The sequence below is a fragment of the Ciceribacter sp. RN22 genome (assembly GCF_024054295.1).
Lineage (GTDB): Bacteria > Pseudomonadota > Alphaproteobacteria > Rhizobiales > Rhizobiaceae > Allorhizobium > Allorhizobium lividum.
On record NZ_JAMXLD010000001.1, the window covers coordinates 2093812 to 2177086 of the forward strand.

Below are 83275 nucleotides of genomic sequence, written 5' to 3' on the forward strand. Positions count from 1 at the left end.
CAGTCCCGGTTTGCCGCCGCAACGGGACGCAGGACGGCCGTCATACATCAGGAAATGTCGCTATTTCGCACCTCGCGGAGTGCGGATGTCGCTTTTATTTCCACTTGCGTCGCTTTAAGGATATCGAGGTGACCATTTCCCAGCGAGGAATATGGTATCGCCGCCTGATCCGGATTGCCGCCATGAGCAAAAACCCACTCAAGAAACGTTCCCTGGTCTTCTTCCTCGTGCCGCAGTTCACGCTGCTGCCGTTCGCCGGCGCCGTCGAGACGCTGCGCATCGCCAACCGCATGCTGGGCTACGACGCCTACGAGTGGCGCATCGCCTCCGCCGACGGCCAGCGGGTGCTCTCCTCGAGCGGCATCGGCATAGAGGTCAACACCTCGCTTGCCGACGAGCGCCGCTTCCTCTCCGGCGAGAACCGGCCGAGCATGGTGCTCGTCTGTTCCGGCATCGACGTCGAGACCTTCGCCAACAAGTCGGTCAACGCCTGGCTGCGCGAAGCCTACAACCGCGGCGCCGCCGTCGGCAGCCTCTGTACCGGCGCCCATGTGCTGGCCCAGGCCGGCCTCCTCAACGGCAAGCGCTGCGCCATCCACTGGGAGAACCTGCCCGGTTTCTCCGAAAGCTTCCCGCAGGCGGAGGTCTATGCCGATCTCTACGAGGTCGACGGCAATCTCTACACCTGCGCCGGCGGCACCGCCTCGCTCGACATGATGCTGAACCTCATCGGCCAGGATTTCGGCGAGGGCCTCGTCAACCGGGTCTGCGAGCAGCACCTCACCGACCGCGTGCGCAGCCCCAACGACCGCCAGCGCCTGCCGCTCAGAGCCCGCCTCGGCGTGCAGAACGGCAAGGTGCTGTCGATCATCGAACTCATGGAAAGCAATCTCTCCGAGCCGCTCTCGCTGCTCGATATCGCCGACCATGCAGGCCTGTCCCGCCGCCAGATCGAGCGCCTGTTCCGCCAGGAGATGGGCCGCTCGCCCGCCCGCTACTATCTCGAGATCCGCCTCGACCGCGCCCGCCACCTCCTGGTGCAGTCGTCGATGCCGGTGGTCGAAGTGGCAGTCGCCTGCGGCTTCGTCTCCGCCTCGCATTTCTCCAAGTGCTACCGCGAGGTCTACAACCGCTCGCCGCAGCAGGAGCGGGCCGAGCGCAAGCTGATGTCGGCGCGTGCCGCGGCAGCGACGACGGCGACGGCGGTGGCGGCGTAAGCCGCCGCCTTCAGCCGTAGAGGCTCCAGAAGAAGCGCAGCGAAACCACGACCAGGAAGGCGGCGAAGCCGAATTCCAACTGACGCTTGCTCATCGCATGCGCCAGTCGCGCGCCCATCGGTGCCACCACCATCGCCACCGGAATGATCAGCGCAAACGCGATCCAGTTGACGAAACCTGTGGAGAGCACCGGCAGCCCCGTCTCGCCCCAGCCGGCCACGATGTAGCCGATCAGCGCCGGGGCCGAGATCAGCACGCCGACGCCGGAAGATGTCGCCACCGCCTGGTGGATCGGCCGCCGGTAGAGCGTCATGAAGGTGTTGTTGAGCACACCGCCGCCGATCCCCATCAGCCCGGAGATCACACCGAAGACCGTGCCGACGGCGAAGCGTGCCGGCTCGCCCGGCAGGTCGTCGCCGAGATGCAGGCGATTGCTGAGGAAGATCATGCGGCCGGCGAGCATGAGGGCGATCACCGCGAAGATCAGCCGCAGCATTTCGCTGGAGGCATGCGAGGCGACGACCGTCGCCAGCACCGCGCCCAGCGGCACCGCGACGATCCAGCCCTTCAGCAGTTCCGTGTCGACCACGCCGCGCTTGCGGTGCGCCGTAAAGGAGCGGATAGAGGTCGGCACGATGATCGCCGTCGACGTCCCGACCGCCAGATGCATGGTCACCGCCGGATCGATGCCCACATAGCCGAAAACCTGGTAGAAGACCGGCACCAGAACGGCGCCGCCGCCGATGCCGAGCAGTCCTGCCAGAAGGCCGGCCAGCGCCCCGGCGAAGACCAGCAGCACGGCGAAGAAGACGAGATCGGGCACGGTGGACATGGGCATTCCTTCGGCGCCCGGCACGGTCGGTCGAAAGATGGAGGCAGCGCCGGCATTGATCGCGCAACCTCTCCGGCCGTGACGGGTCAGGTATCGGTTTTCGGCCGCGGGCGGAATCGGACCCGATCCGCCGAACGCATGGCCTCTCTTGTTCGCGGGTTTAGTCTATCGCGCCGCCGGTGCAAGGTCGCCTCGGGCGCTTGCAGTACGCCCGTCGCACCACGACGGCTAAAGGTCGCCGTCCGTCGTCTGCGGCGCTCCCGGCTGCAGCAGAACCGGGTTGTCGGTGCCGATGCCGTCGATCACCGGCTGGTCGGTATTGCCCTCGGCGATCGTCATCGGCCCGGTCGGCACAGGTTCGGCCGTCTCTTCCGCCGCGACTTCTCCGCCCGCCACGCCGAGCCCGGCATCGATATTGATCCCTTCTTCGGGAATGGCGTAGGCACCGGCGGAGGCCTGTTCGGGGGCGGCAAGCCCGTCCCTACCCGCGGCGTCCGTCACTCCGTCGCCGGCATCGTCGAGCGGTGCACTCGCGACCGGCACGGCCGCCGCCTGCCCGCTGTTTGTCCCTGCGAGGTTGGGTGTGTCGAGATAGTCGATCGCCTGCGCACCGCCGTTGCGGGCCGGTGCTGCGGAATAGGCGCTCTCGGCGACGTCCTCGCGGTCGACACGGCCGACCCGCCCGATCAGCCGGCGGCCGGAAGTCTCCGCCCCGACCGCGCCTTCGAGCATGACCGAGTCGGAAGTGTCGCCGATCTCGGCCGGCGGGATCAGTTCGTCCGACATGCAACCGGCCAGCGCCGTTCCGGACGCCAATACCAGCATCGAACGCTGCAGAAAGGAAACGAACGCCATACCAGCACCACTCTGCCGCCGCCGGTCATCCGGCCCATCGCCGGAGAGCTTACGGCCAAGCCGTAAACGTTTCGTTGTCCCCGCTGCGCCGGCCGCAACCGTCGCAGACTTGCGCCGGGGACAGGCCTCCCCTTCGAGCGTCGCAATTGCGGAGACCGGCGATTTTGCCTAATCAGGTCGGGCGGCAGGGCCCCGCGCCTTAACGGCGCAACCTGTGGCAGACGACGGATGAAAGCGAAGGAGCAGACGTCATGACCGATACCGCCAGACCCTGTGGCGAACTCACCCTGCGGACGCTTGCGATGCCGGGCGACGCCAACGCCGCCGGCGACATCTTCGGCGGCTGGGTCATGGCGCAGATGGACCTCGCCTCCGGCATCCGCGCCGCCGAGCGCGCCCGCGGCCGCGTCGTCACCGCCGCGGTGAAGGAAATGGCATTCGACATGCCAGTGAAGATCGGCGACACGCTCTGCGTCTATACCGACATTGCCAGGGTCGGCCGCACCTCGATCACGCTCTCCGTCGAGGTCTGGGCGCAGCGCTATCTCACCCACACGATGGAAAAGGTCACCGCCGCCACCTTCGTCATGGTGGCCCTCGACGCCGCCGGCAAGCCGACCCCGGTTCCGGCAGCCTGATCGGCTACCGCTCTCCCTCGAAGGGCGCGCCGACGCGCCTCTCCCTCTGTGGGAGAGGTTACAAAATCACGGTCTTGGCGAAGCCAAGTCGTCGATTTTGCTGGTGAAGGAGTCGGTATCGAGCCGTCCAACTCTCCCGCCGTCACTCCGGCCCTGAGCCGGAGTCCAGCCGGCGAGCGTCCGCGAGCCGAAAGGGCTCTCTTCGCCACCGACGACGCCCTCCCGCGACCGGCAACGCGGCGTGATTCCTCGGGGTCAAGCCCGAGGATGACGACCTTTCCTGTGTCGCAAGGGGGTGCCTTACCGTGAGGTCTGCGCAAGCCCCGGCATCGGACTTGAGCGCTGCATCAGCCTCCCCGATCGCGTCACGGTGCTACAAGGCTTCTTTGGGCACCACGGTCACCCCACACTCCCGTCATCCTCGGGCTTGACCCGAGCATCCACGGGCGCGCGCCGTATCCCTCACCTACGCCCGGAAGATCAGCGAGGCGCCGAGCGCGATCAGCGCGAAGCCGGCGGCGTGCCCCCAGGTCAGCGATTCCTTCAGCCAGAAGACCGAGAAGCCGGAGAAGACCAGCAGCGTGATTACCTCCTGGATGGTCTTGAGCTGGGCTGCGGAATAGACCTGCGCGCCGATGCGGTTCGCCGGCACCGCCAGGCAGTATTCGAAGAAGGCGATCCCCCAGCTGACGAGGATCGCGGCGAAGATCGCGCTGTGGCGGAATTTCAGGTGCCCGTACCAGGCGAACGTCATGAACACGTTGGAAAGGGACAACAGCACGATCGGCCAGATCGCCGCCGGATTGAGAAGAGTGGGCATGAAACACCGGAATGACTGAGTGGGAGCAAGACCGGTCGATCGCTGCCGCGAATCGCCGGAACGTCGATCAAACTGGCCGAACGGCGGCGAAATACCAAGTCCTTTCCGGTGCGGTGCAGCAAACGCATCCGATCGATCTCCCCCCTCGAGGGGGAGATGTCGCGAAGCGACAGAGGGGGGTGCGCGACGGAAACCGTACCGCCTGCCTCCTGCAGCTCAATGTCGCACCCTGCGTCAATCCGTCACCGCCGTTAAGCGAATTTTATTACACGCACCCCATGCTGGCGGAGAAAAGATTGTCCCGGACAAGACACGAAAAACGGACGGGCGGGGGGAAGAGTGGATACGCATAACGGTTCCCGTAAGGAACAGCATCAGGCCGAACTGGTCCGCTTCCAGGCAGACCTGATCATGTCCAGCCACACCTCGACGCTGCTCTTCAACGGCTTCATCACCCTTTCCACGGCGGGCATTACGGTCCTCAACCATGGTACCTCGCTCGGCGTGATCATATGGGCCGCGATCGTGCTGCTGACGCTCGCCTTCCGCTATGCCTCAGCCGCCGGATGCATACGCAGCGGCATGATCGAACGCCGGCCCGGCGACGTCCTGACCCTGCTCTCCTTCGGCGCCTTCGTCTCCGGCCTCGCCTGGGCCGCTCTGCCGTTCTCGGTCGAAGGCTTCGACGGTTCCGGTCGCGACGCCGCCCTCTTCCTCATCATGGTCGGTACGGCCTCCGGCGCGATCATCAAGGGTCTCGGCTATAGCCAGCTGGCCATGGCCTTCGCGACGCCGCTGCTGCTCTCGATGCTGGTCTCGCTGGTGCTCTCCGGCAACTCCGCCTCGCTGGTGCTTGCAGCGAACGCCGCCGCCCTGACGACAGTCCTCTACCGTCATAGCCTTTCGGCCGAGCAGGTGTTCTCGAGCAACGAGCTCGCCAAGCTCCAGGCGACCGATCTCGCCCTCTCGCTTTCCGAAGCCCATGGCGACATCCTGCGCAAGAACGGCCGCCTCGAGGTCCTCGCCAATTGCGATCCCGTCACCGGCCTTGCGAACCGGACGCACTTCAACGGCCGCCTCGGTGGGGATGTCGCCCGCGCTGTCGCCGTCGACGAGCCGGTCGCCCTGTTGCTCCTCGATCTCGACCGCTTCAAGTCGATCAATGATTCCTTCGGCCACAGCGCCGGCGACGCCGTGCTGCTGGAAGTCGGCAAGCGTCTGCGGCGGGTGGTCGGCGACGATGGCCTCGTCGCCCGGCTCGGCGGCGATGAATTCGGCATCATCCTCACCGGCAGCAATGCGCGCCGGCGCGCGCTTTCCTATGCCCAGCAATTGCAGGATGCCAGCCAGGAGCCGGTGCCGGTCGGCGGCACCAGCTCGGTGATCGGCCTCAGCATCGGCCTCGCCTGCTTCCCGGCCCAGGCGTCGAGCGCGGAGGAACTCATGGCCTTCGCCGACATGGCGCTCTACGAGGCCAAGGACCACGGCCGCCGCCGCATCCGCGAATTCGACCCGGCGCTGAAGGCGCGCATCGAGCGCCAGCACGCGGTCGAACAGGACCTTGCCGACGCGATCCGCAACGGTGCCGTCGAGGCCTGGTTTCAGCCACAGGTCCGGCTCGACAACGGCGCCGTCACCGGCTTCGAGGCGCTGCTGCGCTGGACCCATCCGCGCCTCGGCCCGATCTCGCCGCCCGAGGTCGTCCAGGCCGCCCATTCGCAGCACCTTGCCGAAGCGCTGAGCGAACATGTCGCGACCGCGGCCTGCGACCTGCTCACCCGCCTGCCGGCGCTCGGCCTGCCGGAGGCGACCGTCGCCCTCAACATCTCGCCGCGGGAGTTCTCGCTCTACTGCATCGCCGACATGCTCGGCCGGGTCGCCGGACCGCGCGGTATCAATCCCGCCCTGCTCGAGATCGAGATCACCGAGGAGGCGACGCTCGACACCGAAGGCGCCGGCGAGCAGCTCAAGCGGCTGGAGAATGCCGGCTACAAGCTCGCCGTCGACGATTTCGGCATGGGCCATTCCTCCCTCGCCTACCTGATCGACCTCAAGGTCGACCGGTTGAAGATCGACCGCAGCTTCGTCAAGGGCGTCGCCGGGTCGCGCACCAACCAGAGCCTCATCGCCGCCCTCGTCGGCCTCGGCCACGCGCTGGCGCTCGACATCGTCGTCGAGGGCGTCGAGACGGCCGAGGATGCCGAGGTGCTGGCGCTGCTCGGCTGTCGCGTCGCCCAGGGCTACCATTTCGCCCGGCCGATGCCGCTCGCCGCCCTCTTCGGCTGGCTCGGCGCGGATCGTCCCGCCGCGCTGGAGGACGGCCGCGCGGTCGCCTGACCGAAGGAAGCGGCGCTGCCTGCGGATGGCGGGCCGCGTCCTGACAGTTCCTGTCAGCAGGCTGCGTTATGTTTCCTTTTTGTACTCGTTTTTTCGTCGCCGCCCCTTTCCATCCGCCGGCCATTTCTCCATATTCGGCGCATGGCCAAGACACCGAAAGATTCCGCCGCCCGCCCGGGCGAAGCCCGGCAAGGGCAAGTGCCCGTCGCGGACAATTCCGCGCCCCGCAGGTCGGCCAGCCCGCAGGGCGATGCGGCCGTGAATGCAGGGAATGGATTTGAAGAGGCGCCGCAGGCTGCGTTCGAGGGCGCGCCGCTCGCCGGTTCCGTCGCCGACTGGGTGAAGCAGCTCGAGGCGGAGGCGGAAGCCTCCACCGTCGAGAGCCAGCGCGACATCGCCTCGAAGGCCGGCAAGCACCGCAAGAAGGTCGAGAACGAGGCGCGCAAGCACGCCGAGGCCGTGGAGGTGGCTGCCAGAGCGAAGCGCAGCGGCCAAGCGGCCGCCGCCTCTCGTCCGGCGCCATCCCGCGACGCCGAAGGCGCGCAAAAGAAAACAGGTGCGGAGGCCAGCCCGAAGGGCGGTGCGGCCGTGAGCACGAAAGCGACCTCCTCCAAAACCTCCCGCGGCGTCTCCATCGGCGGCTCCTCCGACCCGAAGACCCGTGCCGCCGCCGGCCTCAACCCGGTCGCCGGCCTCGACGTGTCGCTGGAGGAGGCGGGCGCGCTCGCCAAGGGCGGCGTCACCGCCACCGTCGACGCCCTGTCGAAGCTGATCGAGAGCGGCAACCCGCTGTTCAAGAACGGCGAGATCTGGGTGCCGCACCGCCCCGCCCGGCCGGAAAAATCCGAAGGCGGCATCGCCATCCGCATGCAGTCCGACTACCAGCCCGCCGGCGACCAGCCGACCGCCATCAAGGACCTCGTCGAGGGCCTGAATTCCGGCGACCGCACCCAGGTGCTGCTCGGCGTCACCGGCTCGGGCAAGACGTTTACCATGGCCAAGGTGATCGAGGCGACCCAGCGCCCTGCCGTCATCCTCGCCCCCAACAAGACGCTCGCCGCGCAGCTCTATTCGGAATTCAAGAACTTCTTCCCCGACAACGCGGTCGAATACTTCGTCTCCTATTACGACTACTACCAGCCGGAGGCCTACGTCCCGCGCTCAGACACCTATATCGAGAAGGAATCCTCGATCAACGAGCAGATCGACCGGATGCGCCACGCCGCCACCCGCGCCATCCTCGAGCGCGACGACTGCATCATCGTCGCCTCGGTCTCCTGCATCTACGGTATCGGCTCGGTCGAGACCTATACGGCGATGACCTTCCAGATGTCGGTCGGCGACCGCCTCGACCAGCGCCAGCTCTTGGCCGACCTCGTCGCCCAGCAGTACAAGCGTCAGGACATCAACTTCACCCGCGGCTCTTTTCGCGTCCGCGGTGATACCATCGAGATCTTCCCCGCCCACCTGGAGGATGCCGCCTGGCGCATCAGCATGTGGGGCGACGAGATCGAGGCGATCACCGAGTTCGACCCGCTGACCGGCCAGAAGACCGGCGACATGCAGACGGTGAAGATCTACGCCAACTCCCACTACGTGACGCCGCGGCCGACGCTGAACGCCGCCATCAAGGCGATCAAGGACGAGCTGAAGCACCGCCTCGGCGAGCTCGAGGCCGCCGGTCGCCTGCTGGAGGCCCAGCGGCTGGAACAGCGCACCCGCTACGACGTCGAGATGCTGGAGGCCACCGGCTCCTGCGCCGGCATCGAGAACTATTCGCGCTACTTGACCGGCCGCAAGCCCGGCGAGCCGCCGCCGACCCTCTTCGAATACATCCCCGACGACGCGCTGATCTTCATCGACGAGTCCCACGTCACCATCCCGCAGATCGGCGGCATGTATCGCGGCGACTTCCGCCGCAAGGCGACGCTCGCCGAATACGGTTTCCGCCTGCCGTCCTGCATGGACAACCGTCCCTTGCGCTTCGAGGAATGGGACGCCATGCGCCCGCAGACGGTCGCCGTCTCCGCCACCCCCGGCGGCTGGGAGATGGATCAGGCGGGCGGCGTCTTCGCCGAACAGGTGATCCGTCCGACCGGCCTCATCGACCCGCCGGTCGAGGTCCGCGCGGCCAAGACCCAGGTCGACGACGTGCTCGGCGAAATCCGCGACACGGCGCTCAAGGGTTACCGCACGCTGGTCACCGTGCTCACCAAGCGCATGGCGGAAGACCTCACCGAATACCTGCACGAGCAGGGCGTGCGCGTCCGCTACATGCATTCCGACATCGACACGCTGGAGCGCATCGAGATCATCCGCGATCTTCGCCTCGGCGCCTTCGACGTGCTGGTGGGCATCAACCTTTTGCGCGAGGGCCTCGACATCCCCGAATGCGGCTTCGTCGCCATCCTCGACGCCGACAAGGAAGGCTTCCTGCGCTCGGAAACCTCGCTCATCCAGACCATCGGCCGCGCCGCCCGCAATGTCGACGGCAAGGTCATCCTCTATGCCGACAACATCACCGGCTCGATGCAGCGGGCGATGGACGAGACGGCGCGCCGCCGCGAGAAGCAGATGGCCTACAACATCGAGCACGGCATCACGCCGGAATCGGTCAAGGCCCGCATCTCCGACATCCTCGATTCCGTCTACGAGCGCGACCATGTCCGCGCCGACATTTCCGGCGTCGCCGGCAAGGGCTTTGCGGCAGGCGGCAATCTCGTCGGCGCCAACCTCCAGGCCCACCTCAACGCGCTCGAAAAGCAGATGCGCGACGCCGCCGCCGACCTCGATTTCGAAACCGCCGCGCGGCTCCGCGACGAGATCAAGCGCCTCAAGGCCGTCGAACTCGCCGCCATGGACGACCCGATGGCCCGGCAGGAGGCGGCGAGTGCCGAAGGCGCGAGAGGGAAGCAGTCAAGTCCGGCGGCGAGTGCGGAACAGACCCCCTCTGGCCCTTCGGGCCATCTCCCCCACAAGGGGGGAGACCGGGAGGCCGCCGCAAGCGCGGCGAACTCCCTCCCCCCTGTGGGGAGGGTTGGGGAGGGGTCTTCCGGTGAACCCCGCATCTCCCTCTCCTCGCGCTCGAAGACCGGCCGTGCCCGCAGCGCCGGCCGCGAGTCGATCTCCCCCCCTGAGGGGGAGATGTCCCGGCAGGGACAGAGGGGGGTATCCCCCAATGAAGCGTCCGCCGATCACCCCCCTCTGTCGGCTACGCCGACATCTCCCCCTCAAGGGGGGAGATCGGCGGAGCAAGCGTCCTACTTCGCCAAGCCGTCGCTCGACGACATGGGCCCCGGCACCGACCTGCCGACACCGGCCGGACGCTCGCTCTTCCGCAAGAACACCCTCGACGAAATGACCGTCGGCCGCACCGAAAAACCGGTGACCGGCAAGGTGCCCGAGAAGCCGGGGGCCGAACCGGGCCGCAGCCCGATCTCCCCCCTTGTGGGGGGTGAGGAGCGGTCGGCGAAGCCGAGCAATCGATCCAGCGAATCGATTGCAGCAACGAACGCCGGCAGGACAGAGGGGGGTGCCCCACGCTCAGGGCCGGACGACCCCCGCCCCATCATCCGCGCCCGCCCCGGTGCCGGCTCCTACGAGGACCCGGCGGACCAGAAAAAGAAGGGCCGCACCAAGGGCAAGACGGGACGACCGGGACGGTGACCACGAGTCCCTTCTCCCCATCCCGATGGGGAGAAGGTGCCGGCAGGCGGATGAGGGGCAGCCCGTACGCCTACGGGGTCGCTCCGCGCGGCGGCGCCATCGATCCGGTGGATCGATTTGAGCGAACGAAGGCCTGAGCGCGACGCCGCGCGAAGACTGTGCAAGGCCCTACTTCAGCTAAGTGTTAGAAATTCCAAGTGAGGGGGTCGGTTTCGCCTGCTTGACGTCCCCCTCACCTGCGATTTCTGGCACTTACGCCTTCGGCCTAAGCTGCCGAAATCGCTTCCTCTCCCTCAAGGAGAGAGGAACGGCTGGCCTGCTGCCGGTTTTTCGGACACCGAGTTAAGCTAATCCGACCTTGTTTTCAAATTCCATCGGGCTGAGATAGCCCAGTGTCGAATGCCGACGCGGGGGAGATCGGAAGGCGACAAATCGCGCTTCCCACCAAATCCTTCTGACCCGTGCTCCGAACAACCGCCCCCCTTCAGCGCTGACGGAACGACCGAGCGTCGCCGCATGGTGATCTCCCCCCTTGTGGGGGAGATGGCCGGCGGGCCAGAAGGGGGTAACTGATGCGTCCATCGCTCTCAATCGGTCCTCAGGCCGCCTTCTCGACCGCCTCAACCACCGCCGCGAAATCCCATTCGTGCAGGCCGATGACGACGAGGCGGGTCTCGCGCTTCTCGCCGGCCGCCCAGGGGCGATCGAAATAGGTGTCGATGCGCGAACCGACCGCCTGGACGACGAGCCGCATCGGCTTGCCGGGCACGTCGACGAAGCCCTTGAGGCGCAGGATGTCGTGGGCCTCGATGACGGCTCTCAGCCGCTCGACGAAGGCCGCCGGATCGGCGATCGCCGGAAGCCGCAGCGCAAAACTCTCGAACTCGTCGTGGTCGTGGTGGTGCAGGTGGTCGTGACCCTCGCCGGAGGCATGGGCAGCCTCATGCTCCAGTTCGTGGTGCGACTTGCGGTTTCCGATATCGGCCTCCGAACCGGCGCCGAGGCCGAGGAGCACGATCGCCGGAACCTCGCCGTTCCTCGCCTCAACCAGCGTCGGCTTGCGGTTGATGCGTCCAGCAACCTCGGAGCGGACCGCGGCGATCCCCTCGCCGTCCAGCAGATCGGTCTTGTTGAGAACGATGAGATCGGCGCAGGTGAGCTGGTCCTCGAAGAGCTCCTCGAGCGGGCTGTCATGGTCGAGCGAGGCATCCTGCTCGCGCATTGCGTCGACCCTGTCGTGGTCGTCGGCGAAACGCCCGGCCGCCACCGCGGCACTGTCGACCACGGTCACCACGCCGTCGACCGTCACGCGGGTGCGGATGTCCGGCCAGTTGAAGGCGGCGACCAGCGGCTGCGGCAGGGCGAGACCGGAGGTCTCGATGACGATGTGATCCGGCCGCTCGTCGCGTTCCAGCAGGCGCTGCATGGTCGGCACGAAATCATCGGCCACCGTGCAGCAGATGCAGCCATTGGTGAGCTCGATGATGTCGTCCTCGGTGCAGTTGTCGGCGCCGCAGCCCTTCAGCACCTCGCCGTCGACGCCGAGGTCGCCGAATTCGTTGATGATGAGCGCGATCTTCTTGCCGCCGGCGTTCATCAGCATGTTGCGGATGATCGTCGTCTTTCCGGCGCCGAGAAAGCCGGTGATGACGGTTGCCGGGATCTTCTGCTGCAGCATGGTTCAACCCTTCATTTTCAGCGGCAGTCCCGCCGCGACGAAATAGACTTCGGTCGCGACCGCCGCGACCATCTGGTGGAGCCGTCCGGCATGGTCGCGGAATTCGCGCGCCATGCGGTTTTCCGGCACGATGCCGAGCCCGACCTCGTTCGAGACGAGGATCAGCCGCGCCCGAAGCATTGGCAGGACCGAGACGAGGCGCGCGCTTTCGGCGGCGACATCGCGTTCGTCCAGCATCAGGTTCGTGACCCAGAGCGTCAGACAGTCGACGAGCACGACACGGTCCGATGCATCGATGCGTCGGAGAACGCCGGCAAGGTCCACCGGCTCCTCATGGGTCGTCCAGAGCCCGCCGCGGCTCTCACGATGCAGGGCAATGCGTTCGCGCATTTCATCGTCGAAGGCGCGTCCCGTTGCGACATAGTGGCGTTCGAGCCCGCTTGCCTCGGCAAGCGATTCCGCATGCCGCGACTTGCCCGAACGGGCACCGCCGAGCACGAACACGCTATGGCCGGCGGCCGCGCTCAAGGACGGACCTCCGCGCCAGAGCGCCGGAAAGGTGGACATGAGAAGAGGCCGGGCGCGCAGCCCGGCAGAAAGGATGTGGAAATGCGGGATCGCACAATCCCGCCGTCACAAGATGTCGCCACGACAACCTCCGTGCTGGCAACGGGGATTTTTCCCCAGGATGGGCTTTCAAAGCCCGGCACGGGTGGCAGGTCTCCTGGCTCGCGGTTGAGGCGCCAAGCGCCAGCGGGGCAACCTCGCCTTCCCGGAGCTTCGAAGCGGCACGAAGAGGCGGACGATTCGTAGAAATAGAGGCGTCCCGGCCCCGGCTGATCGTGTCGCCACTCCAGTGGCTTTTCCAGCTTCGCCGAAGAACCCGCCGTCCGCGCCTTGCGGACCCGTCGCGGGCATTCCGGCTCACCGGATGATTGACCCTCACCGCTCTACAGTCGCGGGGTCGGCTGCGATTGGCAGGCCCGGCTTGGGTCCCCACCGTCGCATTCCCTTTTGCGTTCCGCCCCGTATCGACGGCGCGGAAACCATCCGAATGAGAAAACGCTTAGGCGCAAGCGGCGGTGAAGTCAATTCGAACAGAACGCCTGCAAACCGCCCCAAAGCCAGTCACTGACGCGCAGAAGGCATGCTCAAGGCGAAGAGCAAGCGGATGCGCGCGGCGACCGCCTCGGCGAGCGCCTCCGCCTCGAAATCGGGGGTTTCCGTTTCGCTCGTCACCGGGAACGTCGCGGTGGCGACCGGAGAACCGTCGATGACCGAGATCGCGGTCACCGTGACGGTTGCCTCGCTGCGGTGGTTGAGCGGCGAAATGTCGGGTCGATAGGAGCCGATCCGCACCGAGAGCACCACCGGTGGCGCCTCCGGCCGCGGCGCGGTCGCAGCGATCGCCGCGGCGATCCGGCTGTCGGTGCCGACGACCACGGTCTGCGGCACGCGGACATCGGCAAGCACCGTCAGGTCGCGAACGTCATAGACCTTGCGCGGCGTCAAGAGCTCGACGCCCGCGACGCTGCACGAGGACAGCAGAGCGCAAAGAAGAAGGGCGATGACGGCGTGGCAGAACCGCAGACACATGGCAGGCTGATCCGATCCCGATTCGGTCGGAAGAGACTGTCACCGGTATGGTTAGCGCGGCGTTAAGCGGCAGCCCGCACGGCCCGGAACAGGCGCGCCGCGGCATCCATCTCCTCGAAGCGCTTGGCCCTGCGGGCCTGCGCTTCCTCGTCGACGCCCCAGTGCTCTTCGGTCCAGTCCTCATCGAGATGGGCGAGCGCCCATACCTCCGGAGTGGAAAGGAAGCCCTCGGCGAAGGCGAGCGCCAGGATCGCCGAGCCGGTCAGCGTCGTCACCACGTGCAGTGCAGCGAGTTCGAACGGGGTCCGGTAGGCGTCGAGTGCCTTGGCGAAGGCCTCGATTGCCGCCTGTGGCTGTGCCTGGTGGACGATGCCGGCCGCAAGAATGAACCGCGCGCCATGGGAGGAAGCCACCCAGTCGATCACCGGTCCCCACTGCCGCGCCTGTCGTTCGACGAGTTCCTGAGGCGATTCCGCGTGGTAGCAGAGCAGGTCGTTGCCGGCGTAGCGCACGATATCCTCGAACACGGCGTCGATCTGTTCGGCGACGGCATCGATCGCGGTATTGGCAAGCCGGGTCATCGGCATCGTCGCCGGGTCGATCGTTTCGCCCTGGGCGCGCCACTCCGAAGCGACGAGCTCGGCGGCATCGGCCGTCGGCAGGCGCAGCGGATGTTTCGCCGGCGTCTTCACGCCGCGACCGTCGAGCAGGATGGCAACGGCCTCATCCTCGTTCCGCGTGCCGACTTCGGTGTAGAAGCGCTTCGCCTGCGGCCGCTGCATCTGGATCTGCGCGCGGCGTACCGGGTCCGGATCGCTCGGCTCGGGGCCGAAATCGCTGAGAAGGTCACGCATCGACGGCTCCTTTCATGACATGGGCCAAAAGGTCGGCCGGGTGGTCAACGACGGCGTCCGCGCCTGCAAGCAGCAGCGCAGCAGTCGTCGAATAGCCCCAGGAGACGCCGATCGCCCGGGCGCCGGCGGCCTTGCCCATCTGCATGTCGTAGATCGCGTCACCGATGACGACCGCATCCCGCGCATCCATGCCGGTTTCGCGGCAGCACTCCAGAACCATGGCCGGATTGGGTTTCGACGGACATTCGTCCGCCGTCCGTGAAACGACGAAATGGGGCTTCAACCCGTGGGTTTCAAGCACGCCGTCGAGGCCACGGCGGGACTTGCCGGTCACCGCCCCGATCAGCAGGTCGTCACGGCGAACCATCGCCGCGATCACCTCGGCGATCCCGTCGTAAAGCGGCTCCTCGAAGCCCTGCTCGGCGCGCACCTCAGTGAACACCGCCTTGTAGTAGAGCGCCATCGCCCCCGCCTCGTGATCGACGTCCGGCTTGCCCTGCATGGTGGCGATCGCGAGATCGAGGCTCAGGCCGATGATCGCCTTGGTGTGTTCGACATCCGGCGCGGCATGGCCGAAATGAAGGAAGGTGCGCGTCATCACCGCATGGATGAGGCAGACGCTGTCGACGAGCGTGCCGTCGCAATCGAAGAGAACGAGCTTCATTCCTCGTCCCTCGCCCCGTCGGCTTCATCGAAGCCGAGCAGGTTCCAGCTCTGCACCATGTGCGGCGGCAGCGGCGCCGTGACCTTGAGCCGCCCGCCGGAGGGATGCGGAATATCGATGTAGCGGGCATGGAGATGCAACCGCTTCTGGATGCCGCCCGGGAAATCCCAGTTCGGATCGTCGATGAAATATTTCGGATCGCCGATGATCGGATGCCCCATGTAGAGGGCATGGACGCGAAGCTGATGGGTGCGCCCGGTATAGGGCTCCATCTCCAGCCAGGCGAGGTTTTGCGCTGCCGTGTCGATCACCCGGTAGTAGGAGACGGCGTGGTCTGCCCCCTCCTCGCCGTGCTTGGCGACCCGCATGCGGTCGCCGTCCGGGGTCTGCTCCTTGACGAGCCAGGTCGAGATCTTGTCCTCGTGCTTGCGCGGCACACCCTTCACCAGCGACCAATAGATCTTGTGGGTGTCGCGTTCGCGGAAAGCGGCCGTCAGCTTTTGTGCCGCGCCGCGCGAGCGGGCGACGACGAGAACGCCGGAGGTGTCACGGTCGATACGATGGACGAGACGCGGCTTCTCGCCCTTCTTGTTCGTCCAGGCCTCGAGCATCTTGTCGATGTGGCGGGTAACACCCGAGCCACCCTGAACGGCAAGGCCAGCCGGCTTGTTGAGTACGAAGACCTTGTCGTCCTCGTAAAGCAGCATCCGCGAGAGGAGTTCGCCGTCACCGGAATGCTTCAGGTCCTTGCCGGCGATCGGCCCCGTCTTGGCCTTGGCGTCGACGTCGAGCGGCGGCACGCGGATCATCTGATCCGGCTGGACGCGCGTATCGCTCTTCGCCCTGCCACCGTCGACGCGCACCTGGCCGGAGCGCAGAAGCTTCTGCAACGCTCCGAAGCCGAGGCCCGGAAAGTGCACCTTGAACCAACGGTCAAGCCGCATTCCGGCCTCGTCCGCATCCACCCTGATATGCTCGACGCCCGCCATTTCTGCTCTTTCGACAAATTTCCGCGCGGCCCGAACGCCGCACATCAGGGCCTTTAGAGCATTTCGCCCGCCGAAGGGAAGTGTAAAAGCTCTCTCAGAGCAGCGAACGCATGAGGCCAATGCCCGCAACGGTCGCAACGAGCGAGAGGCCGACGCTCGCGCCGACATAGACGAGGCTCGAAAGCGCTTCGCCACGCTCGAAGAGCGAGACGGCGTCGAGCGCAAAGGCGGAGAAGGTCGTGAACCCACCGAGGAAGCCGGTGATCAGCAGAAGTCGCATCTCCGGCGAGGCGCCGAAACGGGCGACAATCAGCTCCGCCAGGATCCCGATGCCGAACGAGCCAACGAGATTGACCGAGAGCGTACCCCAGGGAAAGGCCGGGCCGGCCAGCCGAAGCAGACCGGCGCCGACGAGGTAGCGGCAGACCGAGCCGACCGCGCCGCCGGCGGCTACGAGGAGGATCTGGTTCACCTCTGGTCCTCTTCTTCTTGTTCAGGTGTTCCGAAAGGCCCGGCGGGCAGGTCGCATCACCGGCAGCATCAGGCTTTCGCGCCGGCGAGGAAGTCGGAAACGAAGCGCTCGAGCTCGGCCCAGTCCGTGAATTCGAAGTTCTGGCTGGCGTCGGTCGGGGCGCCTTCGCGCGCAGCAAGGCGCTTCGCCATCCAGCGCTTGAAGAAGTCGTATTCGGTGTAGCGCAGCGCACCTGCGGCATTGAGTACCCGGCCGGGCGTCCAGCCGGTCTCGGCCATCAGCGTGTCGGGGAAATGGCGCGCTTCCTCGCGCTCTTCCTCGAACTCGCTGCGGATGAACAGCGACACCGACACGAATGCGCTCGGCACCGATTTCAGAAAGTCCCTCTCGCGGCGGACGAAATCCACGAAGGGTGCGGGATAGCGCCCGGCGTGGATCGGCGCGCAGAGGATCACCGCCTCCGGTCGCTCCAGCGCATATTCGGCCATGGAGGTGACGTTGAAGAAAACGGCGCGATGACCCGCCTTCTCGACGTGCTCGGCGATCTTCTCGGCAATCTTGCGCGTCTGCCCTTCGATGCTGACAAAGCCAATGAGAATGTTCATTTTCCCCTCCATCCCTTTGTCGGCAACTGCCCGAGTCACCGCGTCCCTACCGATCGTCGATCGACGGCGCGGCCATTCGAACGACTGAATTTGCAAGCAAAATGACAGATCGGCGAGCGATTGCAAGCCTGCCCCGCTGCCATTTCGGGTGGTTCCGTCGGCGCCTTTCGACGCAGCCTCCGAGTACCGTCCTGCAGTCCATCGAATTTGACTAAAATGCCTCGACCAAACTTAGCGCTACGTAGAGAGGCATGCCGTATCCTGCAGGGATAGAGATACCGGTGATAGCCATGCCCCAGGTAGTTACAGTTTCGGCCACCACGGCCGCCTATGCAATGGAAGCAACCAAACCGCCCCAGCGTGTTCCTCGCGGCACGCTGGTCGAAGAGCAGTTGCAGGTTTTTGCGGAACGCGCCGCCAAGGGCGACGACTTCAGACTGCGCGCGATCCTTACCGTCGTGCAGCCGCCGGCGCTGTCGCTCCATTTCCTGACGGCCGGACAGACGAGGCATGAGCAGGCCACGCTCAGGGAAGCGATCGACGCCTATCTCAGCTCGACGACCTGAGGGCACCTTCAGCACCGACTTGAAATGCGCCGCGGACACGTCGTCCGCGGCGCTCCTTTATGGTTGAGCTCCGGCGCCTGCTTACATCTTCATCGGCGCGGCCGGGCCGACGGGCAGGACGAGATCGACCGAACCGGCATTCTTGAAGGTCAGCTTCACCTTGACGGTACCGCCTTCGACGAAGGGTTCCTTGACGCCCATGAACATCAGGTGCAGGCCACCCGGCTTCAGTTCGACCGTCTCGCCGGCCGGAACCGGAATGCCGTCCTTGAGAGGCCGCATCTTCATGACGTCGTTCTCCATGACCATCTCGTGAAGCTCGACGTGATCGGCCACGGCCGATTCGGCGGCGACCAGCACGTCGTCGGCAGAACCGCTGTTCTTGATGACGACGAAACCGCCGCCGACCGGCTGGCCGGGAAGCATGGCCTTGGTGAAGCCGCCGGTCAGTTCGAGGTCGCCGAGCTTGACGGATTCCATTCCGCCCGGATCGACGACGCCCATGCCGGACCCGGCCATCGCGGCATGCATCTGGTGACCGCCGGTATCGGCGACCTTGACCACCGGAGCGCTCATATTGTGACCGGCATGCATGTCGGCCGGCGTCGCCGCCGCGGCACCGTCATGCATGCTGCAGGCAAGGCTCGGATGGGCGAAGACGGCACCGGCTGCGACGCTGACGACAGCAAGGGTGAGGCGGGAAATGGTGACTTTCATTATTGTTCTCCTGACCGGTCCTCTGAAACAGAATGGGAGGCGACCGGAACACGCCGCGTGGCGGCTTTGTTTCTGACGAAAATTCTCGAAAGATCAGGCGAAGGCCGGCGGTGCGCGAGAGCGCGGGCGCTCGACCGATTCGGGTTCAGGACCGGCGTCGGCGACGACCGGTTCGTTGTCGAGGCTCGCGAAGGTGGAGAGCAGCCATCCCTCGTCCGGCGGCGCCGGCAGGAGGCTCGCCGCAGCAAGGATGCAGGCTTCGCAGAAGCCGCTCGCTGCCGGGTGCTTGACCGCAACGTCGCCGATGCAGAGGTCGGCGTAGCTGCCGTCGGGAAGGACGTAGGAAGCGGTTTCGAGCACCGCCGCCATGACCTGCGGCGGCTTGTGCGCGAAGGCGAGCGACAGCACGGCGAGCGCGCACAGCATGCGCACGAAACCGCCACCGATCCACTTCACCTTCGTCATTCCATAACCTCCGGGCAGCTTCATCCTTAGCGTCTTTCGCGCCGGAATCAACGACCCTCTGCAGCCGTCGCCACATTCGGGCGTCACGTCGCAGCTGTCTTTGATCAAGAACAAATCGCCGCGGACAACTCGACTGTTGACGGCGGACGAAAACGACAGCGACAATTATTTGCTTCACAACGACGCAAGCCTCTTGCCAACCGCCCGCCTTGCCAGATAATGCCAAGCCATCTTGTTGGGAGAAGCCGGTTCGATCCGGTGCCGAAGGAGCAACCGCCCCGGAAACTCTCAGGCGAAAGGACCACAAGGTGCCATTGGACTCTGGAGAGAAGCGTTCCGTCTGACGGGACGCGCGCCGAAGGGATAACAATCTCAGGCAAACGGACAGAGGGGGCTCACGTAACCGGCGGGCATTTGCGCGCCATGACCTGAGCCAGCGCATCGAGCGCGAAAACCGGAGGCGCCCTTTGGATACCGCCGAACTGAAACGCACCCCTCTTTATGACCTTCACCTGTCGCTCGGCGCCAAGATGGTACCGTTCGCCGGCTACGACATGCCGGTGCAGTATCCGGCCGGCGTGCTCAAGGAGCACCTCCACACGCGCGAAAAGGCCGGCCTCTTCGACGTCTCGCACATGGGTCAGGTGATCCTGCGTGCAAAGAGCGGCAGCGTCGAGGACGCAGCCCTCGCCCTCGAAAAGCTCGTCCCGGTCGACATTCTCGGTCTGAAGGCAGGTCGCCAGCGCTACGGCTTCTTCACCGATACCAACGGCGGCATTCTCGACGACCTGATGATCACCAATCGCGGTGATCACCTGCTGGTGGTCGTCAACGCGGCCTGCAAGGATGCCGATGTTGCGCACATGAAGGCAAACCTCGGCGACACCTGCAAGGTCGAGCTCCTCGATCGCGCCCTGCTGGCCCTTCAGGGACCGAAGGCCGAGGCCGTGCTCGCCTCGCTCTCTCCCGACATCGCTTCGATGAAATTCATGGACGTCCGTGACGCGACGATCGCCGGGATTGCCTGCATCGTCTCCCGCTCCGGCTATTCCGGCGAGGACGGCTTCGAGATCTCGGTGCCAGCCGACAGGGCGACGAACCTCGCCAATGCGCTGCTCGCGCATCCCGACTGCGAGCCGATCGGCCTCGGCGCCCGCGATTCGCTGCGCCTCGAAGCCGGGCTCTGCCTCTACGGCAACGACATCGACACCACGACCTCACCGGTCGAGGGCGCAATCGAGTGGGCGATCCAGAAGGCTCGCCGCAAGGGCGGCGCCCGCGAAGGCGGCTTTCCCGGTGCAGACCGTATCCTTTCCGAACTCGAGAACGGCCCCGCCCGTCGCCGCGTCGGCCTGAAGCCCGACGGCAAGGCGCCGGTCCGCTCGCATGCGAAGATCTACAGCGACGAGAACGGCACGACCGAGATCGGCGAAGTCACCTCCGGCACCTTCGGCCCTTCGGCCGGCGGTCCGGTCGCCATGGGCTACCTGCCCTCCTCCCATGCGGCGGTCGGCACGACCGTCTATGCGGAGGTCCGCGGCAAGTACCTGCCGATGACCGTCGCCGCGCTCCCCTTCGTCGCGCAGACCTACAAGCGCTGAACCCATGACCACGACCGCCCCTCATACGGCTGCTGCCGGCGTGAGGACGGGTCGCTCCCAACACATCAAGAGAGGAACATCACATGCTGAAATTCACCGAAGAACATGAGTGGCTGAAGATCGAGGGCGACGTCGCGATCGTCGGCATCACCACCCACGCCGCCGAACAGCTCGGCGATCTGGTCTTCGTCGAACTTCCGGACGTCGGCGCAAGCTTCAAGAAGGGCGGCGACGCCGCGACCGTGGAATCGGTCAAGGCCGCCTCGGAGGTCTACTGCCCGCTCGACGGCGAGGTGACCGAGGTCAACCAGGCGATCGTCGACGATCCTTCGCTCGTCAATTCCGATCCGCAGGGTGCCGGCTGGTTCTTCAAGCTGAAGCTCGCCAATCCCGCCGATGTCGAGAAGCTGCTCGATGAAGCGGCCTACAAAGAGCTGATCGCATGACCACGCCGACCGAATTCCAGTTCACCGATTACCAGCCCTACGACTTCGCCAATCGCCGCCATATCGGCCCTTCGCCGGCGGAGATGGAGGAGATGCTGGCGCTGATCGGTTATCCGAGCCTCGACGCGCTGATCGACGACACCGTGCCGGGCTCCATCCGCCAGCAGGTGCCCCTCACATGGGGGGCGCCGATGACCGAGCGCGAAGCACTCGACAAGCTGCGCGATACGGCCAACAAGAACGAGGTTCTCGTCTCGCTGATCGGCCAGGGCTACTACGGAACGATCACCCCGCCGGTCATCCAGCGCAACATCCTGGAAAACCCGGCCTGGTACACCGCCTACACGCCCTACCAGCCGGAAATCTCGCAAGGCCGCCTGGAAGCGCTCCTCAACTACCAGACGATGATCTGCGACCTGACCGGTCTCGACGTCGCAAACGCCTCGCTGCTCGACGAGGCGACCGCGGGCGCCGAGGCCATGGCCATGGCCGAACGCGTCGCCAAGTCGAAGGCGAAGGCCTTCTTCGTCGACGAGAACTGCCACCCGCAGACCATCGCGGTGATCGAGACCCGCGCAGCCCCCCTCGGCTGGGAGGTCGTGGTCGGCAATCCGTTCACCGATCTCGATCCGGCGAAGGTCTTCGGGGCACTCTTCCAGTATCCCGGCACCTACGGCCATGTGCATGACTTCACCGGCCTGATTACGAAGCTCCATGATGCCGGCGCGATCGCCGCCGTCGCCGCCGATCCGCTGGCGCTGGCGCTCCTGAAGGCCCCGGGCGAAATGGGTGCCGACATCGCCATCGGCTCCACCCAGCGCTTCGGCGTTCCGGTCGGCTATGGCGGCCCGCACGCGGCCTACATGGCGGTGAAGGATGCCTACAAGCGCTCGATGCCCGGCCGCTTGGTCGGCGTCTCGGTCGATGCCCGCGGCAACCGCGCCTACCGCCTGTCGCTGCAGACCCGCGAACAGCATATCCGCCGCGAGAAGGCGACGTCGAACATCTGCACCGCCCAGGTGCTGCTTGCCGTCATGGCCTCGATGTACGGCGTCTTCCACGGTCCGAAGGGCATCAAGGCGATCGCGCAGGCCGTCCATCAGAAGGCGGTCCTGATGGCGAAGGGGCTGGAAAAGCTCGGCTACAAGGTCGAGCCGGAGACCTTCTTCGACACGATCACCGTCGATGTCGGCCACATGCAGGGGCTCGTGCTGCGCGCCGCCCGCGCGGAGGGCGTCAACCTGCGCAAGGTCGGTGAGACGAAGATCGGGATCAGCCTCGACGAGCGCACGCGCCCGGCGACGCTGGAAGCGGTCTGGCGCGCCTTCGGCGGCAATTTCATGCTCGCCGATTTCGAGCCCGGCTACCGGCTGCCGAATGACCTGCTCCGCAAGAGCGAGTACATGACGCATCCGATCTTCCACATGAACCGCGCGGAAAGCGAGATGACCCGCTACATCCGCCGGCTCTCCGACCGCGACCTCGCGCTCGACCGGGCAATGATTCCGCTCGGCTCCTGCACGATGAAGCTGAACGCCACGGCGGAAATGCTGCCGATCACCTGGCCGGAATTTTCCGACATCCATCCCTTCGTGCCGGCCGACCAGGCCCTCGGCTACAAGGAGATGATCGACGATCTTTCCGAAAAGCTCTGCGCCGTCACCGGCTACGACGCCTTCTCCATGCAGCCGAACTCCGGCGCGCAGGGCGAATATGCCGGTCTTCTGACGATCCGCAACTATCACCTAGCCCGCGGTGACGCCCACCGTACCGTCTGCCTCATCCCGACCTCTGCGCACGGCACCAATCCCGCCTCCGCGCACATGGCCGGCATGGAGGTAGTGCCGGTGAAGGCGAAGGAGAACGGCGACGTCGATCTCGACGACTTCCGCGCCAAGGCCGAGCAGTATGCCGACACGCTGTCGTGCTGCATGGTCACCTACCCCTCGACCCACGGCGTGTTCGAGGAGACGGTGCGGGAAATCTGCCGGATCACCCACGAGCACGGCGGTCAGGTCTATCTCGACGGCGCCAACATGAACGCCATGGTCGGCCTTGCCCGCCCCGGCGACATCGGCTCCGACGTCAGCCACCTGAACCTGCACAAGACCTTCTGCATTCCGCATGGCGGCGGCGGCCCGGGCATGGGACCGATCGGCGTCAAGGCGCATCTGGCTCCCTACCTGCCCGGCCATGTGGCAACCGACGGCCGGTCGGGTGCGGTTTCGGCGGCGCCCTACGGTTCGCCCTCGATCCTGCCGATCTCCTGGAGCTACTGCCTGATGATGGGCGGCGAAGGGCTGACGCAGGCGACCAAGGTCGCGATCCTCAACGCCAACTACATCGCCGCACGGCTGAAGGGCGCCTATGAGGTGCTCTACAAGTCCGAGCGCGGCCGTGTTGCGCACGAGTGCATCATCGACACGCGCTCGCTCGCAGACACCTCCGGCACCACTGTCGACGACATCGCCAAGCGTCTGATCGACTGCGGCTTCCACGCCCCGACCATGAGCTGGCCGGTCGCCGGTACGCTGATGATCGAGCCGACCGAAAGCGAGACGAAGGCGGAAATCGACCGCTTCTGCGACGCGATGCTGGCAATCCGCGAGGAAGCCCGTGCCGTCGAGGAAGGCCGCATGGACCGCAACGACAACCCGCTGAAGAACGCCCCCCACACCGTGGAGGACCTCGTCGGCGAGTGGAATCGGCCCTACAGCCGCGAACAGGCCTGCTTCCCGCCCGGCGCCTTCCGGGTCGACAAGTACTGGTCGCCGGTCAACCGCGTCGACAACGTCTACGGCGACCGCAACCTCGTCTGCACCTGCCCGCCGATGAGCGAATACGCGGAAGCTGCCGAGTAACCGGCTTATTTCAGCCGAAATGCGAAAGCCCGCCCCACCCGGCGGGCTTTCTGCATTCGGGCTAGGGTCGCAAAGTGACCATCGATGCCGTGCATGCTTGTCATACAATTAGTTACAAAGCTAAATAATTAGATTTGTAATTACATATTTTCAACAAGGCGCCGCGAACATGCCAATGTGCCGTTCTGGTACAAACTCGGCGCGCCCGGTCGAAAGCCTAAAGGCTGCTCGTTCACGCTTTGCAAAGCCAGGTGCATTAGGGTGACGCCACTCGCATCAGACCTCGGGGCAGGACTATGGGCATTTCCGCGATCTTGAATATCGCCGTTTCGGGCATGCAGGCGAACACGCGCAGCCTCACCACCTCGGCGCAGAACGTCGCCAATGCCATGACGCCCGGATACCGGCGTCAGGTCACTTCCTTCGCCGCCGATGCCTCCGGCGGCGTCACGACCACCGTCCACACGTCCGGCGCCACGCATCTCCCCGACACCTCGGATGTTGACCTCGGGCAGGAGATGCTCGACGCCATCCAGGCCGAAATCGGCTTCAAGGCCAACGCCGCCGTCTGGGAAACCGGCGCCGACATGTGGGACGTGCTCGCTTCGATAAAGCGGGACTGAGGGCAAGCGCCGGAGCCAATGGGCTTAGTCAACATACCTCTTCGCGGTAGCGCGGAGCCGCTCCGCATGATCGTAGATCTGATCCAGCGTATTAATAATGACACGTTCTTCGTTTTCCCCGTCGAACAGGCCGATGTACTTGACTGAACGGTTAAACCAGAGCCGCGCAAGTGGCTTGCGATTATTGTTATCGATGAGAATTCCGCAGTACGTCTTTTGATCGCGCATTACGACACGGGTTGCACTTATCGTGTCACGGACGATCGCCCGTACAATCATGAAACCTTCACGTTCTTCATCGGTGGTGACGATCTCCGGCTCATCCTGCGAAGGAGCGTCGATCTTCTCAATAACCTCCTCGGTGTCAGCCAATGCGCTCGACAGACGACTTTTGACGTTGTCCATGAGAACTTCCCGAAACGCCGTTCTGACAACGCCTGTCAACATCTCTCGGGCCTGCGCTGTCAGACGCCCCTCGTAGAGCCCTGTACAAACCATCCTCACGAATTCTTCGGTCGGCTCTTCGATCAATTTGGAAATGACTTGTTTCGCGCCGGACGTGTATTTCAGTCGCTCGGCGGTCGCCAGTATCGCGGAAACGTCGAAGGCAGCCTTCTCGAATTTGCGAAGCTCCGAAATGGTGCCGGTATTGAAATCCGTCACATCGAAGACAAGAAAGGGTCTGGTGTCCAGCTTGTTCGGCGCCTCTAAGTCCGTGTAGAAATTGAATGTCCGGCCATTGGTAAGGATTGCGAATTTGGCGTTCGTAACGCTGAAATATCTGTATAGTTGATCAAGGTGCTTGCTCTCCAAAGAAATGGAAATCGGCTTGCACTCGATCAGTATGCGAATTTCTCCGTCGATCTTAATTGCATAATCGACCTTTTCTCCTTTCTTTCCCACGACGTCGGCAGTGAACTCGGGGACAACTTCCGTTGGATCGAAGATGTCATAGCCGAGGGCTCGAAGGAATGGCAAGACGATCGCCGTCTTTACCGCCTCTTCTGTCGCCATTGTACTTGAGTGTGATTTTACGCGCTCCGCTATAAAGCGGAGATTTTCGTCGATTGTGTTCATAAAATCCCCCTACTCGCTGTTCGAGTAGGTTGAAGCAACAACAATCAGACGTCAAGATGACGCCCGAATTGGCCAAAGTGCAGTGTCCCAAACAAGAACGGGGAAGGACTTCTCCCTCCCCGCAGCCGTTCAGCCTTCATCGCCGCCGTCTTCGATGACTTCGCTACCACCATCGTCGGCGCCGGCACCATCCATTCCATCGTCACCGGCGTCATCCATTCCGGCATCGCCGGCGTCGTCCGTGCCGTCGTCGACGGCCTCGTCCGCGACATCGCCACCATCATCGATAACCTCGTCGGCGCCGTCGTCCGAGACATCGTCATAGGCCGCCGCGTCGACTTCGTCATTGTTGCCGTCGGCCAGTTCGTCGCCGGCCGCGTCCTCGGCGGTGCCGCTGTCGAGGTCGGCTTCGACCGTCTCCTCGACCTCCTCGTAGGTCACTTCCTCGCTCTCCTCGTAGGTGACCTCGGTGTATTCCTCGGTGATCGATATCTCTTCCGTCGTGACAACGGTATAGCTCTCGTAGACGCTGTATTCGACCTCGTAGCCGAAGCTGTAGCTGAGATCGACGAAGTGATTGCCCCTGGAGCCGACCGAGGTAGCGACCACACCCGGCCCGAGCGCCAGAACCATCAGGCCTATGATCTCGGCGCTGTAGCCGTCGATGGCGACGATCGCCTCGGTACCGGCGTTGTCGGAGACGTGGAGGAAGTAGACCTGCGCCCTGCGCCGAAGGTCGATGACCTTGATCCCCTTCTTTTCGAGCGCGGTCACGATGAAATGGGCCGAGCGCAGCTTGTGGACATGGGCGGTCGCAGCGAGCGTCTGATGGGGGGCGACGGAGGTGAATGCCATGGTGAGTTGCGCAGCGATGGCTGCGGAGCAGAAAATCTTTCGCATGGAAATAACGGATCCCGGGGGAAATGACGATCCTGCAGGCACCCCCTTTTCTGCCCACCGGTCAGCAATGACACGGGGGCGGCAAGGCTGTCATCGTCGAATAGGCGATTTCGGGCGAATTTGCCCAAAAATGGGCGTCAGCCGATCAACCCCATCACGCCCATGCCGATCGCAATCGCGCCGAAGCCGAGCAGGACGACGCCGGAGATGCGCGAGACCCAGACGGAGAAGGACGGCGGCAGGCGATGGTGCAGCATCGCGACGAGGCCGGAGAGAAAGAACCACCAGAGCATCGAGCCGGCGAACACTCCGAGAACCAGCAGCGCCGCGCTCCAGCGATCGCCTGCGCCAGCGAGCCCGAGCCCTGCGAAAATGGCCGCGAAGGAGAGGATGGTCGCCGGGTTCGTGATGGTGAGGAAGAAGGTCGATACGGTGGTCGCAAGCAAGTCCCGCGCGCCGACCGTTGCGGCGGTGACCGGCGGACGTGGCCGAAAGCTCGTCCAGCCGAGCCACAACATGAACGCCCCGCCGACGAGTTGGAGCGGCAACGAGACGGCATCGAGGATGAAGGCAAAGGCGGCGAAACCCGCTGCCGCCATCAGCGCGTAAGTCCCGTCGGCCAGCGCCGTTCCCAGTCCGCCGGCGACACCGGCCCAGAAGCCCCGCTCGAGTGTCCGGTTGATACAGAGCGCGCCGATCGGGCCAAGGGGGGCCGCAATCGCCAGACCGAGGACGATGCCCTTAGCGACGAGCGCGACTGCCATCTCAGATCTCCGGAGGCGTGAACGGGGTTTCGGTTATGGTGGAGAGTGCAATCACGGTCTCGCTGCGGGCGAGAAAACCGCGCGCCTTGAGATCGGCGAGAAAGTCCTCGATGTCTGTCAACGCACCGACCCTGATCTTGATGAGATAGGACCAGGCGCCGGTGATGTGGTGACACTCCGCGATCGACCTGTGATCGGTCATATAGGCACGGAACGCCTCCTCGTTCGCCCGCGCATCCAGTGACACGAAGACGAAGGCGAGAATGTCCATCCCCAACGCGGCGTGGTCGGCATCCACCGTGAAGCGCTTGATGGCTCCCGACGCCAGAAGCCGCCGCATGCGCTCGTTGACAGCTGAGGGAGAGAGGCTTACATGCTCACCGATATCGCTGAGCGAGCGCCGTGAATCCTCGGCGAGAAGGCTGATGATTTTGTGGTCTATTGTATCCATGGCCGCAAACTATACAAATTGCGGAACGTAGAGCAATAGTTTTTGCAGAAAATTCACACGGAAGCGCAGAGCCTCCGGGCGCTACGCCTGCGAATTCGAAAGCCGCGCGCCCTTCGGGCGGCCGCTGACGGCTGAAGAAACAGCTATCGGAAACAGAGTGGAAGAGCAGGTGACTGCTCAGCCGGCGGTCACTGCTGCGTCCTTCTGGCGTGCGAGCTCGGCGAGGTCCGCCGCCTTCAGTTCGACCGACTCGCCGCAGCCGCAGGCCGAGGTCTGGTTGGGATTGCTGAAGGTGAAGCCGGAGCGCAGCTTCGTCGTCTCGAAATCCATCTCGGTGCCGAGCAGATAGAGGACTGCCGCCGGATCGACCCAGACCTTCGCACCGTCGCGCTCGATGAGATCGTCCCTGGCGCTCGGCGCCGTCACGAGCTCGATCGTGTATTCCATGCCGGCGCAACCGCCCTTCTTGATCCCGACGCGAACGCCCTGTGCATCCGGTCCGGAACTGTCGACGATCGCACGGACACGCTGAGCCGCAGCGTCCGTCATGGTCATGACTTGAAAGCCCATTTCCTGTCTCCTGCCGCAGCCGGGTTCAAGGTCCGGCGCTTCGGTCATACAAATGTAGTTCTGGTCTTGACGACGATCAATACCAACCGACCGCCACCTGGGCCTCTTCCGACATCCGGTCGGGCGTCCATGGCGGATCGAAGGTCATCTCGACCTCGACGCCGGAGACGCCCTCGACGGCACTGACGGCGTTCTGCACCCAGCTCGGCATCTCGCCGGCGACGGGGCAGCCAGGCGCCGTCAGCGTCATGACGATCTTGACCATGCGGTCGTCGTCGATGTCGATCTTGTAGATCAGCCCGAGCTCGAAGATGTCGGCCGGGATTTCCGGATCGTAGACGGTCTTGAGCGCCGCGACGATGTCGTCCGAAAGACGCGCGAGCTCCTCCTGCGGGATGTTCGACTGCACGATATCCTCGCGGAAGTCCGGCTTCTGTTCGCTCTCGTTCACACTCATGAGCGGCTCCTCAGGCAAAAAATGTACGCGCGTAATCGAGCGCATCGGCCAGCGCATCGACTTCGGCGCGGGTATTGTAGAGGCCGAACGACGCCCGGCAGGTCGATGTCACGCCGAAGCGCGCAAGCAATGGCTGCGCGCAATGCGTGCCCGCCCGGACCGCGACCCCGCGGCGATCGATCAGCATCGAGACGTCGTGGGCATGGATACCCGCAAGCTCGAACGAGAAGATCGCGCCCTTGCCCGGCGCGTTGCCGATGATGCGAAGCGAATTGATCGCCCGCAGCCGTTCCTCGGCATAGGCGGCAAGTTCCGCCTCGTGGGCGGCGATCGCCTCGCGGCCGAGGCTGTCGATGTAATCGAGGGCATGGCCGAGGCCGATCGCCTGGACGATCGGTGGCGTGCCCGCCTCGAAGCGATGCGGCGGGTCGTTGTAGGTCACACGGTCTTCGGTCACCTCGACGATCATCTCGCCGCCGCCCATGAAGGGCTGCATTTCCTTGAGCCGCTCCGTCTTGCCGTAAAGTGCGCCGATCCCGGATGGGCCATAGAGCTTGTGGCCGGTGACGGCGTACCAGTCGCAGTCGATGTCGCGGACATCGACCGGCATGTGGACGGCGCCCTGACTGCCGTCGACCAGCACCGGAATGCCGCGCTCATGGGCGATGCGGCAGACCTCCTTGACCGGCACGACGGTGCCGGTCGCATTCGACATATGGGTGATCGCGACGAGCTTGGTCCGCTCGGTCAGGCACTTCTCAAAGTCCTCGATGTGGAAGGCACCGTCATCGTCGACCGGCACCCAAACGAGTTTGGCGCCTTTGCGCTCACGCAGGAAATGCCAGGGCACGATATTCGAATGGTGTTCGAGGATCGACAGCACGATCTCGTCGCCCTCGCCGATATGCGTCATGCCGTAGCCGTAGGCGACGGTGTTGATCGCCTCGGTCGAGGACTTGGTGAAGACAATCTCGTCAACCGAGCCGGCATTCAGAAACCGGCGCACCTTCTCGCGCGCGCCCTCATAGGCCTCGGTCGCGGCATTCGAGAGGAAATGCAGGCCGCGATGCACGTTCGCGTATTCGTGCGCATAGGTGTGCGAGATTGCGTCGATCACCTGCCTCGGCTTCTGGGCCGAGGCGGCGTTGTCGAGATAGACGAGCGGCTTGCCGTAGACCTCGCGCGAGAGGATCGGGAAATCCTGCCGGACGCGCTCGACGTCATAGCCCGCGATTGTCGAGGAGAGATCAGCCATGGTGTTCCAGCCAGTCCGAGATCACCCCTTCCAGGGCATCAACCAGCGCCTCGCTTTCCAGTTCCTCGACGATCTCGGCGACGAAAGCCCGCACGAGCAGGGCCCGCGCCTGCTTCTCCGGAATGCCACGCGACATCAGGTAGTAGAGATGGTTGTGGTCGATGTCGGCGACCGTCGCGCCATGGGCGCACTGCACGTCGTCGGCAAAGATCTCCAGCTCGGGCTTGACCGAGAACTCGCCATCGTCCGAGAGCAGCAGCGTGTTGCAGGCCATGCGGGCGTCGGTCTTCTGGGCATCCGGGGCCACCTTGATCATCCCCTGGAAGACACCGCGACCGCGATCGAAAACGACGTTGCGCACGACTTCGGTCGAGGTGGTGTTCGCGACGTCGTGGCCGAGCGTCATCGTGACGTCGACATGGCTCTCGCCGCCGATCAGGTTGATGCCACGCAGGGTGAAGTCGGAGCCCTCGCCGGCGGTGCGGACATGGACTTCCTGCCGCACCAGCTTGCCGCCGACATTGATGACGAAGAGGCGGAACTTCGCGTCTTCCCCGAGTTCGGCCTTGATCTGGCCGAGATGGGTGTCGTCCTTGCCTTGCGCCTGCAGGATGATCCAGGTCACCTCGGCGCCCTCGCCGAGAACGAGATCGCTGACGGCAGAGACGAGCGCCGGTCCCGTGCCGGAGCCGATGTGCCGCTCGATCACCGTCACCCGGCTCTTCGCGCCGAAGGTGACGGGATAGCGGACATGGAGCTGACCGGCGCCGTGGACGGACTGCAGTTCGATCGGCGCCTCGACGACCGTGTCGGCATCGACCGAGACGGCAAAGCCGTCGCGCACGAAACTGCTGTTGATGCGTCCGATGGTGTCGTCGCGATCATAGGCGACGAGCCGCGCGGCGGCGGAGCCGTCGGCCAGCGTGCTGCGGAAGGTCTGGACGCCGACACCGTCCGGCGCGCGGACCTCCCGGGCCACCCCCTGCAGGACGGCAAACAGGCTCGATCCAGCCACGACGCGCGAAGCCGTGGTGGCATCCGTCGCCGGCACGAACTCCGGAACGACACGCAGGAGGTTCCTCAGGTCCGTATAGTGCCAGGCCTCGACCCGGCGGGTCGGCAGGCCGCCGCGCTTCAGTTCATCGAAAAGCCGGTCGCGGGCCGCGAGAACACCGCCGTCGCCCGGCAACTCGCCGATCTGGTCCGAATAGCTTTCAATCAGCTGCGTTTCTGCCGCCGTCAGTCGGTTGGCTGCTTGCAGGGTCATCGTCAGGACTCCTTCCCGGCCGGTCAGGCCGCTTGCCCGATGATGTCGGCATAGCCGCCGGCTTCGAGCTCTAGCGCCAGGTTCTTGTCGCCGGTCTTGACGATCTGCCCTTTGTAGAGGACGTGGACGGTGTCCGGCACGATGTAGTCGAGGAGCCGCTGGTAGTGGGTGATGACGATGGTCGCACGGTCCGGCGACTTCAGCGCGTTCACGCCGTCGGCGACGATCTTCAGCGCGTCGATGTCGAGGCCGCTGTCCGTCTCGTCGAGGATGCAAAGCTTCGGCTCCAGGAGCGCCATCTGCAGGATCTCGGCGCGCTTCTTCTCGCCCCCGGAAAAGCCGACATTGAGCGGCCGCTTCAGCATGTCGGGAGAGATCTTTAGCTCGGCGGAGGCTTCCTTGACGCGACGCATGAATTCCGGCGTCGTCAGTTCCGGCTCGCCGCGCGCCTTGCGCTGCTCGTTCATCGCCACCTTGAGGAACTGCATGGTGGCGACGCCCGGAATTTCGACCGGATACTGGAACGCGAGGAAGATGCCCTTCGCCGCACGCTCGGCCGGGTCGAGTTCCAGGATGCTCTCGCCATTGTAGAGAATGTCGCCCTCGGTGACCTCGTAGTCCTCGCGCCCCGACAGAATGTAGGAGAGCGTCGACTTGCCGGAGCCGTTCGGCCCCATGATCGCCGCGACCTCGCCGGCCTTGACGGTGAGGTTCAGGCCACGGATGATTTCGGTGCCGTCTTCGGCGATCCGGGCGTGCAGGTTTCTGATTTCAAGCATGTCTGTGTTCCTGTTCTTAGGGCGGTTCAAGAGCCGCCTGTCGATCATCGGTACGCCGTCCGGCGTCTTGCAATTCCCTCATCCTCGGGCTTGTCCCGAGGACCTACTGGTCAATCAATTACGCGCATCGCGTTCAGCTTCGCCGGTAGCAGGTCCTCGGGACAAGCCCGAGGATGACGACAGCCTTTGGCCGTGCGTGTGCTCCCGCCGCCATCATCACCCCACGCTTCCCTCGAGCGAGATGTTGATCAACTTCTGGGCTTCGACGGCGAATTCCATCGGCAACTGCTGGATGACGTCGCGGACGAAGCCGTTGACGATCAGGGCGATCGCCTCTTCTTCGGGAATGCCGCGCTGCATGGCGTAGAACTTCTGGTCCTCGGAGATCTTCGAGGTGGTCGCCTCGTGCTCGACCTTCGCCGTCGTGTTCTTGGCCTCGATATACGGTACTGTATGCGCGCCGCACTTGTCGCCGATCAGGAGCGAATCGCAGTTGGTGAAGTTGCGGGCGTTCTCGGCCTTGCGGTGGATCGACACCTGGCCGCGATACGTATTGTTCGAGCGGCCGGCGGAGATACCCTTCGAGATGATGCGGCTCGACGTGTTCTTGCCGAGGTGCAGCATCTTGGTGCCGCTGTCGACCTGCTGGTAGCCGTTCGAAACCGCGATCGAGTAGAACTCGCCGCGCGAACCGTCGCCACGCAGGATGCAGGACGGATATTTCCAGGTGATCGCCGAGCCGGTTTCGACCTGCGTCCAGGAGATCTTGGAATTCTTGCCGCGGCAATCGCCCCGCTTGGTGACGAAGTTGTAGATACCGCCCTTGCCGTCCTTGTCGCCCGGATACCAGTTCTGAACCGTCGAGTACTTGATTTCGGCATCATCGAGGGCGACGAGTTCGACGACCGCCGCATGCAGCTGGTTCTCGTCGCGCTGGGGTGCGGTGCAGCCTTCGAGATAGGAGACGTAGGCTCCCTCCTCGGCGATGATCAGCGTGCGCTCGAACTGGCCGGTGTTCTTCTCGTTGATGCGGAAATAGGTCGAAAGCTCCATCGGGCAGCGAACGCCCTTCGGCACGAAGACGAATGATCCGTCGGTAAACACGGCGGTATTGAGCGTCGCATAATAGTTGTCGCTGACCGGAACCACCGAGCCCAGGTATTTCTGTACCAGTTCGGGATATTCGCGGATCGCTTCCGAGATCGACATGAAGATCACGCCGGCCTTCTTCAGCTCGTCCTTGAAGGTGGTGACGACGGAGACGCTGTCGAACACGGCGTCGACGGCGATCTTCGACGTTTCCACGCCCGCCAGGATTTCCTGCTCCTTCAGCGGAATGCCGAGCTTCTCATAGACCTTCAGCAGCTCCGGATCGACCTCGTCGAGGGATTTCGGGCCTTCCGCGGTCTTCGGAGCGGCATAGTAATAGATGTCGTTGAAGTCGATCTTCGGATAGTGGACGCGCGCCCAGGTCGGCTCCTCCATGGTGAGCCAGCGGCGGTAGGCGTCGAGACGCCATTCCAGCATCCATTCCGGTTCGTTCTTCTTTGCGGAAATGAAACGGATGATGTCCTCCGACAGGCCTTTCGGAGCCTTGTCGACTTCGATCATCGTCTCAAAACCGTACTTGTACTGATCCACATCGATCTGGCGAACCTGATCGATCGTTTCCTGTACGGCAGCCATGCTCGTTCTCCAATCTTGCCGGGTCCAAGGTCCGACAGCTTGATGACGCAGAAGCGGAAACCGCCCCTTATGTAATTGCCAGAGGCGTGTATTTCACCCCTCGTCGCAAGCGGAAAATTGACTTTCCGCAAGTTTATCCCGTTTCAGGCCGCCTCGCCGGCCATCTTGCGCCGCGATGCGACCCGCGAAAAGATCTCGATCGCCCGCTCGACCTCGTCCGCCGTCGTGGAGGGACCCAGCGAGATGCGCAGCCCACCGGTCTTGGCATCATGTCCCATCGCCGTCAGCACGTGGCTCTGCCCGACCTTGCCCGACGAGCAGGCCGCGCCCGCAGACAAAGCGAGACCTTCGAGGTCGAAGGCGATCTGCCCCGTCTCCGCCTTCATCCCCGGCAGCGTGAAGAAGCAGGTATTGGCGACCCGCACCTCGTCCGCGCCATGGATGATGACATCGGAGGCCGCCGCACGCATGCCGCCTTCGAGGCGGCTCCGCAAGGCGCCGATTGCCGCATTCCGTTCGGCAAGGCCCTCAGACATCCATTGCGCAGCAGCGCCGAAACCGACGATCGCCGCGACATTCTCCGTTCCGGCGCGATGCCCCTTCTCCTGCCCGCCGCCCTTCAGGAGCGGCACCGGCATCAGCGTCTCGCCGCGCGAAACGAGTGCGCCGGCACCCTTGGGGCCACCGATCTTGTGGGACGACAGGATGAGGAAATCGGCGCCGAGCATGCCCATGTCGATCGCGATGCGGCCGGCAGCCTGTACCGCGTCGACCACGAGCAACCCACCGTGGCCATGCACGACACGAGCGACATCGGCGACCGGCTCGATGACGCCCGTCTCGTTGTTGACGAGCATGACGGCGACCAGTGGCAAGCCCTCTTCCTTCGGATGAGCCTCCAGAAGACGTTCGAGAGCGCCGACATCGACGACGCCGGAAGCAGTCACCGGAATCTCGCGGACACGATCGGTGGCGAAACGTCCACCCTCGCGCAGCGCCGGATGCTCGATCGCCGAGACGTAGAGCATGGACGCGTGGAGCGGCGCCCGTCCCATGCGGAATTCGGGCGTCAGTACATGGTTCGCAGCTTCGGTCGCACAACTGGTGAAGGTCACGTGCGAGGGCTCCGCGCCCACAAGTGCGGCGACCTGCCGGCGAGCCTTCTCCACCATGGCACGGGCCGTGCGCCCCTCGGCATGCACCGATGACGGGTTGCCCGGTTCGGCCAATGCATCGAGCATGGCCGCACGCGCGTCGCCGAGCAAAGGCGCCGTCGCGTTCCAGTCCATGTAGATGCGTTGTTTCGCCATGACTATTTTCGCTTTTGACCCATTCCAGTCCGCTCGGCGCATTTTTCTTGAAATTTCCGCCGCGCTTGCCTTATGACACGTCCAACAATGGGTGACCCATCATCCAGTTTCGAACGGTTCTAAACTTTGTTCTAGAAAAGCTGACTGCATTCGTCAAGTCATCGCGCTGCCCTGTGGACAGTCTGGAACCGAAAAAACACGAACGACCGGAGTATCCATGCCCGAAGTGATTTTCAACGGCCCTGCCGGCCGCCTCGAAGGCCGCTACCAGCCGTCCAAAGAGAAGAGTGCGCCGATCGCGATCATCCTGCATCCGCATCCGCAGTTCGGCGGCACGATGAACAACCAGATCGTCTACCAGCTCTTCTACATGTTCCAGAAGCGCGGCTTCACGACGCTGCGCTTCAACTTCCGCGGCATCGGCCGCAGCCAGGGCGAATTCGACCACGGCGCGGGCGAGCTTTCCGACGCCGCCTCCGCTCTCGACTGGGTGCAGAGCCTGCACCCAGATTCCAAGAGCTGCTGGGTCGCCGGCTACAATTTCGGTGCCTGGATCGGCATGCAGCTACTGATGCGCCGTCCGGAGATCGAAGGCTTCCTCTCGATCGCGCCGCAGCCGAACACCTACGACTTCTCCTTCCTCGCGCCCTGCCCGTCCTCCGGCCTCATCATCCATGGCGATGCCGACAAGGTGGCTCCGGAAAAGGACGTCCAGGGTCTGGTCGACAAGCTCAAGACGCAGAAGGGCATCCTGATCACCCACAAGACCATTCCGGGCGCCAACCATTTCTTCTCCGGCCAGGTGGAAACATTGCTGGCCGAATGCGAAGACTACCTCGATCGCCGCCTCGAGGGCGAACTGGTGCCGGAGCCGGCTGCCAAGCGCATCCGCTGACGAGGTACGGGCCCGTCCGGGGCCGACCTGTTCCATTCCCCGGGAATCACAATCAAGGCGCGGCTCCTGCGGACCGCGCCTTTCTTCATGCGGCGTCAGGAGGCGAGCGCCTGCGGACCGCCGGCCAGTTGCACCTGGTCGCGGCCGGCCGCCTTGGCGGCATAAAGGGCGGTGTCCGCCCGCTGCATCGCCCGCTCCAGCGTGTCACCGCCGAAAATCGAGGCGACGCCGAAGCTCGCCGTGATCGTCTCGTTCTCGCAGAACTGCCCGAGGCCGACCGACGACATGGCGCCACGGATGTTGTGGGCGCATTCACGCGCAAGCTCGCTGTCGACCGCCGGAATGTAGATCGCGAATTCCTCGCCGCCGATGCGCGCCACCTCGGCATCGCTCGGCGCAGCCTCGCGCAGCACGCGGGCGAAGGTCTGGATGACGATGTCTCCGACGTGATGGCCAAAGTTGTCGTTGATCCGCTTGAAGTGATCGATGTCCGCAAGGATCAGTGCGCCCGCCGCCATCTCGTTCTCCCGCTCCAGCCGCGGCGCCACGCGCCTTGCGAAGCCGCGCCGGTTGAAGATGCCGGAAAGCGGATCGATGTCGGCCTTCGCTACCGCGTCCTCGATCGCCTCCTTGACGAAAACGCCCACCATTGCGAGCCCCGCGGCAACGATCAGCACGGCGCCGAACCCCTGCGACACCAGCGCGAACTTGCTGAGCAGATAGTCGTCTGCGGTCTCGCCCGCACCGACCTTGACCGCAACATATGCCTTGAACGGAAAGAAGGCGGCACTCAGCGCCAGCATGGAGAATAGCGTCAGATCTGCAGCCGATCGGCGCCCGGAACCGTAGACAGCGAAGGCCGAAAGCGCCATGGCCAGGAAGAACGGCGTCTGGTAGGCGACCGAATGCACGACCGATCCGCGCGGCAGGTCGTAGATCAGGAAATCGGTAAAAACACCCGATACGAAGAGCAACCAGAAGACACTGCTGGGAACGCGAAGCCCGTAGTGCCGGGCGATGCTCCGGGCGAGCAGGCAAAAGCCCCCGAACATCGACACGAAGGCGCCGATCGCGAAGAAGCGGACATGACCGGTCAGGGGGATCAGGGCCTCGCAGACGGCCGACAGCGAAGCGATGGCAAAGGCAGCGGCAAAGCCGAGGCCGGAACGACGCGACGGCCCCTTCAACGCGACGACACCAAACACGAGCACGAAAATCTGGGCGATCACGAAGTTCACGGCCAGAAGCGAAAATGCCGCGTCCATTCTGCTAACAACCACTCCCCCGGGCCATTCACGGCAACTACACGCATAACAAGAATGCGCTACTGTGCGCAATCTAAGATACTATATGCGTAAGCCATAAAACAAAGGATTAATGTTGAGAGCAAGGCCCGATCGCGTCGAAGACTGCAACAATACCGCCCGTGACCGGCTTTTCCACACCAGTTGTCCCCGGAAAGGTCAAAGGCAAGCCCTTCAAGGAACGAACAGCCAGATAGGCCCAGGCCTCCGCCTCCATGGCGTCACCGTCGAAACCCGCCTGCTCGGCCGTCAGCAAGACCGCGCCGATCCGTTCTGCTTCGTTCCTGAGATCGCCCATGATGGTGTCGTTGTGGCGACCACCACCGCAGATCACGAACGTCTTCGGCATCTCCCCGAGATGACCGGCCGACCGAAAAATCGCCGCCGCGGTGACGTAGGCGAGCGTGCGCGCGCCATCGGAAAGCTCGGCATCGCCGCCCTCCGGCGGCAGGAAGTCGTTTCGGTCGAGCGACCGGCGTTTCTCGTCCGTAAAGAACGGACTGGCGAGATAGCGGTCTGCAAGCGCAGGCAGCACCCGGCCTTCGCTCGCGATCCGCCCGCCTTGGTCGAAGGGAATGCCGGCATGGGCCTGCACCCACTGATCGATCAGCGTATTGCCGGGTCCGCTGTCGAAGGCGACGATCGCACCGTCCGCGCCGACACAGGTGAGATTGGAGATACCGCCGATATTGACGAAACAGACCGGCCAGCGCGGATTGTCGAGATTGCGGGCGAGTGCCGCGTGATAGACGGGAACGAGCGGCGCGCCCTGCCCGCCATGCGCCATGTCGTTCGCCCGCATGTCGTAGACGACAGGAATGCCGATCTCCCGCGACAGCAGCGCACCATCGCCGATCTGTACCGTCAGCGCCTCGTCGGGGCGATGCAGGACCGTCTGTCCGTGGAAGCCGACGACATCAATACCATCAGGCAAAATATTGTTTTCACTCAGGAAGGATCGGACGGCATCGGCATGCCGTAACGTCAGGTCACGCTCGAGACCGGCAAGGCTTCCCGGCCGTTCGTCGCGTTTCATGATTGCCTTGGCGTCCTCGAGACCGTGCTTCAGACGATCTCGAAAGGCTGGGTCGTAGGGGACGGAAAGGTTCTGCCGTCGTACGACCACGCCCTCGCCGTCGGTTTCCAGCATCGCGACATCGATCCCGTCTATCGACGTGCCGCTCATCAGTCCGATTGCGGTGAAGATTTCTGCCATGGCCTGCCCTGCCGACTCGCGTGGTCACACCCCAACATTCATGACCGAAACAGGTGCACATTTCAAAAAACAATGCTAAAGCGCCGCCACTCCCGCATTCCGTTTTCCAGAAAGCCCAGTCGTCATGAAGAAGTTCAAGTCCGATTTCCTCCACACGATGCAAGAGCGCGGCTTCATTCATCAGATTTCCGATGAATCCGGCCTCGACGATCTGCTGACGAAGGAAACCGTGACCGCCTATATCGGCTTCGACCCGACGGCGCCCTCGCTGCATGCCGGCTCGCTGATCCAGATCATGATGCTGCACTGGTTCCAGGCGACCGGCCACCGTGCGATCTCGCTGATGGGCGGCGGCACCGGCATGGTCGGCGACCCCTCGTTCAAGGACGAGGCGCGGCAGCTCATGACCATCGAAACGATCGAGAGCAACATCGCCTCGATCAAGAAGGTCTTCTCGAATTACCTGAACTACGGCGACGGCCCGAAGGACGCGCTGATGATCAACAACGCCGACTGGCTGCGTTCGATCAACTATCTCGAGTTCCTCCGCGACGTCGGACGCTACTTCTCGGTCAACCGCATGCTGTCCTTCGACAGCGTCAAGACGCGGCTCGAGCGCGAACACTCGCTCTCCTTCCTCGAATTCAATTACATGATCCTGCAGGCCTACGACTTCGTCGAACTTGCCAAGCGCTACGGCTGCCGGCTGCAGATGGGCGGCTCCGACCAGTGGGGCAACATCATCAACGGCATCGATCTCGGCCACCGCATGGGCACGCCGCAGCTCTATGCATTGACCTCGCCGCTACTCACCACCTCTTCCGGTGCGAAGATGGGCAAGTCGGCGACGGGCGCCGTCTGGCTCAACGCGGACATGCTGTCGGCCTATGATTTCTGGCAGTACTGGCGCAACACCGAGGATGCGGACGTGCCGCGCTTCCTGAAGCTCTACACCACCTTGCCGATGAGCGAGGTCGGGCGCCTGTCGACCCTTGCCGGCTCGGAAATCAACGAGGTGAAGAAGATCCTCGCGACCGAGATCACCGCGATCCTGCACGGCCGCGCCGCAGCCGAAGAGGCCGCCGAGACCGCCCGCAAGACCTTCGAGGAAGGCGCGATCGCCGACAACCTGCCGTCGATCGAAGTGCCGACCGGCGAACTCGAGGCCGGCGTCGGCCTGCTCAACCTGATGGTCCGGGCGGGTCTTGCCGCCTCCAACGGCGAAGCGCGCCGCCACGTCCAGGGCGGCGCAGTCCGCATCAACGACAAGGCGGTCGCCGACGAACGCATGGCCGTCGGCACCGGCGAGGTCACGACGGACGGCGTGATCAAGCTCTCGCTCGGCAAGAAGAAGCATATCCTGGTGCGCCCGGCCTGATCCGGCATCATTCCGATCGAACACGCAAGCCGGCGCCTGACGCGCCGGCTTTCTCTTTTACCGGAATTCGAAGATCTGCCGGAAGACGCCGGGCGCGATGATCGACAGCGGATTGACGACCAGCTTCGGCTGCTCTGTGGCGCCCGTGAGCTTGAAGGTGATGCCGAGAAGGCCGCGGTCGCGGCCGTTGCCGAGCAGGATCCCGATCACCGGCAACTCCGCGAAGAGGCGGTTCAGCCCGTAGGCCGGCATGAAGGTGCCGGTAAGGTCGATCCGCCCCTGGCTGTCGCGCACGAGCCCCTGGAAGGTCGCGCCGACCTGCTCACCGCGCACGACGCCGTTTTCGATCCGCAGTGTCTCGTTGCTGTAGATCAACCGGGCGAAGCCACGCTGGAAGCGTGCGGAACTGACGTCGATATCCCGCTTGACGGCCTTGTTGAGGCTTCGCCCGTCGGCGCCCGCAGGCGTCGAGACAATCGACTGCAGGCGCTGTTCGTTGTCGAGGCTGAAATTGCGAAGATCGACGGAACCGTTCCAGATGCCGTTCTCATTCTCCTTCATCTTCAGGTTCAGCAGTCCGCCGTTCATGCGGCTGTAGAGATTGGCGAAGCGGGCGACGGCGCCGGCGTCTCCGCTCGTCACCGACACCTCGCCGAGTCCGGATGGCCTGCGCATCTGCCCGACGATGGCCTGGCCGTTTGCCGTCACGGCCGAAAAGTCGAGCCCGGAGAGCTTGCCGCTACGCGAGGCGTAGTCGAGCGTCACATTCGACAGGGCCTCGTCGCCAAAGCCGACCATGCGGTCGAGTCGGGCGTCGACACTGACGTTCGGGTCCGAACCGGCATCGCCGTCTTCATCTTTCCCCGGCGATTTCATCCGGTCGAGCAGCGAGCGGACATCCGCCGACTTACCGTTGACCGCAACCTGGAAGCCACCCTTGGCCTGGCGGATCACGACCGAGTAATCGTCGCTCGGCGACAGCCTGACGCGCGCAAGATCGGCGGAAACGAGCCCGTTCTTGTCGACGACCATCGAACCGCGGAGCCCAAACCCGTCGCCGTCGAGGACGAACTTGTCGATTGCAGACTGCTTTTCGCCCTCCGTCACCTCCAGCTTCGCCTTGGCGGCAATTCCCGCGCCCTTGGTCCAGCCGAGCCACGGAACGGTCAGTACTGCGCGCGTAAGGTCTGCGGTCACCGCCTGCCGCTTTTCGTCGAGGCGGTCCAATTGCACGGTCACCGATCCGCCGATGATCCGCTCGAGGCCCGGAGCGAAACGGCCGATATCGCCACCATCGAGCACCACCTTGACCTGGCGCTCACGATGGAACTGCGGGTCCTCCCCGACCGGCTCGGAAACGGCGAGTTCCATCGAAATGCCATCAATGTCGGCCTTGCCCTTCAGCCGCGCCGCCTTCGGATCGACGTCGAGAGCCGCGTTCAGATTGTCGATCTTCCGCCCGGAAAAAGGCTTCGCGAGATTGACGTCGGCAAGATCGAGATGCGCCTTCCACACCGGTTCAGGCGGGTTCTGCTCGGATATCAGGCCGAGGCGCACCTCGGCCGTTCCCTTGACCGTCCCCTTGAAATCGGCGGCCTCAAAACCGACGCGCTTCAGGGCGTTGATCGGCCGGAACGAGACCAGTTCGGCAACGGAGTCCGCGCTGCCGGCGACGGCGATCTTGAGGTCCGCCATCAGCGGCTTGGTGTAGATCTCGCCGAGAACCAGTTCGCCGCTCTCGACCTTCACGCTGCGGCCTGAGGGGAAGTACGAGGTCGCCGTCTTGATGGTCGTCGTCACCTTCGGCCCGGCGAGCTCGAAATGGGCGTCAGTGTCGCGCAGCGGCGGAATATCCCCGGTGACGTTCATCCGAGCGTTGACGACGTCGAAACTGATCCTGAGCTCGTTCTCGTCGAGGTGGAGCGGCCGCGGTTCCACCGACATGCGGCCCCTCGGAATGAACACCTGCACCGACCCTTCGGTCACCGTTCCGCCGAAGATGTTGGCAAGCACCCATCGACGCGGCTTGTCGGCAATCCAGTACGGCCAGAGCTGCTTGACGACGGTCGTCTGCATGTTCGCAAACCGTGCGCCGAAGCTGACTTCCGGCCCCTCGCCCTCGAAGAAGCGCACCCTCATCGACCCGGTCATCTGCCCCATCGGGGTCGAGACGCTCAAAGTGTCGAGTTGCAGTTCAGCGCTGTCGTAGAGGAAGCGTCCGAAGATCTTGAACGAGAAGGGAAAAGGCTGCTCCCCGGCGGCCGGCACGCTGGCGAGGCCCTGGTCGACGAGCAGGTCGATACCGATGCCCGGACCGGCCGCTTCGTTTCCGGGCAGGCGGTCGAGGTCGATCAATCCGCCGGAGATCGGCATGATCATAGGCCCGAAATCGACCCTTGAGGAGGCGACTTCGATCGTGTCCTTCGAAAAATCATAGGCGAAATTGAGCGTGCCGCGCGTCACTTCCTGCGGGTTGCCGTCCTGGTAGAGCGTGCCGCCACGGGTCTGCGCGATCATCGAAACGGCCGGCTTCTCCGTCGCGCTTCCACGCCGGGCGGAGATGGTCACCTCCGCGAAGCCGTCATATCCCTGACGAGGATCGCCGCGCGAATCACGCCGGAGCAGGAACGGCGTGAGGCGCACGTCGCCGATCCACGCGCTGAACGAGCGCGTGAGCCCGTCGGCGTTCGTCGCCTTTGCCGAGATCGGGCTGTCGTAGCCGTTGATCGCCAGCGTTCCGGCAATCGTCAGCGAAGCGTCAACGCCGCGCTCCATTACAAGGTTGCGGACCGAAAGCAGGACGGGCCGCGTGCGCGCCTTGCCCATCGCAATCTCGAGGCCGTCGAGGCGCATGCGATCGAGGCCGCCCTTCGAAATGAATCCCTGCATCAGGTCGAGCTGCGTGAACGCCGCCTCGAGCAGCGTCGGGACGGCATCGATCCTGACCTTGGTAAAGTCGAGCGGCGGCCCCGACGAAAAGAGCGATTCGTCGACCGACACGCCGTCCGCCTCGATCTCGCTCACGGAGAAGCGGCCGGAAAGCAGTGCGATCGGATCGACCACGAGGCGGACCGCCTCCGTCTCCGCCGCAACGAGCCCGTCGCTCTCGCGGTGTACGAAGACGTCCCGCGCCTCGACGGCAAGCTTCCACTCCCTGGAGAAGCGCACCGCCGTGCCCGAAATCTCCGCACGATATTGCGGAGCGAGCGCATTGTTCAGAACTCTCTGTGCACCGTTCGCGAAGGTAGCGTCGAGCGCCCCGCTTTCGATCACGACGAAAAACCCGCCGCACAGGACGGCGGAGAGCAGGAACAGACCGAATGTGAAGCGCGCGACGCGGCCCAGCCATGTGGATCGTGGCGGACAATGCACGATCAGCGGATCCTCGGCGCGCGCAGACGGCAGGTCGTGCAAGGGAACGATGTCTTTCTTGCTGAACCTTACCTTTTCGCCGCGGATTTCTCCCATGTGCTGGCGATTGTCTCCGTTTGCCCGCTCCCGACGCAATCCGATGTTGGACTGCCGCCATGCGGACTATATATCGATGGTCGCGTATTTCATCCACAAAACGGGCAAAAGAAAGGTTATCCCATGGCAGAATTGGCACCCGGAGACTTGGCGCCCGATTTCGAGCTTCCCCGTGACGGCGGAGGGACCGTGTCACTGAAGGAATTCGCCGGGCGCCCGGTGGTTCTCTACTTCTACCCGAAGGACAACACGACCGGCTGCACCGCCGAGGCGATCGATTTCACCGCGCTCGCTCCCGAGTTCGAGAAGAAGGGCGCCGTCGTGATCGGCATGTCCGCCGACCCGGTGAAGAGCCACGACAAGTTCATCGCCAAGCACGGGCTGACAGTCATTCTCGGCTCCGACGAAGACGCGAAAGTGATGACGGATTACGGCGTCTGGCGGGAAAAGAGCATGTATGGCCGCACCTACCTGGGCGTCGTCCGCACGACGTTCCTGATCGGCCCCGACGGCCATATCGTCAATATCTGGGACAAGGTGAAGGTCAAAGGCCACGCCCAAGAGGTGCTCGACGCCGTCGCCGCGCTCGGGGACATCTGAGATGGACGAATACGACGAGATCCGGTCGCTGCGCGCCGGGGCGACGCTGGCGATCAGCGCGAGCGATCTCGACCGCAAGACGGCGCTCGCACAGGCGACCGCCCGCCGCTGGCATGCCCGCAGGCTCTCGTTGCGCTCGCCGCTCGATCCGGAAGTTCCCGAGCGCCCCGGCCGTCCCTCACGGCCGGAGCTCGTGCCGCCCAAGGCGGTCGAGAAGCGCTCGCTGCACACACTCCCCGGCCGCATAGCCCTCCTGCACGCCCTCGCCCATATCGAGCTCAACGCTGTCGATCTCGCCCTCGACATCGTCGCGCGATTCGCCACCGAGCCGGTCCCGCATTCCTTCTTCGACGGCTGGATGCAGGTCGCCTTCGAGGAGGCCAAGCATTTCGGCATGGTGCGCGAGCGTCTGCGCGCGCTCGGTGCCGACTACGGCGACATGCCGGCCCATGACGGCCTCTGGCAGGCGGCGCATTCAACCCGCAACGACCTGACGGCGAGGCTCGCCGTAGTTCCGCTCATCCTCGAGGCCCGCGGGCTGGACGTCACCCCCTCGCTCCAGGAAAAGATGCGCGAAACCGGTGACTTCGAGAGCGCCGAAGTGCTGAAGGTCATCTACGAGGACGAGAAGGGTCATGTGGCGATCGGCGCCAAATGGTTCCGTTTCCTCTGCGCACGGGAACGGAAAGACCCCGCACGGACCTTCCAGGACCTGGTGCGCGTGAACTTCCGCGGTGCGCTCAAGGCGCCCTTCAACGATCTCGCCCGCGCCGAAGCCGGGCTGACGCCTTCCTTCTATCGCTCGCTCACCTCGACAAGCAGCGGTTGACGCCCGTCGGTCACCTCCCGCGATCACCGAACTCAAACCTTTGTTAACCTTAACAATGTCTAATTGCGACGAGCCAGCGGGAGCCGAAAAAGCTCCAGCTCTCCCGTCGCGAGAAGGAATGGCTCGCGCGGAGTTCGCCCGGCCAAGTTGAGGAAAGCCCGTGACCGCAAGAGCAGGCCATCACGTCTTCGGAAAGCGCCGGACCCAGCACGTCATCATTCTCGCAAGCGGCGACAAGATCCGCCACATGACGGTTCGTCCGTGGATGGCGGCACTCGCCTTCTGCTTCTGCGGCGTCATGGCGATCGGCTATCTCGGCGCCACCACCTATCTCGTCATGCGCGACAATCTGATCGGCGCCTCCATGGCGCGGCAGGCGCGCATGCAGCATGTCTACGAAGACCGCATCGCCGCGCTGCGCGCGCAGGTCGACCGCGTGACGTCGCGGCAGCTCCTCGACCAGCAGGTGGTCGAAGAAAAGGTCGAAAAGCTGCTCGAACAGCAGATGGCGCTTTCTTCCCGCCACGGACGGCTTGGTGCCCTGCTTGACCGGGCGGAACAATCCGGCCTCGACACGGGGGCGCCCGTGCCAGCGGTACGGCCGGCGGACGGCGCAAAGCAGGCCAGCCTCACCGGCGGGATCAAGGCAATCGAGAGCCTGCTCGGCAAACCTGCCGCGGAACCGCAGGGAACGGAGGTCGCAGCGCTCGGCTACGCCCCGGCCGGCGAATCGGTCGCCGACCGCACCGACCGCATCTTTTCGAGGGTGACGATCTCGCTGAAGGATATCGAACAGGAACAGTTCGACCGCATTCGCGACCTCACCGACGGCGCCGTCGAAACCGCCGACAAGATCGAGACCATCCTCGCGCGTAACGGTGTGGCGGTGCAAACCGAAACGCCCGCTGCAGCAGCCGATGCGATCGGCGGCCCCTATCTTGCGCCCCAGCCCGCCACGTCTTTCGAAGCCTCGCTGAACAGCCTCGACACTGCGCTCGCCCGCCTCGAGACCGCCCGGGAGACCGCGACCGACCTTCCCTTCGGCAATCCGGCGCCCGGCCGCGACATCACGAGCGGGTTCGGCAATCGCCGCGATCCCTTCCTCGGCCGGCTGGCACTCCATGCGGGGATCGACTTCCGCTCCCCTGTGGGGGGTGAAATCCGCGCCTCCGGCCGCGGCAAGGTGATCACCGCCGGCCCCGTCGGCGGTTACGGCAACATGGTCGAGATCGACCACGGCATGGGCTTCACCACCCGGTACGGACACATGTCGCGCATTCTCGTCAAGGTCGGCGACGAGATCGCGCCCGGAGAGGTCATCGGACAATCGGGAAGCACCGGCCGCTCCACCGGCCCCCACCTCCACTACGAGGTCCGCCGCAACGGCGCGCCGATCGATCCGATGCACTTCGTCAACGCCGGGCTGAAGCTTTCCACGCTGATCGATTGACGCGAAACCTTCACACGCTAAAGTATAGCCCGAACAACAAGACGAGAGGGATATGCGCGTGGAGACGACCACCCTTCTGGCTTTTGCCGCCGCTTTCTTCGTCTTTGCCGCAAGCCCCGGCCCCGATAACATGACAATCATGGCGCGAACGGTCTCCGCCGGCCCCGCCTCGGGCATCGCCTACGGGATCGGCACCTTGATCGGCATCCTGATCTATCTTGCGCTCGCGGCCTTCGGCCTTTCGATGATCGCGGGCGAGATGGGGCTCTTGATGACGGCCGTGCGCTACGTCGGGGCGGCCTATCTCGTCTACATGGGCATCCGCTTGTGGACCAGCGAGCCTGTTCTGCCGCAGGCGCGGCCGCTCGAACACCGACGCGACCTCGTGGCCGTCTGCCTGACGGCCGTCGCGCTCAATCTCGGCAATCCGAAAATGCCGCTCTTCTATCTCGCCCTGCTGCCGAATTTCGTCGACGCGGACTTCCGCCCGGCAGACTATCTTTCACTCGCCGCAGCAATCGTCGCCGTCGAGGTCGTGGTGGTCGGCGGGCATGTCTGGCTTGCACACCGGGCGCGTCGGCTGTTGACGACGCCGCGCATAGTAAAGGCGGTCAATCGTGCGGCCGGAAGCGTGCTTGCCACGGCCGGTGCGGCAGTAATGGTGTCGCATCGCGGCAGTTGAACGATTACATTCACCCTTTGTTACGACAGATCGTCCAGTTTTCTTGACTTTCGGGGATTTTGGCACTATCCCGCGCTTACGTTGACGCCGGCGCTTCGCAGGCGTTCGAATTGTGTTCGCAAGAACCGGAACAGAAACAGATCCCCCATTGACCACGTTTTCTGACCTTGGCCTGAGCCAAAAAGTACTTTCAGCCGTCACCGATGCCGGCTACACGACCCCGACCCCGATCCAGGCCGGTGCCATTCCCTTCGCGCTGCAGCGCCGCGACATCTGCGGAATTGCGCAGACGGGAACGGGCAAGACCGCCTCCTTCGTATTGCCGATGCTGACGCTGCTCGAAAAGGGCCGCGCGCGCGCCCGCATGCCGCGCACACTGATCCTCGAACCGACGCGCGAACTCGCCGCGCAGGTCGCCGAGAACTTCGAGAAGTACGGCAAGAATCACAAGCTCAACGTCGCACTGCTGATCGGCGGCGTTTCCTTCGACGAACAGGACCGCAAGCTGGAACGCGGCGCCGACGTGCTGATCTGCACGCCCGGCCGCCTTCTCGACCATTGCGAGCGCGGCAAGCTCCTGATGACCGGCGTCGAGATCCTCGTCATCGACGAGGCCGACCGCATGCTCGACATGGGCTTCATCCCCGACATCGAGCGCATCGCCAAGATGATTCCCTTCACCCGCCAGACGCTGTTCTTCTCGGCGACCATGCCGCCGGAAATCCAGAAGCTGGCCGACCGCTTCCTGCAGAATCCGGAGCGGATCGAGGTCGCCCCGCCGTCGTCGACGGCGAAGACGGTCACCCAGCGGCTCGTCGCCTCCAACAACAAGGACTACGAGAAGCGGGAGGTGCTGCGCAACCTCATCCGCGAGCAGGACGACCTCAAGAACGCGATCATCTTCTGCAACCGCAAGAAGGATGTCGCCGACCTGTTCCGTTCGCTGGAACGCCACGGCTTCTCCGTCGGAGCCCTGCACGGCGACATGGACCAGCGTTCGCGCACCAACATGCTCGCAGGCTTCAAGGACAACCAGATCACCCTGCTCGTCGCCTCGGACGTCGCCGCCCGCGGTCTCGACATCCCGGATGTGAGCCACGTCTTCAACTTCGACGTTCCGATCCACGCCGAGGACTATGTCCACCGCATCGGCCGTACCGGCCGCGCCGGACGCTCCGGCAAGGCGTTCACGATCGTCACCAAGTCCGACACCAAGCACCTGGACGCCATCGAAAAGCTGATCGGCACCAAGATCGAATGGCAGAACGGCGACCTCACCGCCCTGCCGCCGCCCGCGGAGCACGACGAATCGCGCGTTCGCCGCGGCGCGAAGGACAAGGGTCGCGGACGCCGCGACACCGCAGGTCACAAATCTGAAAAGAAGATCGAGCAGACTGTGGCCGTCGAGATCGAAGAGACGCCAGCAAGGACGGAAAGCGTGAAGGCAGAGCGGAAGAAGGATCAACGGCCGAGCCACGCAGAGCGTCCGGCCCGCGGCGGCAGAACGCCGAACCCGGCGAACGACGATCGCCGCGAACGCCGCAGCCATTACCGCGATCGCGACGACGGCCCGACCCCGGTCGGCTTCGGCGACGACATCCCGGCCTTCATGCTGATCCAGGCCAAGGCCTGATGGGTCTTCCCGGCGTCAATTTCCCGGGCGTCGGCGTCGGGCTCGCAATCCTGCGCGACGGCAAACTCCTGCTCGCCCGCCGTCTGAAGGCGCCGGAAGCCGGTTTCTGGAACATCGTCGGCGGCAAGGTCGACCACCTCGAGCCCGCCGAACAGGCAGCAAAGCGCGAGGCCGAAGAGGAAACCGGCCTCTCGGTCGGCGCAATCGAATTCGTCTGTGCGACGGAGCAGATTATCGACGCCGACCGCCAGCACTGGATTTCCCTGCTCTACCGGACGAGTGATGTGCAGGGAGAGGCGCAACTGACCGAGCCGGACAAGATCGCCGAAATCGGCTGGTTCTCCCTCGACGACCTGCCGCAACCGCTTTCGGCGTTCACGGCAGCCCTTCTTCCCTACTTGCGCTGACCACGCGCCGGCGGTGCCCTGAGCGCCGCCTTATAGGCAAGCCGCACCCATTTCGCCATTTCTTCCGGATCGTCGTAGGCCGCGTCCGGCACCGACCAGTAGGGCATACGGACGGGCGATTTCCTCGCCTTGCCACTGTAGACCCAGCGCCGCGCACCCGCCTCCTCGAAGAGTGAAGCGCTCACCTCGTCGGCTTTCAGGAGAAGCTCCCCGTCGACGACGAGCGCCAGGATCAGTCCGTCGTGATAGATACCCTTGCCGCTGAACATCCGCCGGATCGTCACGCGACCGAGCGACTGGAAGACCTCTTCGAGCGCGTCGTTGTCCATGCTCTCACCCTTTCAGCAGCCCGCCGGCGGACAGCACCGCCTCGGGCGTATCGACGTCGAGATAGGCCACCTCGCCGAGCTCGACGTCGATGACGGCAACCCCCGAACCTTCGACGATCGAGCGAGCGCCGACATCGCCTTCGAGCGCCTGGACCGCCTCGAAAGTGGAGCGTGGCAGGATCACCGGATTGCCGCGCTTGCCGCCTGCAACCGCCCGCACGATCGCGCGTCCGCCGGCCTCGCGGAAGGCGGCGATCAGGCGCCGCAAATCCTGCGTGTCGAGGCCAGGCATGTCGGCGAGCATCACCAGCACACCGTCGGCACGCCGCGCTGCTGCGCTCGAAAAGCCGATCTTCAGCGAACTCGCCATGCCGCTCGCATGATCGGGATTGTCGACGATGTCGACGGCGAGCCCTTGGAGGGCGCCGCCGATCTCGGCCGCCCGATAGCCGGTCACGACCACGACGCCGTCGGCGCCGCTCTCGAGCGATATGCGCGCCGAGCGCCGCACGAGCGGTTCTCCGGAAAACTCCGCGAGCAGCTTATGGCGCCCACCCTCGCCCATCCGGCTCGCGCTGCCCGCGGCAAGTACGACGGCCGCGACGCGCGGCCGCGTCGGTTCCTCGGCGATCTCGCGTGGCATCGGCCGGCTCGGGATTTCCATCAGGAGGCCTCCCACTCCCATGCCCGTGAGGTCGCGCACCGTCGGTTTCTCACCGGCGAGAAGCCGGTTCAAGACCCAATCGAAACCATTCTCCTTCGGCGAGCGCGCGCAGCCCGGCGCTCCGATCACAGGCACCTCTCCGATGTGGCCGAGCACCAGCAGATTGCCGGGATCGACGGGCAGACCCACCTGCTCGACGGTTCCGCCCGCCATCCGGATCGCTTCCGGCAGCACGTCGGCGGGATCGGCGACGGCGGAAGCACCGAACAGCACCACCATCTGCGGCGCGTTCTGCGGCTCCGCCAGCGCCTGTTCGATCGCGGCGGCCACAGCCACCGCCCGATGTGCCACGCGCCGCTCGCCGACGAGCCGGCTGCCGGACGCGGCGAGGCGCAGCTCCAGAACGCGGGCGGTCTTGTCCATCACCGACGGCTTCAACGACGGAAGCTCGGTCGCGACGAGCGAGACGGCATGCGGCCGGTAATGCTTGAGACGAATTGGCGGTGCGCCGCGGAAGACGGCCGCCGCGGCCTCGACGCTCGCACGCGGCGCGGCGAGCGGGATGATCTTGACGGTCGCAAGCAAGTCGCCGTCGCGGACGTCGCTGTGATCGGCAAGGCAGGCGAAGGTGATCGCCGGATCGATGCGGTTGAAGCGGTCCACGGTGTCGCGGTCGGCGGTGAAGAGGCCGTTGCAGGTCGCATAGACGTTCACCCTGCCGGTGGCGGCCGGCGAGAAGCGCAGATGGTCGGGGTCGATCGCCTCCGCCAGTATCGCCGCCGCGGTGTCCTCATCGAGGTCATCCGCTTCGATGCGGCAGGCGATGACGGACGCGATTCCGCCCGCCCTAAGCCGCGCCACATCCGCATCGGTGATCCTGTGCCCCTTGCCGAGCCGCTCATCCGGCAGCCGGACCGAATGGGCGAGGATCAGCCCTTCGGCGCCATCGACCGGAAATTCGCCGAAGATCATCCGCGGGCCTCTTCCTTTGCGAGTTCACGCCGGCGGAACGCCTGGATGATATCGGCGAGGATGGAGACCGCGATCTCTCCGGGGGTCACCGCCCCGATGTCGAGGCCGATCGGCGCTGAGATGCGGGCGATCTCGCCGTCGCCGAAACCTTCGGCCTTCAACCGTTCCAGGCGCTTGCCGTGGGTCTTCCGGCTGCCGAGCGCGCCCACGTAGAAGCATCCGGATTTCAATGCCATCGCAATTGGATAGTCGTCGATCTTCGGATCGTGGGTGAGCGCCGCCAGTGCGGTATAGCCGTCGAGCGGGCGGGCCTTCAGCGCGTCCTCCGGCCAGTCCGCGACGAGGTTGGCACCGGCGAACCGCTCGGCGGTGGCAAAGGCCGTCCGCGGGTCGATGATCGTCAGGTCGAAGCCTGCGATACGCGCCATCGGATAGAGCGCCTGGCTGATGTGGACGGCGCCGATCACCACGATACGCGGCGGCGGCAGGTAAACATTGAGGAAGTGCGGACGTCCATCGATCTCGACTGAGCCGGACTTGCCGGAGCGCAGGCGCCCGGCGACTTCCACGCCGAGATCGCCCCCGATCGCCTCCCCCTCGACAACCAGACGGCTGCGGCCATCCTCGAGGCTGGTCACCAGGACGGCGGCCTTGCGCGCCTGCCGCGCCGCATTGAGCTCTTTCAGAAGCCGGGGATCCATCAGCCGAGCCTTTCGACATAGACACGGATACGGCCGCCGCATGAAAGCCCGACCCGCCAGGCCGTCTCGTCGGCGACGCCGAATTCGAGCATTCTCGGTTCGCCCTTTTCAAGCACGTCGAGCGCCTCGGTGATCACCGCCCCTTCCACGCAGCCGCCGGAGACGGAACCGTGGAAATTACCCTCGCCGTCGATCACCAGATGGCTGCCGACGGGTCGCGGCGCCGATCCCCAGGTCTCCACGACGGTCGCAACCGCGACCTTGCGGCCCTCGTCGAGCCATGTCTCGGCGATCGTCAGCGGATCGATCTCGTCAATGTCGTGTGCCATGATGCCCCTCCGGCAGAAAACGCCGCGGATCGCCGCCGCCGCTGCGGCCGTCGCCGAGCGCGGCGACGAGGTCGCCGAGCGCATTGAGATTGTGCACCGGCCGCAGCTCGTCGACATGCGGCAGCATCGCCCTGACGCCTCGGGCACGCGCCTCGAAGCCCTCGAAACGCAGGAGCGGGTTGAGCCAGATCAGACGACGGCAGGAGCGGTGCAGCCGGTCGATCTCGTGGACGAGGAGGTCGACATCCTCCCGCTCGAGCCCATCGGTGATCAGAAGCACCACCGCTCCCTGGCCGAGCACGCGGCGCGACCATTTGCGATTGAATTCCCGGAGCGTCTCGCCGATGCGCGTGCCGCCCGACCAGTCCCTGACCGCGCCGGCGCACTGTTCCAGAGCCTCGTCCGGATCGCGATTGCGCATCTGCCGCGTCACGTTGGTGAGCCGGGTACCGAAGAGAAAGGTGTGCACGCGCCGGCGCCGCTCCGTCATCGCGTGCAGGAAATGCAGGAAGACGCGGGTGTACTGGCTCATCGAGCCGGAAATATCGGCGAGGATCACCAGCGGCGGGTGCATCGTGCGGCGCTCGCGAAAGCGCGGAAGAATGAGCGCGCCGCCGGTGCGCATCGACGCCCGCATCGTCGCCCGCGGATCGACCGACTGCGGCCGGTGCGACGCGCGATAACGGCGCACCGGCACCTCGTCGAAGGGCAGCACGAGCCTGCCGATCTCCTTGCGCGCGAGCGCCAGTTCCGCAGCCGACATCTGCGCGAAATCCATGCCGCGCAACACTTCGCTTCCGGAGACGGTGAAGCGCGCATCGATTTCGAGTTCCGGTTCCTCTTCTTCGCGGCCTTCGCGCTGCCGTTCGGCGAAGAGCGCGTCGCTCACCCGCGCCGCCCCGGCCTTGGCCTTGTCTTTTTCACTGCGGTCGGGCGCTACCGGCGACATCATGGCGATCATCTTGCCGACGAGGTCGCGCGAGCGCCAGAAGAGACGGAAGGCCTCATCGAACACTGTCTGGTCCTCATGACGCTTGACGAAGACGGCCGAAAGCGCGGCGTGGAATTCCTCCCGCGAACCAATCCCGATCGCATCGATCGCGGCAATCGCATCGGCGACCGAGCCGGGACCGGGTTTCAGGCCGGCCTTGCGCAGCACCCGCGCAAAAAAGGCGATGTTGTCGGCAAGCCGTCCGTCGCCGACCGGAACCGGCGGAACGACGAGCCCATCCTTCCTGCCGACCTCCCTCTCCATCTCAGCCCACCGCCCTGAGTTCGGCCTCGATCTCAGAGAGGATCTTCCGTCCTTCCCCACTCTGGATGCGGGCGATGTCGTCCTGGTATTTCAAGAGCGTGCCCAGCGTGTCGGAAATGGTCTCCGGGTCCAGCGCCACGCGGTCGAGTTCGGTCAGCGCCGTCGCCCAGTCGATCGTCTCGGCGACACCCGGATTCTTGAAGAGATCGATGGTTCGGAGCTTCTGCACATAGGCGACGACCTGCCGCGACAGGGCCTCGTTGCAGCCCGGGACCTTGCGGCGGATGATCTCCAGCTCCTGCCGCGCGTCGGGATAGTCGACCCAGTGATAGAGGCAACGGCGCTTCAGCGCATCGTGCACCTCGCGCGTGCGGTTGCTGGTGACGATGACGATCGGCGGATGCGCTGCCCTGACCGTGCCGAATTCCGGGATCGTCACCTGGAAGTCGGAAAGCACCTCTAGCAGGAAGGCTTCGAATGCCTCGTCGGTGCGGTCGAGCTCATCGATCAGGAACACGGGCGCGCGGCCACCTTCACTGGTCAGCGCCTGCAGCACCGGCCGGCGGATCAGGTAGCGTTCGGAAAAGATGTCGTGCTCCAGCCGGTCGCGATCGGAGATCCCCGCCGCCTCGGAGAGCCGGATTTCCAGCATCTGGGCCGGATAGTTCCATTCGTAAACGGCCGAAGCGACGTCCAGTCCCTCGTAGCACTGGAGGCGGATCAGCGGCCGGTCAAGCGCCGCCGAAAGAACCTTGGCGATCTCGGTCTTGCCGATGCCCGCCTCCCCTTCGAGAAAGAGCGGACGCTCCATCCTCAGCGCGAGGAAGAGAACGGTGGCCAAGGATCGGCTTGCGAGATAGTCATGCGACGAGAGAAGGGCAAGCATCTCGTCGATCGTCGTCGGGATGCCCTCTACCGGTAAATTGGCCATTGTTCCTCCCTTTCGGGAGGAGATTACAAGCTGCGGTAGCCGCGGTCCAGATAGATGAGCGCCGGTTCGCGTGGCCCGAAATGAACCGCCGCGACCTCGCCGAAGAGCACGGTGTGGGTCGCCGTCACCTTGCGGTCGGTCACCCGGCAGTCGAAGGCCGCCACGGCATCGGTCAGCACCGGCGCACCCGTCGAAAGCACCTGCCACTCCGCGAGCGCGAAGCGGGCGTCGGCCTCCTTCACGCCGAAGCCGGCGAAGGCGTTGGCGAGCGCCTCATGCTGGGCGCCGAGCGTGTTGAGGGCAAAATAGCCGGCCTCGAAGAACACCGCATTGTTCGGATTGTTGTTGTTGAGACAGACGAGCAGCATCGGCGGACGATCCGATACCGAACAGGCGGCCGTGATCGTGACGCCGCGGCGCACGCCCTCATATTCCGTCGTGACGATCTGGACGTGGCCCGCGTACCGGCTCATCGCCTCCCGATAAAGGACGGGATCCATTTGCTGCGTGTTCAACAATCGCGTGTCTCCGGGGCGAAGGTTTCGCCGCACATTGGTTTGCCCACAATATGGCTTGCAAGGTTTACATTTTCCACAACGGCGACGATTTTTCGAAAACCGCCGTCGGCCGGCCAATTTGCGGTTTGTGCGGCCCCGCGTCTCGGATAAGCTGCCGCCGTTTCGTGAAGGAGAACAAGAATTTGAAGCCCGCCCTGCGCCTGCTGCCGGTCCTGCTTGCCGCGACGGTTCTGTCGGCGACGGCCGCAGCAGCGGCAAGCATCGGCGTGGTCGCCCCGCAGTCGGGACCCTTCGCACTTCTCGGAAAACAGATGCAGGACGGCGCCGAAGCGGCGGCGGAGAGGCTCGGAATAGAGATTCACCCCGTCGCCGAAACCTGCCAGCCCGGCAGCGGCGAAGCGATCGGCCGTCAGCTCAGGGACGCGAAGGTCACGGCAGCGATCGGTTTTCTCTGCAGTGAGTCGCTCGACGGGGCACTGCCGCTCCTCAAGGAGGCCGGCATTCCCACAATTACCCTTTCGGTCCGCTGGAAGGTGCTGATGGAGGATGCCCTGAAGAACGAATGGCCGTTCTTCAGGATGGCACCGACAGCCGACGACGAGGCGGAAAAGGTGATCGAGATCATCCTGCGGGAATGGTCCGGAGATGCCGTTGCGCTGATCGAGGACGGCACGATCCACGGCCGGGAGCTCGTGGAGGCGGTCCGAGCGGGGATGGAGGAGCGCGGCATGAAGCCGGTCTTCACCGATACCTACCGCCCCGGGCAGGAACAGCAGGTGGCGCTGGTACGACGGCTGAAGAAGGCGGGAGCGACCCGCGTCTTCGTCGGCGGTGACCGCAACGACGTGGCGATCATTGCCCGCGATGCGGCGACAGAAAAGGCGACGCTGACCCTGATGGGCGGCGATGCCATGCGGGCGGCAGACCAGCCGGTCGCGCTCGCCGCGGGAACACTGGCCGTCGCTCTGCCGGAATACGACGCCTTCCCTTCGGCACAGGAGGCCGTCGCCATCCTGCGCGGCAAGGGCATCGTCCCGGAGGGCTACGTGCTGCCGGCCTTTGCGGGCGTCGAGCTGGCAGCCGATGCCGCAGGCCTCTCCTCGGCGATGGGCATGCCCGTCGCCGAAGCGCTGGTCGGAACCGGTTTCGAGACCGCAATCGGCAATGTCACCTTCGATTCCGGCCACGAACTGGCCGACAATCCCTACGTGCTGATGGAGTGGCGGGCCGGACGCTTCGTACCCGTCGGCGCCGTCGGACAGTAGCGCCGCCACCTACTCCTCAATACGGCCATTGCGGCTGCGAAAACACGCCGCCGTCGACCCATATCGTCTGGCCGGTCACGAAGCCGGCTGCCTCGCTTGCAAGAAACAGGACCGGTCCGGCGACATCCTGAGGCGTGCCGACGCGGCGCAGCGGCGTCACCGCGCCCCATGTCGCGGCGTAGTCCGGCGCCTCCGCCTTGGTCCGCTCGGTCTCGATAGCGCCCGGCGCGACGCAGTTGACCCGGATACCGCTCGGCCCGAGTTCGACCGCCGCGACCTTGGTGAACTGTTCGACCCCGCCCTTCGAAGCCGTGTAGTCGACAAGCCGTGGGAAGGCGTGTTTGTTGCAGCCGGAGCCGATGTTGACGATCGAGCCGCCCTTGCCGGCGCTGACCATGTGCCGGGCGACGATCTGCGTGTTCAGGAATGTGCCCTTGAGATTGGTGCGGATAACGGCGTCCCACCGCTCCTCGGACAATTCGAGCAGCGGCGACCAGGTCTGGATGCCGGCATTGTTGACCAGCACGTCAGGTGCCTGCCCCGCCCATTTCTCGGCTTCGGCAACGAAACGTTCCACAGCCACGGCATCGCCGACGTCGCAGGCCGCGGCCATGACCCGCCCGCAGCCGGAGGCGGCGGCAACCGTCGCCTCGGCGTCCTCGACGGCCCCGAGATGGCTGAAGGCGACGTCATAGCCCTCCGCGACAAAGGCCGACACCAGGTGCCGGCCGATACCTGAACTACCACCGGTGATGATCGCAAACCGCTTCATGCTCTCCTCCGTCAACCATCGCAGGGATGGCCCGGCGAGCGGGCAACGTCAAGTGGCTCGCCATCCTCGCCCTTGGTACGGTTGCCGCGCCCGGCCCGCAATGTTAAGGCCACGCCAAAGTCACCGCCGACAAGGAAAGAGCCCATGACCCGCCCGCTGCTGATCGCCCCTTCGATCCTCGCCTCCAATTTCGCGAAGCTCGGCCAGGAAGTCGCCGACGTCGTGGAAGCGGGCGCAGACTGGATCCACCTCGACGTGATGGATGGCCACTTCGTGCCGAACATCACCTTCGGCCCGGCGGTGGTCAAGGCGCTCCGTCCCTACACGAAGGCCGTCTTCGACTGCCACCTGATGATCGCGCCCGCCGACCCCTATCTTGAGGCCTTCGCGGACGCCGGCTGCGACTACATCACCGTTCATGCCGAGGCCGGCCCGCACCTGCACCGCTCGCTGCAGACCATCCGGGCGCTCGGCAAGAAGGCCGGCGTATCGCTCAACCCGGCGACCCCGGTCTCGGTTCTCGAACACGTCCTCGACGACATCGACCTGCTCCTGATCATGAGCGTCAATCCCGGCTTCGGCGGGCAGAAGTTCATCCCTGCCATGGTCGAGAAGATTGCCCAGGCGAACCGGATGATCGGCGATCGCCCGATCATGCTCCAGGTGGACGGCGGGATTACCGCGACCACCGCCCCGCTCGTCACCTCTGCCGGCGCCAACGTGCTGGTCGCGGGCTCGGCAATCTACAAGGGCGAAGGCGTTGACGACTACCGCAAAACCGTCGACAGTCTGAAGAAGGCTGCCGAAGAGGGACGTCGTTGAAGGGATTGTGGGGATCGCTTGCAGGACTGACGGCCGGTTTCGCGCTCGCCGCGACATCTGCCGCGGCCGGCGACATCGCCGGCTTCCGGTCGATCGGCTTTTCCGGCGATGGCAAAATCTACGCCTTCGAGGAATACGGCATCCAGGACGGCTCGGGCTTTCCCTATTCGAACATCTACTTTCTCGACACGGTAAAGGACGCCTATCTCCCCGGAACGCCGATCCGCGTGCGGATCGACGACGAGCAGGCTGGCCTCGGGGTCGCCCGTGCCGAAGCGGCGAAGAAGGCGTCCCCACTCATCGAAAGCAATGGTCTTGCCGATGAACCCGGGCAGGTCGTCACCTTCAACCCGATGACGGAAGTCGACTCCGACCCGCATCGGCTTCGGTATCTGCCCTTCCCCAGTGACCCACCCTTCGGCAAAGCCTATGCCCTGATGCTGGAAGAATACGCGCTTCCCTCGCCGCCGGCCTGCAAGGACATCGTCGAGGGGGTCAGGGGCTTCCGGCTGCGACTGACCGAGCGCGACGGCGCTGCCGCAGACGACCTGGTCCATGAAGACGACCACCTGCCCGCGAGCCGCAATTGCGCGACCGGTTATCGCCTCGCCGGTGTGGTGACCCATACGCCGCCGGGTGCACCTCCCGTCCACATGGCGCTGGTTCTTGTGCTGAGCTTCGGCTTCGAAGGCCGCGACGGACGCTGGATTGCCGTGCCGGTGCATCCCTGACATGCTCCAGGCCTCCCGCCCCTCGCCGCTCAACCTGCGCACCCGCCTCGCCGCCAGCATTCCGTCTGTCGGCCTTTGGCTTCTCGGCGCGCTGGTCTGGGGCGCGGTCATGGCGCTTTCCTGCCTGCTCGCGATGTGGATACTGCACTGGACACCCTACGCACACCGCGACCAGTTGCTCCTGCTCTTTTTGGGCGGCGGCATGCTCGGATGGCTGACCGCCGTGCCCGTCACCCGCTTCTTCAGCCTCGACCGCCCGGTGGAGACGCGCTTTGCCGCCGGATTCCTGTTTCTATCCGTCGGTACGGTCGCGTTTACGGCCTTTCTCTTCGCCATGCAGTACCGCAGCTTCTACGCACAGTGGCATGCGCCGTTCGGCACGCGGATCTGGGCGTTTCAGTTCGTGTTCACCTCCGCCTCGGCCGTTTTCCAGTTCTGCGTCCTGGGCTTGCGCCTCTTCCTGCCGTTCGGACTCCTGTTCCTCGTCGCGGCAAGCCTCCTGCTGGCACGCCACAACCGTTGAGATTGCCGGCAGTCTTTGCTAAAGCGACGCCATCCCGCAGCTTTCCAGGAAAGATAGGCCTATGATCCCCCGCTACTCCCGGCCCGAAATGGTCGCCGTCTGGTCGCCCGAAACCAAGTTCCGCATCTGGTTCGAGATCGAGGCCCACGCTTGCGACGCGCTCGCCGAGATCGGCGTGATCCCGAAGGAAGCGGCGAAGACCATCTGGGGGAAGGGTGGCACGGCAGAGTTCGACGTCGCCCGTATCGATGAGATCGAGGCCGTCACCAAGCATGACGTCATCGCTTTCCTCACCCATCTTGCCGAATTCGTCGGCCCGGACAGCCGCTTCGTCCACCAGGGCATGACCTCGTCGGACGTGCTCGACACGACCTTCAACATCCAGCTCGTGCGCGCCGCCGACATCCTGCTGGCTGACATGGACCGCGTTCTCGCCGCGCTGAAGACGCGCGCTTTCGAGCATAAGGATACGATCCGCATCGGCCGCAGCCACGGCATCCATGCCGAACCGACGACGATGGGGCTGACCTTTGCGCGTTTCTATGCCGAGATGAGCCGCAACCGCGCGCGCCTCGAGGCGGCACGCGCCGAAGTCGCGACCGGTGCCATCTCCGGCGCCGTCGGCACCTTTGCCAACATCGATCCGCGCGTCGAGGAACATGTCTGCGAAAAACTCGGCCTGAAGCCGGAGCCGATTTCGACCCAGGTCATCCCGCGCGACCGCCATGCGATGTTCTTTGCCACCCTCGGCGTCATCGCCTCCTCGATCGAAAACGTGGCGATCGAGATCCGCCACATGCAGCGCACGGAAGTGCTCGAAGCGGAAGAGTTCTTCTCACCGGGCCAGAAGGGCTCGTCGGCCATGCCGCACAAGCGCAACCCGGTGCTGACGGAAAACCTGACCGGTCTCGCCCGTCTCGTGCGCATGTCGGTGACGCCGGCGCTGGAAAACGTGGCGCTCTGGCACGAGCGTGACATCAGCCATTCGAGCGTCGAGCGCGCCATCGGCCCGGATACGACGATCACCCTCGATTTCGCCCTCAACCGCCTCGCCGGCGTCATCGAGAAGCTCGTGATCTATCCCGAGAACATGTTGAAGAACATGAACAAGTTCAAGGGCCTTGTGATGAGCCAGCGCGTGCTCCTGGCGCTCACCCAGGCCGGCGTGTCGCGCGAGGACAGCTACCGGCTCGTCCAGCGCAATGCCATGAAAGTCTGGGAAAAGGGCGCGGACTTCCTCGAAGAACTGCTCGCCGACGCCGATGTCCGGAAGGCGCTTTCCGAAGAGGACATCCGCGAAAAGTTCGACCTCGGCTATCACACCAAGAACGTCGACACGATCTTCAAGCGCGTCTTCGGCTGAGCCGCTATCCCGTCAGCGAGGTGCCGCCGGTTCGAGCGGCGGCGCCTCTTCCGTCCCGTCTCGCCCTGCCTCCGAACCATCGCGATGGGCAGAAAGGGCCGCCTCCCGCGCGTGTCGATCGCGCTTGGCCGCGTCGCCGAGAAGCGCATTGAGACGCTTCAACTCCTCCTCGTCGAGATTCTCGATACCTATGAAGCGGTTCTCCGCCCGTCTGGTCAGTATGATTTCGTCTCGCCTGGTCCGGATTGCACGCGTGCCGCGCGAAGATACTGATTTCATTTCCCATTTTCGCTCTTCCCGAGAAAGTTGCAGGTAAACGCGCGAAGTGCCTCAACGTTCCGGCGGATCCGAACGCGCTCGCACATTGACTTGTGTCACGACCGACCGCAGAACATTCGTGTATACGGAAATGGCAATGCATCCGCGGCCGGATGGCGTCCGCCCCAGGGAGAACGATCGAATGCCGCAGCCCAGATCAGCCGGAGATCGATTCATCGGTTTGCCCGCGCCGGTGCTTGCCGTCATCTATGTCGTCCTGACAGCCGGCCCCGTCCTGCTCGCGTCCGTCACCGGGGGGCCGCGCGGATCGACCGTGTTTTCGCTTCTTGCGCGCGCGGGCGGCGTGGCGGCACTTTCCATGTTCCTGATGCAGTTCGTGACCTCGGGCCGCTTCGAAACCATCTCCGGGCGGATCGGCCTCGACCGCACCATGGGCTTTCACAGGCTTGCGGCCGTCGGCACTCTCGGCATGGTCGGCCTCCACGTCATCCTCTTCCTCTTTCGGGCCGGCGAAAGCGGTGTCACTGCTATGGCGGACCGGCTGCTCGCCTATTTCCTGAGGCCAGACCTGCTCACAGGCGTCATCGCGACACTGCTTGCGGTCATCCTCATTGTGACCGGCAAATATATGCGCGGAAGAGTCTTGCCATACCAGGGCTGGCGCGTCGGGCACGGCGCGATGGCGGTGGCACTGGTGCTGCTCGGCCTTCACCACGCATTCACGAACGCACGCTTCATGGCCGATCCCCTGGGCGCAGCCGCATTGCTCTTCATCGCGCTCGTCGCCCTGGCGTCGCTCTTCGTCGTCTACGTCTTGAGGCCCGTCCACGCCTTCAGCAGCGGTTTCACGGTTACCTCGGCGCGCTCGCTCAGTCCTTCGATCGCCGAACTCGTGCTGACGACGGATGCCCCCGAACGGTTTTCCTTCGCCGCCGGCCAGTTCGTCTGGCTGACGATCGGCCGCCGCCACACGGTCACCGATAATCCCTTCTCGATCGCCTCGGCCCCGTCCGACTTGCCGCAGTTGCGATTCCTGATCCGCGACGCCGGCGACATGAGCGGCAGCGTCAGCAGCATCGCGCCCGGCACGCGGGTAGGCGTCGACGGACCACATGGCAGCTTCACGTTGCGGGAGGCCGGCAATGGCCCGATCGTTCTCCTTGCCGGGGGCATCGGCATCGCGCCGGTGCTCAGCCTTGTTCGTGCACTCGCCGCAACGGACGATCGGCGGCCCGTGCGGCTGATCGCTGGCGCCCGGTCGGCCGCCGACCACGTCGCTCGCAAGGAAATCGAGGACGCGATGGCGGGGCACGATTTCCGGGCGATCTTCCTCGCGGACATGGACGATGACTCCGGCTGCGAAAAAGGAACCTGCGACGCCGGTCACCTCAACCGCATCCTGGAAGACCTCGACCGAAGGGCGATAACCGCCTTCGTCTGCGGTCCGCGCGCCATGATGGAAAGCGCCATCGGGCTGCTCGTGCAGGCCGGCGTGCCGGCCGCGCACATCGTCATGGAACGCTTCGATTTCGACGGCGGCGACGATGTCGTGTGCCGGATCGTGAGGCGCCGCTTCATCTCGGTGATCGCACTCGTCTACGGGGCGACATTGGCTGTGGCCCTGGTTGCCGCCCTCATCCGGTGAGGCCGCAGAGCATGCAATTTCTGCGTTCGGCAGCCGCCTTCGTCTTGACGTGGAGGCTATGCGAACGCAGATAAGCGGCATGAAAGCATCCGACGCCGATATCCTCATCATTCCCGGCTATACCAACTCCGGACCCGACCACTGGCAGAGCCGCTGGCAGGCGAAGCTCTCGACTGCCCGCCGCGTCGAACAGGCAGAATGGTCGAAGCCCGTCAGGGAGGATTGGGTCGACCGGGTTGTCGAGGAGGTCAACGCCGCGACACGCCCCGTTGTACTCGTCGCGCATTCGCTGGGTGTGGCGACCGCGATCCACGCGGTGCCCCGCTTCAAGAGCCCGATAGCCGGTGCCTTCTTCGTCGCGCCGCCAGACGTCGCCAATCCGGCGATCAGGCCGAAACACCTCATGACCTTCGGCCCTTACCCACGCGATCCCCTGCCGTTCCCCTCGATAACGGTGGCGAGCCGGAACGACCCCTTCGGTGCGTTCGAACAGGCCGAGGATATTGCGAACGCCTGGGGCTCGCTGCTTCTCGATGCCGGAGAATGCGGCCACATCAACGCCGAGTCCGGCCACGGCCCATGGCCGGAAGGGACTATGGTCTTCGCCCAGTTTCTGGCGCGCCTTTGACGAAAGGCGGCGTCCTGATTCGGAACAGGACAACACGTATCGACTTAATTCGATATTAATCCGACAGCACTAGCGTCTCGTCCGAAATGTCCATGTAAACGCGAGCACTGGATTTGCCAAAGGCCGAAGGTAGCTGCCGAAAGAAAGACGAGTGGCGCCTGGCAAAGAGCGCTGACCTGCTTGGCGTCATCCCGTCGCCGGCACTCGTCATCGACACCCGAACCTCCGTAAAGGCGGCGAACGCGGCTGCATTTGCGCTGCTGAAGGGCTGCGAACGCCTCTCTGACCTTTTCACTCCTCCTTGCGCGGCCCAGCTGGCGGCCGCTCTTCTTGCGACGTCTGCGACCGGCGTGGCGCAGCACGGCCTCGAACTCGCGATCGCCTCGGGTAGCGGCGATATCTGGCTGATGGCGGCACTCGCGCCGTATCCGCAGAACGGCGACCTCTTTCTGATCACCCTCACGGATGTAAGCGCCTTGAAGAACCGGCTGGCGGTGAGCGAGGCCGCGGAAAGGCGCTGGCACAGCGCCTTGGTTGGATCATTCTCCGGCGTATGGGAATACCGCGCCGATCTCGACCAATGGTACTGCTCGGACATCTGGCGGCAAATGCGCGGGATCGGCCCCGACGAACCCATCCAGACCGAGACGGACGCCTGGCTCGAGCGCATCCATCCGGAAGACCGTGAACGCGTCGCCCATTATGTCGAACGCCAGACCGCCGGCGACCCCGACTATATGATCTTCGACTACCGGGAACGACACAGGGACGGCCATTATCTATGGATCGAATGCCGCGGCTCATGCGTCGAGCGCTATCCCGACGGACGACCGCTGCGGATCATCGGAACCGATATCGACATAACGGCACGCAAACAGACCGAGGAGAGACTCACCCACCTCTCGCGGCGGCTCAAGGTCGCCCTCGAGGTTTCCCGCGTCGGCGTGTTCGAGGCCGATTTCGATCTCGGAACGTCTGACTGGGACGATGGGATGTTCGCCCTCTACGGCGTCGACAGGAACGAGGAGGTCAAGATCGGCGGACTCTGGGAGAGCATGCTGCATCCGGACGATCGTGGCCGTGTGTTCGACGAGGTCGAGCGCCATGTTGCCAACCTGCTGCCGTTCTCGGATGAATACCGTGTGATCCTCAGGGACGGTTCGACGCACTATATCCGTTCACGCACCCTGCCCTTCATCGATTCAGATGGCCACCGCAAGATGATCGGCGCCAACTGGGACGTCACCGGCGATGTCGTCCTGCATCGGGAGCTCGAACGGGCGAAAACGCTTGCCGAAGCACGCAACGCGGAGCTCGAAGCCGCCAAGGCGCGCATCGAGCATATAGCCCTGCACGACTACCTGACCGACCTCCCGAACCGCCGCTATCTCGACCAGATGCTCGATCGCCTCGCCGCCGACTGCGACGAGCGCGGCCAGGGGCTCGCGGCCCTGCACATAGACCTGGACCGGTTCAAGCAGGTGAACGATACGCTCGGCCACAATGCCGGCGACCAGATGCTTCGTCACGCGGCGCGCGTGTTGCGCGACGCCGTGCGCCACGATGGCGACTTCGTCGCCCGGATCGGTGGCGACGAGTTCGTCTTCCTCGCCCCATGCGACGGGAACGAGGACGAGCTTGCCGCCATGGCGGAGCGGCTCATCGCCGAACTGCGGCGCCCGGTCATCTTCGAGGGACACGAATGCCGCGCCGGCGCGAGCATCGGCATCGCCATCGAGCGCAGCGGCAGGATCGATGCTCGGCAATTGCTTCTCAATGCCGACATCGCTCTCTACCACGCCAAGAATGCCGGACGAAACCGCTACGAATTCTTCTGTCGCGACCGCCGCCATCAGATGGTGACTGCGCATCGCCTTGCCGACGATCTGATGCGCGCACTGGAGAACGATGAGTTCGTGCCGCACTACCAGTTTCAGTTCTGCGCCCGCAGCCTCGACGTGGTCGGCGCCGAGGCCCTCGTTCGCTGGCAACACCCCGGGCGCGGCCTTCTGGCGCCCGCCGAGTTCCTCGCGGTCGCCGAGGAGATCGGTATCGTCGCGCAGATCGACGGTTTGCTGCTGGAGAAGGCTGTCGCGGATGCCGCCCGCTGGCGAGCCGAGGGGTTGCACGTTCCGAAGGTATCCGTCAACGTATCGACCCGCCGCCTCCACGATCCGCACCTCACCCAGAAGCTCGCCGCCCTCGCCTTCGAGCCCGGATCCGTCTCGTTCGAACTCCTGGAGTCGATCTTCCTCGACGAATCCGACGAACAGGCCCGCGCCAACCTCGCCCACATCCGCAAGCTTGGGATCGGCATCGAGATCGATGATTTCGGCACCGGTCATGCATCGATCGTGAGCCTTCTGCGGATCGGTCCGGATTCGCTGAAAATCGATCGCGAACTCGTGCGCGACGTGACACGTTCGCCCGAACAGCGCCGGCTGGTCGGCTCGATCATCGATATAGGACGGTCGCTGAACGTGAAAATCATCGCAGAAGGCGTGGAAACGCGAGACCACGTGCGCGTGCTCGCGAAACTCGGTTGCGATGTGCTGCAGGGTTACGGCCTGGCAAAGCCGATGGGCATGGAAGACACGTTCGCCTTCCTGCGCGCGCAAAGCTGGCGCGCAACGTGACCGGCGCGGTCGCGAGGACCGCGCCCGCGCATGACTGTATTATTCGCTCTGTATCTGATCGACGGCCTGGGCGAGGAAATCGCTCATCCTCGTGCGCAGTTCCTGCTCGTCGACGGAAACGCCGGCTGCGGCGAGATCGTCGCGGACCTTGCGGAAAACGTCCTCATGGCCCGCTTCCTCGAAGTCCGAGGCAATCACTTCCTTGGCGTAGGCCTCCGGATCCTTGCCCATCAGCGCAGCCGCCCAGACACCGAGCAGCTTGTTGCGCCGTGCTTCAGCCCGGAACTTCAGTTCCTGATCGTGCGCGAACTTGTTTTCAAATGCCTTTTCGCGATCGCTCATGCCGCTCATCTGTGTCTCCCAAAAACTAGCGCCATCCAAGGGTTTCTGCCCCCATTAATCAAAAGCCCCGCCAAAGTCCAATGCGAAGTTAGGCGCATCCGGGGCGCCGGGTGCGATTTGAGGATTCGATCGAAACGAACAATACCCGCATTGTGAAAACCGTTGTTTTCCGCTATGGGACCGCAACATATCGATCCACGCGTCCTCGATGTGACGCCAACAGCAGAGACAACCAGCCATGAACCGTCGCCGCCGTGTTTACGAGGGCAAGGCCAAGATCCTATATGAAGGACCGGAGCCGGGCACGCTGATTCAACACTTCAAGGACGACGCCACCGCCTTCAACAAGAAGAAGCACGCCGTCATCGACGGCAAGGGGGTGCTCAACAACCGCATCTCCGAATACGTCTTTACGCATCTCAACAAGATCGGCATTCCGACGCATTTCATCCGCCGGATCAACATGCGCGAGCAGCTGATCAAGGAAGTGGAGATGATTCCGCTCCAGATCGTCGTGCGCAACGTCGCCGCCGGCTCGCTCGCCCGCCGCCTTGGCATCGAGGAAGGCGTGGTCCTGCCGCGCTCGATCATCGAATTCTACTATAAGTCCGATGCGCTCGACGACCCCATGGTCTCGGAGGAGCACATCACGGCCTTCGGCTGGGCCAACCCCGCCGAACTCGACGACATCATGGCGCTCGCCATCCGCGTCAACGACTTCCTGAGCGGCCTCTTCCTCGGCGTCGGGATCCAGCTGATCGACTTCAAGATCGAATGCGGCCGCCTCTACGAGGGCGACATGATGCGCATCATTCTGGCCGACGAGATCTCCCCCGATTCGTGCCGCCTTTGGGACATCGAAACCAAGGAAAAGATGGACAAGGACCGGTTCCGTCAGGATCTCGGCGGGTTGCTCGAAGCCTATCAGGAAGTCGCCCGCCGCCTCGGCATCATCAATTTGAATGAACCGCTGCGCGGCACCGGGCCGGTTCTGGTCAAGTAAGGACAGGAGAAGCCTCAAGTGATCAAAGCACGCGTGACCGTAACTCTGAAGAACGGCGTTCTGGACCCGCAGGGAAAGGCAATCGAGGGCGCCCTGTCCGCGCTCGGTTTCGAAGGCGTCGACCATGTCCGCCAGGGCAAGGTCTTCGACCTCGAGCTCGAAGGTACCGACAAGACGAAGGCGGAAGCCGACCTCAAGGCCATGTGCGAGAAACTCCTCGCAAACACGGTCATCGAGAACTATACTATCTCCATCGCCTGACGGTTGAAGGAACCGGCCGTGGCCGAGGTGACCAGCGAACTGATGTACGAGCTACTCAAAAAGCTAAGTCAGCGATTTGACAAGGTTGATATCGCCATCAGCGAGCTGCGCGCAGACAATCAGACATTGAGATCCCAGCTGCACGTACTGCAGGGTGATGTCAATAATCTGCGGGTCACAATCGGCCACGTCGAGAACCACCTCGACCGCATCGAAAACCGTCTGGAGCTGCGTGAGCTTCAGGAAGCCCAAGCAAGGTTTGAGCCCCAGCCATGAAATCAGCCGTCCTCCAACTCCCCGGCCTCAATCGCGACCGCGACATGATTGCCGCGCTCACCAAGATTTCCGGCAAGGCCCCGCTCACCATCTGGCAGACCGAGACGGAAATTCCCGAAAGCGTCGACCTGATCGTCGTTCCCGGCGGCTTCTCCTACGGCGACTATCTGCGCTGCGGCGCGATTGCCGCGCGGATGCCGGTGATGCAGGCGGTCAAGGCGGCGGCGGAGCGCGGGACCAAGGTGCTCGGCGTCTGCAACGGCTTCCAGATTCTCGTCGAGGCGGGCATGCTGCCGGGTGCGCTGATGCGCAACGCATCGCTGAAGTTCGTCTGCAAAGAGATCAAGCTAGAGGTCGTCAACGCCGAGACGGATTTCACCCGCGCCTACTCGAAGGGTCAGATCCTGCGTTGCCCCGTCGCCCATCATGACGGCAACTATTTCGCGGACGACGAAACGCTGAAGCGCATCGAAGACAACGGTCAGGTGGTCTTCCGTTACGCCGAGGGTACCAATCCGAACGGTTCGATCCACGACATCGCGGGCGTGATCAATGCCCGGGGCAACGTGCTCGGCATGATGCCGCATCCGGAAAACCTGATCGAGGCGGCCCACGGCGGCAGCGACGGTCGCGGCCTCTTCGCCTCGGCTCTCGACGTCATCGCAGCCTGACGCCGTCCTGCCGAAAGTCACCCGCGCCCAAAATCTGGACCCCGCCCATGCGCCCTGCCCTCGTCGTGCTCAGCCTTTCCGGCGCGCTCGCACTGACCGCCTGCCAGTCCGACAAGCCGAAGCCGAGCCGCGGCCATTCCGCGCTTGACGTCATGGAACGGGTCGCGGTCGGCGCCAACACCTGCTGGATCAAATCGGGTGACGGAGACTTCAAAGGTTACGCCATGGCGCCGGAACTCGATTCCTATTCCGGCCGTCCGCGCATCCTGCTCGTCCGCAAGAACAGCAGCGACATCCGCCCGCACCTCGTCGTGCAGGCGGAAGGCACCCCGGCACGCCTCGATGCCTTCGGACCGATGATGGACCAACCGGTCCACGCCCGCATCGTCCGCGACGTGAACCGTTGGTCCAAGGGCGACAAGGGCTGCTGATCGCCGGTCGATCGCGCCGCATCCGTGGCGTTTGCCCTGTGGAAAAGTGCCCTTCGGTCTGCGATTGAAACGCCGGGCCACAAACCTGCGTTTTTCCTATTGCACTAATAAACCTCGTCGGCCTATCCTCCGCGCAACCTTCGAGAGCTGCTTGCCTCCTAGGTGAGTTGTGGGAGGAGCCTTGCGCATGAGTACTGCCACTACTGCGACGCTTCTGCGCCTCGGAATGGCGGTGGCGGTGCTTTCAACCGCCGGGGTGGAGCCGGCGGCTGCGCAGGATCATCTGTTCGATGAAGTGCGCCTCGGCGGGCTGATGGCCGCCGACAAGACCGACACCAACGACGAGAAGGGCGGTTTCGTCGAGGCGATGGCCTTGTTCGATCCTTGGGGCCGCAACGAAGCCGACGGCCTGCAAAAGCTTATCCGCCCCCGTATCCATGTCGGCGCAACCATGAGCACCGCCGGAGAAGCGAGCCAGATCTTCGGCGGCTTCAGTTGGACCGTCGACCTCGGCGACGGTTTCTTCGTTGAAGGTGGCGTCGGCGGAACCCTTCACAACGGTAGACTGAGAGTGGATGGAACGGACGGACCGAAACTCGGCTGCGCGCTGTTGTTTCACGAATACGCCGCCGCCGGCATCAACCTCGACGCTCACTGGCGGGTCATCGCCCAGATCGAGCATTCTTCCCACGCCAACCTGTGCGGTGACACGAACAACGGCCTCACCCGCGGCGGCGTCCTGATCGGCTACAAGTTCTAGGGCCACCTGTCCGCCATACTGGCACAGCCCCGAACAAGGGCCGCGAGAAAAGGACGGGAAACCGGGTACCGGTACTAGCCCGCGTCTCACTTCGGAAGCACTGTCCTGTCGGTCACCAGAAACAGAGAACGGCGGACTTCGGCGTCCGCCTCGCGCTGCGTCAACCCGATATCGCGCAACTGGTCCGCGGTCAGCCCGGCAAGATCGATCCGGGTCCTGCGGACACGCCTGCGACGGGCCATCTCCCTGAAGAGGGTCACCAATGCGCCCCTTACGCGACGCCGCCAAGGCGCCGAGCTTCCGGCCTGCCCCTGCATATGGCACATTGTATCGATTGTCATCACATTCTCCGGGTATCGATGTCGAAAGACAGATACAATCGCTATGAATTGACAAATTCACGATGACAATATACAGAAATGTCACCATGACAAATTGGCTTCCAGATCTTGCCTCGACCGAGGGGCCCCTCTATGTTCGCATCGCCGACGCGACTGAGCGCGACATCAAGGTTGGTCGCCTCACCGACGGCGCCAAGCTGCCGCCCCAGCGCGATATTGCCTACGACATGGGCGTCACGATCGGCACGATTTCCAGAGCCTACAACCTGCTTCGCGAACGCGGTCTGGTCTCGGGCGAAGTCGGCCGCGGCACCTACGTGCTCGCCGGCCATCGGGAAGCCCCCGCGCCCGCCGGGGATCCCGTCGTCGCGCGCTACGGCGGCACGCGGCCGCTGACGGCGCCCGCCGGCAAGATGCGATTCGACACCACCGCCGCAGTCGACGTCGGACAGGCCGCCCTGATCGGCCAGCTGATGCAGGATATCGCCCGCGACTATCCCGGCGAACTTGCAAGCTATACGCGTGCGCTCGCACCGCACTGGCTGGAGGCGGGCCAGCGGTGGCTGACGAACGGAGAATGGACGCCGCGGCGGGAAGCCATCACACCGCATCTCGGCGTCCACGCCGCCGTCGTCGCCATCATCGCCGCGGTGACCAGCCCCGGCGACCGGTTGCTCTGCGAGCATCTGACCTATTCGCAAGTCGCACGCAGTGCGACGCTGATCGGACGTCAGGTCTGCCTCGTCGATTCCGATCGGGACGGCATTCTGCCCGAGGACTTCGAGAGGGTCTGCGCGCGCGAGCACCCGAAGCTCGCCTTCATCATCAGTTCGGGACAGAATCCGACTCTCAGCTCTCTGCCCGAGGACCGCAGACGGCAGATCGCCGACATAGCCCGAAGGTACAATGTCTTCCTGATCGAGGACTATATCTACGGCGCCCTGATTCAGGATCGCATTCCGCTGCTCGCCGAGATCGCGCCCGATCGTACCTTCCTCGTCAGTGGCCTGTCGAAGGCCGTCGCCGCCGGCGTCCGCGGCGCCTGGGTCGCGGCACCCGACCATTTCTCGCAGCGCCTGCGGGTCACCCAGAAGATGACCTCGGGCGGACTGCCCTTCGTGCTCGCGGAACTCAGCGCACAGCTCGTACTCTCGGGGGCGGCCGATGACATCCGTCTCCGCGTGGTGGAGGAGATCGGCATTCGTGAGCGGCATGTGCGCGATATCTTTTCCGGTCACGTCTTCCGTTCCCATCCGCGCATTCCGTTCTTCTGGCTGCAACTGCCGGAGCCCTGGCTTTCGGGAACCTTCAAGCAGGCGGCCCTCAACGAGGGTGTGCTGATCGACGACGAGGACGAGTTCAAGGCCGGTCGTTCCTCGCGCGTTTACCATCACGTGCGCGTAGGGTTCAGCGAAGGGCGCGAGCGGGACCCCGTGATCGCCGGTCTCCATACCCTGCGGCGGTTGCTGGACGGAGGCCCGGCCGCGTACGAAACCGATTCCTGAATCTCCTCCGGATCACGTCGAAAACGGGCAATTTCCCTATCGCGGTTTGGGCGCGCATGGGCTATAGGCAGTCCGAAGCCGTCGTCCCAACGATCCAGAGAAGATCATGACCATTCCGAACGCCATTCCGATCACGCCCGAACTCGTCGCCGCCCACGGTCTCAAGCCCGAGGAATACGACCGGATTCTGGAGCTGATCGGACGCGAGCCGACATTCACCGAGCTCGGCATCTTCTCCGCAATGTGGAACGAGCACTGTTCGTACAAGTCCTCGAAGAAGTGGCTGAAGACCTTGCCGACCAAGGGACCCCGCGTGTTGCAGGGCCCCGGTGAGAACGCCGGCGTCGTCGATATCGATGACGGCGATTGCGTCGTCTTCAAGATGGAAAGCCACAACCACCCCTCCTTCATCGAACCCTACCAGGGCGCAGCGACAGGCGTCGGCGGCATCCTGCGTGACGTCTTCACCATGGGTGCCCGCCCGGTCGCGGCGATGAACGCGCTCCGCTTCGGCGCGCCGGATCATCCGAAGACCCGCCACCTCGTGGCCGGCGTCGTTGCCGGGGTCGGCGGCTACGGCAATTCCTTCGGCGTGCCGACAGTGGGCGGCGAAGTCGAATTCGACGCGCGCTACAATGGCAACATCCTCGTCAATGCCTTCGCCGCAGGACTGGCCAAGTCGAACGCCATCTTCCTCTCACAGGCCAAGGGCGTCGGCCTGCCGGTCGTCTACCTCGGCGCCAAGACCGGTCGCGACGGCGTCGGCGGCGCGACGATGGCCTCGGCGGAATTCGATGAATCGATCGAGGAGAAGCGCCCGACCGTCCAGGTCGGCGACCCCTTCACCGAGAAGTGCCTGCTTGAGGCCTGCCTCGAGCTCATGCAGACCGGTGCGGTCATCGCCATCCAGGACATGGGCGCCGCCGGCCTCACCTGCTCCGCCGTCGAGATGGGCGCCAAGGGCGACCTCGGCATCGAGCTCGACCTCGACAAGGTGCCGGTCCGCGAAGAGCGCATGACGGCCTACGAGATGATGCTCTCGGAAAGCCAGGAGCGCATGCTCATGGTCCTCAGCCCGGAAAAGGAGCAGGAAGCCGAGGCGATCTTCCACAAGTGGGGTCTCGACTTCGCAATCGTCGGCAAGACCACCGACGACCTGCGCTTCCGCGTCCTGCACGAGGGCGAGGAAGTGGCGAACCTGCCGATCAAGGAGCTCGGCGACGAGGCTCCGGAATACGACCGCCCGTGGATCGAGCCCAACAAGCCGGCTCCGCTCGCCGAAAACGACATTCCGCAGGCGGACATCGCAGACGCCCTTCTGAAGCTCGTCGGCTCGCCCAACAACTGCTCGCGCCGCTGGGTTTACGAGCAGTATGATACGCTGATCCAGGGCAACTCGCTGCAGCTTCCGGGCGGCGACGCCGGCGTCGTCCGCGTCGACACCCATCCGACCAAGGCGCTCGCCTTCTCCTCCGACGTGACGCCGCGGTATGTCGAGGCCGATCCGTTCGAGGGCGGCAAGCAGGCGGTGGCCGAGTGCTGGCGCAACATCACCGCGACCGGCGCCCTGCCGCTCGCTGCAACCGACAACCTGAATTTCGGCAATCCCGAGCGCCCGGAGACCATGGGCCAGTTCGTCTTCGCGATCAAAGGCATCGGCGAAGCCTGCAAGGCCCTCGACTTCCCGATCGTCTCCGGCAACGTCTCGCTCTACAACGAGACCAACGGCCAGGCGATCCTGCCGACCCCCACGATCGGCGGCGTCGGCCTGCTCAAGGACTGGTCGAAGATGGCCCGCATCCGCTTTGCCGCCCAGGGCGAGGCGATCCTGCTCGCCGGCGCACCTTCGAGCTGGGGAACGCATCTTGGCCAGTCGGTCTACCTGCGTGACATCCACGGCCGTACCGACGGCCCTGCCCCGCATGTCGACCTCGCCGAGGAGAAGAAAACGGGCGACTTCGTTCGTGGCCTGATCGAAGACGGACTGGCAACAGCCGTCCACGACTGCTCGTCGGGCGGGCTTGCTCTCGCGGTCGCCGAAATGGCGATGGCATCGGGAATCGGCGCCAGCATCAATGCCCTCAACGACGCCGATCCGATCCCGGTCTTCTTCGGCGAAGACCAGGGCCGCTATGTCTTGACGGTCAAGGAAGAGAATGTCGACACCGTGCTCGTTCGCGCCGAAGCGGCCGGCGTTTTCTGCCCCTGGATCGGCAGGACCGGTGGCTCGACGGTCAAGCTCGGAGAGGCCCGTCCGGTCGCAATTGACCAATTGCGTTCGGCCCATGAATCGTGGTTCCCTGACTTCATGAGCGGAGAACTGGCCTGAGGCCGCCCGCAAGCAAGGAGTACCGATCATGGCCATGAAACCCGGCGACATCGAAGATCTCATCAAGGCTGGCATCCCCGGGGCCCGCGTCGTGATCCGTGACCTGGCCGGAGACGGCGATCACTATGCCGCAGAGGTTGTCGCGGAGGCGTTCCGCGGCAAGACGCGTGTGCAGCAGCACCAGATGGTCTATGACGCGCTGAAGGGCAACATGGGCGGCGTGCTTCACGCGCTCGCGCTGCAGACTTCGGTTCCCGAATAGGTCGACGGAAAGTCACGATCGTGAAGGGCGTCCTCGGCGAATTCATCGCGGCACTCGTCAGAAGCATCATATCGGGGCTCACGCGGCCGCGGCGGCGGCGCTCGTACACGGGAGGCCGCAACACGTCGAAACCGCGACAGAAGCGCACCACACGCGAAGCGGGCAAGACGGCGCGCGCGGCGCGCCGGATCAACCGCCGCAGCCGATAGGACACACCTCTCATCCCGTTTCTGGCTTTTTTCAAATGGCGGCTGGAAATCTCGGCTCGCCATGTTATCTAAGCGAAAGACGAAGCAGCGGCACTTGAACCGCATGTGAGAGGATATTGCCATGAGCGGCATCAACGAATTCATCGACAACGAAGTGAAGAGCAACGACGTGGTTCTCTTCATGAAGGGCACCCCGCAGTTTCCGCAGTGCGGCTTCTCCGGTCAGGTGGTGCAGATCCTCGATTACGTCGGGGTCGACTACAAGGGCATCAACGTGCTCGCCGATGACGAGATCCGCCAGGGCATCAAGGACTACTCGAACTGGCCGACGATTCCCCAGCTCTACATCAAGGGCGAGTTCGTCGGTGGCTGCGACATCGTCCGCGAAATGTTCCAGTCGGGCGAACTGCAGAAGCATCTCGCCGACCAGGGCATCAGCGCCCGCGGCGCCGCCTGATTTTCCCACCCGCGGCCTTCGCCGCGGATGTCCATGACCTTCAACTTGCCAAGGCGCCGCCTCCCACGGCGCCTTCTCGCTGTTTTTCAGGAATGGATTCGATGAACAAACCATTGGAATCGCGCCCCTCGCTGCTCAAGGGCATGGGGCGGCCGGAATTCATCGCGCTGATGGCGTTCCTGATGGCGCTGAATGCACTGGCGATCGACATCATGCTGCCGGGGCTGCAACAGATCGGCAGCGCCCTCGACGTCACCAACGAGAACCACCGCCAGTATGTGGTCTCGGCCTACCTGATCGGCTTCGGCATCGCGCAGCTCTTCTACGGCCCGGTCGCCGACCGCTTCGGCCGCCGCAAGCCGATTCTGTTCGGCCTCGGCATCTATGTCCTCTCCTCGCTGGCCGTCACCCTGGTGCCGAGCTTCGGGGTCCTGCTTGCCCTCCGCTTCATCCAGGGGATCGGATCAGCGGCGATGCGCGTTGTCACCATCTCGGTCGTGCGCGACGTCTATGGTGGTCGCCAGATGGCCGAGGTCATGTCGCTGATCATGATGGTCTTCATGGTGATCCCGGTCGTCGCCCCCGGCACCGGGCAGGTCATCATGCTGCTCGGCCCCTGGCAGTTGATCTTCGTCTTCATGGCGGTGGCGGCGGCGCTCGTCGGCTCTTGGATGTACATCCGCCTGCCGGAGACGCTTTCGCCGGCGGACGTTCGGCCGTTCACTGTCCGGTCGATCCTCGAAGGTTTCCGCATCGTGCTCACCGATCGCGTGGCGCTCTGCTATACGCTGGCGAGCACCTTCATCTTCGGCGCCCTCTTCGGCTTCATCAACTCGGCCCAGCAGATCTATGTCGGCATCTATCATCTCGGCACATGGTTCCCGGTCGCCTTCGCCGGCGTCGCGACCTTCATGGCACTGTCGTCCTTCGTGAATTCACGCCTCGTCGGACGCTTCGGCATGCGGCGGCTCTCGCACGCCTCGCTGGTCGGCTTCATCTCCATCACGTTCGTATGGCTGCTGGTGCAGGTCTTCGGGCCGCAGCCGATGCCCTTCCCGCTGTTCTTCGTGCTCTTCGCGCTGGCGATGTTCCAGTTCGGGTGGATCGGCTCGAACTTCAACTCGCTCGCCATGGAACCGCTCGGCCATGTCGCCGGCACGGCGTCCTCGGTGCTCGGCTTCATGGGAACGGTCGGCGGCTCTCTGATCGGCGCCGCGATCGGCCAGGCCTATGACGGAACGGCGCTGCCGATGGTGGCCGGCTACTTCACCGTCTCGCTGATCGGCCTCGTCTTCGTGCTGATCGCCGAGAAGGGGCAGTTGTTCCGACCTCAGAACGCCCCGCGCTGACAGGAAAAAGCCCGGCTCAGCCGGGCTTTTTCGTCTCAGACGGTGAAGACCTTTTCCATGAGCTCCCGCCAGCTCTCCTCGTCGTTGGCGATCAGCAGGCCGCCGGTCGTGTGATGCGGAAGGTACGGCGAGCCGTCGAAGCGCGCCGCATAGCCCCCCGCTTCCTGTGCAATCAGCGTGCCGGCCAGATGGTCCCAGGGCATCAGCTTGTTGTACATGGCGAAATCCATGTGGCCCTGGGCGAGCAGGCGATATTCGTGGGCCGCGCAGCGATAGCTGGTGAAGAGACGCACGTCGGCGAGATTGACGAGCAGCTTGCGGCGGGTCTCGATATCGAAGAAGCCGGTGTTGGCGATCCCGATCATCTGCGAAAGCGGTTGCGAGGGCCGCACGACCATCCGCTCCTGCGTGCCGTCGGTGCGGCAGAGCCACGCGCCCGATCCCTTCTCCGCGATCGCCCAGTCGTTGCCGATCGGGTCGTAGATGATGCCGGCGACGGTTTCGCCTTCGGAGACGACGCTCAGCATCACGCCGAACAGCGGCAGGCCGGCGGCAAAGTTGAAGGTGCCGTCGATGGGATCGACGACGACGGCGAGATCGGCATCTCCGATCTTCCCGAGAAGGGCCGGATCGGCGGCGACAGACTCCTCACCGACGAAGAAAGCCTCCGGCAGCAGTTCCGCCACGCGATCGCGGATCAGCCGCTCGGCCGCCTCGTCGGCCTCGGTGACGAGATCGATCGCCTCGGTCTTCATCCGAATGTCGCCGTCGCCGAGATTGCGGAAACGGGGCAGGACCTCGGCAAATGCCGCCTCCTGAAGCACGTTGGCGAGCGCAGCGATGTCGAGATCGGCCATGGTCATTCGTCCTTTGTCGGCGAGAGGGAGGAGAAGTCGAAGAGCTTCGGATCGAGCAGATGCGACGGGTCGACATGGGCGAGCGCCCGCAACATGGCGTCCTTGCGCCCCGGCATCTTCGCTTCGATACCGGCGAGCATTTCCTTCATCGCATTGCGCTGCAACCCGTCCTGGGAGCCGCAGAGATCGCAGGGGATGATCGGAAACTGCATGGCGGCGGCGAACCGCGCGAGATCTTCCTCCGCGGCATAGGCGAGCGGCCTGAGCACCATCAGGTCACCATCGTCGTTCAGGAGCTTCGCCGGCATGGCCGACAACCGGCCGCCGTGGAAGAAGTTCATGAAGAAGGTCTCGAGGATATCTTCGCGGTGGTGGCCGAGCACCAGCGCCTCGCAGCCCTCCTCGCGGGCGATACGGTAGAGATTGCCGCGCCTGAGCCTTGAGCACAGCGAGCAATAGGTGGCGCCTTGCGGCACCTTCTCCGTCACCACCGAATAGGTGTCGCGGTATTCGATCCGGTGCGGAACGCCGATCGACGACAGATAGTCCGGCAGCACGTGCTTGGGAAAATTCGGCTGCCCCTGATCGAGATTGCAGGCGACGAGATCGACCGGCAGCAGGCCCCGCCATTTGAGGTCGAGAAGCAGCGCGAGCAGCCCGTAGCTGTCCTTGCCGCCGGAAAGCCCGACCAGCCAGCGCTTCTGCCCCTTCAGCATGTCGAAATCGGCAATCGCCTGCCGGACCTGGCGGATCAGCCGCTTGCGCAGCTTGTTGAAGCCGACCGAGCGCGGGGCGTTGGCAAAGACCGGATGGGCGGAAACCGCGTCCGCAATTTCGGGATCATCGCCGGCATCGGTGTCGAATTGCTCGGCGGACGTCGAAAATGTCATCGTCTGACTCCGGGACGACCTGGATGGCTCGCACTGGCAATGCCCGCTTGGGAAGCGAAGATCAAGCCCCGAATACCGACCAGCCGGTGCGCGAGGCGAGCATTTCGAGCGCGACGGTGCCGAGTGCGGAGTTTCCGACCTTGTTCAGCCCCGGCGACCAGACGGCGATCGAAGCCTTGCCCGGCGCGATCGCCATGATGCCGCCGCCCACACCGCTCTTGCCCGGCAGGCCGACATGGAAGGCGAAATCGCCCGAGCCGTCGTAGTGGCCGCAGGTGAGCATCAGCGCGTTGATACGCCGCGCCCGCTTTTCCGTCACCACCGAATAGCCGCCGATCGGGTCAGCACCGCGCGCCGCCAGAAAGAGCCCGGCCCGCGACAATTGCCGGCAGGTCATCGCAAGCGCGCATTGGTGAAAGTAAACTCCGAGAACATGATCAACATCATGCTGGAGATTATTGAACGAGCGCATGAAGTTGGCGAGGGCGTAGTTGCGGTAACCCGTCGCCGTTTCGGACTGCGCCACCGCCTTGTCGATGGTGATCGTGTCGTCGTCGGCGAGCGAACGCACGAAACGCAGGAATTCACCGATCGCCTCTTTCGGCTTGTAGCCGGCGAGAACGAGGTCGCATACGACAATAGCGCCGGCGTTGATAAAGGGGTTGCGCGGAATGCCGTGCTCATGCTCGAGCTGGACGATGGAGTTGAACGCCGTGCCCGACGGCTCTCGCCCGACCCGGCGCCAGATCGCTTCGCCGACCTTGCCGAGCGCAAGCGTCAGCATGAAGACCTTGGAAATGCTCTGGATGGAGAAGGGCACCGCGGCATCGCCGGCGGCGTAGACCTTGCCGTCGACGGTGGTCACCGCAATTCCGAACTGGTTCGGGTCCACCTTGGCAAGCTGCGGAATATAGTCCGCCACCTTGCCCTCGCCCCGCCGTTCCGCGAGTTCTGCAACAATGTCGTCGAGAAGCGTCTGAAGATCCATGAGACAGTCCCTCTAACAAAAAAGCCGCCCCGAGGGACGGCTTTCCTGAATTCCAGATAGCACGCAATTAGCGCGAATAGAATTCGACGACCAGCTGCGGTTCCATGACGACCGGGTACGGAACGTCGGACAGCGTCGGAACGCGGGCGAACGTCGCAACCATCTTGTTGTGGTCGACTTCGATGTAGTCCGGAACGTCACGCTCGGCGAGCTGGACCGATTCCAGAACCGTAACCAGCTGCTTGGACTTCTGGCGAACTTCGATGACATCGCCGGCCTTGCAACGGTAGGAACCGATGTTGACGCGAACGCCGTTGACGGTGACGTGGCCGTGGTTGACGAACTGGCGGGCAGCCCAGACGGTCGGCACGAACTTGGCGCGATAGACGATGGCGTCGAGGCGCGATTCGAGCAGGCCGATCAGGTTTTCACCGGTGTCACCCTTGCGACGGTTGGCTTCTTCGTAGATCGCGCGGAACTGCTTCTCGCGGATGTCGCCGTAGTAGCCCTTCAGCTTCTGCTTGGCGCGCAGCTGCACGCCGAAGTCGGAGAGCTTGCCCTTGCGGCGCTGGCCGTGCTGGCCCGGGCCGTATTCGCGGCGGTTGACCGGGGACTTCGGACGACCCCAGATGTTCTCGCCCATACGGCGGTCAATTTTGTACTTGGATGATGCGCGCTTGCTCATCGTATTTCCTTTCAACGTCTTCTTATGCGGCGCCTTCCGGCCCCGCTCTGTTAGGAAACACGCCCTCCTCTGGATTGCCTTTCGGCTTCTCCTGACAGGCGGCTCACGTCAGCAACGGAGCAACCACGGGACATGTCAAATGAAACACCGGGCGTCGCCACCCGGTGCTGGCGCTGTCTTTAGGGGGAAGTCGCGGAATTGTCAACAAGCACCCTGCAAACGCGGCCGAGTTGGCGCGGCTCGACCTTTCCAGGACCATAGGGCGCCATTCGAAAGCCGCGTTCGTTTTCTGCCGCCGACCTCTTGAACGGCACCAGTCGGCTTCCCACTTCCATCCTCGGCACCGGGCCCCTCTGACGTGTATCGCCGGATCGACCGTGATGTCGGTGCTCTTTTCAATCAACCTGATCCGGCATGGATTAAGTCATGGATTTCCTATGGGTTGATTTCCAGGGCGCCGCCGTCTGGATGTGGCTTGCCTTCATTTCCGCCGTAATCGCTCTGCTCGCCCTCGACCTCGGCGTTCTTCACAGGAAGAGCCACGAAATCGGCATCAGGGAGAGCCTCCTGATGACCGGCTTCTACATGACGCTCGGCATTCTCTTTGCCGGTTTCGTTTGGAGCCAGTTCGGCCAGCAGGCAAGCGTCGAATACCTGACCGGCTTCGTGATCGAAAAGAGCCTGGCGATGGACAACATCTTCGTCATCGCCATGATCTTCGGCTATTTCTCCATTCCGCGCGAATACCAGCACCGCGTCTTGCTTTACGGCATTCTGGGCGTGATCGTGCTGCGCGGCATCATGATCGGCGCCGGTGCTGCCGTCGTCGAAAACTATGGCTGGGTTCTCTACCTCTTCGCCGCCTTCCTGATCATCACGGGCGTCAAGATGATGTTTTCAAGCAGCGAGCCCTATGACGTAGAGAACAACCCGGTTCTGAAGATACTGCGTAAGCACCTGCCGATCACCGACCGGCTGCATGGCGAGAAATTCTTCGCCCGCGAAAATGACCCGAAGACGGGCAGGCTGAAGACCTATCTGACGCCGCTGATGCTGGCGCTGATCCTGATCGAGTTCGCCGACCTCGTCTTCGCCGTCGATTCGATCCCGGCGATCTTCGCGATCACCACCGATCCGTTCATCGTCTACACGTCGAACATCTTCGCGATCCTCGGCCTGCGGGCGCTCTACTTTGCGCTTGCCGCCCTCATCCACCGCTTCGCCTATCTCAAGTATGCGCTCTCGGTGGTGCTCATCTTCATCGGCTCGAAGATCTTCGTCGCCGACATGCTGGGCCTTGCCAAAATCCCGCCGCTGGTTTCGCTGGGCGTCACCGTCGCGATCCTCGCTGCCGGCATTCTCGGCTCCCTGTGGGCAACCCGCGACAGGCCGGCAGCAACCAAGCTCGCCGAATAAGCGGCCCCTCTCGACCAACCGCCGCGCCGGAGCCTCCGGCGCGGTCTTCTTTTCCGGGTACCGGCATTCCCGCGGCATGAATGGCACGCTAAGTTCGCCCTCACGTCCCAGCCAGAATCAATCGGATATCCGCCATGTCCCTTCCCCATGACTCCGTCCTTGACCGCTTTCTCCGTTATGTCGTGATCGACACGCAATCGGACCCGACCTCGCACACGCAACCTTCGACGGAAAAGCAGAAGAATCTCGGCCGCCTCCTCGAGCGGGAGCTGAAAGCGCTCGGCCTCGAAGACGCTCATCTCGACGAGCACGGCAATGTCTATGCGACGATCCCGGCCAATACGGACAAGGATGTGCCGGCGATCTGCTTCTGCTCACATATGGATACGGCCCCCGATTTTTCCGGCACCGGCGTCAAACCGCAGATCGTGAAGAACTACCAGGGCGGCGACATCCGTCTCGTCGGCGACACGAACCAGATCATCCGCGTTGCGGAGCATCCGGACCTGAAGGACCAGATCGGCCACGACATCGTCACCACCGACGGCACGACGCTGCTCGGCGCCGACGACAAGGCGGGCGTCGCCGAAATCATGTCGGCTGCACAGTTCCTCCTCCGAAATCCGGAGATACCGCACGGGCCGGTCAAGATCCTCTTCACCACCGACGAGGAGATCGGCCGCGGCGCCGACAAGGTGGACCTGGAAAAGCTCGGCGCAAAGTTCGGCTACACGATGGACGGCTCGACCGTCGGTGAGATCGAGAACGAGACCTTCTCGGCCGACGGCGTGACCATCACGGTCAAGGGCGTCGCGATCCATCCCGGCACCGCCAAGGGCAAGATGGAGAACGCCATCAAGATCGCCGCCGACATCATCGCCCGCCTGCCGAAAGACCAGGCACCGGAGACGACCGAAGACCGGCAGGGCTTCATCCATCCGGTCGGAGTCAACGCCTCGATGGAGGGCGCAGAACTGGGTTTCATCATCCGCGATTTCGAGGAAAAGGGCCTCGCCGAAAAGGAGACGCTTCTGAAGGCGATCACCGAGGAGGTCATGGCAAGCTATCCGGGCTCCACCTTCACCTTCACGGTCAAGGAACAGTACCGCAACATGAAGATCGTCCTCGACCGCCATCCGGAGGTGATGGAAAACCTGCTGGAAGCGACCCGCCGCGTCGGGCTCGAGCCGAAGGTCACCAGCATCCGCGGCGGCACCGACGGTTCACGCCTTTCCTTCATGGGCCTGCCCTGCCCCAACATCTACACCGGCGGCCATGCCTATCATTCGCCGCTCGAATGGGTGAGCGTGCAGGATATGGAAACAGCGGTGAAGACGATCGTGGAACTGGTGAAGGTCTGGGAGGAACGGGCCTGAGGGCCCGGAAGCTCTCGAGCCAGACGACGACGCGGACCTACTCCGCCGCGAAATGATCCGTCGGCGCCGGCTGCTCGTCCGCCGCGTCGGCGCTTCCGGGCGCCGTTTCCGCCTCGAGGTCCGGGAAGGCGACGATGCGCTTGCCGGAAAAATCGGTGTGGACGACAACGAGCCCCTGCTCCTCGAAATAGCCGAGGAGCCTGCGGGCACGCCGCGCCGAATGGGTGCCGTAGGCCCGCGCGATCCTCAGGTCCGACGGACAGGCTTCCTTCCGGATCGCCGCCTTCGCCATCATCAGGAAGACGCCCTGCAGATCGTCTGAAACACCTTCCGCCAGCGAAAGCGCCGTCTTCCAGGCGTCGGAGGACGCCGTTTCCGCGTCAACGCCCGAGCGCACGACGGCGACCCGGCGGCGGAATTCGCCCATCGCCATCGGCGGACCACCGATCCGGCGCATGCGGGCGCGGACCAGGAACTCCTGATAGAGGACGGAATCGGTTCGGTAGGCGGCCTGCGGATCGTCGAGGATTTCGGCGAGTACAGCAGAGAGGCGCTCCTCCCGCTCCTCGGGCGACATTTCCAGGGTGCCGGGACGGGTTTCGGTCGCGACCGGGGTGGAGGCTGCAGGCGCCGCACGCGACAGCTCGGCCAGAATATCCGTCGTCGGACGTGGCTGCGGCGGCGCACGGCGGACGATCGGGCGGGCGAGCTCCTCCGGATCCGGTGTGAAGATCAGGTCTTCGACGTCCTGCGGCGCCTCCGGCAGCGGCATCAGCTTGGGGCTGGAGGAACGCGCCGAAGTCTCGACCGATCCGATGACGATCGGCAGCGGCCGGCGCGACATCGCCGGGCCGAGGGCGACGAAATTGCCGCGCTTCAGGTCACGGAACATCTCCGCCTGCCGGCGGTCCATGCCGAGCAGGTCGGCCGCACGCGCCATGTCGATGTCGAGGAAGGTGCGCCCCATCAGGAAGTTTGAGGCTTCGGCCGCGACGTTCTTCGCAAGCTTCGCGAGGCGCTGCGTGGCGATCACCCCGGCGAGGCCGCGCTTGCGCCCGCGGCACATCAGGTTGGTCATGGCGCCGAGAGACATGCGCCGCGCATCCTCCGAGACGTCGCCACCCATGGAGGGCGCAAACATCTGCGCTTCGTCGACGACGACGAGCACCGGATACCAGAACTCGCGGTCGGCATCGAACATGCCGTTGAGGAAGGCGGCAGCCGCGCGCATCTGCTGCTCGATCTCCAGCCCCTCCAGCGTCAGCACGCAGGAAACGCGATGGCGGCGGATACGGTCGGCAATCCCGGCAAGTTCGGCTTCGGTGCGCTCCCCGTCGACGACGAGATGACCGTACTTGTCCGACAGCGTGACGAAATCGCCTTCCGGATCGATGACGACCTGCTGCACCCACTGCGCCGACTGTTCCAGCAGGCGCCGCAAGAGATGCGACTTGCCGGAACCGGAATTGCCCTGCACCAAGAGACGGGTGGCGAGCAGCTCCTCGATATCGAGCTTGGCCGGCTGGCCGCCAGCCAACGTCCCCATGTCGATTCCGACCTGCAAGTGCCCTACCTCTCGTTTCGAATCACAAACCCGACCTTTCCGGCCCGGCACGCGTCCCGC

The 83275-nt window shown here is 64.3% G+C and carries 80 protein-coding genes, 1 pseudogene and 2 riboswitches; of the genes and pseudogenes, 38 read left to right on the forward strand and 43 right to left on the reverse strand.

Annotated elements, in window-relative coordinates:
- Positions 1-182 precede the first annotated feature (182 nt).
- On the forward strand, positions 183-1217 hold the full coding sequence (locus NHF53_RS10285; RefSeq protein ID WP_252834104.1) for a GlxA family transcriptional regulator: 1035 nt from the start codon (positions 183-185) through the stop codon (positions 1215-1217).
- Positions 1218-1227: 10 nt separating this feature from the next.
- Here NHF53_RS10285 and NHF53_RS10290 read toward each other — a convergent pair whose 3' ends face one another.
- Together NHF53_RS10290 and NHF53_RS10295 are read right to left on the reverse strand one after the other, a co-directional pair.
- Positions 1228-2049, reverse strand: a complete 822-nt coding sequence (locus NHF53_RS10290) for a sulfite exporter TauE/SafE family protein (protein WP_252834105.1) — start codon at positions 2047-2049, stop codon at positions 1228-1230.
- Positions 2050-2277: 228 nt separating this feature from the next.
- Complete coding sequence (locus NHF53_RS10295) at positions 2278-2904, reverse strand: hypothetical protein (protein WP_252834106.1); 627 nt, start codon at positions 2902-2904, stop codon at positions 2278-2280.
- 251 nt (positions 2905-3155) lie between these two features.
- Between NHF53_RS10295 and NHF53_RS10300 the strand changes: the two genes are divergently transcribed.
- On the forward strand, positions 3156-3542 hold the full coding sequence (locus NHF53_RS10300; RefSeq protein WP_148155509.1) for an acyl-CoA thioesterase: 387 nt from the start codon (positions 3156-3158) through the stop codon (positions 3540-3542).
- 466 nt (positions 3543-4008) lie between these two features.
- Here the strand turns inward: NHF53_RS10300 and NHF53_RS10305 are convergent, their stop codons facing one another.
- Entirely contained in the window at positions 4009-4362 is a 354-nt protein-coding gene (locus NHF53_RS10305) for a DMT family protein (RefSeq protein WP_112689455.1), read from the reverse strand.
- A 339-nt stretch (positions 4363-4701) separates the two neighbouring features.
- On the opposite strand from NHF53_RS10305, the gene NHF53_RS10310 reads away from it, so the two are divergent.
- Positions 4702-6699, forward strand: a complete 1998-nt coding sequence (locus NHF53_RS10310; RefSeq protein ID WP_252834107.1) for an EAL domain-containing protein — start codon at positions 4702-4704, stop codon at positions 6697-6699.
- A 258-nt stretch (positions 6700-6957) separates the two neighbouring features.
- A complete protein-coding gene (gene uvrB / locus NHF53_RS10315) occupies positions 6958-10365 on the forward strand; it encodes an excinuclease ABC subunit UvrB (RefSeq protein ID WP_308218649.1) in 3408 nt (1135 codons plus the stop codon).
- A gap of 598 nt (positions 10366-10963) precedes the next feature.
- On the opposite strand, the gene cobW is transcribed toward uvrB, so the two are convergent.
- The 8 genes from cobW to NHF53_RS10355 form a co-directional block, all read right to left on the reverse strand.
- Complete coding sequence (gene cobW, locus NHF53_RS10320; protein ID WP_252834108.1) at positions 10964-12043, reverse strand: cobalamin biosynthesis protein CobW; 1080 nt, start codon at positions 12041-12043, stop codon at positions 10964-10966.
- Between the two features lie 3 nt (positions 12044-12046).
- Positions 12047-12571, reverse strand: a complete 525-nt coding sequence (gene cobU / locus NHF53_RS10325; protein ID WP_252834109.1) for a bifunctional adenosylcobinamide kinase/adenosylcobinamide-phosphate guanylyltransferase — start codon at positions 12569-12571, stop codon at positions 12047-12049.
- Positions 12572-12739: 168 nt separating this feature from the next.
- Positions 12740-13109, reverse strand: a riboswitch (cobalamin riboswitch).
- 62 nt (positions 13110-13171) lie between these two features.
- Positions 13172-13639 carry a hypothetical protein gene (locus NHF53_RS10330; protein ID WP_252834110.1) on the reverse strand — a complete coding sequence of 156 codons (468 nt, stop codon included), beginning with the start codon at positions 13637-13639 and terminating at the stop codon, positions 13172-13174.
- 62 nt (positions 13640-13701) lie between these two features.
- Positions 13702-14493, reverse strand: a complete 792-nt coding sequence (locus tag NHF53_RS10335) for an ATP12 family chaperone protein (RefSeq protein ID WP_252834111.1) — start codon at positions 14491-14493, stop codon at positions 13702-13704.
- Positions 14486-15157, reverse strand: a complete 672-nt coding sequence (locus NHF53_RS10340; RefSeq protein WP_252834112.1) for an HAD-IA family hydrolase — start codon at positions 15155-15157, stop codon at positions 14486-14488. Before NHF53_RS10340 ends, NHF53_RS10335 begins: the two co-directional genes overlap by 8 nt.
- The gene (locus NHF53_RS10345; protein ID WP_114361657.1) at positions 15154-16146 is read right to left on the reverse strand and encodes an RluA family pseudouridine synthase; all 993 of its coding nucleotides are present in this window, start codon (positions 16144-16146) and stop codon (positions 15154-15156) included. Before NHF53_RS10345 ends, NHF53_RS10340 begins: the two co-directional genes overlap by 4 nt.
- 94 nt (positions 16147-16240) lie before the next feature.
- Positions 16241-16618 carry a fluoride efflux transporter CrcB gene (crcB, locus tag NHF53_RS10350; protein ID WP_252834113.1) on the reverse strand — a complete coding sequence of 126 codons (378 nt, stop codon included), beginning with the start codon at positions 16616-16618 and terminating at the stop codon, positions 16241-16243.
- Positions 16619-16686: 68 nt separating this feature from the next.
- Positions 16687-17349 (reverse strand): flavodoxin domain-containing protein, encoded by a 663-nt coding sequence (locus NHF53_RS10355; RefSeq protein ID WP_252834114.1) that lies wholly within the window; start codon positions 17347-17349, stop codon positions 16687-16689.
- Between the two features lie 164 nt (positions 17350-17513).
- Between NHF53_RS10355 and NHF53_RS10360 the strand changes: the two genes are divergently transcribed.
- Positions 17514-17789, forward strand: coding sequence for a hypothetical protein (locus tag NHF53_RS10360; protein ID WP_114361654.1), 276 nt, complete (start codon positions 17514-17516; stop codon positions 17787-17789).
- 81 nt (positions 17790-17870) lie between these two features.
- Here the strand turns inward: NHF53_RS10360 and NHF53_RS10365 are convergent.
- Together NHF53_RS10365 and NHF53_RS10370 are read right to left on the reverse strand one after the other, a co-directional pair.
- Positions 17871-18260: pseudogene (locus tag NHF53_RS10365) on the reverse strand (copper chaperone PCu(A)C); the annotation flags it as partial.
- A gap of 339 nt (positions 18261-18599) precedes the next feature.
- Positions 18600-18971, reverse strand: coding sequence for a hypothetical protein (locus NHF53_RS10370; protein ID WP_170141784.1), 372 nt, complete (start codon positions 18969-18971; stop codon positions 18600-18602).
- A 225-nt stretch (positions 18972-19196) separates the two neighbouring features.
- Positions 19197-19285: riboswitch (glycine riboswitch) on the forward strand.
- A 216-nt stretch (positions 19286-19501) separates the two neighbouring features.
- On the opposite strand from NHF53_RS10370, the gene gcvT reads away from it, so the two are divergent.
- From gcvT to NHF53_RS10390, 4 genes are all read left to right on the forward strand, one after another.
- Positions 19502-20572 (forward strand): glycine cleavage system aminomethyltransferase GcvT, encoded by a 1071-nt coding sequence (gene gcvT, locus NHF53_RS10375; protein ID WP_252834958.1) that lies wholly within the window; start codon positions 19502-19504, stop codon positions 20570-20572.
- Between the two features lie 83 nt (positions 20573-20655).
- Positions 20656-21018: a glycine cleavage system protein GcvH gene (gene gcvH / locus NHF53_RS10380; protein ID WP_114361649.1), complete on the forward strand. Its 363-nt coding sequence runs from the start codon at positions 20656-20658 to the stop codon at positions 21016-21018.
- Positions 21015-23879, forward strand: coding sequence for an aminomethyl-transferring glycine dehydrogenase (gcvP, locus tag NHF53_RS10385; protein WP_252834115.1), 2865 nt, complete (start codon positions 21015-21017; stop codon positions 23877-23879). Before gcvH ends, gcvP begins: the two co-directional genes overlap by 4 nt.
- A 296-nt stretch (positions 23880-24175) precedes the next feature.
- Positions 24176-24502 carry a flagellar basal body protein gene (locus NHF53_RS10390; protein WP_252834116.1) on the forward strand — a complete coding sequence of 109 codons (327 nt, stop codon included), beginning with the start codon at positions 24176-24178 and terminating at the stop codon, positions 24500-24502.
- A gap of 24 nt (positions 24503-24526) precedes the next feature.
- Here NHF53_RS10390 and NHF53_RS10395 read toward each other — a convergent pair whose 3' ends face one another.
- From NHF53_RS10395 to NHF53_RS10445, 11 genes are all read right to left on the reverse strand, one after another.
- Positions 24527-25579, reverse strand: a complete 1053-nt coding sequence (locus NHF53_RS10395; protein ID WP_252834117.1) for a type I restriction endonuclease — start codon at positions 25577-25579, stop codon at positions 24527-24529.
- A gap of 129 nt (positions 25580-25708) precedes the next feature.
- The gene (locus tag NHF53_RS10400) at positions 25709-26479 is read right to left on the reverse strand and encodes a hypothetical protein (protein WP_252834118.1); all 771 of its coding nucleotides are present in this window, start codon (positions 26477-26479) and stop codon (positions 25709-25711) included.
- 137 nt (positions 26480-26616) lie between these two features.
- Complete coding sequence (locus tag NHF53_RS10405; RefSeq protein WP_252834119.1) at positions 26617-27243, reverse strand: LysE family translocator; 627 nt, start codon at positions 27241-27243, stop codon at positions 26617-26619.
- Position 27244: 1 nt separating this feature from the next.
- Positions 27245-27694: an Lrp/AsnC family transcriptional regulator gene (locus tag NHF53_RS10410; RefSeq protein ID WP_114361644.1), complete on the reverse strand. Its 450-nt coding sequence runs from the start codon at positions 27692-27694 to the stop codon at positions 27245-27247.
- 177 nt (positions 27695-27871) lie between these two features.
- Positions 27872-28264: a Fe-S cluster assembly scaffold SufA gene (gene sufA / locus NHF53_RS10415; protein ID WP_114361643.1), complete on the reverse strand. Its 393-nt coding sequence runs from the start codon at positions 28262-28264 to the stop codon at positions 27872-27874.
- A gap of 76 nt (positions 28265-28340) precedes the next feature.
- Positions 28341-28721 (reverse strand): SUF system Fe-S cluster assembly protein, encoded by a 381-nt coding sequence (locus tag NHF53_RS10420; protein WP_112684953.1) that lies wholly within the window; start codon positions 28719-28721, stop codon positions 28341-28343.
- A 10-nt stretch (positions 28722-28731) separates the two neighbouring features.
- Positions 28732-29976 (reverse strand): cysteine desulfurase, encoded by a 1245-nt coding sequence (locus tag NHF53_RS10425; protein WP_252834120.1) that lies wholly within the window; start codon positions 29974-29976, stop codon positions 28732-28734.
- Positions 29969-31243 carry a Fe-S cluster assembly protein SufD gene (gene sufD / locus NHF53_RS10430; RefSeq protein WP_252834121.1) on the reverse strand — a complete coding sequence of 425 codons (1275 nt, stop codon included), beginning with the start codon at positions 31241-31243 and terminating at the stop codon, positions 29969-29971. The genes NHF53_RS10425 and sufD overlap by 8 nt, the downstream gene beginning before the upstream one ends.
- A 23-nt stretch (positions 31244-31266) precedes the next feature.
- Positions 31267-32022, reverse strand: a complete 756-nt coding sequence (gene sufC / locus NHF53_RS10435; protein ID WP_252834122.1) for a Fe-S cluster assembly ATPase SufC — start codon at positions 32020-32022, stop codon at positions 31267-31269.
- Between the two features lie 216 nt (positions 32023-32238).
- Entirely contained in the window at positions 32239-33708 is a 1470-nt protein-coding gene (sufB, locus tag NHF53_RS10440) for a Fe-S cluster assembly protein SufB (protein WP_252834123.1), read from the reverse strand.
- A gap of 143 nt (positions 33709-33851) precedes the next feature.
- Entirely contained in the window at positions 33852-35018 is a 1167-nt protein-coding gene (locus NHF53_RS10445; RefSeq protein WP_252834124.1) for a cysteine desulfurase family protein, read from the reverse strand.
- 217 nt (positions 35019-35235) lie between these two features.
- Here NHF53_RS10445 and NHF53_RS10450 point away from each other — a divergent pair, with 217 nt between their 5' ends.
- Positions 35236-35913 carry an alpha/beta hydrolase gene (locus tag NHF53_RS10450; protein WP_112684965.1) on the forward strand — a complete coding sequence of 226 codons (678 nt, stop codon included), beginning with the start codon at positions 35236-35238 and terminating at the stop codon, positions 35911-35913.
- A gap of 95 nt (positions 35914-36008) precedes the next feature.
- On the opposite strand, the gene NHF53_RS10455 is transcribed toward NHF53_RS10450, so the two are convergent.
- Both NHF53_RS10455 and NHF53_RS10460 read right to left on the reverse strand, forming a co-directional pair.
- On the reverse strand, positions 36009-37178 hold the full coding sequence (locus NHF53_RS10455) for a diguanylate cyclase (protein WP_252834125.1): 1170 nt from the start codon (positions 37176-37178) through the stop codon (positions 36009-36011).
- Between the two features lie 109 nt (positions 37179-37287).
- Positions 37288-38433, reverse strand: coding sequence for an anhydro-N-acetylmuramic acid kinase (locus tag NHF53_RS10460; RefSeq protein WP_252834126.1), 1146 nt, complete (start codon positions 38431-38433; stop codon positions 37288-37290).
- A 124-nt stretch (positions 38434-38557) separates the two neighbouring features.
- Here NHF53_RS10460 and tyrS point away from each other — a divergent pair, with 124 nt between their 5' ends.
- Positions 38558-39811: a tyrosine--tRNA ligase gene (gene tyrS / locus NHF53_RS10465; RefSeq protein ID WP_252834127.1), complete on the forward strand. Its 1254-nt coding sequence runs from the start codon at positions 38558-38560 to the stop codon at positions 39809-39811.
- 57 nt (positions 39812-39868) lie between these two features.
- On the opposite strand, the gene NHF53_RS10470 is transcribed toward tyrS, so the two are convergent.
- The gene (locus tag NHF53_RS10470) at positions 39869-43279 is read right to left on the reverse strand and encodes an AsmA-like C-terminal region-containing protein (RefSeq protein ID WP_252834128.1); all 3411 of its coding nucleotides are present in this window, start codon (positions 43277-43279) and stop codon (positions 39869-39871) included.
- Between the two features lie 123 nt (positions 43280-43402).
- Here NHF53_RS10470 and NHF53_RS10475 point away from each other — a divergent pair, with 123 nt between their 5' ends.
- The 6 genes from NHF53_RS10475 (at position 43403) to NHF53_RS10500 (ending at position 48880) form a co-directional block, all read left to right on the forward strand.
- Positions 43403-43879, forward strand: a complete 477-nt coding sequence (locus tag NHF53_RS10475) for a peroxiredoxin (protein ID WP_252834129.1) — start codon at positions 43403-43405, stop codon at positions 43877-43879.
- 1 nt (position 43880) lies between these two features.
- On the forward strand, positions 43881-44708 hold the full coding sequence (locus tag NHF53_RS10480) for a ferritin-like domain-containing protein (protein WP_252834130.1): 828 nt from the start codon (positions 43881-43883) through the stop codon (positions 44706-44708).
- A 160-nt stretch (positions 44709-44868) separates the two neighbouring features.
- Positions 44869-46158 (forward strand): peptidoglycan DD-metalloendopeptidase family protein, encoded by a 1290-nt coding sequence (locus NHF53_RS10485; protein WP_252834131.1) that lies wholly within the window; start codon positions 44869-44871, stop codon positions 46156-46158.
- 58 nt (positions 46159-46216) lie between these two features.
- Positions 46217-46840 carry a LysE family transporter gene (locus NHF53_RS10490; RefSeq protein ID WP_252834132.1) on the forward strand — a complete coding sequence of 208 codons (624 nt, stop codon included), beginning with the start codon at positions 46217-46219 and terminating at the stop codon, positions 46838-46840.
- Positions 46841-46988: 148 nt separating this feature from the next.
- Entirely contained in the window at positions 46989-48473 is a 1485-nt protein-coding gene (locus NHF53_RS10495) for a DEAD/DEAH box helicase (RefSeq protein ID WP_114361630.1), read from the forward strand.
- Positions 48473-48880, forward strand: coding sequence for an NUDIX domain-containing protein (locus tag NHF53_RS10500; RefSeq protein ID WP_112684983.1), 408 nt, complete (start codon positions 48473-48475; stop codon positions 48878-48880). The genes NHF53_RS10495 and NHF53_RS10500 overlap by 1 nt, the downstream gene beginning before the upstream one ends.
- On the opposite strand, the gene NHF53_RS10505 is transcribed toward NHF53_RS10500, so the two are convergent.
- The 7 genes from NHF53_RS10505 to NHF53_RS10535 are packed head-to-tail and all read right to left on the reverse strand — an operon-like array spanning position 48868 to position 54579.
- A complete protein-coding gene (locus NHF53_RS10505; RefSeq protein WP_252834133.1) occupies positions 48868-49209 on the reverse strand; it encodes a TfoX/Sxy family protein in 342 nt (113 codons plus the stop codon). The genes NHF53_RS10500 and NHF53_RS10505 overlap by 13 nt on opposite strands.
- A gap of 4 nt (positions 49210-49213) precedes the next feature.
- Positions 49214-50845, reverse strand: coding sequence for an NTP transferase domain-containing protein (locus NHF53_RS10510; RefSeq protein ID WP_252834134.1), 1632 nt, complete (start codon positions 50843-50845; stop codon positions 49214-49216).
- Positions 50842-51546 (reverse strand): XdhC family protein, encoded by a 705-nt coding sequence (locus NHF53_RS10515; protein WP_252834135.1) that lies wholly within the window; start codon positions 51544-51546, stop codon positions 50842-50844. The genes NHF53_RS10510 and NHF53_RS10515 overlap by 4 nt, the downstream gene beginning before the upstream one ends.
- The gene (locus NHF53_RS10520) at positions 51546-51875 is read right to left on the reverse strand and encodes an XdhC family protein (protein WP_114361626.1); all 330 of its coding nucleotides are present in this window, start codon (positions 51873-51875) and stop codon (positions 51546-51548) included. The genes NHF53_RS10515 and NHF53_RS10520 overlap by 1 nt, the downstream gene beginning before the upstream one ends.
- Positions 51859-53130, reverse strand: coding sequence for a VWA domain-containing protein (locus NHF53_RS10525; RefSeq protein ID WP_252834136.1), 1272 nt, complete (start codon positions 53128-53130; stop codon positions 51859-51861). Before NHF53_RS10525 ends, NHF53_RS10520 begins: the two co-directional genes overlap by 17 nt.
- A gap of 1 nt (position 53131) precedes the next feature.
- Positions 53132-54061 (reverse strand): MoxR family ATPase, encoded by a 930-nt coding sequence (locus NHF53_RS10530; protein WP_252834137.1) that lies wholly within the window; start codon positions 54059-54061, stop codon positions 53132-53134.
- Positions 54062-54084: 23 nt separating this feature from the next.
- A complete protein-coding gene (locus tag NHF53_RS10535; RefSeq protein WP_252834138.1) occupies positions 54085-54579 on the reverse strand; it encodes a flavin reductase in 495 nt (164 codons plus the stop codon).
- 182 nt (positions 54580-54761) lie between these two features.
- Here NHF53_RS10535 and NHF53_RS10540 point away from each other — a divergent pair, with 182 nt between their 5' ends.
- On the forward strand, positions 54762-55844 hold the full coding sequence (locus tag NHF53_RS10540; RefSeq protein ID WP_252834139.1) for a branched-chain amino acid ABC transporter substrate-binding protein: 1083 nt from the start codon (positions 54762-54764) through the stop codon (positions 55842-55844).
- Between the two features lie 16 nt (positions 55845-55860).
- On the opposite strand, the gene NHF53_RS10545 is transcribed toward NHF53_RS10540, so the two are convergent.
- A complete protein-coding gene (locus NHF53_RS10545; protein WP_252834140.1) occupies positions 55861-56616 on the reverse strand; it encodes an SDR family NAD(P)-dependent oxidoreductase in 756 nt (251 codons plus the stop codon).
- 144 nt (positions 56617-56760) lie between these two features.
- Here NHF53_RS10545 and rpe point away from each other — a divergent pair, with 144 nt between their 5' ends.
- From rpe to purB, 4 genes are all read left to right on the forward strand, one after another.
- Entirely contained in the window at positions 56761-57438 is a 678-nt protein-coding gene (gene rpe / locus NHF53_RS10550; protein ID WP_252834141.1) for a ribulose-phosphate 3-epimerase, read from the forward strand.
- A complete protein-coding gene (locus tag NHF53_RS10555; protein WP_252834142.1) occupies positions 57435-58169 on the forward strand; it encodes a DUF2259 domain-containing protein in 735 nt (244 codons plus the stop codon). Before rpe ends, NHF53_RS10555 begins: the two co-directional genes overlap by 4 nt.
- A gap of 1 nt (position 58170) precedes the next feature.
- Positions 58171-58692: a hypothetical protein gene (locus NHF53_RS10560; RefSeq protein ID WP_252834143.1), complete on the forward strand. Its 522-nt coding sequence runs from the start codon at positions 58171-58173 to the stop codon at positions 58690-58692.
- Between the two features lie 61 nt (positions 58693-58753).
- Positions 58754-60055 carry an adenylosuccinate lyase gene (purB, locus tag NHF53_RS10565; protein ID WP_252834144.1) on the forward strand — a complete coding sequence of 434 codons (1302 nt, stop codon included), beginning with the start codon at positions 58754-58756 and terminating at the stop codon, positions 60053-60055.
- 12 nt (positions 60056-60067) lie between these two features.
- Here purB and NHF53_RS24085 read toward each other — a convergent pair whose 3' ends face one another.
- Positions 60068-60334: a low affinity iron permease family protein gene (locus NHF53_RS24085; RefSeq protein ID WP_308218650.1), complete on the reverse strand. Its 267-nt coding sequence runs from the start codon at positions 60332-60334 to the stop codon at positions 60068-60070.
- 181 nt (positions 60335-60515) lie between these two features.
- On the opposite strand from NHF53_RS24085, the gene NHF53_RS10575 reads away from it, so the two are divergent.
- The 3 genes from NHF53_RS10575 to NHF53_RS10585 all read left to right on the forward strand — a co-directional run bounded on the left by NHF53_RS10575 (position 60516) and on the right by NHF53_RS10585 (position 65243).
- Complete coding sequence (locus tag NHF53_RS10575; protein WP_252834145.1) at positions 60516-61979, forward strand: ferric reductase-like transmembrane domain-containing protein; 1464 nt, start codon at positions 60516-60518, stop codon at positions 61977-61979.
- Positions 61980-62058: 79 nt separating this feature from the next.
- A complete protein-coding gene (locus NHF53_RS10580; RefSeq protein ID WP_252834146.1) occupies positions 62059-62607 on the forward strand; it encodes an alpha/beta hydrolase in 549 nt (182 codons plus the stop codon).
- A 113-nt stretch (positions 62608-62720) separates the two neighbouring features.
- Positions 62721-65243 carry an EAL domain-containing protein gene (locus tag NHF53_RS10585; RefSeq protein WP_308218651.1) on the forward strand — a complete coding sequence of 841 codons (2523 nt, stop codon included), beginning with the start codon at positions 62721-62723 and terminating at the stop codon, positions 65241-65243.
- A gap of 39 nt (positions 65244-65282) precedes the next feature.
- On the opposite strand, the gene NHF53_RS10590 is transcribed toward NHF53_RS10585, so the two are convergent.
- Positions 65283-65594: a DUF1476 domain-containing protein gene (locus NHF53_RS10590; RefSeq protein ID WP_252834147.1), complete on the reverse strand. Its 312-nt coding sequence runs from the start codon at positions 65592-65594 to the stop codon at positions 65283-65285.
- Between the two features lie 229 nt (positions 65595-65823).
- Here NHF53_RS10590 and purC point away from each other — a divergent pair, with 229 nt between their 5' ends.
- The 6 genes from purC to NHF53_RS10620 all read left to right on the forward strand — a co-directional run bounded on the left by purC (position 65824) and on the right by NHF53_RS10620 (position 68987).
- A complete protein-coding gene (gene purC / locus NHF53_RS10595) occupies positions 65824-66588 on the forward strand; it encodes a phosphoribosylaminoimidazolesuccinocarboxamide synthase (RefSeq protein WP_114361613.1) in 765 nt (254 codons plus the stop codon).
- Positions 66589-66606: 18 nt separating this feature from the next.
- Positions 66607-66849 (forward strand): phosphoribosylformylglycinamidine synthase subunit PurS, encoded by a 243-nt coding sequence (gene purS / locus NHF53_RS10600; RefSeq protein ID WP_148161294.1) that lies wholly within the window; start codon positions 66607-66609, stop codon positions 66847-66849.
- Positions 66850-66867: 18 nt separating this feature from the next.
- Entirely contained in the window at positions 66868-67125 is a 258-nt protein-coding gene (locus NHF53_RS10605; protein WP_252834148.1) for a hypothetical protein, read from the forward strand.
- Positions 67122-67796: a phosphoribosylformylglycinamidine synthase subunit PurQ gene (purQ, locus tag NHF53_RS10610; RefSeq protein WP_252834149.1), complete on the forward strand. Its 675-nt coding sequence runs from the start codon at positions 67122-67124 to the stop codon at positions 67794-67796. The genes NHF53_RS10605 and purQ overlap by 4 nt, the downstream gene beginning before the upstream one ends.
- Before the next feature lie 47 nt (positions 67797-67843).
- Positions 67844-68227 (forward strand): hypothetical protein, encoded by a 384-nt coding sequence (locus NHF53_RS10615; RefSeq protein ID WP_252834150.1) that lies wholly within the window; start codon positions 67844-67846, stop codon positions 68225-68227.
- Between the two features lie 187 nt (positions 68228-68414).
- Positions 68415-68987 (forward strand): acyloxyacyl hydrolase, encoded by a 573-nt coding sequence (locus NHF53_RS10620; RefSeq protein WP_252834151.1) that lies wholly within the window; start codon positions 68415-68417, stop codon positions 68985-68987.
- 86 nt (positions 68988-69073) lie between these two features.
- Here the strand turns inward: NHF53_RS10620 and NHF53_RS10625 are convergent, their stop codons facing one another.
- The gene (locus NHF53_RS10625) at positions 69074-69328 is read right to left on the reverse strand and encodes a DUF1127 domain-containing protein (RefSeq protein ID WP_252834152.1); all 255 of its coding nucleotides are present in this window, start codon (positions 69326-69328) and stop codon (positions 69074-69076) included.
- An 86-nt stretch (positions 69329-69414) separates the two neighbouring features.
- Between NHF53_RS10625 and NHF53_RS10630 the strand changes: the two genes are divergently transcribed.
- From NHF53_RS10630 to NHF53_RS10650, 5 genes are all read left to right on the forward strand, one after another.
- A complete protein-coding gene (locus NHF53_RS10630; RefSeq protein WP_252834153.1) occupies positions 69415-70833 on the forward strand; it encodes a PLP-dependent aminotransferase family protein in 1419 nt (472 codons plus the stop codon).
- A 106-nt stretch (positions 70834-70939) separates the two neighbouring features.
- Positions 70940-73162 (forward strand): phosphoribosylformylglycinamidine synthase subunit PurL, encoded by a 2223-nt coding sequence (gene purL, locus NHF53_RS10635; RefSeq protein WP_252834154.1) that lies wholly within the window; start codon positions 70940-70942, stop codon positions 73160-73162.
- A gap of 28 nt (positions 73163-73190) precedes the next feature.
- Positions 73191-73424: a BolA/IbaG family iron-sulfur metabolism protein gene (locus tag NHF53_RS10640; RefSeq protein WP_112685033.1), complete on the forward strand. Its 234-nt coding sequence runs from the start codon at positions 73191-73193 to the stop codon at positions 73422-73424.
- Positions 73425-73754: 330 nt separating this feature from the next.
- Entirely contained in the window at positions 73755-74090 is a 336-nt protein-coding gene (gene grxD / locus NHF53_RS10645; protein ID WP_112685037.1) for a Grx4 family monothiol glutaredoxin, read from the forward strand.
- A 143-nt stretch (positions 74091-74233) separates the two neighbouring features.
- Entirely contained in the window at positions 74234-75439 is a 1206-nt protein-coding gene (locus NHF53_RS10650; RefSeq protein ID WP_252834960.1) for a multidrug effflux MFS transporter, read from the forward strand.
- Positions 75440-75474: 35 nt separating this feature from the next.
- On the opposite strand, the gene NHF53_RS10655 is transcribed toward NHF53_RS10650, so the two are convergent.
- The 4 genes from NHF53_RS10655 to rpsD form a co-directional block, all read right to left on the reverse strand.
- Complete coding sequence (locus tag NHF53_RS10655) at positions 75475-76296, reverse strand: inositol monophosphatase family protein (RefSeq protein WP_252834155.1); 822 nt, start codon at positions 76294-76296, stop codon at positions 75475-75477.
- Positions 76297-76298: 2 nt separating this feature from the next.
- The gene (ttcA, locus tag NHF53_RS10660) at positions 76299-77186 is read right to left on the reverse strand and encodes a tRNA 2-thiocytidine(32) synthetase TtcA (protein WP_252834156.1); all 888 of its coding nucleotides are present in this window, start codon (positions 77184-77186) and stop codon (positions 76299-76301) included.
- 61 nt (positions 77187-77247) lie between these two features.
- Positions 77248-78174 (reverse strand): glutaminase, encoded by a 927-nt coding sequence (locus NHF53_RS10665; RefSeq protein ID WP_114361603.1) that lies wholly within the window; start codon positions 78172-78174, stop codon positions 77248-77250.
- Positions 78175-78241: 67 nt separating this feature from the next.
- Positions 78242-78859 carry a 30S ribosomal protein S4 gene (rpsD, locus tag NHF53_RS10670; RefSeq protein ID WP_114361602.1) on the reverse strand — a complete coding sequence of 206 codons (618 nt, stop codon included), beginning with the start codon at positions 78857-78859 and terminating at the stop codon, positions 78242-78244.
- Positions 78860-79285: 426 nt separating this feature from the next.
- Between rpsD and NHF53_RS10675 the strand changes: the two genes are divergently transcribed.
- Together NHF53_RS10675 and pepT are read left to right on the forward strand one after the other, a co-directional pair.
- Positions 79286-80275, forward strand: coding sequence for a TerC family protein (locus NHF53_RS10675; protein WP_252834157.1), 990 nt, complete (start codon positions 79286-79288; stop codon positions 80273-80275).
- Between the two features lie 134 nt (positions 80276-80409).
- Positions 80410-81651, forward strand: a complete 1242-nt coding sequence (pepT, locus tag NHF53_RS10680) for a peptidase T (RefSeq protein ID WP_252834158.1) — start codon at positions 80410-80412, stop codon at positions 81649-81651.
- 37 nt (positions 81652-81688) lie between these two features.
- Here pepT and NHF53_RS10685 read toward each other — a convergent pair whose 3' ends face one another.
- The gene (locus NHF53_RS10685; RefSeq protein ID WP_252834159.1) at positions 81689-83215 is read right to left on the reverse strand and encodes an ATP-binding protein; all 1527 of its coding nucleotides are present in this window, start codon (positions 83213-83215) and stop codon (positions 81689-81691) included.
- Positions 83216-83275 lie beyond the last annotated feature (60 nt).

Coding starts and splice junctions, on each gene's coding strand:
- NHF53_RS10475 (WP_252834129.1), top strand. CDS start 43,403: ATGGCAGAATTGGCACCCGGAGACTTGGCGCCCGATTTCGAGCTTCCC.
- NHF53_RS10625 (WP_252834152.1), bottom strand. CDS start 69,328: ATGACAATCGATACAATGTGCCATATGCAGGGGCAGGCCGGAAGCTCG.
- NHF53_RS10545 (WP_252834140.1), bottom strand. CDS start 56,616: ATGAAGCGGTTTGCGATCATCACCGGTGGTAGTTCAGGTATCGGCCGG.
- NHF53_RS10395 (WP_252834117.1), bottom strand. CDS start 25,579: ATGAACACAATCGACGAAAATCTCCGCTTTATAGCGGAGCGCGTAAAA.
- NHF53_RS10400 (WP_252834118.1), bottom strand. CDS start 26,479: ATGCGAAAGATTTTCTGCTCCGCAGCCATCGCTGCGCAACTCACCATG.
- NHF53_RS10590 (WP_252834147.1), bottom strand. CDS start 65,594: ATGAGCGGCATGAGCGATCGCGAAAAGGCATTTGAAAACAAGTTCGCG.
- gcvH (WP_114361649.1), top strand. CDS start 20,656: ATGCTGAAATTCACCGAAGAACATGAGTGGCTGAAGATCGAGGGCGAC.
- NHF53_RS10650 (WP_252834960.1), top strand. CDS start 74,234: ATGGGGCGGCCGGAATTCATCGCGCTGATGGCGTTCCTGATGGCGCTG.
- NHF53_RS10425 (WP_252834120.1), bottom strand. CDS start 29,976: ATGGCTGATCTCTCCTCGACAATCGCGGGCTATGACGTCGAGCGCGTC.
- NHF53_RS10640 (WP_112685033.1), top strand. CDS start 73,191: ATGGCCATGAAACCCGGCGACATCGAAGATCTCATCAAGGCTGGCATC.
- NHF53_RS10450 (WP_112684965.1), top strand. CDS start 35,236: ATGCCCGAAGTGATTTTCAACGGCCCTGCCGGCCGCCTCGAAGGCCGC.
- cobW (WP_252834108.1), bottom strand. CDS start 12,043: ATGCTGCAGCAGAAGATCCCGGCAACCGTCATCACCGGCTTTCTCGGC.
- grxD (WP_112685037.1), top strand. CDS start 73,755: ATGAGCGGCATCAACGAATTCATCGACAACGAAGTGAAGAGCAACGAC.
- sufA (WP_114361643.1), bottom strand. CDS start 28,264: ATGGGCTTTCAAGTCATGACCATGACGGACGCTGCGGCTCAGCGTGTC.
- NHF53_RS10580 (WP_252834146.1), top strand. CDS start 62,059: ATGAAAGCATCCGACGCCGATATCCTCATCATTCCCGGCTATACCAAC.
- gcvT (WP_252834958.1), top strand. CDS start 19,502: ATGGTACCGTTCGCCGGCTACGACATGCCGGTGCAGTATCCGGCCGGC.
- NHF53_RS10675 (WP_252834157.1), top strand. CDS start 79,286: ATGGATTTCCTATGGGTTGATTTCCAGGGCGCCGCCGTCTGGATGTGG.
- purQ (WP_252834149.1), top strand. CDS start 67,122: ATGAAATCAGCCGTCCTCCAACTCCCCGGCCTCAATCGCGACCGCGAC.
- NHF53_RS10560 (WP_252834143.1), top strand. CDS start 58,171: ATGCTCCAGGCCTCCCGCCCCTCGCCGCTCAACCTGCGCACCCGCCTC.
- NHF53_RS10335 (WP_252834111.1), bottom strand. CDS start 14,493: ATGCGTGACCTTCTCAGCGATTTCGGCCCCGAGCCGAGCGATCCGGAC.
- purC (WP_114361613.1), top strand. CDS start 65,824: ATGAACCGTCGCCGCCGTGTTTACGAGGGCAAGGCCAAGATCCTATAT.
- NHF53_RS10505 (WP_252834133.1), bottom strand. CDS start 49,209: ATGGACAACGACGCGCTCGAAGAGGTCTTCCAGTCGCTCGGTCGCGTG.
- rpe (WP_252834141.1), top strand. CDS start 56,761: ATGACCCGCCCGCTGCTGATCGCCCCTTCGATCCTCGCCTCCAATTTC.
- gcvP (WP_252834115.1), top strand. CDS start 21,015: ATGACCACGCCGACCGAATTCCAGTTCACCGATTACCAGCCCTACGAC.
- tyrS (WP_252834127.1), top strand. CDS start 38,558: ATGAAGAAGTTCAAGTCCGATTTCCTCCACACGATGCAAGAGCGCGGC.
- sufC (WP_252834122.1), bottom strand. CDS start 32,022: ATGCTTGAAATCAGAAACCTGCACGCCCGGATCGCCGAAGACGGCACC.
- NHF53_RS10455 (WP_252834125.1), bottom strand. CDS start 37,178: ATGGACGCGGCATTTTCGCTTCTGGCCGTGAACTTCGTGATCGCCCAG.
- NHF53_RS10500 (WP_112684983.1), top strand. CDS start 48,473: ATGGGTCTTCCCGGCGTCAATTTCCCGGGCGTCGGCGTCGGGCTCGCA.
- NHF53_RS10515 (WP_252834135.1), bottom strand. CDS start 51,546: ATGGATCCCCGGCTTCTGAAAGAGCTCAATGCGGCGCGGCAGGCGCGC.
- NHF53_RS10345 (WP_114361657.1), bottom strand. CDS start 16,146: ATGGCGGGCGTCGAGCATATCAGGGTGGATGCGGACGAGGCCGGAATG.
- NHF53_RS10295 (WP_252834106.1), bottom strand. CDS start 2,904: ATGGCGTTCGTTTCCTTTCTGCAGCGTTCGATGCTGGTATTGGCGTCC.
- NHF53_RS10410 (WP_114361644.1), bottom strand. CDS start 27,694: ATGGATACAATAGACCACAAAATCATCAGCCTTCTCGCCGAGGATTCA.
- NHF53_RS10300 (WP_148155509.1), top strand. CDS start 3,156: ATGACCGATACCGCCAGACCCTGTGGCGAACTCACCCTGCGGACGCTT.
- NHF53_RS10285 (WP_252834104.1), top strand. CDS start 183: ATGAGCAAAAACCCACTCAAGAAACGTTCCCTGGTCTTCTTCCTCGTG.
- NHF53_RS10520 (WP_114361626.1), bottom strand. CDS start 51,875: ATGGCACACGACATTGACGAGATCGATCCGCTGACGATCGCCGAGACA.
- NHF53_RS10445 (WP_252834124.1), bottom strand. CDS start 35,018: ATGGCGAAACAACGCATCTACATGGACTGGAACGCGACGGCGCCTTTG.
- NHF53_RS10460 (WP_252834126.1), bottom strand. CDS start 38,433: ATGGCAGAAATCTTCACCGCAATCGGACTGATGAGCGGCACGTCGATA.
- NHF53_RS10510 (WP_252834134.1), bottom strand. CDS start 50,845: ATGATCTTCGGCGAATTTCCGGTCGATGGCGCCGAAGGGCTGATCCTC.
- NHF53_RS10575 (WP_252834145.1), top strand. CDS start 60,516: ATGCCGCAGCCCAGATCAGCCGGAGATCGATTCATCGGTTTGCCCGCG.
- purB (WP_252834144.1), top strand. CDS start 58,754: ATGATCCCCCGCTACTCCCGGCCCGAAATGGTCGCCGTCTGGTCGCCC.
- NHF53_RS10360 (WP_114361654.1), top strand. CDS start 17,514: ATGCCCCAGGTAGTTACAGTTTCGGCCACCACGGCCGCCTATGCAATG.
- NHF53_RS24085 (WP_308218650.1), bottom strand. CDS start 60,334: ATGAAATCAGTATCTTCGCGCGGCACGCGTGCAATCCGGACCAGGCGA.
- NHF53_RS10615 (WP_252834150.1), top strand. CDS start 67,844: ATGCGCCCTGCCCTCGTCGTGCTCAGCCTTTCCGGCGCGCTCGCACTG.
- sufB (WP_252834123.1), bottom strand. CDS start 33,708: ATGGCTGCCGTACAGGAAACGATCGATCAGGTTCGCCAGATCGATGTG.
- pepT (WP_252834158.1), top strand. CDS start 80,410: ATGTCCCTTCCCCATGACTCCGTCCTTGACCGCTTTCTCCGTTATGTC.
- NHF53_RS10655 (WP_252834155.1), bottom strand. CDS start 76,296: ATGGCCGATCTCGACATCGCTGCGCTCGCCAACGTGCTTCAGGAGGCG.
- NHF53_RS10390 (WP_252834116.1), top strand. CDS start 24,176: ATGGGCATTTCCGCGATCTTGAATATCGCCGTTTCGGGCATGCAGGCG.
- NHF53_RS10305 (WP_112689455.1), bottom strand. CDS start 4,362: ATGCCCACTCTTCTCAATCCGGCGGCGATCTGGCCGATCGTGCTGTTG.
- rpsD (WP_114361602.1), bottom strand. CDS start 78,859: ATGAGCAAGCGCGCATCATCCAAGTACAAAATTGACCGCCGTATGGGC.
- NHF53_RS10530 (WP_252834137.1), bottom strand. CDS start 54,061: ATGGCCAATTTACCGGTAGAGGGCATCCCGACGACGATCGACGAGATG.
- NHF53_RS10340 (WP_252834112.1), bottom strand. CDS start 15,157: ATGAAGCTCGTTCTCTTCGATTGCGACGGCACGCTCGTCGACAGCGTC.
- NHF53_RS10665 (WP_114361603.1), bottom strand. CDS start 78,174: ATGGATCTTCAGACGCTTCTCGACGACATTGTTGCAGAACTCGCGGAA.
- NHF53_RS10525 (WP_252834136.1), bottom strand. CDS start 53,130: ATGGAGAGGGAGGTCGGCAGGAAGGATGGGCTCGTCGTTCCGCCGGTT.
- NHF53_RS10470 (WP_252834128.1), bottom strand. CDS start 43,279: ATGGGAGAAATCCGCGGCGAAAAGGTAAGGTTCAGCAAGAAAGACATC.
- NHF53_RS10370 (WP_170141784.1), bottom strand. CDS start 18,971: ATGACGAAGGTGAAGTGGATCGGTGGCGGTTTCGTGCGCATGCTGTGC.
- NHF53_RS10480 (WP_252834130.1), top strand. CDS start 43,881: ATGGACGAATACGACGAGATCCGGTCGCTGCGCGCCGGGGCGACGCTG.
- NHF53_RS10405 (WP_252834119.1), bottom strand. CDS start 27,243: ATGGCAGTCGCGCTCGTCGCTAAGGGCATCGTCCTCGGTCTGGCGATT.
- NHF53_RS10630 (WP_252834153.1), top strand. CDS start 69,415: ATGACAAATTGGCTTCCAGATCTTGCCTCGACCGAGGGGCCCCTCTAT.
- NHF53_RS10620 (WP_252834151.1), top strand. CDS start 68,415: ATGAGTACTGCCACTACTGCGACGCTTCTGCGCCTCGGAATGGCGGTG.
- sufD (WP_252834121.1), bottom strand. CDS start 31,243: ATGACCCTGCAAGCAGCCAACCGACTGACGGCGGCAGAAACGCAGCTG.
- NHF53_RS10330 (WP_252834110.1), bottom strand. CDS start 13,639: ATGTGTCTGCGGTTCTGCCACGCCGTCATCGCCCTTCTTCTTTGCGCT.
- ttcA (WP_252834156.1), bottom strand. CDS start 77,186: ATGACATTTTCGACGTCCGCCGAGCAATTCGACACCGATGCCGGCGAT.
- NHF53_RS10290 (WP_252834105.1), bottom strand. CDS start 2,049: ATGTCCACCGTGCCCGATCTCGTCTTCTTCGCCGTGCTGCTGGTCTTC.
- purL (WP_252834154.1), top strand. CDS start 70,940: ATGACCATTCCGAACGCCATTCCGATCACGCCCGAACTCGTCGCCGCC.
- NHF53_RS10420 (WP_112684953.1), bottom strand. CDS start 28,721: ATGAGTGTGAACGAGAGCGAACAGAAGCCGGACTTCCGCGAGGATATC.